Origin of the sequence: Actinopolyspora mortivallis DSM 44261 (assembly GCF_000384035.1) — a bacterium.
GTDB classification, from domain to species: Bacteria; Actinomycetota; Actinomycetes; order Mycobacteriales; family Pseudonocardiaceae; genus Actinopolyspora; species Actinopolyspora mortivallis.
In genome coordinates this window covers 2,772,076-2,877,127 of sequence record NZ_KB913024.1, presented here as the reverse complement: position 1 = coordinate 2,877,127, position 105,052 = coordinate 2,772,076, and the positions used below count along the sequence as shown (strand labels likewise).

General features: G+C 68.8%; 106 protein-coding genes, 2 tRNA genes, 3 pseudogenes, 2 CRISPR repeat arrays and 1 riboswitch (1 of these 114 cut by a window edge). Of the genes and pseudogenes, 69 read left to right on the top strand and 42 right to left on the bottom strand.

Annotation, left to right across the window (positions count from 1 at the left end; translation table 11 throughout):
* The first annotated feature begins 316 nt into the window (after positions 1-316).
* Positions 317-646 (top strand): hypothetical protein, encoded by a 330-nt coding sequence (locus ACTMO_RS0113600; protein WP_019855242.1) that lies wholly within the window; start codon positions 317-319, stop codon positions 644-646.
* A 210-nt stretch (positions 647-856) separates the two neighbouring features.
* A CRISPR array of direct repeats spans positions 857-1,372; the repeat unit is 28 nt; unit sequence GTGCTCCCCGCGCATGCGGGGATGGTCC.
* Positions 1,373-1,615: 243 nt separating this feature from the next.
* On the top strand, positions 1,616-2,050 hold the full coding sequence (locus tag ACTMO_RS21065; protein ID WP_019855241.1) for an EamA family transporter: 435 nt from the start codon (positions 1,616-1,618) through the stop codon (positions 2,048-2,050).
* A 59-nt stretch (positions 2,051-2,109) separates the two neighbouring features.
* On the opposite strand, the gene ACTMO_RS0113590 is transcribed toward ACTMO_RS21065, so the two are convergent.
* Positions 2,110-2,182: transfer RNA gene (locus tag ACTMO_RS0113590), tRNA-Arg, on the bottom strand.
* Positions 2,183-2,463: 281 nt separating this feature from the next.
* On the opposite strand from ACTMO_RS0113590, the gene argS reads away from it, so the two are divergent.
* The 9 genes from argS to prmC all read left to right on the top strand — a co-directional run bounded on the left by argS (position 2,464) and on the right by prmC (position 14,645).
* Entirely contained in the window at positions 2,464-4,125 is a 1,662-nt protein-coding gene (gene argS / locus ACTMO_RS0113585) for an arginine--tRNA ligase (protein WP_026449221.1), read from the top strand.
* Positions 4,126-4,137: 12 nt separating this feature from the next.
* Positions 4,138-5,553 carry a diaminopimelate decarboxylase gene (lysA, locus tag ACTMO_RS0113580; protein ID WP_019855239.1) on the top strand — a complete coding sequence of 472 codons (1,416 nt, stop codon included), beginning with the start codon at positions 4,138-4,140 and terminating at the stop codon, positions 5,551-5,553.
* Positions 5,554-6,858 (top strand): homoserine dehydrogenase, encoded by a 1,305-nt coding sequence (locus tag ACTMO_RS0113575; protein ID WP_019855238.1) that lies wholly within the window; start codon positions 5,554-5,556, stop codon positions 6,856-6,858.
* Positions 6,855-7,943, top strand: a complete 1,089-nt coding sequence (gene thrC, locus ACTMO_RS0113570) for a threonine synthase (RefSeq protein WP_019855237.1) — start codon at positions 6,855-6,857, stop codon at positions 7,941-7,943. The genes ACTMO_RS0113575 and thrC overlap by 4 nt, the downstream gene beginning before the upstream one ends.
* Entirely contained in the window at positions 7,940-8,863 is a 924-nt protein-coding gene (thrB, locus tag ACTMO_RS0113565) for a homoserine kinase (protein WP_019855236.1), read from the top strand. Before thrC ends, thrB begins: the two co-directional genes overlap by 4 nt.
* A gap of 945 nt (positions 8,864-9,808) precedes the next feature.
* A complete protein-coding gene (rho, locus tag ACTMO_RS0113560; RefSeq protein ID WP_019855235.1) occupies positions 9,809-11,752 on the top strand; it encodes a transcription termination factor Rho in 1,944 nt (647 codons plus the stop codon).
* A gap of 343 nt (positions 11,753-12,095) precedes the next feature.
* A complete protein-coding gene (gene rpmE, locus ACTMO_RS0113550) occupies positions 12,096-12,326 on the top strand; it encodes a 50S ribosomal protein L31 (RefSeq protein ID WP_019855233.1) in 231 nt (76 codons plus the stop codon).
* 257 nt (positions 12,327-12,583) lie between these two features.
* A complete protein-coding gene (gene prfA / locus ACTMO_RS0113545) occupies positions 12,584-13,654 on the top strand; it encodes a peptide chain release factor 1 (RefSeq protein ID WP_026449219.1) in 1,071 nt (356 codons plus the stop codon).
* Positions 13,655-13,727: 73 nt separating this feature from the next.
* Positions 13,728-14,645, top strand: a complete 918-nt coding sequence (prmC, locus tag ACTMO_RS21060; protein ID WP_051099300.1) for a peptide chain release factor N(5)-glutamine methyltransferase — start codon at positions 13,728-13,730, stop codon at positions 14,643-14,645.
* Here the strand turns inward: prmC and ACTMO_RS0113535 are convergent.
* Positions 14,616-15,482 (bottom strand): alpha/beta fold hydrolase, encoded by an 867-nt coding sequence (locus ACTMO_RS0113535; protein WP_019855230.1) that lies wholly within the window; start codon positions 15,480-15,482, stop codon positions 14,616-14,618. The two genes, prmC and ACTMO_RS0113535, sit on opposite strands and share 30 nt — an antisense overlap.
* A 180-nt stretch (positions 15,483-15,662) precedes the next feature.
* On the opposite strand from ACTMO_RS0113535, the gene ACTMO_RS0113530 reads away from it, so the two are divergent.
* The 13 genes from ACTMO_RS0113530 to ACTMO_RS0113470 all read left to right on the top strand — a co-directional run bounded on the left by ACTMO_RS0113530 (position 15,663) and on the right by ACTMO_RS0113470 (position 26,753).
* Positions 15,663-16,304, top strand: coding sequence for an L-threonylcarbamoyladenylate synthase (locus ACTMO_RS0113530; RefSeq protein WP_019855229.1), 642 nt, complete (start codon positions 15,663-15,665; stop codon positions 16,302-16,304).
* Between the two features lie 316 nt (positions 16,305-16,620).
* Positions 16,621-17,760, top strand: a complete 1,140-nt coding sequence (locus tag ACTMO_RS0113525) for a glycosyltransferase family 4 protein (RefSeq protein ID WP_019855228.1) — start codon at positions 16,621-16,623, stop codon at positions 17,758-17,760.
* A 21-nt stretch (positions 17,761-17,781) separates the two neighbouring features.
* A complete protein-coding gene (locus ACTMO_RS0113520) occupies positions 17,782-18,255 on the top strand; it encodes a Cg1360 family ATP-synthase-associated protein (RefSeq protein WP_019855227.1) in 474 nt (157 codons plus the stop codon).
* Positions 18,256-18,529: 274 nt separating this feature from the next.
* Positions 18,530-19,309: a F0F1 ATP synthase subunit A gene (atpB, locus tag ACTMO_RS0113515; protein ID WP_026449218.1), complete on the top strand. Its 780-nt coding sequence runs from the start codon at positions 18,530-18,532 to the stop codon at positions 19,307-19,309.
* Positions 19,310-19,364: 55 nt separating this feature from the next.
* Positions 19,365-19,622, top strand: a complete 258-nt coding sequence (locus ACTMO_RS0113510; RefSeq protein ID WP_019855225.1) for an ATP synthase subunit c family protein — start codon at positions 19,365-19,367, stop codon at positions 19,620-19,622.
* A gap of 33 nt (positions 19,623-19,655) precedes the next feature.
* Positions 19,656-20,213, top strand: a complete 558-nt coding sequence (locus tag ACTMO_RS0113505; protein WP_019855224.1) for a F0F1 ATP synthase subunit B — start codon at positions 19,656-19,658, stop codon at positions 20,211-20,213.
* A gap of 72 nt (positions 20,214-20,285) precedes the next feature.
* Positions 20,286-21,116: a F0F1 ATP synthase subunit delta gene (locus tag ACTMO_RS0113500; RefSeq protein WP_019855223.1), complete on the top strand. Its 831-nt coding sequence runs from the start codon at positions 20,286-20,288 to the stop codon at positions 21,114-21,116.
* Positions 21,117-21,192: 76 nt separating this feature from the next.
* Positions 21,193-22,848 (top strand): F0F1 ATP synthase subunit alpha, encoded by a 1,656-nt coding sequence (gene atpA / locus ACTMO_RS0113495; RefSeq protein ID WP_019855222.1) that lies wholly within the window; start codon positions 21,193-21,195, stop codon positions 22,846-22,848.
* Positions 22,849-22,858: 10 nt separating this feature from the next.
* Positions 22,859-23,782 carry a F0F1 ATP synthase subunit gamma gene (locus ACTMO_RS0113490; protein ID WP_019855221.1) on the top strand — a complete coding sequence of 308 codons (924 nt, stop codon included), beginning with the start codon at positions 22,859-22,861 and terminating at the stop codon, positions 23,780-23,782.
* A gap of 1 nt (position 23,783) precedes the next feature.
* Positions 23,784-25,217: a F0F1 ATP synthase subunit beta gene (atpD, locus tag ACTMO_RS0113485; RefSeq protein WP_026449217.1), complete on the top strand. Its 1,434-nt coding sequence runs from the start codon at positions 23,784-23,786 to the stop codon at positions 25,215-25,217.
* 152 nt (positions 25,218-25,369) lie between these two features.
* On the top strand, positions 25,370-25,735 hold the full coding sequence (locus tag ACTMO_RS0113480) for a F0F1 ATP synthase subunit epsilon (protein WP_019855219.1): 366 nt from the start codon (positions 25,370-25,372) through the stop codon (positions 25,733-25,735).
* Positions 25,736-25,747: 12 nt separating this feature from the next.
* Positions 25,748-26,200 (top strand): DUF2550 domain-containing protein, encoded by a 453-nt coding sequence (locus ACTMO_RS0113475; RefSeq protein ID WP_019855218.1) that lies wholly within the window; start codon positions 25,748-25,750, stop codon positions 26,198-26,200.
* 64 nt (positions 26,201-26,264) lie between these two features.
* Entirely contained in the window at positions 26,265-26,753 is a 489-nt protein-coding gene (locus ACTMO_RS0113470) for a GNAT family N-acetyltransferase (RefSeq protein WP_019855217.1), read from the top strand.
* 81 nt (positions 26,754-26,834) lie between these two features.
* Here ACTMO_RS0113470 and ACTMO_RS0113465 read toward each other — a convergent pair whose 3' ends face one another.
* Positions 26,835-27,407 carry a cob(I)yrinic acid a,c-diamide adenosyltransferase gene (locus ACTMO_RS0113465; protein WP_019855216.1) on the bottom strand — a complete coding sequence of 191 codons (573 nt, stop codon included), beginning with the start codon at positions 27,405-27,407 and terminating at the stop codon, positions 26,835-26,837.
* 197 nt (positions 27,408-27,604) lie between these two features.
* Here ACTMO_RS0113465 and murA point away from each other — a divergent pair, with 197 nt between their 5' ends.
* The gene (murA, locus tag ACTMO_RS0113460; RefSeq protein WP_026449216.1) at positions 27,605-28,861 is read left to right on the top strand and encodes a UDP-N-acetylglucosamine 1-carboxyvinyltransferase; all 1,257 of its coding nucleotides are present in this window, start codon (positions 27,605-27,607) and stop codon (positions 28,859-28,861) included.
* 395 nt (positions 28,862-29,256) lie between these two features.
* Positions 29,257-29,460, top strand: coding sequence for a DUF397 domain-containing protein (locus ACTMO_RS0113455; RefSeq protein ID WP_019855214.1), 204 nt, complete (start codon positions 29,257-29,259; stop codon positions 29,458-29,460).
* 102 nt (positions 29,461-29,562) lie between these two features.
* Here the strand turns inward: ACTMO_RS0113455 and ACTMO_RS0113450 are convergent, their stop codons facing one another.
* Positions 29,563-30,018: a Rieske (2Fe-2S) protein gene (locus ACTMO_RS0113450; protein WP_019855213.1), complete on the bottom strand. Its 456-nt coding sequence runs from the start codon at positions 30,016-30,018 to the stop codon at positions 29,563-29,565.
* Positions 30,019-30,256: 238 nt separating this feature from the next.
* Between ACTMO_RS0113450 and ACTMO_RS0113445 the strand changes: the two genes are divergently transcribed.
* Positions 30,257-30,652, top strand: a complete 396-nt coding sequence (locus tag ACTMO_RS0113445; RefSeq protein ID WP_019855212.1) for a hypothetical protein — start codon at positions 30,257-30,259, stop codon at positions 30,650-30,652.
* A gap of 53 nt (positions 30,653-30,705) precedes the next feature.
* On the opposite strand, the gene ACTMO_RS0113440 is transcribed toward ACTMO_RS0113445, so the two are convergent.
* Positions 30,706-31,272: an NUDIX domain-containing protein gene (locus ACTMO_RS0113440; RefSeq protein ID WP_019855211.1), complete on the bottom strand. Its 567-nt coding sequence runs from the start codon at positions 31,270-31,272 to the stop codon at positions 30,706-30,708.
* 187 nt (positions 31,273-31,459) lie between these two features.
* Between ACTMO_RS0113440 and nucS the strand changes: the two genes are divergently transcribed.
* On the top strand, positions 31,460-32,119 hold the full coding sequence (nucS, locus tag ACTMO_RS0113435) for an endonuclease NucS (RefSeq protein WP_019855210.1): 660 nt from the start codon (positions 31,460-31,462) through the stop codon (positions 32,117-32,119).
* Positions 32,120-32,192: 73 nt separating this feature from the next.
* Here the strand turns inward: nucS and ACTMO_RS22985 are convergent, their stop codons facing one another.
* Positions 32,193-32,459 (bottom strand): hypothetical protein, encoded by a 267-nt coding sequence (locus ACTMO_RS22985; protein ID WP_157062889.1) that lies wholly within the window; start codon positions 32,457-32,459, stop codon positions 32,193-32,195.
* Entirely contained in the window at positions 32,456-32,695 is a 240-nt protein-coding gene (locus ACTMO_RS0113430; RefSeq protein WP_019855209.1) for a hypothetical protein, read from the bottom strand. Before ACTMO_RS0113430 ends, ACTMO_RS22985 begins: the two co-directional genes overlap by 4 nt.
* 568 nt (positions 32,696-33,263) lie before the next feature.
* On the opposite strand from ACTMO_RS0113430, the gene ACTMO_RS0113420 reads away from it, so the two are divergent.
* The 10 genes from ACTMO_RS0113420 (at position 33,264) to ACTMO_RS0113375 (ending at position 42,731) form a co-directional block, all read left to right on the top strand.
* Positions 33,264-34,943: a sodium:solute symporter family protein gene (locus ACTMO_RS0113420; protein ID WP_019855207.1), complete on the top strand. Its 1,680-nt coding sequence runs from the start codon at positions 33,264-33,266 to the stop codon at positions 34,941-34,943.
* A gap of 29 nt (positions 34,944-34,972) precedes the next feature.
* A complete protein-coding gene (locus tag ACTMO_RS0113415; protein WP_019855206.1) occupies positions 34,973-35,239 on the top strand; it encodes a hypothetical protein in 267 nt (88 codons plus the stop codon).
* Positions 35,240-35,453: 214 nt separating this feature from the next.
* Positions 35,454-36,989 carry an aldehyde dehydrogenase family protein gene (locus ACTMO_RS0113410; protein WP_019855205.1) on the top strand — a complete coding sequence of 512 codons (1,536 nt, stop codon included), beginning with the start codon at positions 35,454-35,456 and terminating at the stop codon, positions 36,987-36,989.
* A 220-nt stretch (positions 36,990-37,209) separates the two neighbouring features.
* Entirely contained in the window at positions 37,210-38,205 is a 996-nt protein-coding gene (gene dhaK, locus ACTMO_RS0113405) for a dihydroxyacetone kinase subunit DhaK (protein ID WP_019855204.1), read from the top strand.
* Between the two features lie 41 nt (positions 38,206-38,246).
* On the top strand, positions 38,247-38,882 hold the full coding sequence (gene dhaL / locus ACTMO_RS0113400) for a dihydroxyacetone kinase subunit DhaL (RefSeq protein WP_026449215.1): 636 nt from the start codon (positions 38,247-38,249) through the stop codon (positions 38,880-38,882).
* The gene (gene dhaM, locus ACTMO_RS0113395; protein WP_026449214.1) at positions 38,882-39,577 is read left to right on the top strand and encodes a dihydroxyacetone kinase phosphoryl donor subunit DhaM; all 696 of its coding nucleotides are present in this window, start codon (positions 38,882-38,884) and stop codon (positions 39,575-39,577) included. Before dhaL ends, dhaM begins: the two co-directional genes overlap by 1 nt.
* Positions 39,578-39,664: 87 nt before the next feature.
* Entirely contained in the window at positions 39,665-40,651 is a 987-nt protein-coding gene (locus tag ACTMO_RS0113390; RefSeq protein WP_019855201.1) for a DUF3558 domain-containing protein, read from the top strand.
* A 58-nt stretch (positions 40,652-40,709) separates the two neighbouring features.
* Complete coding sequence (locus ACTMO_RS0113385) at positions 40,710-41,021, top strand: hypothetical protein (protein WP_026449213.1); 312 nt, start codon at positions 40,710-40,712, stop codon at positions 41,019-41,021.
* 63 nt (positions 41,022-41,084) lie between these two features.
* Positions 41,085-41,834, top strand: coding sequence for an alpha/beta hydrolase (locus ACTMO_RS0113380; RefSeq protein WP_019855199.1), 750 nt, complete (start codon positions 41,085-41,087; stop codon positions 41,832-41,834).
* Between the two features lie 69 nt (positions 41,835-41,903).
* Entirely contained in the window at positions 41,904-42,731 is an 828-nt protein-coding gene (locus tag ACTMO_RS0113375; RefSeq protein WP_019855198.1) for an alpha/beta fold hydrolase, read from the top strand.
* Positions 42,732-42,747: 16 nt separating this feature from the next.
* Here the strand turns inward: ACTMO_RS0113375 and ACTMO_RS0113370 are convergent, their stop codons facing one another.
* Positions 42,748-44,253 (bottom strand): coiled-coil domain-containing protein, encoded by a 1,506-nt coding sequence (locus ACTMO_RS0113370; protein ID WP_019855197.1) that lies wholly within the window; start codon positions 44,251-44,253, stop codon positions 42,748-42,750.
* A 166-nt stretch (positions 44,254-44,419) separates the two neighbouring features.
* Here ACTMO_RS0113370 and ACTMO_RS0113365 point away from each other — a divergent pair, with 166 nt between their 5' ends.
* On the top strand, positions 44,420-44,806 hold the full coding sequence (locus tag ACTMO_RS0113365) for an SPW repeat domain-containing protein (protein WP_026449211.1): 387 nt from the start codon (positions 44,420-44,422) through the stop codon (positions 44,804-44,806).
* Between the two features lie 28 nt (positions 44,807-44,834).
* Here ACTMO_RS0113365 and mce read toward each other — a convergent pair whose 3' ends face one another.
* A complete protein-coding gene (gene mce, locus ACTMO_RS0113360) occupies positions 44,835-45,275 on the bottom strand; it encodes a methylmalonyl-CoA epimerase (protein ID WP_019855195.1) in 441 nt (146 codons plus the stop codon).
* A gap of 216 nt (positions 45,276-45,491) precedes the next feature.
* Between mce and ACTMO_RS0113355 the strand changes: the two genes are divergently transcribed.
* The gene (locus ACTMO_RS0113355; RefSeq protein ID WP_019855194.1) at positions 45,492-46,679 is read left to right on the top strand and encodes an acetyl-CoA C-acetyltransferase; all 1,188 of its coding nucleotides are present in this window, start codon (positions 45,492-45,494) and stop codon (positions 46,677-46,679) included.
* A 222-nt stretch (positions 46,680-46,901) separates the two neighbouring features.
* A CRISPR array of direct repeats spans positions 46,902-47,535; the repeat unit is 24 nt; unit sequence TCCCCGCAGGCGCGGGGATGGACC.
* A gap of 25 nt (positions 47,536-47,560) precedes the next feature.
* On the opposite strand, the pseudogene ACTMO_RS21725 reads toward ACTMO_RS0113355, so the two are convergent.
* The 7 genes and pseudogenes from ACTMO_RS21725 to ACTMO_RS0113320 all read right to left on the bottom strand — a co-directional run bounded on the left by ACTMO_RS21725 (position 47,561) and on the right by ACTMO_RS0113320 (position 51,780).
* Positions 47,561-48,321, bottom strand: a pseudogene (locus ACTMO_RS21725) (IS5 family transposase).
* Positions 48,322-48,566: 245 nt separating this feature from the next.
* Positions 48,567-48,980, bottom strand: coding sequence for a hypothetical protein (locus tag ACTMO_RS0113340; protein WP_245556171.1), 414 nt, complete (start codon positions 48,978-48,980; stop codon positions 48,567-48,569).
* Positions 48,981-49,072: 92 nt separating this feature from the next.
* Positions 49,073-49,507: a hypothetical protein gene (locus ACTMO_RS22980; protein WP_169509066.1), complete on the bottom strand. Its 435-nt coding sequence runs from the start codon at positions 49,505-49,507 to the stop codon at positions 49,073-49,075.
* 462 nt (positions 49,508-49,969) lie between these two features.
* Positions 49,970-50,212: pseudogene (locus tag ACTMO_RS21050) on the bottom strand (helix-turn-helix domain-containing protein); the annotation flags it as partial.
* Between the two features lie 276 nt (positions 50,213-50,488).
* Positions 50,489-50,569 (bottom strand): annotated as a pseudogene (locus tag ACTMO_RS23485) (IS5/IS1182 family transposase); the annotation flags it as partial.
* Between the two features lie 171 nt (positions 50,570-50,740).
* On the bottom strand, positions 50,741-50,929 hold the full coding sequence (locus ACTMO_RS0113325; protein ID WP_026449210.1) for a DUF397 domain-containing protein: 189 nt from the start codon (positions 50,927-50,929) through the stop codon (positions 50,741-50,743).
* The gene (locus tag ACTMO_RS0113320; protein ID WP_033401936.1) at positions 50,926-51,780 is read right to left on the bottom strand and encodes a helix-turn-helix domain-containing protein; all 855 of its coding nucleotides are present in this window, start codon (positions 51,778-51,780) and stop codon (positions 50,926-50,928) included. Before ACTMO_RS0113320 ends, ACTMO_RS0113325 begins: the two co-directional genes overlap by 4 nt.
* A 203-nt stretch (positions 51,781-51,983) precedes the next feature.
* Here ACTMO_RS0113320 and ACTMO_RS23940 point away from each other — a divergent pair, with 203 nt between their 5' ends.
* The 5 genes from ACTMO_RS23940 (at position 51,984) to ACTMO_RS0113300 (ending at position 53,926) form a co-directional block, all read left to right on the top strand.
* Entirely contained in the window at positions 51,984-52,109 is a 126-nt protein-coding gene (locus tag ACTMO_RS23940) for a hypothetical protein (protein ID WP_281167504.1), read from the top strand.
* On the top strand, positions 52,106-52,309 hold the full coding sequence (locus tag ACTMO_RS0113310) for a hypothetical protein (RefSeq protein ID WP_019855187.1): 204 nt from the start codon (positions 52,106-52,108) through the stop codon (positions 52,307-52,309). The genes ACTMO_RS23940 and ACTMO_RS0113310 overlap by 4 nt, the downstream gene beginning before the upstream one ends.
* On the top strand, positions 52,302-52,523 hold the full coding sequence (locus ACTMO_RS22450; protein ID WP_084792130.1) for a hypothetical protein: 222 nt from the start codon (positions 52,302-52,304) through the stop codon (positions 52,521-52,523). The genes ACTMO_RS0113310 and ACTMO_RS22450 overlap by 8 nt, the downstream gene beginning before the upstream one ends.
* Positions 52,524-52,645: 122 nt before the next feature.
* Positions 52,646-53,026 carry a hypothetical protein gene (locus ACTMO_RS0113305; RefSeq protein ID WP_019855186.1) on the top strand — a complete coding sequence of 127 codons (381 nt, stop codon included), beginning with the start codon at positions 52,646-52,648 and terminating at the stop codon, positions 53,024-53,026.
* An 87-nt stretch (positions 53,027-53,113) separates the two neighbouring features.
* Positions 53,114-53,926 (top strand): hypothetical protein, encoded by an 813-nt coding sequence (locus tag ACTMO_RS0113300; RefSeq protein ID WP_019855185.1) that lies wholly within the window; start codon positions 53,114-53,116, stop codon positions 53,924-53,926.
* Here ACTMO_RS0113300 and ACTMO_RS0113295 read toward each other — a convergent pair.
* The gene (locus tag ACTMO_RS0113295) at positions 53,920-55,320 is read right to left on the bottom strand and encodes a DNA polymerase IV (protein ID WP_019855184.1); all 1,401 of its coding nucleotides are present in this window, start codon (positions 55,318-55,320) and stop codon (positions 53,920-53,922) included. The two genes, ACTMO_RS0113300 and ACTMO_RS0113295, sit on opposite strands and share 7 nt — an antisense overlap.
* 152 nt (positions 55,321-55,472) lie before the next feature.
* Between ACTMO_RS0113295 and ACTMO_RS0113290 the strand changes: the two genes are divergently transcribed.
* Positions 55,473-55,832, top strand: a complete 360-nt coding sequence (locus ACTMO_RS0113290; protein ID WP_211212957.1) for a DUF3817 domain-containing protein — start codon at positions 55,473-55,475, stop codon at positions 55,830-55,832.
* A 92-nt stretch (positions 55,833-55,924) separates the two neighbouring features.
* Here the strand turns inward: ACTMO_RS0113290 and ACTMO_RS0113285 are convergent, their stop codons facing one another.
* Positions 55,925-56,425 carry a MarR family winged helix-turn-helix transcriptional regulator gene (locus ACTMO_RS0113285; RefSeq protein WP_019855182.1) on the bottom strand — a complete coding sequence of 167 codons (501 nt, stop codon included), beginning with the start codon at positions 56,423-56,425 and terminating at the stop codon, positions 55,925-55,927.
* Between the two features lie 169 nt (positions 56,426-56,594).
* Here ACTMO_RS0113285 and ACTMO_RS0113280 point away from each other — a divergent pair, with 169 nt between their 5' ends.
* Positions 56,595-56,897, top strand: coding sequence for an MTH1187 family thiamine-binding protein (locus ACTMO_RS0113280; protein WP_019855181.1), 303 nt, complete (start codon positions 56,595-56,597; stop codon positions 56,895-56,897).
* A gap of 114 nt (positions 56,898-57,011) precedes the next feature.
* Here the strand turns inward: ACTMO_RS0113280 and ACTMO_RS0113275 are convergent, their stop codons facing one another.
* Positions 57,012-57,269: a hypothetical protein gene (locus tag ACTMO_RS0113275; protein WP_245556169.1), complete on the bottom strand. Its 258-nt coding sequence runs from the start codon at positions 57,267-57,269 to the stop codon at positions 57,012-57,014.
* Between the two features lie 359 nt (positions 57,270-57,628).
* Here ACTMO_RS0113275 and ACTMO_RS0113270 point away from each other — a divergent pair, with 359 nt between their 5' ends.
* Entirely contained in the window at positions 57,629-58,528 is a 900-nt protein-coding gene (locus tag ACTMO_RS0113270; RefSeq protein ID WP_019855179.1) for a tetratricopeptide repeat protein, read from the top strand.
* Between the two features lie 196 nt (positions 58,529-58,724).
* Here the strand turns inward: ACTMO_RS0113270 and ACTMO_RS0113265 are convergent, their stop codons facing one another.
* Both ACTMO_RS0113265 and ACTMO_RS21045 read right to left on the bottom strand, forming a co-directional pair.
* Positions 58,725-60,185 (bottom strand): neutral zinc metallopeptidase, encoded by a 1,461-nt coding sequence (locus tag ACTMO_RS0113265; protein WP_019855178.1) that lies wholly within the window; start codon positions 60,183-60,185, stop codon positions 58,725-58,727.
* Positions 60,186-60,438: 253 nt separating this feature from the next.
* Entirely contained in the window at positions 60,439-61,179 is a 741-nt protein-coding gene (locus ACTMO_RS21045) for a neutral zinc metallopeptidase (protein WP_033401935.1), read from the bottom strand.
* A gap of 74 nt (positions 61,180-61,253) precedes the next feature.
* Between ACTMO_RS21045 and glgP the strand changes: the two genes are divergently transcribed.
* The 5 genes from glgP (at position 61,254) to hrpA (ending at position 71,107) form a co-directional block, all read left to right on the top strand.
* Complete coding sequence (glgP, locus tag ACTMO_RS0113255) at positions 61,254-63,806, top strand: alpha-glucan family phosphorylase (RefSeq protein ID WP_026449207.1); 2,553 nt, start codon at positions 61,254-61,256, stop codon at positions 63,804-63,806.
* Between the two features lie 274 nt (positions 63,807-64,080).
* The gene (locus ACTMO_RS0113250) at positions 64,081-64,848 is read left to right on the top strand and encodes an ATP-binding cassette domain-containing protein (RefSeq protein ID WP_051099295.1); all 768 of its coding nucleotides are present in this window, start codon (positions 64,081-64,083) and stop codon (positions 64,846-64,848) included.
* A 160-nt stretch (positions 64,849-65,008) separates the two neighbouring features.
* Complete coding sequence (locus ACTMO_RS0113245) at positions 65,009-65,791, top strand: enoyl-CoA hydratase/isomerase family protein (RefSeq protein ID WP_019855174.1); 783 nt, start codon at positions 65,009-65,011, stop codon at positions 65,789-65,791.
* 15 nt (positions 65,792-65,806) lie between these two features.
* The gene (locus tag ACTMO_RS0113240) at positions 65,807-66,988 is read left to right on the top strand and encodes a class I SAM-dependent methyltransferase (RefSeq protein WP_019855173.1); all 1,182 of its coding nucleotides are present in this window, start codon (positions 65,807-65,809) and stop codon (positions 66,986-66,988) included.
* A 168-nt stretch (positions 66,989-67,156) separates the two neighbouring features.
* Positions 67,157-71,107, top strand: coding sequence for an ATP-dependent RNA helicase HrpA (hrpA, locus tag ACTMO_RS0113235; RefSeq protein WP_019855172.1), 3,951 nt, complete (start codon positions 67,157-67,159; stop codon positions 71,105-71,107).
* Positions 71,108-71,161: 54 nt separating this feature from the next.
* On the opposite strand, the gene ACTMO_RS0113230 is transcribed toward hrpA, so the two are convergent.
* Entirely contained in the window at positions 71,162-72,004 is an 843-nt protein-coding gene (locus ACTMO_RS0113230; RefSeq protein WP_019855171.1) for a DegV family protein, read from the bottom strand.
* Between the two features lie 292 nt (positions 72,005-72,296).
* On the opposite strand from ACTMO_RS0113230, the gene ACTMO_RS0113225 reads away from it, so the two are divergent.
* The 8 genes from ACTMO_RS0113225 (at position 72,297) to ACTMO_RS0113190 (ending at position 80,869) form a co-directional block, all read left to right on the top strand.
* Positions 72,297-73,079, top strand: coding sequence for an electron transfer flavoprotein subunit beta/FixA family protein (locus ACTMO_RS0113225; RefSeq protein WP_026449205.1), 783 nt, complete (start codon positions 72,297-72,299; stop codon positions 73,077-73,079).
* Positions 73,080-73,142: 63 nt separating this feature from the next.
* The gene (locus ACTMO_RS0113220) at positions 73,143-74,102 is read left to right on the top strand and encodes an electron transfer flavoprotein subunit alpha/FixB family protein (protein WP_019855169.1); all 960 of its coding nucleotides are present in this window, start codon (positions 73,143-73,145) and stop codon (positions 74,100-74,102) included.
* A gap of 190 nt (positions 74,103-74,292) precedes the next feature.
* The gene (locus tag ACTMO_RS0113215) at positions 74,293-75,075 is read left to right on the top strand and encodes a GNAT family N-acetyltransferase (RefSeq protein ID WP_033401544.1); all 783 of its coding nucleotides are present in this window, start codon (positions 74,293-74,295) and stop codon (positions 75,073-75,075) included.
* Positions 75,072-76,088: a lysophospholipid acyltransferase family protein gene (locus tag ACTMO_RS21040; RefSeq protein WP_019855167.1), complete on the top strand. Its 1,017-nt coding sequence runs from the start codon at positions 75,072-75,074 to the stop codon at positions 76,086-76,088. The genes ACTMO_RS0113215 and ACTMO_RS21040 overlap by 4 nt, the downstream gene beginning before the upstream one ends.
* Positions 76,003-77,385: an MFS transporter gene (locus ACTMO_RS0113205; RefSeq protein WP_026449204.1), complete on the top strand. Its 1,383-nt coding sequence runs from the start codon at positions 76,003-76,005 to the stop codon at positions 77,383-77,385. The genes ACTMO_RS21040 and ACTMO_RS0113205 overlap by 86 nt, the downstream gene beginning before the upstream one ends.
* A gap of 20 nt (positions 77,386-77,405) precedes the next feature.
* The gene (locus ACTMO_RS0113200) at positions 77,406-78,629 is read left to right on the top strand and encodes an aminotransferase class V-fold PLP-dependent enzyme (protein ID WP_026449203.1); all 1,224 of its coding nucleotides are present in this window, start codon (positions 77,406-77,408) and stop codon (positions 78,627-78,629) included.
* Positions 78,630-78,631: 2 nt separating this feature from the next.
* Positions 78,632-79,720 (top strand): tRNA 2-thiouridine(34) synthase MnmA, encoded by a 1,089-nt coding sequence (mnmA, locus tag ACTMO_RS0113195; protein WP_026449202.1) that lies wholly within the window; start codon positions 78,632-78,634, stop codon positions 79,718-79,720.
* Positions 79,721-79,834: 114 nt separating this feature from the next.
* A complete protein-coding gene (locus ACTMO_RS0113190; RefSeq protein ID WP_026449201.1) occupies positions 79,835-80,869 on the top strand; it encodes a methionine synthase in 1,035 nt (344 codons plus the stop codon).
* A 96-nt stretch (positions 80,870-80,965) separates the two neighbouring features.
* Here ACTMO_RS0113190 and ACTMO_RS0113185 read toward each other — a convergent pair.
* The 3 genes from ACTMO_RS0113185 to ACTMO_RS0113175 form a co-directional block, all read right to left on the bottom strand.
* Positions 80,966-81,038 (bottom strand) — tRNA-His (locus tag ACTMO_RS0113185).
* A gap of 141 nt (positions 81,039-81,179) precedes the next feature.
* Complete coding sequence (gene orn, locus ACTMO_RS0113180) at positions 81,180-81,827, bottom strand: oligoribonuclease (protein ID WP_026449200.1); 648 nt, start codon at positions 81,825-81,827, stop codon at positions 81,180-81,182.
* A gap of 66 nt (positions 81,828-81,893) precedes the next feature.
* Positions 81,894-83,573: an AMP-binding protein gene (locus ACTMO_RS0113175; RefSeq protein ID WP_019855161.1), complete on the bottom strand. Its 1,680-nt coding sequence runs from the start codon at positions 83,571-83,573 to the stop codon at positions 81,894-81,896.
* A gap of 182 nt (positions 83,574-83,755) precedes the next feature.
* Here ACTMO_RS0113175 and ACTMO_RS0113170 point away from each other — a divergent pair, with 182 nt between their 5' ends.
* Positions 83,756-84,160 carry a hypothetical protein gene (locus ACTMO_RS0113170; RefSeq protein WP_019855160.1) on the top strand — a complete coding sequence of 135 codons (405 nt, stop codon included), beginning with the start codon at positions 83,756-83,758 and terminating at the stop codon, positions 84,158-84,160.
* Between the two features lie 10 nt (positions 84,161-84,170).
* Here ACTMO_RS0113170 and ACTMO_RS0113165 read toward each other — a convergent pair whose 3' ends face one another.
* Positions 84,171-84,908 carry a hypothetical protein gene (locus tag ACTMO_RS0113165; RefSeq protein WP_019855159.1) on the bottom strand — a complete coding sequence of 246 codons (738 nt, stop codon included), beginning with the start codon at positions 84,906-84,908 and terminating at the stop codon, positions 84,171-84,173.
* 338 nt (positions 84,909-85,246) lie between these two features.
* Here ACTMO_RS0113165 and ACTMO_RS0113160 point away from each other — a divergent pair, with 338 nt between their 5' ends.
* The 3 genes from ACTMO_RS0113160 (at position 85,247) to tenA (ending at position 87,378) form a co-directional block, all read left to right on the top strand.
* Positions 85,247-85,486 carry a biotin/lipoyl attachment domain-containing protein gene (locus ACTMO_RS0113160; RefSeq protein ID WP_019855158.1) on the top strand — a complete coding sequence of 80 codons (240 nt, stop codon included), beginning with the start codon at positions 85,247-85,249 and terminating at the stop codon, positions 85,484-85,486.
* A 76-nt stretch (positions 85,487-85,562) separates the two neighbouring features.
* Positions 85,563-85,660, top strand: a riboswitch (TPP riboswitch).
* 123 nt (positions 85,661-85,783) lie between these two features.
* Positions 85,784-86,647 carry a bifunctional hydroxymethylpyrimidine kinase/phosphomethylpyrimidine kinase gene (thiD, locus tag ACTMO_RS0113155; RefSeq protein WP_019855157.1) on the top strand — a complete coding sequence of 288 codons (864 nt, stop codon included), beginning with the start codon at positions 85,784-85,786 and terminating at the stop codon, positions 86,645-86,647.
* A complete protein-coding gene (tenA, locus tag ACTMO_RS0113150; protein ID WP_019855156.1) occupies positions 86,644-87,378 on the top strand; it encodes a thiaminase II in 735 nt (244 codons plus the stop codon). The genes thiD and tenA overlap by 4 nt, the downstream gene beginning before the upstream one ends.
* Positions 87,379-87,454: 76 nt before the next feature.
* On the opposite strand, the gene ACTMO_RS0113145 is transcribed toward tenA, so the two are convergent.
* The 5 genes from ACTMO_RS0113145 to ACTMO_RS21035 form a co-directional block, all read right to left on the bottom strand.
* Positions 87,455-88,582, bottom strand: a complete 1,128-nt coding sequence (locus ACTMO_RS0113145; RefSeq protein ID WP_019855155.1) for a polysaccharide pyruvyl transferase family protein — start codon at positions 88,580-88,582, stop codon at positions 87,455-87,457.
* Between the two features lie 52 nt (positions 88,583-88,634).
* Complete coding sequence (locus tag ACTMO_RS0113140) at positions 88,635-89,096, bottom strand: hypothetical protein (RefSeq protein ID WP_019855154.1); 462 nt, start codon at positions 89,094-89,096, stop codon at positions 88,635-88,637.
* Between the two features lie 18 nt (positions 89,097-89,114).
* Entirely contained in the window at positions 89,115-90,170 is a 1,056-nt protein-coding gene (locus tag ACTMO_RS0113135) for a DivIVA domain-containing protein (protein WP_019855153.1), read from the bottom strand.
* 147 nt (positions 90,171-90,317) lie between these two features.
* Entirely contained in the window at positions 90,318-90,956 is a 639-nt protein-coding gene (locus tag ACTMO_RS0113130; protein WP_157062884.1) for a hypothetical protein, read from the bottom strand.
* Positions 90,957-90,960: 4 nt separating this feature from the next.
* The gene (locus tag ACTMO_RS21035) at positions 90,961-92,028 is read right to left on the bottom strand and encodes a hypothetical protein (protein WP_019855152.1); all 1,068 of its coding nucleotides are present in this window, start codon (positions 92,026-92,028) and stop codon (positions 90,961-90,963) included.
* A 635-nt stretch (positions 92,029-92,663) separates the two neighbouring features.
* Here ACTMO_RS21035 and ACTMO_RS0113120 point away from each other — a divergent pair.
* Positions 92,664-93,047 carry a DUF3817 domain-containing protein gene (locus ACTMO_RS0113120; RefSeq protein WP_019855151.1) on the top strand — a complete coding sequence of 128 codons (384 nt, stop codon included), beginning with the start codon at positions 92,664-92,666 and terminating at the stop codon, positions 93,045-93,047.
* On the top strand, positions 93,044-93,979 hold the full coding sequence (locus tag ACTMO_RS0113115) for a heme o synthase (protein WP_019855150.1): 936 nt from the start codon (positions 93,044-93,046) through the stop codon (positions 93,977-93,979). Before ACTMO_RS0113120 ends, ACTMO_RS0113115 begins: the two co-directional genes overlap by 4 nt.
* A gap of 73 nt (positions 93,980-94,052) precedes the next feature.
* On the opposite strand, the gene ACTMO_RS21030 is transcribed toward ACTMO_RS0113115, so the two are convergent.
* Positions 94,053-95,384, bottom strand: a complete 1,332-nt coding sequence (locus ACTMO_RS21030; protein ID WP_019855149.1) for an MFS transporter — start codon at positions 95,382-95,384, stop codon at positions 94,053-94,055.
* Positions 95,385-95,666: 282 nt separating this feature from the next.
* Here ACTMO_RS21030 and ACTMO_RS0113105 point away from each other — a divergent pair, with 282 nt between their 5' ends.
* The gene (locus tag ACTMO_RS0113105; protein WP_019855148.1) at positions 95,667-96,653 is read left to right on the top strand and encodes an Acg family FMN-binding oxidoreductase; all 987 of its coding nucleotides are present in this window, start codon (positions 95,667-95,669) and stop codon (positions 96,651-96,653) included.
* Positions 96,654-96,675: 22 nt separating this feature from the next.
* Here ACTMO_RS0113105 and ACTMO_RS0113100 read toward each other — a convergent pair whose 3' ends face one another.
* From ACTMO_RS0113100 to ACTMO_RS22965, 6 genes are all read right to left on the bottom strand, one after another.
* Positions 96,676-97,485, bottom strand: a complete 810-nt coding sequence (locus tag ACTMO_RS0113100; RefSeq protein ID WP_019855147.1) for an SAM-dependent methyltransferase — start codon at positions 97,483-97,485, stop codon at positions 96,676-96,678.
* A 226-nt stretch (positions 97,486-97,711) separates the two neighbouring features.
* Entirely contained in the window at positions 97,712-98,341 is a 630-nt protein-coding gene (locus ACTMO_RS0113095) for an HNH endonuclease family protein (RefSeq protein ID WP_019855146.1), read from the bottom strand.
* 368 nt (positions 98,342-98,709) lie between these two features.
* A complete protein-coding gene (locus ACTMO_RS22970; protein WP_019855144.1) occupies positions 98,710-98,877 on the bottom strand; it encodes a hypothetical protein in 168 nt (55 codons plus the stop codon).
* Between the two features lie 515 nt (positions 98,878-99,392).
* Entirely contained in the window at positions 99,393-99,743 is a 351-nt protein-coding gene (locus ACTMO_RS0113080; protein WP_019855143.1) for a hypothetical protein, read from the bottom strand.
* A gap of 331 nt (positions 99,744-100,074) precedes the next feature.
* The gene (locus ACTMO_RS0113075; protein WP_019855142.1) at positions 100,075-100,338 is read right to left on the bottom strand and encodes a hypothetical protein; all 264 of its coding nucleotides are present in this window, start codon (positions 100,336-100,338) and stop codon (positions 100,075-100,077) included.
* Between the two features lie 35 nt (positions 100,339-100,373).
* On the bottom strand, positions 100,374-100,610 hold the full coding sequence (locus ACTMO_RS22965) for a hypothetical protein (RefSeq protein WP_157062881.1): 237 nt from the start codon (positions 100,608-100,610) through the stop codon (positions 100,374-100,376).
* 1,199 nt (positions 100,611-101,809) lie between these two features.
* Here ACTMO_RS22965 and ACTMO_RS0113070 point away from each other — a divergent pair.
* Entirely contained in the window at positions 101,810-102,340 is a 531-nt protein-coding gene (locus tag ACTMO_RS0113070; protein WP_019855140.1) for a flavoprotein, read from the top strand.
* A 487-nt stretch (positions 102,341-102,827) separates the two neighbouring features.
* Here the strand turns inward: ACTMO_RS0113070 and cas2 are convergent, their stop codons facing one another.
* The 4 genes in view from cas2 to cas7c are tightly spaced (each overlapping or abutting the next) and all read right to left on the bottom strand, a layout consistent with a single transcriptional unit that may run on beyond the window.
* Positions 102,828-103,136 (bottom strand): CRISPR-associated endonuclease Cas2, encoded by a 309-nt coding sequence (gene cas2 / locus ACTMO_RS0113065; RefSeq protein WP_019855139.1) that lies wholly within the window; start codon positions 103,134-103,136, stop codon positions 102,828-102,830.
* A complete protein-coding gene (gene cas1, locus ACTMO_RS0113060; protein WP_026449196.1) occupies positions 103,121-104,140 on the bottom strand; it encodes a CRISPR-associated endonuclease Cas1 in 1,020 nt (339 codons plus the stop codon). Before cas1 ends, cas2 begins: the two co-directional genes overlap by 16 nt.
* Positions 104,133-104,777, bottom strand: a complete 645-nt coding sequence (cas4, locus tag ACTMO_RS0113055; RefSeq protein WP_019855137.1) for a CRISPR-associated protein Cas4 — start codon at positions 104,775-104,777, stop codon at positions 104,133-104,135. The genes cas1 and cas4 overlap by 8 nt, the downstream gene beginning before the upstream one ends.
* Positions 104,777-105,052, bottom strand: the end of a protein-coding gene (gene cas7c / locus ACTMO_RS0113050) for a type I-C CRISPR-associated protein Cas7/Csd2 (RefSeq protein WP_019855136.1). The gene runs 621 nt beyond the window's last position; only the last 276 of its 897 coding nucleotides appear in the window; the start codon falls outside the window, past its right edge; it ends in the stop codon at positions 104,777-104,779. The genes cas4 and cas7c overlap by 1 nt, the downstream gene beginning before the upstream one ends.

Sequence of the window (105,052 nt, the reverse complement as noted above, 5' to 3'; positions counted from 1 at the left end):
ACAGTCCGAGCCTAGCCCGGAGCTGTCGTTGTCTCCGGATCGGGCGCTGTTGGCCCGCGTGCTGGCCGGGCTGCGCCGCCTGTAACCCCTGGTCCACGGTTCCGGTGCCTGCCTCCACCCGGCACCGGGGCCGTTTCGCCCCGCCCGGCCGGGATTCCTCCCCACTCTCGCCCCGGCCGGGCGGGGGCCCCGTGACCACGGTTCGGCGACGCCGCCCCGACCGTCGCCGAACCGTGGCCGCCGGTATCCGGACACTGCTCGGGGAGTCCGGAGGACGCCGCACCACCACGCCACCCAGCCCCTGGGGGACAACCGCGTGGTCTGGCTGCTCGCCGAGTTCCACGGCCTCCCCCACGGCGTCACGATCGGCACGCGCCTCGACCCGCACGCCCGGCAACCGGCGGCGGCCACGATGAGTGCCCCCGACGGGTCGGCTGTCGAGATCAGCCTCACCGCCTCCGACGACGGTCGTTATGGGGTTACCGGGACCGGCCCCACCGACCTGTGGGCTCCGGTCGAGGAGGCCCACCGGAGCTGGTTGACCCACGGCAAACCCGGGTGGTCGCGGCTGGGGCTGACCGTTGCCGAACACCGGCAACGGCTCTGGATCGACCACCCCGACAGCGCCGCCCGCTGGTCCCTGTAACCAGGAAAGAAGCACCCCCGACTCCGACAGAGTCCGGGACGGTGCGGAGTGTCCGCACCCGGCAGTGCGGCAAGCATCCGGTGTCACACCGGAACCCGCCCCACCCGCATCGCATGGCAACCCGGATACTGGTACCGAGCTCCGTTGTTTTTCGAATCAAAAGTGATTCCCACAGCGGGAAAGTGCTGTTAAGATCGCAGGTCACCAAGTGTGCTCCCCGCGCATGCGGGGATGGTCCGGATCATTGTCGCAGGTCACCAACCGCGAGCGGGTGCTCCCCGCGCATGCGGGGATGGTCCTTCTCGCCGTAAGTCTGCCAAGACATCTCAGTCGTGCTCCCCGCGCATGCGGGGATGGTCCGCGCACGCGCACGCAAAGTGAAAACGTTGATGAGTGCTCCCCGCGCATGCGGGGATGGTCCTATTGTGGGAGATTGATAAAAGGAATAGTTTGGGTGCTCCCCGCGCATGCGGGGATGGTCCCAAATAAACGTCGGCGTCCCTGGCCAAATCAGTGTGCTCCCCGCGCATGCGGGGATGGTCCCTCGTGGGGGTCACTGACGTACAGGTGTAGATAGTGCTCCCCGCGCATGCGGGGATGGTCCCAAATAAACGTCGGCGTCCCTGGCCAAATCAGTGTGCTCCCCGCGCATGCGGGGATGGTCCCTCGTGGGGGTCACTGACGTACAGGTGTAGATAGTGCTCCCCGCGCATGCGGGGATGGACCTGCGCGGTACGCAGATAGCCCACCGCAGCTTCGGTGTTCCCCGCAGGCGCGGGGATGGACCAGGATCGGTCATGAGCAGTGACGCGGGGTCTGCGTGTTCCCCGCAGGCGCGGGGATGGTCCTGCGGTGTTCAGTCTGGAGGACACGGCCGGGACGTGCTCCCCGCGCACGCGGGGATGGCCCACACCACGAAGGATCCCGGATTGCTCCGAGTAGCACCGCGCCGAGTGCCCTGACCAGCCAGTGTGTCCCGTCCTTCTGGCCGCGCTGTGCTACTCGGGTTTCCTGTTCCCGCTGCGCCGTGGAGGACACAGTGGGCAGACCGTGTCGTCGTACGTGGTGGTGATCACCTCGGCGGCGGTGGCATCAGTGGTGCTGGGAACCGTGTGGCGGGGCGTCGATCTCGCTCCGGGCTGGGCAGCGCTGGGATGGCTGTTACTCGTGGCCGTGTGCGGCCAGGTTCTGGGCTGGCTGCTCCTCGCGGTGTGCCTACCTCAGTTACCCAGCCATGCCGGCGCGCTGCTGCTCCTGTTGACACCGGTCGGTGCCCTCGTTCTCGGAGCTGTCTTCCTCAGTGAACGTCCGACGCTGTTGCAGCTCCTCGGCTGTGCGCTCATCCTCGGCAACATCGTACTCGCCGCCGGAGGCCGCGCTTCTCAATCGCGAAGATCCGGATGAGCCGTGCGCATGTGTCCCACGAAAGCCCTTGGATCCGGCGCGTATGGAGGTGACCTGTGCGCCCTCGGCAGGACTCGAACCTGCGACACCCGCCTCCGGAGGGCGGTGCTCTATCCGCTGAGCTACGAGGGCGTGCCCGTTGTGAGCTGACAACAGTCTAGCCCACCGGCTCGGCGGCCGGACCCAGGGGGTGGGGTGCGGATCTTTTCGGAGCGCACCGGCCTTGCGTCTTCCTCGCTCCCGCCGGGGTGCACACGCGTGGCCGACAGTCCTTTCCCCGTGGCGGGCTTCCGCGCGGGCGCCCGTCCGGTTTCCCATATTCTGGAAAGAGTGGTGCTCCGTGGGCTCGCGGAGAGCGCTTCCGGTGGCACCCGCTGGCTAACCAGCGGGATTGCTTTTTTAGACTGCATCGGGTGACACCAGCAGCGCTTGCCGAACTCGTCCGAACGACCGCCGTAGACGTGCTGTCCGCCCGAGGGGTGGACACCTCGGTGCTGCCGGAGACGGTCACGGTCGAGCGACCCCGCAACCCCGAACACGGTGACTACGCCACCAACCTCGCCATGCAGGTCGGCAAACGGGCCGGGGTCGCCCCGCGTGAACTGGCCGGTTGGTTGGCCGAGTCCCTGGCACAGCGCGACGAGATCTCCTCGGCCGAGGTGGCCGGTCCCGGCTTCCTGAACCTGCGCCTGGCCGCCGACGCGCAGGGAGCCATCGTCCGCGACGTGCTCACCCGGGCTGAGGAGTTCGGTTCCGGCGACCTCTACGCGGGGCTGCGCGTGAACCTGGAGTTCGTCTCGGCCAACCCCACCGGGCCGATCCATCTCGGCGGCACCCGCTGGGCCGCCGTGGGGGACGCGCTCGGACGCATCCTGCGTGCCCAGGGCGCGGAGGTCACCCGGGAGTACTACTTCAACGACGCCGGGGCCCAGATCGATCGCTTCGTGCGTTCCCTGGTGGCCGCCGCGCGCGGGGAGGAGGTCCCCGAGGACGGGTACGGCGGTGCCTACGTCGCCGAGATCGCCTCCGAGGTCCTCCGTCGCGAACCGGGCGCCCTGGACCTTCCCGAGGCCGAACGCGACGAGGTGTTCCGCCGCATCGGCGTCGGCCTGATGTTCGACGAGATCAAGCGCAGCCTCCACGAGTTCCGCACCGACTTCGACGTGTTCTTCCACGAGGACTCGCTGCACTCCTCGGGCGCGGTCACCGAGTGCCTGGAACAGCTCAAGGAGTCCGGCAGCCTCTACCACGCGGAGGGCGCGTGGTGGCTGCGTTCCACCGAGTTCGGCGACGACAAGGACCGGGTGGTCGTCAAGAGCGACGGGGCCCCCGCCTACATCGCCGGGGACATCGCCTACCTGCGGGACAAGCGCGAACGTGGTTTCCAACTGTGCCTGTACATGCTGGGGGCCGATCACCACGGCTACATCCCGCGTCTGAAGGCCGCCGCCGCCGCGATGGGCGACGACCCGGACTCCGTCGAGGTGCTGATCGGGCAGCTGGTCAACCTCGTCCGCCACGGTGAGCCCGTGCGGATGAGCAAACGCGCCGGAACGGTGGTCACGCTGGAGGACCTCGTCGAGGCGGTCGGCGTCGACGCGGCGCGGTACTCGCTGGTCCGCTCCTCGGTGGACTCGCCGGTGGACATCGACCTGGACCTGATCAGCAAGCACACCAACGAGAACCCGGTGTTCTACGTCCAGTACGCCCACGCCCGGCTGTCCTCGTTGCAGCGCAACGCCGCCTCCCTGGGAATCGCGCGGGGTGGGGTCACCGAGGCCGACCTGGGCTTGCTCACGCACGAGCGGGAGGGCGACCTCATCCGCACCCTCGGCGAGTTCCCCCGGGTGGTGCGTTCGGCCGCCGAGCTGCGCGAGCCACACCGGGTGGCCCGCTACCTGGAGGAACTGGCCACCGCCTACCACCGGTTCTACGACTCCTGCCGTGTCCTGCAACCGGGTGACGACCAGCCGGGTCCGTTGACGATCGCCCGTCTGCAGTTGTGCGAGGCCACCCGTCAGGTGCTCGCCAACGGGTTGTCCCTGCTCGGTGTCAGTGCCCCCCAACAGATGTAGAGGAGGCGCATCATGCGCGCCCATCCCGCGGGTCCGCGGCACGCGGACGTGCTCGTGCCGAGTTCCGGACCCGCAGCTCCGTCCTCCGTGGAGGAGGTGAACCACCTGAACCCGGCGGTGTGGCCGCGCAACGCGGCCCGCCGGGCGGACGGGGTGACCACGCTGGCGGGCAACGACGTCCGCGAACTGGCCGAGCGCTACGGCACCCCCCTCTTCGTGCTGGACGAGGACGACTTCCGCTCCCGGTGTCGGGAGCACGCCGAGGCCTTCGGTGATCCCGCGGCGGTGCACTACGCCGCCAAGGCCTTCCTGTGCACCGAGGTGGCGCGCTGGATCAACGAGGAGGGACTCGGCCTCGACGTCTGCACCGGCGGTGAGCTGGGTGTGGCGTTGCGGGCCGGTTTCCCTCCCGAACGGATCGCGATGCACGGCAACAACAAGTCCTCGGCCGAGTTGGCCGCCGCCCTGGACGCCGGGGTGGGTTCGGTGGTGCTCGACTCGTTCCACGAGATCGCGCGTCTGGAGCACCTGGCGGCCGAACGTGGTCTCCGGCAGTCGGTGATGATCCGGGTCACGGTGGGCGTGGAGGCACACACCCACGAGTTCATCGCCACCGCCCACGAGGACCAGAAGTTCGGTTTCTCCCTCGCCTCGGGGGACGCGGCCGAGGCGGCCCGGCGGGTGCTGAAGTCCGACTCACTGCGCCTGGTCGGCCTGCACAGCCACATCGGTTCGCAGATCTTCGACGACGACGGTTTCGAACTCGCCGCCCACCGCGTTCTCGGGCTGCTGGCCGAGCTGCGTTCCGAACACGGCCCGGAGGCACTGGAGTCGGTGACGACGATCGACCTGGGAGGCGGACAGGGCATCGCCTACAGCCCCACCGACGACCCGCTTCCCCCCGCGGCACTGGCCGAGCGGCTGAACGAGGTCGTGCGCGGGGAGTGCGCCGCCTCGGGCATCACCCCGCCACGGATCGTGGTGGAACCGGGACGGGCGATCGCCGGGCCGGGTACCGTCACCCTCTACGAGGTGGGCACCATCAAGGACGTCGAGCTGGACGGCGGGGCCTGTCGCCGGTACGTCAGTGTCGACGGCGGAATGAGCGACAACATCCGGACCTCGCTCTACGACGCGGTCTACGACTGTCGTCTGGTCTCCCGGGAGGGGGAACTTCCCGGAGTGCTGTCCCGCATCGTGGGCAAACACTGCGAATCCGGTGACGTGGTGGTGCGGGACAGCTGGATGCCCGAGGATATAGCCCCGGGCGACCTGGTCGCCGTGGCCGCCACGGGAGCGTACTGCTACGTGATGGCCAGTAACTACAACCGGCTCCCCAAACCCGCCGTGGTCGCGGTACGCGACGGCGAGTCGCGGTTGTTGCTGCGCAGGGAGACCGAGGACGACCTGCTTCGGCTGGAGGTGTGAGTGATCGAGGAGCGGCAACCGATCAGGGTGGCGTTGTTGGGGTGCGGCACGGTGGGCACCGAGGTGGTGCGCCTGCTGCACGAGTACCCGACCGAGTACGCTGCCCGAACCGGTGCTCCGGTGCACGTCACCGGTGTGGCGGTGCGACGTCCCCACAAACACCCCGAGGTTCCGGAGCGGTTGTTGACCACCGACCCCGCGACCCTCGTGGAGGGTGACGCCGACGTGGTGGTGGAGCTGATCGGAGGTATCGAGCCCGCCCGTTCGCTGCTGCTGCGGGCGCTGCGGGCGGGCAAGTCGGTGGTGACGGCGAACAAGGCGCTGCTGGCCGAACACGGCTCCGAACTGTACGCGGCGGCCGACGAGAACGGCGCCGACATCTACTTCGAGGCGGCGGTGGCCGGGGCCATCCCGCTGCTGCGGCCGCTGCGGGAGTCCCTGGCCGGGGACCGCATCAACCGTGTCATGGGCATCGTCAACGGCACGAGCAACTACATCCTCTCCGCGATGGACGCCACCGGGGCGGGCTACGCCGAAACCCTGGAGGAGGCCGGGCGGCTCGGTTACGCCGAGGCCGATCCCACGGCGGACGTGGACGGTTTCGACGCGGCCTCCAAGGCGGCCATCCTCGCCTCGCTGGCCTTCCACACCCGGGTGACCGCCTCCGACGTCCATCGGGAGGGCATCTCCGGAGTGGGTTCCGGGGAGATCCAGGCCGCCCGTGCGCTGGACCGCACGGTCAAGCTGCTCGCCATCTGCGAGCGGGTCCTCGACGAGGACGGCACGGAAGCGGTCTCGGCGCGGGTGCATCCGGCCATGATTCCCCGGGAGCACCCGCTTGCGGGGGTCTCGGGAGCCTTCAACGCGGTGTTCGTCGAGGCGGAGTCCGCCGGACAGCTGATGTTCTACGGTCAGGGTGCGGGTGGTGCCCCCACGGCGAGCGCCGTGTTGGGGGACCTGGTGGCCGCGGCCCGCAACGTCGTGGTCTCCGGCAAGGGGCCCCGGGAGTCGGCCCACGCCCAGCTCCCGGCGCGTTCCATGGACCACACCCCGACGCGCTATCACATGAGCCTGGACGTCGCGGACAAGCCCGGAGTGCTGTCCCAGGTGGCCGCGACGTTCAACGAACACGACGTGAGCATCTCGGTGGTGCGTCAGGAGGGGCGTGGTGCGGACGCCAGCCTGGTGGTGGTGACCCACACCGCCAGTGACGCCGCGCTGCGCAGCACGGTGGAGAAGGTCGCGCAACTGCCCTCGGTGCACGAGGTCGTCAGTGTCATGCGGGTGGAAGGGGAACGGTCTTGACCTCGGAAACGTCTCTCGCCGCGCGTCCCGGTCAGGGGTGGCCGGGGATCGTGGAGGCCTATCGCGACCGGGTGACGGTTCCGGAGGGGGCCGAGGTGGTCACCCTGCAGGAGGGCAACACCCCGCTGGTGTTCGCCCCCTACCTCTCCGAACTGACCGGATGCAGCGTCCACGTGAAGGTGGAGGGGGCCAACCCCACCGGTTCCTTCAAGGACCGGGGGATGACCGTGGCGATGACCCACGCCAGGGCGGCGGGTATGCGTGCCGTGATCTGCGCCTCCACCGGCAACACCTCGGCGTCGGCCGCCGCCTACGCGGCCCGCGCGGGAATGGGCTCCGCCGTGCTGGTTCCCGAGGGCAAGATCGCCATGGGGAAACTGGCCCAGGCCGTGGCGCACGGAGCGCGCATCCTCCAGGTCCGGGGCAGTTTCGACGACTGCCTCGAACTGGCCCGTAAGACGGCCGCGAGCTATCCGGTGACGCTGGTCAACTCGGTCAACCCCGTGCGTCTGGTCGGCCAGAAGACGGCCGCCTTCGAGATCTGCGACGCCCTGGGCACCGCTCCCGACGTGCACTGCCTGCCGGTGGGCAACGCGGGCAACATCACCGCCTACTGGGCGGGCTACTCCGACTACCTCGCGGAGGGGCGCAGCGACCGGGCTCCGGCGATGTTCGGTTTCCAGGCCGCGGGGGCGGCCCCCCTGGTGCGGGGGGAGCCGGTCTCGGACCCGGAGACCGTGGCCACCGCCATCCGGGTGGGCAGCCCCGCCTCCTGGAACGGGGCCGTCACGGCCAGGGCGGAGTCGGGAGGACTGTTCTCGGCCGTCTCCGACGAGCGGATCCTGCGAGCGTACCGGCTGCTGGCCTCCCGGGAGGGGATCTTCGTGGAACCGGCCTCGGCGGCGAGCGTCGCGGGGCTGCTGGCCACTTCCGAGGAGGGAAGGCTGCCGGTGGGCTCCACCGTGGTGTGCACCGTCACCGGCCACGGTCTCAAGGACCCGGACACCGCGCTCGCGGACATGGCCGAGGTGCGTTCGCTTCCGGTGGACCCCGAGGCGGTGGCGACGGCGTTGGAGCTCGTGTGACGGAGGACAGCACGGAGGCTTCGGAGCGGGTGCGGATCACCGTTCCGGCCTCCACCGCGAATCTCGGGGCGGGGTTCGACACGCTCGGGATGGCGCTGGGGCTGTACGACACCGTGGAGGTCGGTGTCGTGGAGGGGCGGCCGGGTACGGCGCGTGTCGAGGTCACCGGTGCCGGTGAGGGTGTGGTTCCCACGGACGGTGAGCACCTGGTCGTGCGAGTGCTGCACCGCACTCTCGAACGGTTGGGGGTGCGACCGCCCGCCGTCGAGATGCGGTGCTTCAACTCCGTGCCGCACGCGCGTGGACTCGGTTCCTCGGCCGCGGCCATCGTCGCCGGGGTCACGGCCGGTTACCACTTCGCCGGCCACGATGTTCACTCCGAGCGCACACGCGCGGAGATGGTGGACGTGGCCGCCGCCGAGGAGGGGCACGCCGACAACGTGGCCGCGTGCCTGCTCGGTGGGCTGGTCATCGCGTTCACTGCGGAAAATCGTTATGGATCCGTTCGTCTGGAGCCGCACCCGGAATTGGTGCCGGTGGTTCTCGTTCCCGAATCCGAGTCGGCGACTCACACGATGAGGGGATTGTTGCCCGAAAGTGTTCCCCATGCGGACGCCGCGTTCACGGCGGGCCGCTCAGCACTGGTGGTGCACGCGCTCACCTGCCGACCCGACCTGCTCCACGTCGCCACGGAGGACCGGATCCACCAGGACTACCGGGAACCGGCCATGCCACGAAGCCTGGGACTGCTGCGCGAACTCCGGAATAACGGGGTCGCCGCCACCGTTTCGGGAGCGGGTCCCACTGTGTTGGCACTGCCTCCCACGGGGGATATTCCCCCCGGGGTGGCCGTGGAGGGTTTCGACGTGCTGCGACCGGGAGTGGACAGGTCCGGTGCGCGGGTGCGCACCGTGCGGTGACTCCCACGGGCCGTGACTTCTCCTCGTGGGTGGTCGTAGCCCGTTGACCTGGTTCTCTTCCGGGGCGTCTCCCGGTGGTGGGGGTGGGCGTCGTGTGAGAGTCGAGTGGTATAAAGGTGGTGTCGGCATCGTGGTTGTCGAAGCCTCGCTTCCGTCGGGACCGGCCCACGATTCGGCAGGGGATCCGGTAGGATCCCGATCGAGCAGGGGGCGCTCCGCCGTGGGCGTGTCATGCTCTTGGTTGTTGCACCGGAGTGACTCGGCGTATACCCTCAAGGTCAATCAGTCACCGGGCGCATCGGCGCCGGTGCTCTGCCCGGGATTTCGTCCCGGGACGCATCCCTCGCTGTGAACCGACTGCGTCTTCCGGACGGAGAGCAGGACGGCGGGTAGCCGATCGCGGTGACCGAGTCAGGAGTTGTCAACTCAAGGGGTTCGTTTCGTCGAGTCGAACTTCACGTAGTTGCCGGTGTCGGACTGGGAGCTCTGGCGTTACGGATTGTGGTTCCGCACGGCGTTCGCGAATAACTTCGGTGGCCACAGTGGAGACCGCGAGGTCCCGGTCACCGTGGTTGGCGGTCGCGCCGGGCCATTCTCCGGGCGTGTGCTGCCGGTTCCGTCGACATCGGTCGTTTCGGTGGATCCGGTAACGGTCAGGCAGTGAGGCATGCATCCACGAGTGGTGAGCGAACACGGTCAAGATCAACCCGGTAGGTGGTCGTTGTCCCGTGGGCGGGTGATATCACCAGGGGTGCGCGAGTCAGGCGCCTCCGCTGCCCGGTGCTGCCGGATTTCGAGTGGGTGCCGACACCACGCGCGCCGGGTGTCCTCGTCGAGTTCATTCGACACAGGGGCCGGTAGCACTACAAGGCCGCTCGTGTTCGTAGCGAGCGGGGAATCCGCTGGGCCGCGTAGGAGGCGCGGATCCGGTCAGGAAGGACATTCGTGAGCAACACCGATCTGTTGAGCAGCGAGACGGCCAACGGCGTCTCCCCTTCCGGCGGGCAGGAGTCCGAGTCGTCACAACAGGCAGCTTCCGGTTCGGGGGCCAACGGCAACACACGTCGTCGAGGCGGCCTGTCCGGAATGGTGCTGGCCGAACTACGGCAGCTCGCCGGCGAATTGGGGATTGACACCACAGGCCTGCGCAAGGGCGATCTGATCGCCGCGATCAAGGAACGTCAGGGAAACTCGGCAGCCCGGTCGTCGGACTCGTCCGCGAACTCGCAGCCGACTCTTGACCAGCAGGCTGAGCAGGAGCCCCAGAGCCGGGACAAGGGAGGTGCCTCCCAGGGGCAGCACGCCGGGGAGAAGTCCGGCACGGCCTCCGCCGACTCGGCGCCTTCCGGCACGGACTCCTCCGCTCCGAGTACCGAGGGAACCTCCGGCTCCGACCGGCGTTCGAACGGCTCCGCCCCGAACCGAGGGGGTTCGCGCCGCTCGGGGGACGGTTCCGGTGAGGACGGACGTCGAGGGAACCGGCGTCGCCGTTCCTCGGGACGTTCCGGCGGTCAGCAGGACCAGAACTCCGACGACCGGGGGGACCGTTCCGACTCCCACCGCGGTGGTGACGGCGGCGGTGACCGGCAGGACAACCGCAGGGACAACCGCACCGACTCCAACCGGGGGGACAACGGCAACTCGCGGCAGCAGGAGGACGACGAACGCGGCGGACGACGCAGCCGGCGTTTCCGTGACCGGCGACGCAACCGCGGTCGCGGGGACAACGAGCCGGAGGTCCGCGAGGACGACGTGCTGCTGCCGGTCGCAGGCATCCTCGACGTGCTGGAGAACTACGCCTTCGTCCGAACCTCGGGCTACCTGGCCGGGCCGAACGACGTGTACGTCTCGTTGTCACTGGTCCGCAAGTACGGTCTGCGGCGAGGCGACGCCATCAAGGGCGTGGTGCGTCAGCCCAGGGAGGGCGAACAGCAGCGGCAGAAGTTCAACCCCCTGGTGCGGGTCGACGCCATCAACGGCCTGGAGCCGGAGGCGGCCAGGCGCCGCGCCGAGTTCCACAAGCTGACGCCGCTGTACCCCAACGAGCGGTTGCGGCTGGAGACCGAACCGCAGAACATCACCAGCCGGGTCATCGACCTGGTCATGCCCGTCGGCAAGGGGCAGCGCGCGCTCATCGTCTCCCCGCCGAAGGCGGGCAAGACCATGGTGTTGCAGTCGATCGCCAACTCGGTCACCGTCAACAACCCCGAGTGCCACCTGATGGTCGTTCTCGCCGACGAGCGGCCGGAGGAGGTCACCGACATGCAGCGTTCGGTGAAGGGTGAGGTGATCGCCTCCACATTCGACCGTCCGCCCTCCGACCACACCACCGTCGCCGAGTTGTCCATCGAACGAGCCAAGAGGCTGGTCGAGATGGGACACGACGTGGTGGTGCTGCTGGATTCGATCACCAGGCTGGGCCGTGCCTACAACCTCTCGGCACCCGCTTCGGGACGCATTCTGTCGGGTGGTGTGGACTCCACCGCGCTGTACCCGCCGAAACGTTTCCTCGGTGCGGCACGCAACATCGAGAACGGTGGATCGTTGACCATCTTCGCCACCGCGCTGGTGGAGACCGGCTCCGCCATGGACACGGTCATCTTCGAGGAGTTCAAGGGCACCGGCAACGCCGAGCTCAAGCTGGACCGCAAGCTGGCGAACAAGCAACTGTTCCCCGCCGTGGACGTCGACAGCTCCAGTACCCGCCGGGACGAGCTGCTGATGTCCTCGGACGAGCTGGCCGTGCATCACAAGCTGCGCCGGGTGCTCGCGGCGCTGGACAGTCAACAGGCGCTGGAGCTGGTGCAGGACCGGCTGCGCAAGACCCGCACCAACATCGAGTTCCTCACCCAGGTGGCCAAGACCACGCCGGGTAAGGAGGAGGAGTGACCGATCTCCCCGGTGGGCCACCGGCCCTCCGGGCGGGACCGGTGTCGTTTCCCTTCTCCGGCGAGGGCGGCACCCGGAGTCACCCCGACGACGGGGCGGCGGCCGAGGGGGCCGAAGTGGGTTCGGTCCCCTGCGGGGGAGTTCGTCCGGTGTGCGGGTGACCGGCATCGGCAGCGCCGCGTCGCCGTCACGGTGGGCGGATCCGGCGGGCCGTCGGGAATACCGGGTGTCTACCCTGCGTTGCAGGTCAGCCGTCTCGGTCTGGCAGAATCGAGACCCGTTCCGGTGCCGGTTCACCTCCGGGACACCGCGAGGACCCGGTGCCACGAGGAGAGGATTGAGCATGAAGAGCGGCATTCACCCCGAGTACGTGGAAACGCAGGTGACCTGCGACTGCGGTAACACGTTCACCACGCGGAGCACCAGGACGGACGGACACATCCACGTCGAGGTCTGCTCCAACTGCCACCCGTTCTACACGGGCAAGCAGAAGATCCTGGACACCGGCGGTCGTGTCGCCAAGTTCGAGGCTCGCTACGGTCGTCGTCCGCAGAACGCCCGCACCAAGAAGTGAACCGAGTCCACGGCGCCCGCCTCTCCGGAAGGCGGGCGCCGTTCTCGGCTTCCGCCGTGGGACCGGCGACGGTGAATACGCCGGGAGGCGGTGGTTTTCTCCGTCTCCCGGCGTCCGAGAAGCCACCTCCCCGGAGCCGGTGTGGCTCGTTCCCGAGGCGGGGCGGTGGTCCCGGCCGGGTTCCCGCGGAGCACCACCCGTGGGCTCCGCCCGTGGCGGGGAGCCGTGTCGGACTCGTAGTGAAAGTGGGGAGCACCGTGGAGACGTCGAGGCTCGAGGAGTTGCTCGCCGAGTACACCGAGCTGGAGGGACGGCTCGCGGACCCGGAGGTACACGCCGACCAGGCTCAGGCGCGGAAACTCGGTAAACGCCACGCCGAACTGACGCCCATCGTGCGGACGGCGCGGGAGCTGGACCAGGCCCGGTCCGATCTGTCCACGGCCAGGGAGCTGGCCGGTGAGGATCCCGGGCTGGCCGAGGAGGCCCAGCAGCTCGAACACCGGATTCCCGAGCTGGAGGACAGGCTGGCGGAACTGTTGGCTCCCCGCGATCCCCGGGACGGTTCGGATGTGGTGCTCGAAGTGAAGTCCGGCGAGGGCGGGGAGGAGTCCGCCCTGTTCGCCGGTGACCTGCTTCGGATGTATCTGCGCTACGCCGAACGGCAGGGCTGGCATGCCGAGATCCTCGGGGCGACCGAGTCCGAACTCGGCGGTTACAAGGACGTCATCGTCACGGTGAAGTCCAAGGGCCAGCCCGGTTTGGAGGGGGTCTGGGCCCAGCTCAAGTTCGAGGGGGGCGTGCATCGCGTCCAACGGGTTCCCGTCACCGAGTCCCAGGGGCGGGTGCACACCTCCGCCGCCGGGGTGCTGGTGTATCCCGAACCGGAGGAGGTCGAGGTGGAGGTCGACGAGAAGGACCTGCGCATCGACGTGCACCGTTCCTCCGGCCCGGGTGGGCAGAGCGTGAACACCACGGACTCGGCGGTGCGGATCACCCACCTTCCCACGGGGATCGTGGTGGCCTGCCAGAACGAGAAGTCCCAGTTGCAGAACAAGACGCGGGCCATCCAGGTGCTGCGGGCCAGGCTGCAGGCCATGGCCGAGGAGGAGGCCGAGCGGGAGGTGGCCGAGACCCGGCGTAGCCAGGTGCGCACCGTGGACCGTTCGGAGCGGGTGCGTACCTACAACTTCCCCGAGAACCGCATCTCGGATCACCGGATCAACTTCAAGGCCTACAACCTGGACCACGTGTTGGACGGAGAGCTCGACGCGGTGCTCGGGGCGCTGCGGGAGGCGGACCGTCGTGAGCGGATGGCGAACGGAGGATGAGTCCCGCATGGCCGGTACCGGGGCCGGGACGGAGCGCTCGGGTACGCACGTTCCGGGAGTCCGGCACGCGCCCGTGAACGGAAGCCCGCTGCGCCCGGCGCTCCTGGAGGGGGAGCGTGTCCTCGACGCCGCCGGTGTCCCCTCCGCCCGTGCCGAGGTCGAGATGTTGGCCGCCCACCTGCTCGGGATCGAACGCACCAGGCTGGTGATGGTCCCGCGGGTGGAACCCTCCGTGGTCGACTCCCTCGGTGAGCTGGTCCGGCGTCGTGCCGAGCGGGTGCCGTTGCAGCACCTGACCGGCACCGCGGCCCTGGGGAGGGTGACGCTGGCCGTGGGGCCGGGGGTGTTCGTGCCACGTCCGGAGACCGAGTGGCTGCTGGAGCGGGGGCTGAGCTGGTTGCGTGACCGCCGGGATCCGGTGGTGGTCGACCTGTGCACCGGATCCGGTGCGCTCGCCCTGGCGTTGGCGCACGAGCGCCCGGACGCACGGGTGATCGCCGTGGACAACGACCGGGCGGCCCTGGAGTGGGCACACCACAACGCCGGCCTCCGACGGGAGCTCGGGGACACCCCGATCGAGGTGGTCGCCGGGGACGTCACCGATCCGGATCTGTTGGCCGAGTGCGCGGCAACCGCCGACCTCGTCGTGTGCAACCCCCCTTACGTCCCGGAGGGGACTCCCGTACCCCGCGAGGTCGGTGAGTACGACCCACACGCGGCCGTCTTCGCCGGGGTGGACGGCCTGGAACTGGTGCCGCACGTCGTGGCCCGTGCGGAGGGACTGCTGCGCCCGGGCGGACTGCTGGGCATGGAGCACGACGAGACGCACGGCGGGGCGGTGGCCGCCCTGCTGCACCGGCGGCCTACGCTGACCGGGGTCGAGACGCACCCGGATCTGACGGGACGGCCGAGGTTCGCCACCGCCGTCCTCTCCGGGCAGACGGGCTCGGCCGGAAGCTGCTCAGCCCAGGCGGTTGACGAACTCGCGTAGTGCCCCGTTGAACTCGCCGGGCTTTTCCCGGTGGCACCAGTGACCGGCCTGGCGGATCACCCGCAGGTCGCATCCGGGGATCGCCCGCGCCGCCTTCTCCGCCGTGGCCAGGGGGATCCACGAGTCGTGTTCTCCGTGCACGAGCACGGTGGGGCAGCGGAGTCCGTGCACTCCGGGCAGGTGGTTGACGCGCATGTGGCCGCTGCCCACGGTCTCGGAGTACCAGCCGGAGAGCAGGCCGGTGCGTTCACGCAGTTCGGCGTGCAGCTCGGTCAACAGCTGTTCCCGGTCGAACAGCTGGTCGGGGGCGTACAGCAGTCGACGTGTGAGAAGCCCGCAGAACTCACGACGAAGCGCGAGCAGCCGGGTCACCGTCCGGTCGGGCAGTCTGACGCGGGTCCGCAGGTAGGTACCCAGCTGGTTGGGGAGGCTGTGTCGTAGTCCTTCGCAGCCGGTCAACACGAGCCCACGCACCCGCTCGGGGTGGCGCAGGGCGAATCCCACCGCCGCGCTGCCGCCCACGGAGCTGCCGACCAGCACCGCCCGGGAGACCCCCCAGCTGTCGAGCAGCCAGCGCAGCACCTCCTCCAGGGTGCGTTGCCCGAGGGTGCCCGACCACTGTTTGCTTCCCCCGTGCCCGGGCAGGTCGGGCAGGTACACCCGGTGGTCCGCGGCCAGCGGGGCGATGGTGTGTCGCCAGCTGATCAGCGCGTTGTCGACGCCCCCGCCGTGCAGCAGCACGACGGCCGGGCCGGTATCACCCGCGCGGTGGTAGCGCACGGTTCCGGCGGGGAAACCGAGGTGTTCGGTGTGGACGTCCTGCGTTGGGGCGGTCATCGTTGGTCCTTCCGGGGAACCCGTGTTGTCGACGGTTCGTTCCGGTTCCTGCCGGGGCCGGACTGCTCCGGTGGGACTCCGAGGCGGTGCCGGTTTCCGAGCACCGTGCACATGGTGCCCGAGAGGTTTCGGCAGTACCACTCGCACCCGTGGTGAGCGGGCGTGCCAGGATGTTGTTCCGTGAGCACGCTCTACGATTGCAGCGACCCGGAGAGCAGGCAGGCCGGACTGAACAGGGCCGCGAGCACGGTACGCGGTGGGGGACTGGTGGTTCTGCCCACGGACACGGTCTACGGGATCGGGGCGGACGCGTTCGATCCGGAAGCGGTGCGCGCGTTGCTCTCGGCGAAGGGGCGGGGACCCGACATGCCGGTTCCGGTGTTGGTCGGGTCGTGGCAGACGGTGGACGGGCTGGTGATGTCCGTTCCCCGCCAGGCGCGGGCGCTCATCGAGGCGTTCTGGCCCGGTGGGTTGTCGCTGGTGCTGCCGCAGGCTCCCTCGTTGTCCTGGGACCTGGGGGAGACCCGGGGCACGGTGAACCTGCGGATGCCGTTGCACCCCGTGGCCCTGGACCTGTTGCGTGAGGTCGGACCCATGGCCGTGTCGAGTGCCAACACCACGGGCAATCCCCCCGCCGCCACGGCGCGGCAGGCCAGGGAGCAGCTGGGCGAGTCGGTTCCCGTCTACCTGGACGGTGGCCCCACCGGAGAGCCCGTCGCCTCCACCATCGTGGACCTGACCGGTGACCAGCCGCGTGTGCTGCGTGAGGGAGCGGTCAGCCGGGCGGAGCTGGCGGAGGAACTGGGCGTCGAGCCGGACTGAGGCGACCGCGGGATCCCACGGCCGGTGACACAGGGTTCGTCCGTCGGTCCGTCCGAGGGGTGTGTTACTCCGTTCGGGCGGGCCGCATCCGTCACGGTGTCGATACTGACCCGTTCTCCCGGCGGATTTCTCGCTCGATAGCGTGAATGACCGGACGTGGCTCTGCACGAGGCGTCCGTGGTCGAACACGCTGCCGCCGTGTCCCTTTCGATGTCCCGTTGTCCGAGAGTGTCGAGGAGTCGAACCGTGACCGTGTCGCCGTACGAGTCGGACCTCGTCGCGCCGTCCCCGTCCGCGCGGAACTGAGGCGAGGGCCATGGACACCGTTCCAGCCTGGGCGCCCGCCGGGGTGCCGGCACGGGAGTACCTGCTGGTCGCGCTCACCGCCGCGGCGGTGACCTTCCTGCTCACCGGAGCGGTCAGACTGCTGGCCCTGCGTATCGGAGCGGTCGCGCATCCCAGGAACCGTGACGTGCATCGCACTCCCATCCCCCGGATGGGGGGAGTGGCGATGTACGCGGGGGTGCTCGGTGGGATGTTCCTGGCGGGCAACCTTCCGGCGCTCTCCCGGGGGTTCGACTACTCGAACGACGCGCTGGCCGTGGTCATAGCCGGTGGGCTCATCACGCTGGTCGGGGCGCTGGACGACCGCTTCGAGCTGGACTCCTGGACGAAGTTGGCGGGGCAGGTCACGGCGGCCGGGATCCTGGTGCTGATGGGGCTGCAGTGGTACATGCTGCCCGGTGGGCAGAGCGGGGACTCCGGCTCGGTGCTGGTGCTCAGCGGGAACCAGGGCCAGCTGTTGGCCGTGGTGTTGACCGTGGCCATGGTCAACGCCATGAACTTCGTGGACGGGCTGGACGGGCTGGCCTCGGGCATCGGCCTGATCGCGGCCAGCGCCACCTGCGCCTTCTGCCTGGGACTGCTCAGTGACCAGGGCGGTGACGTGACCGCCTATCCACCGGCGTTGATCGCGGCCACCATCGCGGGTGCCTGCCTGGGCTTTCTGCCCTACAATTTCCAGCCCGCCCGGATCTTCATGGGCGACTCCGGTTCGATGCTGATCGGCCTGATGTTGGCCTCGGCGAGCACCACGGCGGCGGGCAAGATGAACCCGACGAGCCTGGACGCCTTCGGGTTGTTCGCGCCGCTGCTGGTGGTGGCGGCCGTGCTGTTCGTGCCGCTGCTCGACCTGAGCCTGGCGGTCGTGCGGCGGACCCGGGCGGGCAAGAGCCCGTTCCACGCGGACAAGATGCATCTGCACCACCGTCTGCTGGAGTTGGGCCACTCCCAGCGGCGGGCGGTGTTGTTGATCTACCTGTGGGCCGGGGTGGTGGCCTTCGGCGCCGTGTCGCTCACTCTCGTCGAGGACGTGGCCCTGGTGGCGTGGGCTGTCGCGTTCGCGGTGCTCGTGGCCGGTATCGTGTCCGCGATACCCCGAATGAGGACCAGATAGTTCTTTCTGGTGGGAGAAGCGATGAGCGAGGCAACCGGAGCGGCCGAGGACGCCGCGCACACCCCCGAGGTGAATCCGCACGGCCGGGCCGTCCGTCGGCTGGCCGACGCGATGCTGCGTACGGCGACGTGGCCCGCCGTGGTGACCGTGCTGGTCAGCGTGGTCGTCGCCGCCTTCTGGGTCGGTGCCCAGGGGGCGCTGGGCGCGTTGGTCGGTGGGGTGATCGCTTCGGCCTCCTCCTTGCTGACCCTGTGGTTGATGCGGATGACCTCGGACGCGCATCCCATGTTCGTGATGGTCGCCGCGTTGGGCGGCTACGTCGGCAAGATGCTCGTGCTGTTCGCCGTGGTGACGCTGCTGCGGGTCTTCACTGCGGTGCATGTCCCCGCTGTGGCGATCGCCATACTCGCCACAGTGCTGGTGTGGACGTTTGCCGAGGTCAGGGCCTTCCGTCGGACCAGGATTCCGACGATCGCGTCAGCGAATGACTCCTGACGGAGTAGGGATTCGGCCCTGCCGGTGTGAAATGGTGGGTATACCCGTTTTGTTACCAAATGGTAGGGTTTGCCGCGCGGGAAGCTCGGGCCGTTGAGCCGAGGGGGTTCGCGCCGCGGGGTGGTTCCGATCGCCCGGCCGGACGCCGCCTGGCGGACCTCGCCCCGAGGGAGGGCCCCTACGTCCTCGATCGTGTATCAGGTACGTTGAGTGCAAATCGTGACGATTCCCCCGGTGGAGTTAGCTTCGCTCGGGAGAACCGGAAGGAGCCCAGTTGGGCGCGCTGGTGTTGAGCCAAGGCGGTACGTTCGATCCGCCCGGTGTCGATAGCTTTTTCCTCCCACCGATATTCGGTGGAGTCACCAAGCCGATCGTGCTCGTGGTGCTCTCGGCGGTCATCGTCGGTGCGTACTTCTTCTTTGCCACGCGCAACCTCAAGGTGGTGCCTGGCAGGGCGCAGTTCGCGGCGGAGTACATCTACGACTTCAGCAGGAACACGATCGCCAGGGACCAGATCGGGGCCAAGGACTTCCAGCGGTTCATCCCGTTGATCTTCGGGCTGTTCACGTTCATCCTGGTGAACAACATCTTCGGGATCGTCCCGTTGATCCAGTTCCCCACGATGGCCAAGATCGGGTTCCCGGTCGCCCTGTTCATCATGGTCTACGTGGTGATCCACACGGTCGGATTCAGACGCCACGGCTTCTTGGGCTACTTCAAGCACGTGATGTTCCCTCCGGGAGTGCCCAAGCCGGTCTACATCCTGCTGGCTCCGATCGAGTTCCTGCAGAAGTTCCTGTTCCAGCCGGTGGCGCTGGCCATCCGAGTCTTCGCGGCGATGTTCGCCGGACACCTCATCCTGCTGGTGTTCACGCTCGGAGGGCAGTACCTGCTGCTCGAGGCGAGTGCCCTGTTCAAACCGGTTTCCATCATCAGCTTCGCCTTCGCGATCATCCTGACCTTCGCCGAGGCCTTGATTCAGGTCTTGCAGGCGTACATCTTCGCGGTGCTCAGCGCCAACTTCATCGGCGCCGCACTCGCGCAAGAGCACTGAGGGCAGATCGAGACCTCCGATCCGCGCAAGCGGACCGAGTTGAAAGGTAGTAACAGTGAGCAACATCGTTCTTGCACAGGCCGCGGAAACCGCCGCCAACATCAACCCGGGTCTCGCCGCCATCGGCTACGGTGTCGGTGCCGTCGGCCCCGGTATCGGTGTCGGCCTCATCTGGGCGTCGGTCATCAACGGCACCGCCCGCCAGCCGGAGGCCCAGGGCCAGCTGATGGGAATCGCCTGGATCTCCTTCGTGCTCGTCGAGGTGCTGGCGCTGATCGGTCTGGTCGTCTACTTCCTCGCCTCCGCCGCTTGAGTTTGACGACTTGACGCGTTGGGAGAGGTGCTGATGAAGACACACGTGGTGCTGGCGGCGGAGGGGGAGCACAACCCGATCCTGCCGGAGCCTGCCGAGATCATCGTCGGTTTCGTCGCCTTCGCCCTGCTGCTTTTCGTCCTCCACCGGTACGCGGTTCCGCGCTTCGAGAAGCTCTACAAGGAACGCAGCGACCGGATCGAGGGCGGCATAGCCCGGGCGGAGGAGGCGCAGGCCGAAGCCCAGCGGACGCTGGAACAGTACAAGGCCCAACTGGCCGAGGCCCGCGCCGAAGCCGCGCGCATCAGGGACGACGCCAGGGCCGAGGGGCAACAGATCCTCGACGAGATGCGCTCGCAGGCCCAGACCGAGAGCGATCGGATCATCAGTCAGGGGCAGGCCCAGCTGGCCGCACAGAAGGCGCAGGTCATCGCTGAGCTGCGTGCCGATCTCGGTCGGCAGGCCGTGGATCTGGCCAGCAAGGTCGTCGGTGAGTCCCTCGAGAACGAGGAACGGACCCAACGCACCGTGGACCGTTTCCTCGACGAGCTGGAGTCCACCTCCGCACCGTCGACGTCGACCAGCAGCTGAACGGTTCGCACCGGTCGGCCTTCAGGTCGAAGGGATTTCAGTGATGGGCCCAGGAGAGAAAGGCGTGCAGACTTGAGCACCCTCGTGAACGCCGCGAGTCGCGATGCACTGGCAGCCAGTGAGCTGCAGTTGTTGCAGGCCACTGACGGGGCCGGACCCGCGGAGATCACCGGGCTCGCCGACGAGTTGTTCGGGGTCGCCGCGCTGCTGCGCGGCGAGTCCGTTCTCCGGCGCGCTCTCGCCGACGCCGCCACCCCGGCGGAATCCAGGAAGAGCCTGGTTCGTGAGTTGCTGGGCGACCGTCTCGGTGCCCGCTGCCTGCCGGTGGTGCTCGAAGCGGCTGGAGTTCGCTGGTCGCACCCGAGCGATCTGGTGCACGGCCTCGAACGGCTCGCCCGCATCGCGCTGCTGGTCCAGGCGGAACGGGCGGGCAGGCTGGACGCGGTGGAGGACGAGCTGTTCCGGCTGGGCCGCATCATCGGCGGTCAACCCGAGCTGGAGCGGTTGCTGTCGGATCCCACGGCCGATGCCGCCGGTAAGGGAGCCGTCGTCGGACAGCTTGTTGGCGGCAAGGTCGAGGACGTGACCGAACGCCTGGTGCGGCAGTTGGTCGAAAGGTCGCCGGGCCGGCACCTCAGTGAGGAGCTGGAGGAACTGGCCGAGCTCTCCGCCAAACGCAGGGAGCGCTCGGTCGCCCACGTTCGTTCGGCGGTCGCGCTCAGTGAGCAGCAACAGGAGCGGTTGGCCAACACGCTGCAGCGCATCTACGCACGGCCGATCGCGGTACACCTGGAGGTGGACCCCGAGGTCGGTGGCGGATTGGTCATTCGGGTCGGTGAGGAAGTCATCGACGGCAGCACGTCCGGACGGCTGCAGGCATTGCGGCGCGACCTCTCCGACTGACGGGTGCAGCCGCACCCGCCGAACGGACGAGGCCGGACCCTTTTTCCACAGAACCAAGCGAGAGCAGGAACGAGACATGGCGGAGCTGACGATCTCGTCGGACGAGATCCGCAGTGCGATCGAGAAGTACGTCTCCAGCTACTCCCCCGAGGTCAGCCGCGAGGAGGTCGGGGTCGTCACGGACACCGGTGACGGCATCGCCCATGTCGAGGGTCTGCCTTCGGTCATGACCGAGGAACTGCTGGAGTTCCCCGGCGGCGTCTACGGCGTCGCGATGAACCTTGAGGCTCAGTCGATCGGTGCGGTCATCCTCGGTCAAGCCGACCAGATCGAGGAGGGCCAGGAGGTCAGGCGCACCGGCAAGGTGATGTCCGTGCCGGTCGGCGACAACTTCCTCGGCCGCGTGGTCAACCCGGTGGGCGAGCCTCTGGACGGTCTCGGTGAGATCGAGCCGGAGACCCAGCGTGAGCTGGAGTTGCAGGCCGCCTCGGTCGTGCAGCGCCAGGGCGTGAGCGAGCCGTTGCAGACCGGTATCAAGGCCATCGACTCGATGACGCCGATCGGTCGTGGCCAGCGGCAGCTGATCATCGGTGACCGCAAGACCGGCAAGACCACGATCGCCACTGACACGATCATCAACCAGAAGAGCAACTGGGAGAGCGGCGACCCGAACAAGCAGGTGCGCTGCATCTACGTCGCCATCGGGCAGAAGGGCTCCACCATCGCGGGTACGCAGCGTGCCCTCGAGGAGGCCGGGGCGATGGAGTACACCACCATCGTGGCCGCTCCGGCCGCGGACTCGCCCGGTCTGAAGTGGCTGGCCCCCTACGCAGGCTCCGCCCTCGGCCAGCACTGGATGTGGCAGGGCAAGCACGTGCTCATCGTCTTCGACGACCTGACCAAGCAGGCCGAGGCCTACCGGGCCATCTCGCTGCTGCTGCGGCGCCCTCCGGGACGTGAGGCCTACCCGGGCGACGTCTTCTACCTGCACTCCCGCCTGCTGGAGCGCTGTGCCAAGCTCTCCGACGACCAGGGTGGCGGTTCGATGACCGGTCTGCCGATCATCGAGACCAAGGCCAACGACGTCTCGGCCTACATCCCCACCAACGTCATCTCCATCACCGACGGGCAGTGCTTCCTGCAGTCCGACCTGTTCAACTCCGGACAGCGTCCCGCCATCGACGTCGGTACCTCGGTGTCCCGTGTCGGTGGTTCGGCCCAGATCAAGGCCATGAAGAGCGTCACCGGTTCGTTGAAGATCGAGCTGGCGCAGTACCGTGAGCTGGAGGCTTTCTCCGCGTTCGCCTCGGACCTGGACGCGGCCTCCAAGGCGCAGCTGGATCGCGGTGCCCGCCTGATGGAGGTCCTCAAGCAGGGTGAGGGAGTGCCGTTCCCCGTCGAGGAAGAGGTGATCTCGCTCTACCTGGGCACCAAGGGCCATCTGGACGACGTGCCCACCAACGACGTCCGTCGCTTCGAGTCGGAGTTCCTGGCGCACATGCGGCGCAACCAGAGCACCGTGCTCAAGGACATCGCCGAGAGCGGGAAACTCTCCGACGACGGTACGCAGGCCATCGAGGACGCCGTCGCGGAGTTCAAGAAGCAGTTCACCACCTCCGAGGGCGGCACGGTGCTGCCGCAGCACGAGGAAGTGGGCACCGTCGGTGCCGACGAGGTCGAGCAGGAGACGGTGAAGGTCAACCGCCCCGCCTCCGGGGACAGCGAGAAGTGACCGGATAGCCATGGCACAGCTTCGCGAACTACGCAACCGCATCCGGTCGGTGCAGTCGACCCGGAAGATCACCAAGGCGCAGGAGCTCATCGCCACCTCGCGCATCATGAAGGCGCAGGCGAGGGTCGAGGCCTCCAGGCCGTACGCCGACGAGATCACCAGGGTGCTGACCGCACTGGCCGATGCCAGCCCGCTCGATCACCCCTTGCTGACCGAGCGGGACAACTCCAAGCGCTCCGCGGTGCTCGTGGTGACCAGTGACCGCGGTTTCTGCGGTGCCTACAACGCCAACGTGATCCGCGCGGCCGAGGAACTGCAGAACACGTTGCGGGAGCAGGGCAAGACCCCGCTGCTGTACGTGATCGGCCGCAAGGGTGAGGCGTACTATCGGTTCCGCAACCGGGAAATCACGCAGAGCTGGAGCGGTTTCACCGACCGCCCGGACTACGCCAACGCGGCGGAGGTGGGCGAGACCCTGGTGAAGGCGTTCATGCAGGGCACCGAGGAGGCCAAGCGGGAGGGCAGCACGGACGAGCACACGCTGGCCGTGGACGAGATCCATCTCGTGCACACCGAGTTCGTCTCGATGCTCTCCCAGAAGCCGGTCATCAGGCGGGTCGCTCCGCTGGAAGTGGAGTACACCGAGTCCGAGGGGCTGCGCCCGGCCTACGACTTCGAGCCGGACGCCGAGACCCTGTTCCGGGCACTGCTGCCGAAGTACATCAACACTCGCCTGTTCGCCGGACTGTTGGATTCGGCGGCGTCCGAGCACGCGGCACGCCGAACCGCGATGAAGTCGGCCACGGACAACGCGGACGAGATCGTGCAGAACCTCAGCCGCGAGGCCAACCGTGCTCGCCAGGCCCAGATCACCCAGGAAATCAGCGAGATCGTCGGCGGTGTCGAGGCGCTCTCGTCTGCGGGAAGTGAGTGACATGACTGCAACTGCCACTAGCACTGCTACTGGCACCGGTCGCGTCGTCCGGGTCCTCGGCCCGGTGGTGGACGTCGAGTTCCCCCGCGACCACGTGCCGGACCTGAACAACGCGCTGTCCGTGGAGATCACGGCCACGGGGATGAGCAACACCGTCACGTTGGAGGTGGCCCAGCACCTCGGAGACAACGTGGTGCGCGCCATCTCGATGCAGCCCACCCAGGGCCTCGTACGTGGGGCCCCGGTCACCGACAGCGGAGCACCGATCTCCGTGCCCGTCGGGGACGAGGTCAAGGGCCACGTGTTCAACGCGCTCGGCCACTGCCTGGACGAGCCGGGTCACGCCGCCGACGCGGAGCGGTGGAGCATCCACCGCAACCCGCCGTCCTTCGACCAGCTCGAGGGCAAGACCCAGATGCTGGAGACCGGCATCAAGGTCATCGACCTGCTCACGCCCTACGTGCAGGGCGGCAAGATCGGTCTCTTCGCCGGTGCCGGTGTGGGCAAGACGGTGCTCATCCAGGAGATGATCCGCCGTGTCGCCAGGAACTTCGGCGGCACCTCGGTCTTCGCCGGTGTGGGTGAGCGCACCCGTGAGGGCAACGACCTCTGGGTGGAGATGGCGGAGTCCGGCGCGCTGGACAACACCGCCCTCGTGTTCGGCCAGATGGACGAGCCGCCGGGCACCCGTATGCGGGTCGGACTGTCGGCGTTGACGATGGCGGAGTACTTCCGCGACGTGCAGAACCAGGACGTGCTGCTGTTCATCGACAACGTCTTCCGGTTCACCCAGGCCGGTCAGGAGGTCTCCACCCTGCTGGGCCGGATGCCCTCGGCGGTCGGTTACCAGCCGACGCTGGCCGACGAGATGGGTGCGTTGCAGGAGCGGATCACCTCCACCCGAGGGCGTTCGATCACCTCCATGCAGGCGGTCTACGTGCCCGCCGACGACTACACCGACCCGGCGCCGGCGACCACCTTCGCCCACCTGGACGCGACCACGGAGATGGCTCGTTCCATCGCGCAGAAGGGTATCTACCCGGCGGTGGACCCGCTGACGTCCACCTCCAACATCCTGGAGCCCAGGATCGTCGGCGAGGAGCACTACCGGGTGGCCCAGCAGGTCAAGCAGATCCTGCAGAAGTACAAGGAACTGCAGGACATCATCGCCATCCTGGGGATGGACGAGCTGTCCGAGGAGGACAAGGTCACGGTCAACCGGGCCCGCCGGATCGAGCGTTACCTGTCGCAGAACTTCTTCGTCGCCAAGCAGTTCACCGGCCAGGAGGGCTCCTTCGTCCCGCTGAAGGAGACCATCGAGGCCTTCGACAAGCTCTGCAACGGCGAGTTCGACCACTACCCCGAGCAGGCCTTCCTGTCCATCGGTGGTCTCGAGGACCTGCAGCAGGCCTACGAGAAGTACACGCAGGAGTGATTCCGCCCGAAGCGGGTGGACACGGGTGCCGGAATTCGGCAAGGATTCCGGCACCCACTCCGTGGTGAACGCTGGTTCGCCCGTGTGCCGGAATTCGGACGTGCCCGATCCATCGGATAGACTACGACGACACACCGACAAAGGAGACACGCGTGGCCGAGATGTCCGTCGAGCTGGTCGCCGTGGAGCGCCGCTTGTGGTCCGGTAAGGCGACCAGCGTGGTGGCTCAGACGACCGAAGGTGTAATCGGTATTATGCCCAGGCACGAGCCGATGCTCGGCCAGCTGGTCGAGGGGGGTGTCGTCAAGATCTCGACGCCGGACCACGAGACCGTCACGGCCGCCGTGCACGGTGGTTTCCTCTCGGTCTCCGACGGTGTGGTCAGTGTGCTCGCGGAGTCCGCTGAACTGGCCCAGGAGATCGACGTCGCCGCGGCGCGGCGCGATGCCGAGGGGGATGATGAACAGGCCAGGATCCGTGCCCGGTCGCGACTGCGAGTGGCAGGGTACTCCGTCTGACACAGGTCGTCGATGAGCGCCTCGGTCGTGGTGATCGCCGTCCTGCTCGTGCTGGCAGTCGTCGCCGTGCTCCTCGTGCTCGGCGGGATGCTGCTCGCGCGTCGACGGCTGCGCGGACTCCGGGCCGGGGGGATCGAGGTGGCTCTGCGGGTGCACCGGAGCGAACCCGGCCGGGGGTGGCATCTGGGAGTGGCCCGTTACCAGGGTGAGGAGTTCGCCTGGTACCGGGCGTTGAGTCTGCGTTCCGGGCCCGACTGGATACTCAACCGGAGTACCATAGCGATCACCGACCGACGTCGTCCCACCACGGCGGAGGCCTACACGATGCCCGCCGGTTCCCTGGTGCTGCATCTCGGTCGACCGGAGGAGGACATCGAGGTGGCCATGGGAAGCGACGCGCTGACCGGCTTCCTGTCGTGGCTGGAGTCCTCCCCGCCGAGCAGCGTCGCCCCGTGGGTCCGATGACGGCGCACGCCCGAAGTGCTGTGTGCGGCCGAGGGGTTCCGTCGGGCTTTTCTAGAATGTCCGGGTGCGTATCGAGGCAGTCGCTTATGACCATCCGGATGTCGCCGACCTGATCGAGCAGGTGCAGCAGGAGTACGTCGTCCGCTACGGCGGACCGGACGTCACCCCGCTGAGCGCCTCCGAGTTCCTGCCGCCCCACGGGGTCTTCCTGGCGGGCTACCGTGACGGCTCTCCGGTGGCCACGGGAGGGTGGCGGGCACGGGACTCCGACGTCGTCGGACTGGAGGACGGTGACGCCGAGATCAAACGGATGTACGTGGTGCCCGCGGCCCGGGGGCTGGGTTACGCGCGCGCGATACTGGGGGAACTGGAAAGGCGGGCCGCCCGGGCCGGTCGCAAGCGCATGGTGTTGGAAACCGGGCTGCGCCAGCCCGAGGCGATCGGACTGTACGAGAGCGCGGGCTACCGCGAGATACCGAAGTTCGGGGTCTTCGCCGACGAACCGCACAGCAGGTGTTTCGCCAAGGAACTGGTGGATTCGACGGGCTGGTGAACCTCGCCGGAGCACGGGCGGGGGAACACGGGTGCCGGTGCGTCGCCGGGAAACCGCCCACGTCACTCCGGCGGGTTCGGCTCAGGAGCGTTCACCCGGCCGCCAGAGCACGTCGCCGTTCGGATTGGCGATCCGGGCGAGGATGAACAGCAGGTCGGACAGTCGGTTCAGGTACTTGGCCGGCAGCTCGTTGGTGTTGTCGGGGTCCTCGTCGATCAGCGCCCACGCCGAACGTTCGGCGCGGCGGGCGACACAGCGCGCCTGGTGCAACAACGCTCCGCCCGGAGTTCCTCCGGGCAGGATGAACGAGTTCAGCTTCCCCAGACGCTCGTTGTACTCGTCGCACCAGCTTTCGAGCTGGTCGACGTAGTCCTGCGTCACCCGCAGCGGGGGGTGTTCCGGAGCCTCCACCACCGGGGTGGCCAGGTCGGCACCGACGTCGAACAGGTCGTTCTGCACCGAACGCAGGATGTCGTGAATGTCGGCGTCGAGGTTCGCCGTGGCCAGCGCGACGCCGATCACCGAGTTCGTCTCGTCCACGTCGGCGTAGGCACCGATCCTGGCGTCGGACTTGGGCACCACGGAGTTGTCCGACAGGCGGGTGGTCCCGCCGTCTCCGGTGCGGGTGTAGATCTTGGTCAGATGCACGCTCATGGCCACAACCCTATGTCCCCCTTCCCGATGGGCGGGGTGGTGTCGTGACGGTGAGCACGTTCGGCGGTCCAGGGTCGTCGGGATGTCACCGCGGGGGACGGGACCGTCCCGGCGGGATCCGCGGTTCCGGAACCCGGTGGGTTCCCGACGAGCCCCACCCGGAGGGCAATCGCACCGCAGCCGTAACCTGGCTGTCCGTGAGTGAACATTTCCGGGTACACGGCGGCGCCCGTCTCGTCGGCGAGGTCGGCGTGGTCGGCGCGAAGAACAGCGTGTTGAAGTTGATGGCGGCCTCCCTGTTGACCGAGGGCACCACGACCATCACGAACTGCCCGGAGATCCTGGACGTCCCGTTGATGGCCGACGTGCTGCGCAGCCTCGGCTGCTCCGTCGAGATCGACGGAGCGACGACCATGGTCACCACACCCTCCGAGATCAGCCACGAGGCCGTCTCCGCCCACATGGGTAGGCTGCGTGCCTCGGTGTGCGTGCTCGGGCCGCTGGTGGCCCGTTGTCGTCGGGCGGTGGTGACGCTGCCCGGCGGTGACGCCATCGGCTCCCGCCCGTTGGACATGCACCAGAGTGGGTTGCGCCAGCTGGGTGCCCACAGCCACATCGAGCACGGTGCCGTGGTGGCGGAGGCGGAGGACCTGCACGGGGCGCAGATCTGGCTGGACTTCCCGAGTGTCGGCGCCACCGAGAACATCCTGATGGCCTCGGTGCTGGCCGACGGAACCACCGTCATCGACAACGCCGCGCGCGAGCCGGAGATCGTCGACCTGTGCGTGATGTTGCAGCAGATGGGGGCCAAGATCGAGGGGGCGGGTACCTCCACGCTGACCGTCCACGGGGTCTCCTCGCTCGAACCGGTGCGTCACCAGGTGATCGGTGACCGGATCGTCGCCGCCACCTGGGCTTTCGCCGCGGCGGCGACCCGAGGGGACGTGACGGTGCACGGGGTGGATCCGCAGCACGTCAATCTCGTGCTGGAGAAACTGCGCGGCGCGGGCGCCGAGATCTCCACCGGCGAGGACGACTTCCGGGTGGTGATGCGTGCGCGTCCCAGCGCGATCGACTACGTGACACTTCCCTACCCGGGGTTTCCCACCGATCTCCAACCGATGGCCCTGGCGTTGTCGGCCGTTGCCGACGGCACCTCGATGATCACCGAGAACCTTTTCGAGTCGCGGTTCCGTTTCATCGAGGAACTGGTCCGTATGGGGGCCGACGCGCGCACCGACGGTCACCACGCCGTGGTTCGGGGGCAGGAACGCCTGTCCAGTGCTCCCGTGTGGGCCTCGGACATCCGTGCCGGTGTGGGGCTGGTCCTGGCCGGGTTGTGCGCGGACGGTGTCACCGAGGTGTGGGATGTCTTCCACATCGATCGCGGCTACCCGGACTTCGTGGAGCAGCTGCGCGGGCTGGGAGCGGAGATCGAGCGCGTGTCCGACTGAGCGCTCCGGCGGATCGTCCGGCGGGTGGAGACCGGTGTCGTCTCCGTCCGGCTTCCGCGCGCCACACTTACGTGTGGTGCTCGGGCGAACCCGTTGAGTGTGTGGCTTCGTGTGGTTGACGATCATGAGGTGGCTGTCGTCGCCCCTCCGAGGCCGGTGAGGCGGGCACGGCGTACGGACCCCTGCCGTGCCCGGTGTTCCTCCGGAGGACTCTCCGTCCTCGACCGCGTTCTCCCGGGGTGGGGCAACCACGTGGACGGACCCGTTCCGCGAGTGTGCGCGGGCAACGCCGTGTTCCCCGGCACGGGGTTCCTCCCCTCGGGCAAGCGGGTCCGCGGACGTTGCGGCGGTGCGGTCCCCGTGTCCGCACCGCCGCCGATCGTGAGGAGTGGAGTATGTCCCTGGACTGGTCCCAGACCACCTTTCACAAGGCCAACGCCTCCAGTGTCGAGGGCACGGAGTGCGTGGAGGTGGCGCGTATAGGCGACACCTTCGGCGTGCGGAACTCGCGGGATCCGCACGGTCCCGTGCTCGAGTTCACGCGTGCGGAGATGGAGGCCTTCGCCGACGGAGTACGTCAGGGCGAATTCGGGATCTGAAGAGTCGTTTCCCGGTTGGGGAGGTCCGAAGGGGGCTTCCGGCGGACAGCGCCCGCCCTCGGTGTGTGGCCTCCCCACCGGGAAGCCCTCCGGTGAGGTGTGTCAGGAGCCGTCGGTGACGACCTCACCCGACTCGACGCGGACCGCCACGGACGGCAGTGGTTTCCGGGCCGGGCCGCTGACCACCGCACCGGAGGCCGATTCGAACACCGAACCGTGGCAGGGACAACGCAGTTCGTTCCCCGCCGCGCGCACCGTGCACCGCATGTGGGTACACACGGCGCTGTGCGCGGTCACCTCGTCCTCGTTCGGGCGGCTCAGGGCGATCTTCTCCCCGTCCGGGCCGTCGACGACGAGCGAACCGCCCACCGGCACCTCCGTCAACGCGGCCAGCCGCTCCCCCTGCCGTGGGGTGACGCCGTCCGAGGGGCTCTCCTCGGAGGTCAGTTCCGAACCCTGGTACGACCCGTCGGAACATCCGGACAGCATCGCGGCACCGACTCCGACTCCTCCCACGGCCAGGGCGTGTCGTCGGGTTACCGGTGGCTCGGCGCTCATGATTTCCTCCCAGGCGGATCACGTGGTTGTCGGTTCGGGGTCCTGTCGGGATGGTTCCCGACGGTCGCCGGAACAGCCAGCTCGCGGGGATGTGGTGCCCCGTGTCCGGGCTGTGCCGGACGGCTCGTTCCACCAGGACTCCGTACTTCTCGGACAATACCGACACGGAAGTCTCTCGACGTTCGTTCGTGGCCGGTTCCGCCGGCCTTCGGTCGACACGAGGCCAAGGAGAGGACGGATGAGTACGAACCTTTCGGGCGGGGGAAGGCACGTCGCCGCCGAACTGCTCCGCGGGGTGACGGCGGCGGGCCTGCTCATGTCCGCTGTGGTGCATCTCGACCTGTGGGCCCAGGGGGTGAGCGGAGTGCCCGTCATCGGGCCGCTTTTCCTGCTCAACGCGGTGGCCGGTCTGGTGCTGGCGTTGGTGCTGCTCAGTTGGAAGCACTGGTTGCCCCCGCTGGGGGCCGTGGGATTCGGTGTGCTGACCCTGCTGGCGTTCGTGTTGGCGGTCACGGTCGGTCTGTTCGGCTCACACGAGGTCGCGGCCGGGGTTCCGCAGTTGCTGGCCGGGGTGGCCGAAGTGGTGACGGTGGTGGCCGCCCTGGGGCTGCTCGCGATGGGATCTCGTTCCTAGCGAGGTCGTCGAGGTGCTCGTTTCCGAGGGGGCGGGCGGGGCTCCGGCCGGGGTCAGTCCGTCCGTCCGCCACGGCGCTCGTGCACCAGTAGCAACGTGTAGGCGGCGAGGGACTGCGCGTCGGTCATCTCGCCGCGTTCGATCATGCCCTCGACGTCGACACGGTCGAACCAGGCCGAGCGCATGTCCTGTTCCTCGGGCTCCCGTTCGGGGGGGCCGGAGGTGAGTCCGGTGGCGAGGAAAGCACGTCCCCGTTGGCTGGACAGCCCCGCGGCCACGTCGAGCACGCCCAGCTCGGTCATCCGCGCGGCACGCAGTCCGGTCTCCTCCCGGAGCTCCCGGCCGGCCAGCTCCAGCGGGTCCGTCGTCTCCCCGTCGGGAGCGGTGCCCTGGGGAAACTCCCAACGTCGCATACCCAGCGGGTATCGGTACTGCTCCACGAGTCGGATCCGTTGGTTGCGCGGGAGACCGTCGGCCTCGTCCACGGGGATGATCAGCGCGTAGTCCGGTTTGTCCACCACCGCGTAGACCCCGTCCGACCCGTCGCCTCGGCGGATCGCGTCCTCCCGGAGCGTCATCCAGGGGTTCCGGTAGACCTCTCGGCTGTCGATCGTTTCCATGGTGGTTCGGTTTCTTTCGGACGGGGTGGTGTGGGGCTGTGGGCGGCGGTGCCGGAACGGCAGGGTATACCCCCGGGGACGGTTCCGGTGAGCGTGGCCGGGGCGGCCGGTGTCCCAGTGGTCGGGGCGCGACACTTCCGGCAGGCGGTTGTCGATATCGGTGGGAGGTGCGTTTACGCTCTGTCGGGTGCGTCTCGTAATCGCTACCTGCAAGGTCGACTACGTCGGCAGGCTGAACGCCCATCTGCCGCTGGCCACCAGGCTTTTGTTGATCAAGGCCGACGGTTCGGTCTCGGTGCACTCCGACGACAGGGCGTACAAGCCGTTGAACTGGATGAGCCCGCCCTGCTGGTTGATAGAGGACTCCGACGTGTGGACGGTGCAGAACAAGTCGGGGGAGAAACTGATCATCTCCCTCAAGGAGATCGTGCACGACTCCCACTACGAGTTGGGGCCGGAGCCCGGGCTGGTCAAGGACGGCGTGGAGTCGCATCTGCAACAGCTGCTGGCCGAACACGTCACCACTCTGGGTGAAGGGTGGACACTGGTGCGTCGGGAGTATCCGACTCCGATCGGGCCGGTGGACCTGATGTGTCGGGACGCCGACGGAGCCAACGTCGCGGTCGAGATCAAACGTCGTGGCGAGATCGACGGTGTCGAGCAGCTGACCCGCTATCTCGACCTGCTCAACCGTGACCCGCTGTTGGCCCCGGTGAGCGGGGTGTTCGCCGCCCAACAGATCAAACAACAGGCACGTACCCTGGCCGAGGACCGCGGGATCCGTTGCGTGACCCTGGACTACGAGCAGCTGCGCGGTATCGATCCGGACGAGTACCGGCTGTTCTGAACCGCTCCTCGGCCCGGTGCCGGAACCTCCCGGTCGGTCCCCGCCGGTTCCCGGGGTCCTCGGGGGACGTGGTTCAGCGACTGCCGCGTCCTCGGGGACGAGGGCCGGAGCGGTTCTCCGCGCGGCAGTGGGAGTCCCTGCTTCTGCGCAGCCCCTCCAACACGCGGGTGAGCAGGGCCAGGTCGGGGCTTCGCCAGGTGGCCGCCGTCGCGGCGAGACCCGTGCCGCTGTCGCTGCCGAGGGGCCTTCCGAGCTCGCCGCTGAAGGCGAGCAGGTAGTTGCCCGACCTGGGGGACGGCCTGCGCGATGGAGTCGTGCGGGGAAGCGGTGGAGCGGTCACGCGTGCACTCCCTCCCTGATGCGGTCGCGTTCACCCTCGGTGTGGGTGGAGTCCTCCTGTGACTGCCGTGTCCCGTCGGGTTCGTGCAGAGCCCGCGCCAGTTCGGTCAGGGCCGTGGCCAGCTCGCCACGTTCGGATGTGGACAGTCGGTCGGATCCGAGTTCGTAGGCGGCTTCCTCCAGCATCCACTGGCACCGGAGCAGCAGCACGGCCAGTCGGGAATTCCGTCCGTTCACGGGCTTTTCTCCTGCTTTCGAACCGTGGTTACCGATGGGAGGTGCCGCCGTGTGTTCCGGCCGGTCGGGGGCGGCGGTCGACGGCCTCAGCCACGGGACACGTTTCCGCGGTTCGGGTTCGCGAGTCTGCGCGCCAGCAGCCACGGCCCCACGAACAGGCTCGCCGCGAGCAGTGCCAGTATTTCCGCCACGTCCATGTGATCACCTCCCGTGTTCGTTCGAATGCTAAGCGTGTTGATCGGCCCGGCGATAGAAGTGAGCCAATCGCTGCACCTTTCAGGTGAAGAGATCGCACCGAACGGGGCTCGTTCAGCGGTTGCGGCGGGGCGCCTTCGTTACTGGCCGTGTCGTGCCGTGGAGAGGGAGTGCGGAGATTCCGGCGGCAGGCGGGCCTCTCCGGTGCCGAGGGGATCCCGGGGAGCGGCGAGGGCGCTGAATCGCTCCCACCCGTGAGTTCAACGAATTGATATCGCCACTGTGTGACTCGTCCCACTGTGCGGTATTGTTCGCCTGCTTTTGTAGCTGGTGATTATCGTTTGAAATTGTTTGCTTTGGAGGTGGAGGCGAGGTGTATGCGTTAGCCCAGGAGCAGCTGCGACTGGACGCGGGACCGGTCGACTACCTGCTGCTCGCGCTCTACTTCGTGTTCGTGCTCGGCATCGGCTACCTGGCGCGCCGCGCCGTCTCGACCAGCCTGGACTTCTTCCTGTCGGGACGTTCGCTGCCCGCCTGGGTGACCGGCTTGGCGTTCATCGCCGCCAACCTGGGGGCGATCGAGATCATCGGGATGTCCGCCAACGGAGCCCAGTACGGGATGCCGACCATGCACTACTTCTGGGTCGGCGCCGTTCCGGCGATGCTGTTCCTCGGCGTGGTGATGATGCCGTTCTACTACGGTTCCAAGGTGCGCAGCGTCCCCGAGTTCATGCTGCGCCGGTTCGGCAAACCGGCACACCTGGTCAACGCCCTCAGTTTCGCGGCCGCGCAGCTGCTGATCGCCGGAGTCAACCTCTTCCTGCTGGCCAGCATCGTCAACGTGTTGCTCGGCTGGCCACTGTGGGTCTCGGTCCTCGTCGCCGCGGTGATCGTGCTCAGTTACACGGGACTCGGCGGGCTCTCGGCGGCCATCTACAACGAGGTGTTGCAGTTCTTCGTCATCGTGGCCGCCCTGCTGCCGCTGACCGTGGTGGGCCTGGCCAAGGTCGGCGGCTGGAACGGTCTGGTGGACAAGGTCACCACCCAGTCCGGAGCCAACGAGCTCTCGGCCTGGCCCGGCAACGAACTCACCGGTTTCGGCAGCAACTTCCTGTCCGTACTGGGAATCGTGTTCGGCCTCGGCTTCGTACTCGCCTTCGGCTACTGGACCACCAACTTCGTGGAGGTCCAACGCGCCATGGCCTCCAAGAGCATGTCGGCGGCCCAACGGACACCGATCATCGGCGCCTTCCCGAAGATGCTGATCCCGTTCCTGGTCGTCGTCCCCGGCATGATCGCCGCCGTCTCGGTACAGGAGATGATGGTGTTCAAACAGCGGGATGCGGGCGAGGTGGACTACAACGACGCACTGCTGTTGTTGATGCGGGACCTGCTGCCGAACGGGATGCTGGGGATCGCCCTCGCCGGTCTGCTGGCCTCCTTCATGGCCGGGATGGCGGCCAACCTGAGCTCGTTCAACACCGTGTTCACCTACGACATCTGGCAGTCCTATGTGGTCCCCGGACGTTCGGACGGCTACTACCTGCGGATGGGGCGGTGGGTGACCGTCGGGGCGACGGCGGCCGCCGTGGGCACGGCCTTCATCGCCTCGGGGTACTCGAACCTGATGGACTATCTGCAACAGTTGTTCTCGCTGTTCAACGCCCCGCTGTTCGCGACCTTCATCCTGGGCATGTTCTGGAAGCGCATGACCCCCACGGCGGGATGGCTCGGTCTCGTGACCGGCACGGGAGCCTCGTTGACCGTGTTCGGGCTCGCCGAGAGCGGTGTGCTCGAACTGCCCGGCCAGGGAGCCAGCTTCCTCGGAGCCGGTGCGGCGTTCGTGGTCGACATCGTGGTCAGCGTCGCCGTCAGCACGGTCACCCGCCCCAAACCGGCCGCCGAGCTGGTCGGACTCGTCTACGGGCTGACCCCGAAGGAGGACCGCACCGCCTCCACCACGGGTGAGGACGCGGGCTGGTACCGCAGGCCCGGCGTGCTCGCGGGAATCGTGCTGGTGATGGTCGTGCTGCTCAACATCGTGTTCGGATGACCCGTGTTCACTGCACCCGGGAGGCAGTCATGAGCGAAGACAAGGACACCAGGGGGCGACGTGCGGCGGCGTTCGACGTTCGCCTGGTCATCGCGGCCCTGTTCGTGCTCTACGGCGTGGTCTGCACGCTGATGGGGCTGTTCGGGACCAGCGCGGAGGAGATCGACCGCGCGGCCGGGATCAACATCAACCTGTGGAGCGGTGTGGGCATGCTCGTGTTCTCCGCGGCGTTCACGGCCTGGGCCAGGCTCCGTCCGATCGTGGTGCCCACCGAGACCGGGACACCGGAAACCTGAGCCCGGTGGGGAGTACCGTCTGCCACCGGAGCGGGACGAGGTGGGAAAAAGACCGGTTCCCGGCCGGGCGCAACCGTGCGACCGGTGACTCGTTGACCTCCGTGGGACCTGTGTGTGTACCACGCGCGGGTCGACAGTGTCGGCACGCGGCAGCGCCCGCCGGCCGCGTGCCGGTGGGATCACGACCGGTGAACCAGCATCCGGGGAGGCCAGCATGACCCAGACCGCCAGTGGCGGTGCCGAGACGACCGTCGACGTGACGGTCCCGTCGGAGGCGACGCCGACCACGGGCAGTTTCGACTCGCTCGACCCGAGGACGGGGGAGGTGGTCGGTACTCACCCGATCCACGACGAGTCCGCCGTGCGGGAGGCGGTGCGCCTGGCCCGCTCCGGACAGCGGTGGTGGGACGAGCTGGGTTTCGCGGGCAGGAAGCGACGTCTGGACGCCTGGCGCAGAGTGTTGGTCTCCCGCCTGGAGGAGGGGGCGGAACTGGTCTCGGCCGAGACCGGGAAACCGCTCGACGACGCCCGCCTGGAACTGGTGCTGGTCGTCGACCACCTCCACTGGGCGGCGGCCAACGCCGCCAAGGTCCTCGGTCGGCGCGGCGTGTCCTCCGGGACGCTCATGGCCAACCAGGCCGCTTCGGTGGAGTACCGTCCCTTCGGCGTCGTCGGGGTCATCGGCCCCTGGAACTACCCGGCGTTCACCCCGATGGGCTCGATCGCCTACGCCCTGGCCGCCGGCAACGCGGTGGTCTTCAAGCCCAGTGAGCTGACCCCCGGTGTGGGGGAGTGGCTGCGGCGGACCTTCGCCGAGGTGGTTCCGGAACACCCCCTGTTCCAGGTGGTCACCGGATTCGGGGACACGGGGGCGGCGCTGTGCCGTGCCGACGTGGACAAGGTGGCCTTCACCGGCTCCACCGAGACGGGCAAACGGGTCATGGCGGCCTGTTCCGAGTCGTTGACCCCGGTGTTGGTGGAGTGCGGCGGCAAGGACGCGTTGATCGTCGATTCGGACGCCGACCTGCACGCCGCCGCCGAGGCGGCGCTGTGGGGAGCGGCCTCCAACGCGGGACAGACCTGCATCGGTGTGGAACGGGTCTACGTCGTCGACTCGGTGGCCGACAGGTTCGTCCGGTTGGTCGCCGACCGTGCGGAGCGGTTGCGTCCCGGTGGGCAGCCCACGGCCGACCTGGGGCCGATCACGATGGGTTCCCAGGTCGAGGTGATCCGCGAACACATCGCCGACGCCCTCCGGCGGGGAGGCACCGCCGTCGTCGGCGGCACCGACTCGGTGCGTCCGCCCTTCGTCGACCCCGTGGTGCTGACCGACGTCCCCGAGGACTCCCCGGCGGTGACCGAGGAGACCTTCGGTCCCACGATCGTGATCAACAGGGTGCGTACCGCCGACGAGGGGATAGCCCGCGCCAACGCCGGCAGGTACGGGCTGGGCGGAACCGTGTTCTCCCGGGCACGCGGGATGGAACTCGCCCGCAGGATGCGCAGCGGGATGGTGGCGGTGAACTCGGTGATCTCCTTCGCCGCGGTCCCGGCCCTGCCGTTCGGAGGGGTGGGTGACTCCGGCTTCGGACGTATCCACGGCGCCGAGGGGCTACGTGAGTTCGGCAGGCCCCAGGCGGTCACGCGTACCCGGTTCCGGATGCCGCTCAATCCGATGAGCTTCGGCCGTTCGCCCCGGACCGTGCGACGTCTCGTGGCGTTGATGCGGCTGTTGCGGGGGCGCCGCTGAGCGGGGCCACACCCCGTCGGTGTGCTGCCCCACGGGTGATCACCTCGAAACATCCGCGTGGATTCGGCGGGATCCGGGCCGCGGAGGACCGGCGTGCCGGTTTCGCGCGGGGGCTTGCCCTGGAATGCTTTCGGTGAGCCCCGCGCGGACCGCCGTGTCGGTGCGGGAGCGGCTCCCGCCGGATTCGGCTGCCGTGGTCTCGCCGTCGAGGAGGTCATCCGTGAAGAAGATCATCAACGATCCGGCCGACGTCGTGGTGGACGCCCTGCGCGGAATGGCCGCCGCCCACCCCGACCTGCTGCGGGTACGGACCGATCCGGCTTTCGTGACCCGCTCCGACTCCCCGGTACGGGACAAGGTGGCCCTGGTCTCCGGCGGGGGTTCGGGTCACGAGCCGCTCCACGTCGGTTTCGTCGGCACCGGGATGTTGGACGCGGCCGTTCCCGGCCCGGTGTTCACCTCTCCCACCCCGGACGCGGTGCGGACCGCCGTGCGGGAGGCCGACGGAGGAGCCGGAACCCTGCTGGTGGTCAAGAACTACACCGGTGACGTGCTGAACTTCGAGACGGCGGCCGAGCTGGTGCGGGCCGAGGACGTCGGGGTGCGCACCGTGGTGGTGCGGGACGACGTGGCGGTCCGGGACTCGACCGACACGGCGGGACGCCGAGGGGTCGGGGGAACCGTGCTGCTGGAGAAGATCGCCGGGGCCGCCGCCGAACGCGGTCATGGTCTCGACGACTGTCACGCGACGGCCCAGCGGGTCGCGGACAACGTGCGTTCGATGGGTGTGGCACTGAGCGCGCCGACCGTTCCGCACCTCGGAGAACCGAGCTTCACCCTCGCCGAGGAGGAGATGGAGGTCGGGATCGGCATCCACGGTGAGCCGGGTCGGGAACGGGTCGGCCTGGAGTCCGCCGACGGCATCGTCCGACGGCTGCTGGATCCCGTGCTGGAGGACCTTCCCTTCCGGGACGGGGACGAGGTGCTGCTGTTCACCAACTCGATGGGGGCCACACCGCTCAGCGAGCTGTACCTGGCCCACGGGATCGCGGAACGGATGCTCGCGGAGCGGGGGATCCGGGTCACGCGCCGACTCGTCGGTCCCTACGTCACGAGTCTGGAGATGCGGGGGATGAGTCTCACCCTGCTCAAACTGGACGAGGAACTCACGCGCCTGTGGGACGACCCGGTGCGGACTCCCGCGCTGACCTGGTGACCCTTCCGACTGGCGCGGCGATCGGATTGGTGGCAAAGCCCATGGTCTGTACGAGACAGCACGTGATCGCGGCGATGCGCGGAGCCGTCCGCGCGGTCTCCGAGTGCCGGGACGAGCTGGTGGAACTGGACCGGGCCATCGGCGACGGTGACCACGGCGAGAACATGGAGCGCGGCTTCCTGGCCGTGGACACCCAGCTCCGGCTCGCCAGCCCGGAGACTCCGGCGGCCGTGTTGAAGACGACGGCGACGAGCCTGATCTCCTCGGTGGGAGGTGCCGCCGGGCCGCTCTTCGGCACCGCCTTCCTGCGGGCGGCGACCGCCGCCGGTGAGCGGGAGACACTCGACGGTGCCGCCGTGGCCGCGCTGCTGCGGGCCGCGCTGGACGGTGTGACGGCGCGGGGCAGGGCCGAACGCGGAGACAAGACCATGGTCGACGCGCTCGCCGCCGCCGTGGAGGCCGCCGAGCGGGCCGCGGACGAGGGGGCGGGTCCCACCGGGGTGTTGCGCTCGGCGGCCACGGCCGCCGACTCCGGGGCGCGGGAGACGATCCCGCTGGTGGCGAGGAAGGGACGGGCCTCCTACCTGGGGGAGCGCGGTGCCGGTCACCTCGATCCGGGGGCACGCAGCGTGGCCCTGTTGTTGCACGCCTTCGCCGAGACGGGAGGAGAGCAGTGATGCGGGTCGGTCTGGTGGTCGTTTCCCACAGTGCCGCCCTGTCCGAGGGGGTCGTCGAGGTGGTGGGCCAGATGGCCCCGGACGTCCGGGTCAACGCGGCGGGCGGGCTTCCCGGAGGGGAGACCGGCACCGACTTCGAGGCGACCTCGGCGGCGCTGGCCGCCTCGGACACGGGATCCGGGGTGGTGCTGCTCTACGACCTGGGAAGCGCCCGGATGACGGCGGAGCTGGCGGTGGAGGCGCTGGCGGACCCGAACACCGCCGTGGTGGCCGAGGCCCCTCTCGTGGAGGGAGCCGTGGCCGCCGCCGTGGCGGCCCAGGGCGGGCAGGGGCTGGAGGCGGTGGTCGAGGCCGCCGAACGAGCCACGGGGGCCGAGGAACCGGAGAGCGGGGAAGCGGTCTCCGCCGAGGGACTGTCCCCGGAGGACTACCGGGCCGAGTGCGAGTTGACGCTCGCCAACGAGGTGGGGCTGCACGCTCGTCCCGCCGCGTTGCTGGCGCGGACACTGACGGGGGTCGAGGCGGCGGTGACGGTCTCCTGTGGTCAGAACAGCGCCGACGCGCGGAGCGTGCTCGGTGTCATGGGGCTGGGGGCCCGCAAGGGCGACCGGATCTCGCTCCGGGCCACGGGACCGGAGGCCGAACTCGCGTTGCGTCGCATCACCGAACTGGTCGAACGGAACTTCGACGAGTGACCCCGGCGGGCGGGGTGTTCCCTCCGGGGGCTCCCGTCGCGGGTGAGTCACCGGAGTCCTGACCGGCGGGATCCCGGAGGTAGGTTGGTGGCCGTGCGCTCGTGCCGTTACCTCAGCCGGTTCGCGGTGCTGCTGATGGTGGTGGCCGGGTTGTCCGGATGCGTGTTCTCCCCACGGCAGGGCCCCCGCGAGGACTCCGGAGGCGGGGTGTCCTCCGAGGCGGCGCTCGGTGATCCGCGCACCCTCGACCCGTGCAGTCTCCTCCGGCCGCGGTCGCTGGAGGAGTTCGGGCGGGCGGAGCAGGCCGAAACGGTGTCGCTGGAGTACTGCCTGGCGCACGTGCGTCCCCGACCGGGGCAGCTGGTCCAGGTGTCGGTGGGGCGTCCGCGTCGGGTGGAGCCACGGCGGCTGACCGAGGACAATCCCGTGTCCCGGCAGGACGGGCTGCGGTTGGTGCGTGAGCCTCCGGTGCCCGAGCACTGCACGTGGCGGATCCTGTTCGCGGACGGGGTGGCCCTGCGGGTGGACGCGGACTCCCTGTCCGGTGAGGTCTCGGTGGGGTTGTGCTCGCTGGCCGAGGCCGGGGCGCGGCAGGCGGCCGGGATCATCGACGCGGGGGAGGTCGAGCACCGACGGTTCCCGGAGAACTCCCTGGCCTTCGTGGATCCCTGCGCGCTGCTGTCCACGGATGTGGTGAATCGTGTCCCCGGGTTGGAGGAAGCCGAGGCTGAAGGCGTCCTGTCCGGGCACACGTGCCGGTGGGGTGGGGAGACGATCCGGGATCCCAGCGTGGAGCTGACCCACACGGCCGGGACCCCGCCACGGCGGAAGGACGCCACCTCCGTGGTGGAGCGCACGGCGGGACGTCGCACCGTGGTGGACATCGTCGGTGACGACCCTCGGGTGGGGTTGTGCTCGGCGGAAACCGCCCACATCCCGTTCGGCCCCTCCCGGTCCGGGCAGGTCGAGGTCGCCATGCTGGTGGTTTTCCTGCCCGAGGCCGACGGGACGCGGGCGTGTGAGTTCGCGCGGGGGCTGGCCGAGCGCGTCTGGCCACGTCTTCCGCACGCCTGAGCACCGTTCCCGCACGGGGAACGGTCCGTACCGACCGGGCCCGGTTAACGTGGGCGGCGTGCCTCGTCGAAACCGCCCCAAGCGTTCAGCGAAGCCGGAGGCCTCCGCCTCGCGCCCACTCGGCTCCGGTTTCGGCTTCGCGCGTACCGAGACGGCCCCGGACGGGGAGTGGATCGTCCGGACCGTTCCCGCGGAGCAGGCCAGGAAGACCTACCGTTGCCCGGGGTGCGACCACGAGATCAGACCCGGGGTCGGACACGTGGTGATCTGGCCGGCCGACGAGTACGGCACGGTGCGGGACCGCAGGCACTGGCACACCGGCTGTTGGCACGCGCGCAAACGCAGCGGACGCGGCTTCGGCATGGTGTGACCTCCGGCGACGCGGCTCGGCCCACGGCGCCTCGTTTCACTCTCCCGTGGGATTATCTCGGCGATGAGCACCGAGATTCGCGCGAACACCGTGCTGCCCGGACGCAGGGAGGGCATCACGCTGCACACCGCCGACGGGCTGCGGCTCGTCGGGGAACTGGCCCTGCCCGAACACGCCGAGCCCCGGGCCACCCTCGTGTGCCTGCACCCGCTGCCCACCCACGGCGGGATGATGGACTCCCACCTCTTCCGCAAGGCGGCCTGGCGTCTTCCCGCCCTGGCCGACCTGGCCGTGCTCCGGTTCAACACCCGGGGGACGGCGAGTGAGGCCGGACGCAGCGAGGGCAGCTTCGACAACGGGAACTCGGAGCGCTTCGACGTGGCGGCGGCCCTGGAGTACGCCGAGTTCCACGACCTGCCCGAGGTGTGGCTGGTGGGGTGGTCCTTCGGCACCGACCTGACCCTGGTGCACGGGCTCGACCCGCTGGTGCGGGGGGCGGTGCTGCTCTCCCCGCCGCTGCGATGGAGCCGTCCGGAGCACCTGCGTGCCTGGGCGGAGTCCGGCAAGCCGGTACACGCCCTGGTCCCCGAGCACGACGACTTCCTCCCACCGGCGGAGGCCGAACGCGGATTCGCCCCGCTGACCCAGGCGGAGGTGACCGCCTTCCCCGACACCAAGCACCTGTGGGTGGGCAAGGCCGAGCAGGCACTCGACGCCGTCGTGCGGATCGTGGCCCCCGAGGTTCCCACCCCGCTGCCGCGACACTGGGAGGGCGAGTCCCACACTCACCAGGTCACCATCGTGGACTCCTGAGCGCGGCCACCTGTTCCCGCGAGGTCCGGAGATCACCACGGCGCGCGGGAACCGATCACGTCCGGCACCATGGGGACCGTGCACTACGTCGAATCGGGAGTGGGTCCACCGCTGGTGCTGCTGCACGCCTTTCCGGTGGACGAGCGGATGTGGCGGGACGCGCGTGCCGAACTGGAGGGGCGGTTCCGCCTCGTCACACCGGACCAGCGTGGGTTGGGGCGCAGCACGCTGGACGGTTCCCCGACACCGGGTCCGGAGAAACGGCGGCGGGCCGGTGAGGACGAGACGGGGTCGCCGAGTCTGGAGGTGGCCGCCGAGGACGTGCTCGCGCTGCTCGACCGGCTGGAGCTGCCCCGCGCGTACCTGGGCGGATGCTCCATGGGCGGCTATGTGGCCATGTCGGTGCTGCGCAGGGCCCCGGAGCGGGTGGCCGGGCTCGTGCTCGCCGACACCAGGCCCGACTCCGACGGGGAGGAACAGCGCCGGAACCGGCTGTCGGTCGCCGAACGCGCCGAACGCGAAGGGGTGAGCGGCTGGTTGGCCGACAACAGCCTGCCCGGTCTGCTCGGGCCGACGACGTGGCAACGACGCCCCGAGGTGGTCCGCACGGCGCGCAGTCTGGTCGAGGAACAACCTCCCGAGGGGGTGGCCTGGGCCCAGCGGGCGATGGCCGCGCGGCCGGACAGCTCGGAGGTGTTGCGGACCTACGAGGGACCGGCCCTGGTGCTGCGTGGGGAGGAGGACACGCTCAGTTCCGCCGACGTGGCCCGGGAGATGGCGGAGCTGCTGCCGCACGCCCGGTCGATGACCCTGCCCGAGGCCGGACACCTGGCTCCGCTGGAGAACCCGACCGCCTTCGCCGCCGCCGTGGGGGACTGGTTGGCCGAACTCACCTGAGCGGGGCGCTGACGGCTCAGGTTCGCCCCACCCGGTGTTCGGTGTTCGCGGCCCCGGAGTCCCCGGTCTCGGCCTCCGCCGCGCCGTCGCCCTCGGGCACCGGGAGTTTCCTGGTGGGGGCGTCCTCTCCCGTTTCCGCCGTCTGCTGGGGCAGTCGGGACAGCTCGATCCGGGTCGTGCGCTGGTCCAGCATCGCCGTGGAGTCCGTGTCGGTCGTGGCCGTGCCGTCGACGCCGGATTCCTCCCCGGAGTCTGCCGACTCCGAGTCCCAGGCGGTGCTATCCCTTTCCGAGTCCGGCTTCTGCGGGGCGGAGCCCGACTCCTCCCCGTCCAGGTCCGCCCGGGCGGAGTCGAGTTCCCGCTGCCGCGCCTCGTCCGCGGCCTCGCGCAGCCGCTGTTCCTCGGAGTCGTCGGTGGCCAGCCGTTGCAGGATCGGAGTGGTCTGGCCCATCATCTCCGCGGCGTCCCGCAGCTTGGCGGCCACGTTGTCCCGCAGCTCGGTGAGCGTGGTGACCTGTTCGTCGGCCCGGGCCAGCCGACGCTCGCACTCGGCGGTGGTGGCCGCGATCCGCTGCTCGGCGTCGGCGCGGGCGCGGGAGCGGAGCCGCCTGCTCTCCAGCACGGCCGCCTCCAGCAGTCGCGTGGCCTCCTCGGTGGCCTCGGCGACCGTGTCCGCGGCCTTCTGTTCGGCCTCGGCGACCAGCCGCTGGGCCTCCTGCCTGCTCTCCCGCTCGCGCTTCTCGGCCGCCTCGGTGCTCTCCCGGGTCAGCCGTTCCGCCTCCTCGGTGGCCTCGGCGACGCGCCGGTGGGCCTCGTTGGTGGCCTCCCGCAGCCTGCGGTCGGCCTCCTCGGTGGCCTCGGTGACGCGTCGTTCGGCCTCGGCCTTGCTCTCGGCCTCCTGGTCGGCCAGCATCCGCATGGACTCGCTGCGCCGGGCGGCCATGGCGATCTCGAAGTCCTCCTCGATCTGGGCTCGCCTGGCCTCGGACTCCTCGTCGGCGCGTTTGCGGTTCTCCTCGGCCTCGGTGGTGATCCGCTCGGCCTCGGCCCGGGCGTTCTCCAGCACGGAACGGTGCTCGGCCTCCATCTCGGTGCGCCGGGCGTCCAGTTCCGCGATCAGTTTCTCGTAGCGGTTGCGCAGGTCACTGGCTTCCTGCTCGGCACGTTCGCGGATCGCGGTGGCGTCGCTCTCCGCCTTGCCGCGGATCTCTCCGGCTTCCTCCTGGGCCAGCCGCAGCATCCGCTGGAGACGCTCGCTGAGGCCCTCCATCGTGGTCGGGGGTTTGCCCAGACGTTCGACCTGTCCCCGCAGGTTCTCGATCTCGGAGCGGGCGGATTCGAGCTGTTTGGACAGGTCGGCGGCCTGGGAGACGGCCGCGTCCCGGTCCGAGGCGATCAGACGCAGGTCCGCGTCGATGCGTTCCAGGTGCTCGTCCACCTGAGCCCGGTCGTAGCCGCCCTTCCGGACGATGTCGAAGCCCGAGCCCAGCGGTAGCAGATCACGATCGTCGGCAAGACCCATGGCACAACGCTACCTCCGAACGGCCGGTGATGTTGCCCGGTGTGTGGTTCGGGACCCGAAGACGTGCCGAAATCACACGTGCCACCGGTTTCGGGTGTTCGTTGACCGCACGGCGGGCCGGGGGGAGCATCGGAGTGGAGACAGCGGAAAACGGGGGGTGGTCGACATGGCTCGTGGTTCGGGCGGTTCCGGGGCGCGTCCGTGGACGCGCTGGCAGGACTGGGGAGCGCTGCTGCTCGGTGTCTACCTGATCCTCGCGACGCTGTGGACCGTGACCGGGCCCGCCGCGCTGACCGCGATGATCCTGCTCGGTGCCCTGCTGGCCGTCTCCGGGATCTGGTCGTTGGCGATGCCCGGGTCCGTGGCCAGCGAGTACGCCCACGTGGTGCTCGGCGTTCTGCTGGTGCTCTCGCCGTGGGTGTTCGGCTACGCGGGGCTCGGCGGGGCGGCGTGGACGAGCTGGGTGGTCGGTGTGCTGGCCGTGGTCGTGGGCCTGGCGGCCCTGCCGGAGGCGAACTCCGCCCATCGTTCCCGCACCGCGCGGCAGCACTGAGCCCCGGTCCTCGTGGTCTCCCGGGGGCTCACTCGGCGGGCTGGACGAGTTCGACCAGCACACCACCGGCGTCCTTGGGGTGGACGAAGTTCACCCGGCTGTCCGCCGTCCCCGGGCGGGGGGTGTCGAAAAGCAGCCGCAGTCCCTTGTTCCGAAGGCGGGAGCAGGCGGCCTCGATGTCGGTCACCCGCAGGGCCAGCTGCTGCAGCCCCGGGCCGTTGCGGTCCAGGAACGTGGCGATGGTCGAGTCCTGCCGAGAGGGGGCGAGCAGCTGGATCCGCGTGCTGTCGCTGGTGTCGTCCCCGGCGGCGAGCATCGCCTCCCGCACGCCCTGCTCCTCGTTGACCTCCTGGTGGGTGAGTACCAGGCCGAAGGTCTCGCTGTGGAAGCGCACCGCTTCGTCGAGGTCGGCCACCGCGATGCCGACGTGGTCGATACCGGTCACCAGCTCGCCGAGTTCCTCCCGCATGGGTGCGCAGCCTAACGCCGTGATCCCCCGGCGCGGAAGCGGCCTCCTCGGGCGTGGAACGGGAGGGACGTGGAGGCCCGGCGGGCTGTGTGGCGACTCACAGATCCCGGCTCCGCTGGGAACGGGGATGGTCCCGCCCGCTGGGACGGGGTCATGATGGTGGTCGTTTCCGGTTCGTCGTCGAACACGCCAGCGTGACCGCAGCGGGAGGTAGTCGTGGAGAGTTCCGTGATCGTGGCCGGGGCCCGTACGCCCATGGGACGGCTGCTCGGCTCGTTGAAGGATTTTTCCGGAGCACAGCTCGGAGGGATGGCCATCAGGGCGGCGCTGGAACGCGCCGGAGTGGAACCGGGCCTGGTGGAGTACACGATCATGGGGCAGGTGCTCACGGCCGGGGCGGGCCAGATTCCCGCGCGTCAGGCCGCCGTGGAGGCGGGTATCGGCATGGACGTGCCCGCGTTGACGGTGAACAAGGTCTGCCTGTCCGGGCTGGACGCCATCGCGTTGGCCGACCAGCAGATCCGGGCCGGGGAGTTCGACGTGGTCGTGGCCGGTGGCCAGGAGTCGATGACCCAGGCGCCGCATCTGCTGGGCAAGTCCCGTGAGGGGTTCAAGTACGGCGATGTGAACATGCTCGACCACATGGCTCACGACGGGCTGTTCTGCGCCTTCGACCAGATGGCCATGGGGGCTTCCACCGAGAAGTACAACTCCTACTACGGGCTGACCCGGGGCGAGCAGGACGCCTTCGCCGCCCGTTCGCACCACCGTGCCGCGGCCGCCGCGCGGCGTGGGGTGTTCGCCGAGGAGATCACCCCGGTCACCGTGCCCCGCCGCAAGGGCGAGCCGCTGCTCGTCGACCAGGACGAGGGGATCCGGGAGGACACCACGACGGAGGGGTTGGGCAAACTGCGTCCGGCCTTCGACCCGGAGGGCACGATCACGGCCGGTTCCGCCTCGCAGATCTCGGACGGGGCCGCCGCCGTGGTCGTGATGCGCAAGTCCAGGGCCCAGCAGCTGGGGCTGGACTGGATCGCCGAGGTCGGCAGGCACGGTGTGGTGGCGGGTCCGGACGCGAGTCTGCACGAGCAGCCCTCCAACGCGATCAGGGCCGCCTGTGCCCGGGCCGGTTCCGATCCGTCCGAGCTGGATCTCGTGGAAATCAACGAGGCCTTCGCCGCCGTGGGCATCGCCTCCACCAGGGCGCTCGGCCTGGACGAGGACAAGGTGAACGTCAACGGGGGCGCCATCGCGCTGGGGCATCCGATCGGGATGTCCGGGGCGCGGTTGGCTCTGCACCTGGCGTTGGAACTGCGACGGCGCGGCGGCGGTGACGGCGCGGCGGCCCTGTGCGGCGGCGGTGGCCAGGGAGACGCGCTGTTGCTGCACGTCCCGCGTGGCTGAGTTTCCTCGCGCGGTGTCTGGCGGGTCCCGGTCGATGGTCCTCGGCCGGGGCCCGTGTGCGGGGCGGAGGGCGCTGCCGGAGGTGAGGAGCTCGCTCGCCGCTGCCGCGAGTGCGGGGAAGGCGTTGTGGCCGCCGGATCGAGATGGCTAGGATGCGTGCGTTCCCCACCAGAGATCACAACTGGATAACGCTGCTACGAAGTCGCAGGTCAGTACGTGTGCTCCCCGCAGGCGCGGGGATGGACCCAAGCTTGTACAGGGTTTGATAAAGCAGTTCGAGTGCTCCCCGCAGGCGCGGGGATGGACCCGATCTCGTACTCGCCAGCACCCTCGTCAACCAGTGCTCCCCGCAGGCGCGGGGATGGACCTCCCACTGGGACCGAGTCGAAGCCCACGCACGGGTGCTCCCCGCAGGCGCGGGGATGGACCGGTGACCTTTTCGTATATCTTGCTCCGCACCGGGTGTTCCCCGCAGGCGCGGGGATGGACCGTGCCTCGCCCAGGTCCGAGCGGGCCGTTTTCAGTGTTCCCCGCAGGCGCGGGGATGGACCGGGCCCCACCGCTGGGGTAGTCCAGAGCCTCGGGTGCTCCCCGCAGGCGCGGGGATGGACCTGGCGATTCCTGGTCTCAAAATGTGTGGTAGCGGTGTTCCCCGCAGGCGCGGGGATGGACCACCCCGAGCGCTTGCTCGCCACGCTCTGGCTGTGTGCTCCCCGCAGGCGCGGGGATGGACCTAGTCTCTTTCTATCTCTACCAACTCCAGCCTCGTGTTCCCCGCAGGCGCGGGGATGGACCATCCCACCGGTGGCCCCGGCACCGCACAGCCCGGTGCTCCCCGCAGGCGCGGGGATGGGCCGTGGTGGCCCGGTTTTAGGGGCCTTTCAGACTGCGGGGTGTTTGCGGGCGAGGATCATGCAGTGGTCGAGTGGGAGCAGGGCCTTGTGCATGTCGTCGCGGGTCTCCCACTGGATGTGGAGTGTGCGGGCTCCGTGGAGTCAGGCGAGGGCGGCTTCGACGACCCGGCGCAGCCTGCCGAGTCCGGACCCGTGGACACGTGTGCGGTTCCCGAGCCGGGGTGTGATGCCCTGACTGGTCAGGGCGTCACGGCAGGTGTGGGAGTCGTAGGCCGTGTCACCGAGCAGTTCGTCCGGTGTGGCCACCACAGCCGACAGGGTCTGCACCATCCCGGGCAGCTGTGTCAGATCGTGCCGACCGGCCCGGGGGAGCGCACTGCCCCCGGTGTGCCGACCGCCTCGGTGAGCACATGGTGTTTCGAGCCCGGTCGGCCTCGGTCAACCGGGCTCGGCCCCACTTGTGGGCTAGCACGTCCCCGCTTGGCCGGAACGGAGGACGAGTCCACCACCGCCCGGGAGACATCCAACCGATCCGCCGCCCGCAGCCGGGCCAGCAGCACCTGCTGCACCTCGTCCCACACCCCGGCCTGCTGCCACTCGGCCCACCGAGGCCACCACGTCGACCCGAACCCACACCCCCACTCCTGGGACAGATACTCCCACCGGATCCCGGTGTAGAGCACGAACAAGATCCCCCACAGAGCCTTGCGGTCATCCAACCGCGTGCGCCCGAGGTGCCGAAACCGCCGCGGACGCCGCGGCAACAACAACTCGATCACCGCCCACACGCTTCGCGGCCTGGAACGAACGAACTACGACGAAAGGCTGAGAACGGCCCCCTGTGCTTCACCACAACGAACGAAGCGCGTCAACCGCGCCATCGACTTCCTGAGCTGGCTTGAGGAATCCGGCACCAGCATCACTGGCTGTGCCCAGGTCGATCTCGACGCCTGGCGTTCCGAGCGCTACGCGACCCGTCGACGTTGTTCTTCGATCCTTGCGACGAGCCCCAAGGACCGAAGAACAACGCCAACTAGCGCTGTTGGGACTGGATACCGTGGTTCTGACGGGACAGGGATACTCCCAGGAGCAAGGTCGTGGTCACTATACCGAGAACTCCGCTGAGCCCGGACCAGACATTCTGTTCAGCGAAGGTGAATACGCCGGTGGCGCCGAACGCGAACAGGACGATCAGTCCACCCAGGCCCGCCAGGCCAACACGCAGCGCATTACTCCCGCCCGAGCGGATCGCGACCCACCCTGTCACGAGGATCGCCTGCACGCCGGTGAATACAGCGGCGCACACGAACGCCGACACCCCGGCCCAGCCCAGCGCGATCACCGCGGCCAGAGCCAAAACGACAGCGGTCCCCGTGGTGGCCAGGCGTGGCCCGCCGAAGAAGTCCTCGAACTTCCTAGCCACGTTCCGGTGTTGTGTATCAGACATATTTCCAGATGGTACCATCAGCGCAACTCACTGCACCAATAACGCCGAACCGACGAACCAAGAACTTCGTAGCTACTCTCCGGTGTTGTGTATCAGATATATTTCCAGATGATACCGCCAGCGCAACTCACTGCACCAATAACGCCGAACCGACGAACCAAGAACTTCGTAGCCTTCTGCCATGTGGCGAATTGTTCGACCAAAGCGCCCCAAGAACTGAGCGCAGCGACAGAAACGCCGAGGCAACCAGCGACGACCTTCTTGATCTCGTGCTTCACCCCCATAGGATGGACGCCTGAGCCTTCAGCTGTCCCATCGGGACCGTGTCGTGTCTGCGTTGTCCCATCGGAAAGATGGACGATTACAGAGCCATCCGTACGGAATTCCAGCTTCGTGGCGTCTTCCGGAAGCGGTTCATTACCGGCGTTGACCAATTGCTCATTAAATCTCTCGATCTTGTCCGAATTGAGCTCTTCGACGTATCGAGTGTCCTCCGGCTTTTCGCCATTGTCCGCTTCGGACGCCACCTCTTTTCTCTGCGTATCCTCAACGCAGGTGTGTTCTTGCGTAGCGGTTCGGTCGGTCGCGGCCTGTGCTATACCTCCGGACAAACTAACTGTCAAAGCCGCTGAAATTGCCAGCGTCGTAGCACGTACTGTCGAGCGTTTCACTATGCGATACCCAAGATAGATTGTTGTGAGTTGGACAAACAAAAACTTACATGATCTTGATCGGCTGTGAACAGCCCTTGATCCTATATCAGTGTATGAATTACATCATAGTGCGGGGATGTGGTCGGTGGAGTTACGCCGAGGAAATGGTCCGGGTGGGCCAGAGCACATTGTGTTCCCTCAGGAGAACCTCCTTGCATTCGCCTAAATGGGGGAAGCCCTGTACTTCTGAAGCTGCCCTGGGTGGAGGAGTAGAGCTCGAGGGTGGGGCTGTGCTGTAGCCGTGGATGGTCCGGTCGCAGGAATGCGGAGCTGGTTTTAGCTCGGACGTGTTGAGTGTGGGACGGATCCGGGTTCGAAAGTCTGGTTGGTGCTGAGTTCGGGGACGTATTTGTAGATGGTGGAGCGGGACACGCCGAGGAGGCGGGCGATGGAGGCCACGGTGGTGTCGGGTTCGGCGAGCAGGGCGCGGGCGTGGTGGATCTGTTCGGGTGTCATGGCCGATGGTCGGCCGAGTCGGACGCCGTTGGCTTTCGCGGCGGCGAGGCCTTCGCGGGTGCCTGGGCCGAAGGAGCAGTTCCACACTACGATCGAGCGATCACTACCTTGCGGCCCGGCGTAACAACCGGAGAACCACGCCTAGCCGCCGGCCGCACGCGCGGGCCCGCCCTGCTCCAGCACGTCTGGCACCATCGGGTGCTCACCGCCGAGCTGGTGACCGCTACCATCGGCGGGATCTGGGCCATGACTGATTATCCAACCAAGCCCCGCCCGCTGTAGTGTGACGGCAGCTGTTCGCCGTGGCGGGCTACACTGTGGATAGCCCCCATCCCACGGCCGCCGCGGGTGCTGCGGCAACAACGGCGCGATCACCGCCCACACCTCATCACTGATCTCCCACGGCTTCCGAGGCACCATCGACGCCTCTCACCAGGAAGAAAACCACCCCACCCCCACCATGCCCACACACAACCCTCCTGCAAGAACCCCTTAGGCAGAATCGGGCCACGCACTCCCCGCACACGCGGGGCATGACACGAGAACGGCGCCCCCGGAAGCCTCCCGAGAGCGCCGTTGTTGTCTATGGCTTCACTCGAAGCGGTTGTTCTTGACCGCGTCGAGGAAGGTGGTCCACTGCTGATGGGTGGTGGTGAAGTACCCGGCCGAGCGGTCCTTGGTGTCGCGCACGGCGGCGCCGTCGCCGAGGCGGCCCACCTCGACGCAGGAATCGTTTGGGTTGGAGTAACGTGATTTCCTCCATCCCCTTGGTAGTCTCATGGTGAAGTACTCCCTTCCATCTGTTCAGCAATTGCGGCCATGAGCTTGGTTGACTCGTCCAGGCTCATGGTCGCTTCGGTGAGACCGACCAGCGCTTCCCGGTATGCCTCAACATCCTTTTGATCATAGATAAACGCCGGTCCTCGGTAGTGTTCTAGGTGGATGATCGGGGAAGCTTTGGGAAACTCGAACAGGACGAACGAACCGTTGTGTGCCAGGGTCCATCGCTGCGTCCGCTGTGGCAGTATCCGGATCGTCGCGTTGCCGTTCTTCACGGTGGTTACCATGTGCCGGAGCTGTTCGGCCAGTACTTCGGGGCCACCGATATCGTCGTAAAGCACGCGTTCACAGACGATCGCTTCCAGTTTCCCGGATCCGAGGACCGCGCTGCTACGCGCCATCCGTAGCTCAACGCGGACACCGCGCTCCTCGCCGGACAAGCTCGACATGATCTCTTCAGCGTAAGCACGTGTCTGTAGCGGCCCGGGGATGACCAGTGGCGCCACGTGCACGATCCGGTTCGCCGTACGCTCGAACTCTGCCAGGTTGAGCAGGTGCTTGTGCAGTCCGGAACGACTGTCCGCGATCAGGTTCGGTTCGGAAGCCCGTCGCTGTAGCTCCATCAGCTCGTCGTAGCGTTCCCCGGACGCGCCGAGCTCCGCCAGTATCCGGGCCAAGAGGTCACGGGCAGGCGAGCGCACTCCTGTCTCATACCGAGAGACGGCAGCGTGCCCCAGCCCGACACGTTTGGCCAGCTCCCGAACGGTAATTCCGGACTCTTTGCGCAGTTCACGCAGTTCGGCGCCCAGCAAACGAGCCTGCGGCGAGTGTCGCTCTATGTCTCCGGGCATGAGCCACAGGGTATCCCGCACAAGAACATCCGTGGACACACGATCGGAGGATTGCCAATTTGATCCCGGAGACAGATTATGTCTCCGGGACCAAATTGGTTTGCTTCATTGGAGAGTGTCGAATGTCGGAGAGTTGCGGTTCGTTGTTGGGCGCTGGTGTGGGGGTGTCGTGTCGGACTGAGGCTGGCCTGGATGCGCTGCGGGTGTCCGTCGGAGACGGAGTAATCCGCATCAAGACGCCCGTGGTGTTCAACCGGACACGGTGGACGGTCGAGCAGGCCCGGCAGCTGCGGGACGTGCTCAACGCGGTGCTGCGGGAGTGCTCGTGAGGCCGGGGGAGTTGGCCATGTGGGTGGCCTCGGAGCAGTGGGTGATGGAGCAGGTGGCCTATGACATTCCCCGGGGTGTGGCCACGGGTCGGCAGTGCCGGGCGGCTGCGGTCTCGTTCGAACGGATCGCCGAGCGGCTTCGGGCGTATGCCGACGAGGTGGAGGGGGTCACCGTGGTGGAGGGCGGCGGCGATGGCTGAGCCGATGTCGCGGCCGGCTGAGTCCGTGCCCACACGGGCCTGGTGGCCCCGCCGGTTGTCCTGGTCGGGCACTCTGCCGCTGGCGGCCGCGGTGAGGCGTCGACCAGGGAGCCGACACCTCCCTGGTCGACAGTCCGAGCCTAGCTCGCCCCTGTCGCTGTCCCCGGACCGGGCGCTGCTGGCCCGCGTGCTGGCCGAGCTGCGCGCCCTGTAACCCCGTAGAGACCACGGCGCCGGTGCCTGCCTCCACCCGGCACCGGGGCCTTTCGCCCCGCCCGGCCGGGTTTCCTCCCCACCCTCACCCCGGCCGGGCGGCTGGCCCACCGAGGAGTTCGTATGACCGAGTCTCAGTGCCCACGCTGGCGGGAACGCGGGTTGCACTGGCACGCCCATGTCAGCGCCACGGTGACCACCACCCCGCAGCGCCGCCACCACACCCCGGATGCGGTGGTGTTCACCCCACAGGACGGGGTCGCCTGGCTGACCGAGACCCTCGCCGGACACCGCCGAGGGGCCCTGGCCCTACGCTGGAACACCCCGGCACCGGTGAACCACCGCGCCGAATGCCGCCAGACCGCCGCCCTGGCCGCCGGTTATCCCGTCGAGGCGATCGTGCTCACCACAGACGGGCAGCTCTACCTCCACCTCGACCCACAAACCCCCCTCCAGTGCCCGCACCACGGGCCGCGAGCACGCTCTGACTCCTCCCCGCCCTGACGGGAACGCGGACACGTGAGGGCTCCGCGCCGGAGCGGCGCCCTCACCGTCCGGCCCGAGGGCGCAGCGTGCGGATATTCTGGCCGTATGAAGTGGCTCCCCGGTGGATGGCAGCGTGCCGACCGTGCGAACCCCAAGGGCGGCACGGCGCCCTACAGCACACTCGCCCAGCACGAGACCGTGGTCGAGCGGCGCAACGTTCCACCGGACGACACCGGAACCGTTCCCCAACGGACCACCTCCCGCCGGTCCGACGCGCCGCCTCCCACCCGAGTGGCGTCGAAGGCGGCACAGTGGTCGGAATCCGCTCCGCTGTTGGGAGAACACGCCCGCGACGTCGACGTGAGCGGGGCCGCCTTCCGCAACCTGGTGATCGGCGGAGGAACGAGTGGTTTCCTGACCGTGCTGTGCGCGGCGGCCCTGGCCGGATCGGGCAACGGGTTCTGGCTGTGGTGCTGGCAGATCGTGTTCGGGGTGGTCTTCCTGTGGTTCCTCGCCTCGGCCAAGGGGGCGATGAGCGGTCGGGGTTTCCTGGTGGACAACAGGGGCATCTACCCCCGCACCAGCGGAGAGGTGTTCGCCGTCCCCTGGAGTGAGATCACCGCCGTCGGCGTCGGCTCGTTACGCCCGGTCGAGAACCGCAAACTCGTGCCCCCGGAACGCAGACGGGCACTGGAGATCTTCCCCGCCGACCCCGGTTTCGCCGCCCGGTATCCCGAGCTGGACCGTTGGCGAGTGGAGGAATCACCCCCGATGCAGGGGTTGCCCGGGGTGCGCTACCGCTTCCATCTGCCCGCGCTGAACAGACTGCCCAAGCGCCTGGAGAAAGCCGTCCAGGAGGCGGCCCCGCGTGTCTGGGTGGGGCAGTACCGGAGGAAACCGCCCGCCCCCTCTCAGTGATCCGAAAGAGGGACCTCCGCGGCGGGTGGCTGCTCCACCTCTCCCAGTTCCCGCGCCAACTCCGCACCGAGACTGTCCAACGGGTCCGCCGCCCGCAGCTCCGGATCGTCGACGGCCAGGGTGCGCATCGGGCCCGGACCGGTCTCGGCGGTCTCGAACCGCACGGACACCCTGCCGTGCCCGGCCCCCTGCACCCAACCGTGCCCCCACTCGGGGTGGTACACGTCGTCCCCCTGCCGCCACTGGCGGGGTTCCGGCCGGTGAGCACGCGGGGCGGCGGTGTCCGCGGGCTGCTGGCCGGGCGTTCCGGGCTCCTGCCCGGCGGCCTCCCCGGGAGTGGGAAACAGCGCCCCCTGCTCGGCCGCGGCCAGCCCCGAGTAGGAGACCCCCACCAGCCGCACCGGCACCCCCGGCTCGATCGCGACGGAGGCCAACCGGCGGGCCGCCGCGGCCAGTTCCTCCCGGTCCGCCGTCGGCGAGGCCAGGGTCTCGGAGCGGCTGATCGTGCTGAAACCCGCATCCCGGATCTTGAGCGTGACCGTCCGTGCCGCCCGTTCGGAGGCGACCAGCCTGCGGTGGGCGGACTCGGCCATGGCGGCGATCTCCCCGGCCAGCTCCTCGGCGTCGGCGCGGTCGGTGTCGAAGGTCGTCTCCGCGCCCACCTGTTTGGCCTCGGCCCGTTCGGCGACCGGACGTTCGTCCACCCCGTGGGCGAGCCTGTGCAGCTCCGTGCCGTGAGCCTGCCCGAGCAGCGCGGTCACGTCCCCCAGCCGCAGCGCCGCGAGCTCGCCGATGGTGTGCACCCCGATGCGGTGCAGTTTCGACTCGCCGATGGGGCCGATGCCCCACAGTTTGCGCACCGGCAGCGCCGCGAGCAGTTCGGCCTCCTCCTGCGGGGGGACGACGAACGAACCGTCGGGTTTGGCCATTCCGGAGGAGATCTTGGCCAGTTGCTTGCCCGAACCCCCTCCGATGGAGGAGGGCACTCCCACCTCCCGCCGCACCTGGGCGCGCAGGGACTCCGCGAATCCACGCACGGTCTCGGCACCGGCCCCGGCCAGCTCGTGAGGCTCCAGGAACGCCTCGTCGATCGAGACCTGTTCGAAACGTCCCGCCGCCTGACGGACCAGGGCGAAAACCCGGGAACTCACCGCGCGGTAGACCCGGAAGCGCGGGGGCAGCACCACCGCCGAACGGCAGCGTTTCCGTGCCTCCCACATCGGCATGGCCGAACGGGCTCCGAACTCGCGGGCGGGGTAGCTGGCTCCGGCCACCGTGCCCCGGGGGCCGGTGCCGCCGACGAGCACCGGACGGCCACGGAGCGTGGGGCGGGTGAACTGTTCCACGGACGCGTAGAAGGCGTCCATGTCCAAGTGCAGCACCCAGCGGTTCATGCCGTCATTGAACGGTAAACCCCCGACAGGCCGGGACGGGGACCTGTCGGGCGTGTCGCGGGAGCTGATCCGTGGCCACCGGACCCCGGCGCACGATGGCCTCCTGGCACACCGCGAGCCGGGTGCGGGGAATCACACGGTACGGTGAGCTCGTGTTCAGGACGTGTGTCGGTTGGTTCCGTGTGGTCGCGTTCGCCGAAGCGGTGTCGTGGGCGGCCCTGCTCATCGCGATGGTGTTCAAGTACGGGTTCGACCAGCCCGAGGCCGTGACCGTGGCCGGCTGGGTGCACGGGGTGGTCTTCACGGCCTACGTCGTACTGAGCCTGGTGGTCTACGGTCCGCTGCGCTGGAGTTTCCGTGTGCTGCTGCTCGCGCTGATCGCCTCGGTCCCGCCGTTCGGGTCCGTGGTGTTCGAACGCTGGGCCCTGCGGCGGGGTTCGCTGACGATGCCGGAGGAAAAGGGGCCGACCTCGTGGTCCCGCCTGGTCGGAGCCCTGCGCGAGCTGAACTGACCCGCCCACCGCCGTTCGCGGGCCTCCGAGCGGACGGAACCACCACCGCCTCGGGCCGCGTGACCACCCCCGTCAGGCGGGACGGCACGAGGTCAGAAGTCGCCCGCGGCCTGGCGCACCTTGCTGAGCAGCTCGGTGAGCTGCCGGGTCTGTCGTTCGGTGATGCCGGTGAGTCCGAAGTTCACCGCGGTCACCGACTCGGTGGCCTTCTCGGTCACCTCGCGGCCGTTCTCCGTGATCTCCACGAGCGTGGTGCGGCGGTCGGTCGGGTGGGGGAGGCGACGGACGAGTTCGTCGGCCTCCAACCGGTCGACGATGTTGGTGACGCTGGTCGGGTGCAGTTGCAGCCGGTCCCCCATGACGCGCATCGGAAGACTTCCCTGTCGGGAGAAGCTCAGCAGCACGAGGGCCTCGTAGCGGGCGAAGGTCAGGTTGTGCGGGCGGAGCGCGGTGTCGACCGCCGACTGGAGTATCTGCTGGACCCGCATGATGCTGGTGACCGCGGCCATGGTCGAGGAGGGGCCGATACGTTGGGACCAGGTTTCGGCCGCGCGTGCTATCGGATCGAACGGCAGCGGTTGACGGGGACTCATGGCATCCGACGCTAGCAGCGGATACTTGCCCCGACGGGCGACACGGGGAGTTCGTCGTCTCCGCGTCCGGCGTGTGGGATGTCCTCGCGGTGGGACACCGGTAGGTTCCCGGGTGCGGTGACTCCGTGATCCCGACGACAGGTGTTTCTCGCGGCGAGGAGGATGGGAGATGTTGGTCGCATTCAGCGTGGCCCCTTCCGGGGCGGGTGACTCCGACAGTGTGAGTGCCGCGGTGGCCGAGGCCGTGCGCGTCGTGCGGGAGTCCGGTCTTGCGCACGAGACGAACGCCATGTTCACCACGGTGGAAGGCGAGTGGGACGAGGTGATGGACGTGGTGCGGCGGGCGACCGAGGCGGTCTCGGCCCGCGCTCCCCGGACGAGTCTGGTGCTCAAGGCGGACATCCGTCCGGGGCACACCAACCAGCTCCGGGAGAAGGTGGACCGGATCGAACAGCGGCTCGGTCCGGAGTGAACTCCTCCCGGAGCGGGTGACGCGGTGTGCGGTCACCGGTGATGAGCACCCAGGGGTGGTGCCGGAACGAATCCGACACCACCCGGGAGGAAGGATGTCGACTACCTCACACGCTCACTTGGACATGGGGTGGTCGACCACGGGCGCGTTGACGCACTCGGAGCTCTCCGGCGACAGGATCGGAATGACCAGGCCGATCACGGCGCCGATGTCGTTGCCGCAGGCCTGGATCGGCACGGCGCTGATGTTGTTGTCATCGAGCGCGTTGATGCCGTCGTTGTCCTTCGAGTCGGCGAACGCGGACGTGCCCAGGGTCATCATGCCCATGGCGGCGACACCGGCAGCGCCGGCAACACGGGTTGCAGTACGCACTATTCAGTACCTCTCGTCACGTTTGCGGGTAGGGAAGAGTTCCCGATCGAGTCCCTACTGAGTCGTGGCACGGCACGCACGAACACGCTCTCCGCGCCGTGGACTCGTGTGCAGTTTCGTCGCCCTTCCCGTGAAAGATGAGGGAAATCCGATAAAGCCACCTGAACGAGTGATCGCAGTCGCTCGGTCGTGCGAAGGCTGGTTGTCCTGGGTGTGCCGCCGCACTCCTGCCGGAGGACGAAGCGCGGTTCCGTGGTGGGGCGGAGTGGGACGGACGGTGCGCGGCGTGTCACGATGGGGGCGTGACACGGCCTTATCCACGGCAGAATCCGGACGCACAGCAGAGCGGAGCGGCCTCCATGGCGGGGGCCGTGGACCTGTCGGCGTTGAAGAACCGGGCGGAGGCCCGGAGCAGTGCGCAGTCCTCCGCGGGCACGGGCTCTTCGGCCGGTGACCACTCCCCGATCGTCGAGGTCACCGAATCCAACTTCCAGGCCGAGGTGGTCGAGCGGTCCATGCAGGTCCCGGTCGTGGTGGACCTGTGGGCCAGTTGGTGCCAGCCGTGCAAGCAGCTCTCCCCCGTGTTGGAGAAGCTCGCCCGGGAGGGCGGGGGCACCTGGGTGCTCGCCAAGATCGACGTGGACGCCAACCAGCGGATCGCGCAGCTGTTCGGGGCACAGTCCATCCCCACGGTCATCGCCATCGCGGGCGGCCAGCCGGTGGAGGCGTTCGCGGGGGCGCAGCCGGAGGAACAGATCAGGCAGTGGATCACCGCGATCCTGGACGCCCAGCGTGATCAACTGCCGGGAATCCGCGCGGCCGAAGAGGGCGGCGGTGCGGAGAGCCCCGAGGACCCGCGCTTCACCGAGGCCGAGCAGGCGTTGGAACGGGGCGAGTACGCGGCGGCCGAACAGGCCTACCAACGCATCCTGGACGCCGAACCGGACAACGAGCAGGCCAAGGCGGCACTGGCCCAGGTGCGGTTCACCGCGCGGGCCGAGAACGCCGACCCGGCGGCCATCAGCCGGGCCGAGGAGAACCCGGACGACGTGGACGCCCAACTGGCCGCCGCCGACGCCGAACTGGCGCAACAACGGGTGGAGCAAGCCTTCAACCGGTTGATCGGCACGGTCAAGCGCACATCCGGTGACGAGCGTGACCGGGTCCGTGAGGAGCTGCTGGAGATGTTCGGCCTGTTTCCGGACGGGGACAAGCGGGTGGCCGACGCCCGGCGGGCCCTGGCCAGCGCCCTGTTCTGAGCAGGCCCCACCCGGACGGCGCGGCGAGTCCACCTCGGAAGCGCCGCGCCTGGCTCGCGCGGGTGATCTTCCGTGCCGCCACCGCACCGGGTCCGCACGGAAACCGACTCACCGGGCCCGCCGCCACCGAGCGGGCGGACCGGCGTCTCCGGTTTCCGAGTTCCCGCCCGCTCAGGGCGACCCGAGGATCTCCGGCTCAGGAGTGGTACTCCGTGGCGCAGGGAGTGATCCCCTTCCGGAACCCGAGACGGAAGGCCTCCACCCGCGCGAAACCCGCCGAGACCTGCTCGCCCCGCACGTCGGCGGCGATCAGTCCGTTCTCGTCGAGCAGCGCGGCCACTCCCTCGTCGATGTCACCGGGGGCCAGACGCAGCTTCCCGACCGGGTTCCGCCGCCCCAGCGGGTCCTCCACCAGCAGACCGCTCCAGGCACCGACCAGGCAGGCGGTGCGCAACCCGGCGGCCTCGCCGGTGAGGGACAGCCCCGCCGCCCGCTGCACCGCCAGCACGTACCGCGAGGCCACCTGCGCGTAGGCGGCGAAGTCCCCGTAGCCGGACGGTTCGTCGCCACCGTGAGGCGGGGTGGCCAGCTCCTCCAGCCGCTGTCGGTCCAGGGAGACGGTGTTGGTCTCGGCGCAGTAGGCGGCCGGTTCAGTGTTCGTCCCGTCGGGGCAGGATCCCCGCTCGGTACTGATCCGGGGAGGAGCGATGCCGGTGTCGGCGAAGACCCGGCGCAGGCTCCGCTCGACACGCTCGATGCTGTCCTCGTCGATGGGCAGGTCCGACTCCTGGGCCTTCTTCCAGAAACGGAACTGGGTGGTTCGTTCCAGCACGGAGGACTCGGTCATCTCCGTGCACCGCTTCGGACCGTCGTTGAAGCCGTACTGGAACGCCGAGATGCGGTCGAAGGCGCTGCCGTGCGCGCGGGAGTCGGCGAAACCGGTCTCGCCGGGGGCGTCCCTGATGTAACTGAGCACTCCCAGCACGCTGTTGAGTCCGTCTCCGGTGGAGACCCGAAGGTGCTCGGCCGAGCCCTCGGCCACGTGGCGGAAGAAGGAGCCGGTCAGACAGTCCGCCTGCTGTTCGGCGACCAGGGTCGGGGTGTCCCCGTCGAGCAGACCGGCCCGGTGCTGCACCGCGTGCCCCATCTCGTGGGCCAGCACCGTGACGACGGCCATGGGACCGAAGGTGTTCCGCAGTTCGGGCAGGAGCCTGCCGCGGTCCCAGGCGATGGTGTCCTGCCCGGGGCAGTAGAAGGCGTTCGCCCTTCCCGAGGTGTCCTGCCCGCAGAGACGTCTGCCCTGCCCGCCGGAGTCGTAGGAGACCAGCCGGGAGACGGGACGGAAACGCCCCTCGTCGAAGGTCTTCGGGTAGGACTGCCGCCAGTACCGCTGGACGTCGGCCACGGTGTCGACCGCGAGTCTGTCGACGTCGTCGTCGGTGCCTCCCTCCACCGGCAGTTCGGCGGGAGCCGCCCCCGGTTTGAGACCGCTGGGGCCGTCACTGACCGGCAGTCCCGCCACCGTGTCGGCGGCGGGACTGCCGCTGGCGGTCGGGATCCCGTTGATCGGCCGGGAACATCCGGTCACCCCCAGGCACAGTGCCGTGGCCGCCGCCGAGGCAGCGATCAGTCGTCGTGTTGTCGAGCTTTTCGCCACTGCCCCATCCTCGCGTCGTGCTGTCGTGTACTCCCACGTCCGGAAACCTCGAAGGTGCGCGTCCCCTCGTGGGCACCGGGAGGAACACCCGGCGCAGCCTAACGAACCGATCTCGTCCCGAACCGGTGTGGATCCGTCCGGGCCCGAGATGCCCCCGTTGCCCGGAAAGTCGGGACCGCCTCGGTGCGCGAGCCGGTCACTTCCGTCGGGCTGGGAGGGGATTTCGGTGCCGTTCACCCGCCTTCCGGGGGAGTCACGCGGCGCACGCGCCGGGACCGGCCGCATACCCCCGCCGGAAGGCCCGGCTCCTGTCCCGGGCGTCTCCGTGGGGGTCGGAGCCGTGTTGTTCCGGCAGGTCGGCGAAGGCACGCAACGCCCGCAGCGCGTCCTCGACGTCCCCGTCGTCCATGACCAGTCGGGCAGAGCCGCCGTCGACCACCCAGCGGAAATAGGAGCCGGCGAAGCAGTCCGCGGTGGTCTCCACGAACACGGGGTCCGTCCGGGCGGGTGGGGACTCGTCGAGTCGCTGTTGGACCGCGTGCCCCAGCTCGTGGGCCAGGACCAGCACCACGGCGGACTGGCCGTAGTGGGCCCGCAGCACCGGAAGCAGCGCGGCGCGGTCCCAGACGACCGCGTCCACGGCGACGCAGTAGTACGCGTTGCCGGACAGTTCGGTGACCTCCTCCGCGCAGGGCGGGGAGCTGTTCGTGGGATCCACCGTGTCCACGGAGAAGAACCCACCGTCGAGCTCGGTCCACTCGCGCCCGAACACGCGCGGCATCGTCCGTTCCCAGTAGCGCCCCACGTCGGTGACCACCGTGGCCGCCAGTTCGTCCACCGGCGAGGAGTCGGTGCCGAACACGAAGGACGGATCGACCGCCTCGCGGACCACCACGTCCCCCGGTACCGGTGTTCCCCCCACCGCCGCGCATCCCGAGGAGCCCACGAGCAGCAGCCCCAACACGAGCGCCAGCGTCCCTCTCGGCGAAACCACCTCCCCAGACTCGCACGGCACGATGGTTCGTGGGCTGTGCGGAACCGTTCCGCGGCGAGATACCCTCGCCGCTCGTGAGAGCAGTCCGTCGCTTCACCGTCAGCGCCCACCTTCCCGACTCGTTGCAGGCACTCGGCAGGCTGGCCATGAACCTGCGCTGGAGTTGGCACCCGCCCACCCAGGACCTGTTCGCCTCCGTCGAACCGGACGTGTGGTCGGCCGTCGGAGGGGACCCGCTGCGTCTGTTGGCCGAGGTCCCGGCGGAACGGCTGGACCGGCTGGCCGCCGACGAGGACTTCCTGGCCCGCACCCGGGCCGTGGACGACGACCTGCGCCGCTACCTCACCGTTCCGCGCTGGTACCAGCAGCGCCGGGACGAGGGAACCCCGCTTCCGGCCTCCGTCGCCTACTTCTCCATGGAGTTCGGACTGACCGAGGCGTTGCCGAACTACTCGGGTGGGCTCGGTGTTCTGGCGGGGGACCACCTCAAGTCCGCCTCCGACCTCGGTGTCCCCCTGGTGGGGGTGGGCCTGTTCTACCGTTCGGGCTATTTCCGGCAGTCGCTGTCCGGGGAGGGCTGGCAGGTCGAGCAGTATCCGGTGCTCGACCCCTGGGGCCTGCCCCTGGAGCTGGTGACCCGCCCCTCGGGGGATCCGGTGCTGGTGCACGTGGCGATGCCGGAGGGGAGGACCCTGCGGGCACGGATCTGGAAGGCCCAGGTGGGGCGGGTTCCGCTGTTGCTGATGGACAGTGACGTGGAGGACAACGACGAGGACCTGCGCGGTGTCACCGACCGACTCTACGGAGGGGACTCCAGCCACCGGATCCGGCAGGAGATCCTCGCCGGCATCGGCGGTGTCCGCGCCGTGCGGGCCTACTGCGAACTGACCGGCATGGCCTCGCCCGAGGTGTTTCACACCAACGAGGGGCACGCGGGTTTCCTGGGGCTGGAACGTATCCGGGAGCTGCTGGCCGAGCCCGGACTGGAGTTCGACGAGGCGGTGGCGGCCGTGCGCGCGGGCACGGTCTTCACCACCCACACCCCGGTCCCCGCCGGGCTGGACCGCTTCCCCACGCACCTGGTGCGGCACTACTTCGGAGAGGGCACCAGCCGGGACCTGCTTCCGGGAGTGCCGACCGACCGGATCCTGGAACTCGGGGTGGAGAAGAAGCCGGGGACCTTCAACATGGCCAACATGGGGCTGCGGCTCGCCCAACGGGCCAACGGCGTCTCCGAACTCCACGGCACCGTCAGCCGTGAGATGTTCAGCGGGCTGTGGCCCGGCTTCGACATCGCCGAGATCCCCATCTCCTCGGTCACCAACGGGGTGCACGGGCCGACCTGGTCGGCCCGGGAACTGGGCAAGCTGCTCGGCGAGTCCGAGATGGACCAGGGAGCGGGGCTGCGCGGTGTGGAGCCGGTCAGCGACTCGCTGCTGTGGGAACTGCGCAGCTCGCTGCGGCAGCGCCTGGTGGAGGAGGTGCGTCGGCGACTACGACACGCCTGGTTGCAACGCGGGGCCTCCGAACTCGAACTGGGCTGGTGCGACTCGGTTTTCGACCCGGACGTGCTCACCATCGGCTTCGCGCGGCGCGTACCCACCTACAAGCGGCTGACCCTCATGCTGCGTGATCCCGAGCGGCTGCGTTCCCTGCTGCTCGATCCGCACCACCCGGTGCAGGTGGTGGTGGCGGGCAAGTCGCACCCCGCCGACGAGGGCGGCAAGGCGATGATCCAGCGCATCGCGCGTTTCGCCGACGACCCCGAGGTCCGCCACCGCATCGTCTTCCTGCCGGACTACGACATGTCGCTGGCACGCTACCTCTACGCGGGCTGCGACGTCTGGCTGAACAACCCGGTCCGGCCGCTGGAGGCGTGTGGCACCTCGGGAATGAAGTCCGCGCTCAACGGAGGGCTGAACCTGTCGGTGCGGGACGGCTGGTGGGACGAGATGTACGACGGCCACAACGGCTGGGCCATCCCCAACGCCGACGGGGTGAGCGATCCGGAACGCAGGGACGACCTGGAGGCCGGGGCGCTGTACGAGCTGATCGGCGAGCACGTCGCCCCGCTGTTCTACGACCGCGACCGCGACGGCGTGCCGACCCGCTGGATGGCGATGGTGCGCCACACCCTGGCCACCCTGGGACCGAAGGTGCAGTCCTCCCGGATGGTGCGCGAGTATGTGGACAACTTCTACTCCCCGGCGGTGCGCTCGGTGCACGCGGCGGTCGCCGAGGACTACCGTGGTGCCAAGGAGATGGCCGCCTACCGCAGGCGGCTGGACGAGGCCTGGCAACAGGTGCGGATCACCGACACCTACATGTCCGTCGAGGACGGCACGACCCCGCTGCTCGGGGGGAAGATGACCGTGCGGGCGCTGGTCGAACTCGCCGGTCTGGACGACTCCGACGTGGACGTCGAGGTGGTCGTCGGGCGGGTGGACGACACCGACGAGCTGCGCGACTTCGTCACCACCTCGATGCGCTGCGTCGCCGACGGCGGATACCAGGCCACGGTGACCCTGCCGCACACCGGCCCCGCCGGATACACGGTGCGTGTGCTGCCGAAGCACCGGCTGTTGTCCAGTCCCGCGGAACTGGGCAAGGTGGTGCTGGCGGGATAGCCTCCGCCGGAACCGGCCGCGGCCGGAGCCGGGCGGGATCCTCCCCGGCGCGCGGAGGCGGGTTTTCTCCACGAGGGACGGAGGGCGGTGGGAGGTGGCCCGGCCTCGTCCCGACGGCGGCCGTCCCGGCGACGAGCCCGCCGCGAGGGCCGGGAGAATGACAGGCGTGGATCGTTCGAGTCCGGGATCCACGAGGAGGCGACAGCGTGCCGACCGGCACGCCAACGAGGGCCGGTCCGGCTGGGAGGTAGACGTGGACGACCTGGTCATCCGCATGGATGGCGTCGGTGTCCGGCGGGCGTCGAACACGCTCGTGACCGACGTGAACTGGTCGGTGGAGCTGGACGAGCGCTGGGTGGTGCTCGGCCCGAACGGCGCGGGCAAGACCACCCTGCTCAAACTCGCCGGGGCCGAGCTGCACCCGAGCACCGGCACCGTCGACGTGCTGGGGGAGCGGTTGGGCAACACCAACGTGTTCGAGCTGCGACCCCGCATCGGCCTCTGCTCGGCGGCGTTGGCCGGGCGGATGCCGGAGGACGAGCTCGTGCGGGACGCCGTCGTCAGCGCGGGCTACGCCGTGGTCGGCAGGTGGCGCGAGGAGTACGAGCGCATGGACACCGAGCGGGCCGAGGAACTGCTCGCGGCCATGGGGATCGCCGACCTCGCCGAGCGTTCCTTCGGAACCCTCTCCGAAGGGGAGCGCAAACGGGCGCTGCTGGCCCGGGCGCTGATGACCGATCCCGAGTTGCTGTTGCTGGACGAGCCCGCCGCGGGACTGGACCTCGGTGGGCGCGAGGACCTGGTGGCCAGGTTGTCGGATCTGGCCATGGACCCCGACGCGCCCGCCATGACGTTGGTGACCCACCATGTCGAGGAGATCCCGCCGGGGTTCACCCACGCCCTGCTGTTGCGTGAGGGCGGAGTGGTCGCCCAGGGACTGCTCGACGACGTGCTCACCGCCGACAACCTGTCCAAGACCTTCGACCAGGATCTGGAGCTGCACAGCGACGGCGGGCGCTACTTCGCCCAGCGCAGACGCTGAGTCCGGCGGTCTCCGGCCGGTGTCGACGAGGCGGCTGCCCTCGTGGGCAGAGCCCGTGGCGGCGGGGATCCCCGCCCGTGAGATCAGTGCCACAGGTTCCGCCGGCGCTCGCGCACGATAGTGTGCGGCACCGTTCGTGATGCGACGAGGAGGTTGCGGCGTGGGTGAGTTCGTCAGACTCGAGGTCGAGAACCGGATCGGGACGATCAGACTGGATCGGCCCAAGATGAACGCGCTCAACAGTCAGGTCGAGCGGGAGATCCGGGCCGCCGCGCAGGAGGCGGCCGAACGTACGGACGTGCGGGCCGTGATCGTCTACGGCGGGGAGAAGGTCTTCGCCGCCGGTGCCGACATCAAGGAGATGGTCGAGCGGTCCGCTCCGGAGATGGCGGCCAAGGAACGCGACGGGCTCTCGGCCGCGTTGAGCGCGGTGGCCGCGATCCCGAAACCCACGGTGGCCGCTCTCACCGGTTACGCACTGGGAGGCGGGTTCGAGCTGGCGCTGGCCTGCGACCGGCGGGTGGCCGCCGACGGGCTGAAGGTCGGACAGCCGGAGATCCTGCTCGGGGTCATTCCCGGCGCGGGCGGCACCCAGCGCCTGGCGCGGCTGGTCGGCCCCAGCAAGGCCAAGGACATCGTCTTCAGCGGCCGTTTCGTGGACTCCGACGAGGCGCTTTCCCTGGGTATGGTCGACGAGGTGGTCGCCACGGAGGAGGTCTACGCCACCGCGCGCCGCTGGGCCGAGCAGTTCGTCAACGGCCCGGCCCACGCCCTGGCGGCGGCCAAACAGGCGATCGACGAGGGACTGGAGACGGACCTGAACACCGGGCTGCGCATCGAGACCCACCTGTTCACCTCCCTGTTCGCCACCGAGGACCAGAAGATCGGGATGCGCTCGTTCATCGAGAACGGGCCGGGCAAGGCCGAGTTCACCGGAAACTGATCCGGCTGGTGCACCGTGGCTTACGCGTTCGACGCCGAGGACGTCGCCTTCCTGCGTTCCCCGGAGGGGGTCCGCGCACTGGACGAGGTGGCCGAGCTGCCGTTGACCTCCTCGTCCAGGTTGGCGGACACGGGCACGGCCCGTGCTGTCGCGGGGCGGCGTTTCGCTCCGGCGGTGCTGGAGACGGTGGCGCTGCGACGTCGTGCCGCCGCGAAGCTGGAGGACGCGGGGCGGTGGTTGTTCACCGACTCGGCGTTGCAGCAGGCCACGGCGACACCGGTGGCCCGGCACCGTGCGGCCCGGTTGGCGGGGCGGGACGTGCACGACGTCACCTGCTCGATCGGGGCGGACCTGGTGGAGCTGGCCCCGGTCGCCGGGCGGTGTCTCGGTTCGGACCGCGACGGGGTTCGGTTGTCGATGGCTCGCGCCAACCTGGCGGCCCGGGACACCGAGGCCGGGTTGGTGCGGGCCGACGCGTTGCACCCGGTCACCACCACGGCCGCCGTGGTCGCCGATCCGGGCAGGCGGGACGACTCTGGACGCAGGCGGTGGGACCCGGACGCGCTGGAACCTCCCCTGCGGGAGCTGCTCACCACGTACCGGGGACGTGACCTGGTGGTCAAGTGCGCCCCGGGGCTGGACTTCGACGCCATCCCCAAGACGGCCGAGGTCGAGCTGGTCTCGCTGGGCGGGCAGGTGCGGGAGGCCTCGGTGTGGTTGGGCGGACTGGCCACCCCCGGTGTCGGCAGAGCCGCCACCGTGCTGGGCGCCGACGGTGTTCCCGTGCTGCGGATCACCGACGCCGAGCCCGACGACTGCCCGGTGCGGGCCCCGGGGCGGTGGCTGGTGGATCCGGACGGGGCCGTGGTCCGGGCCGGGCTGGTCCGGCAGTACGCCGCCCGGCACGGTCTGGGCCAGCTCGACCACCGCATCGCCTACCTGACCGGGGAGACTCCCCCGCCGGGAGTGCGGGCCTTCCGGGTGCTCGACCAGTCCGCCTACGGCGAGAAGAACCTGCGGGCCCTGCTGCGTCGCCACGAGGTGGGAAGACTGGAGATCCTGGTACGTGGGGTGGACGTGGACCCGGACGCGCTGCGACGGCGGATGAGGCTGTCCGGCACCGAGGCGGCGACGCTGGTACTCACCCGTATCGGGGACAGGCCCACGGCGCTGCTGTGCCGGGCGGAACTCACCTGAACCCACGGCGGCGCTTTTCGCCCGGGGCGGGGCGTTCGCCGCCGCCGGACTTCCACCATGAGTCGGGGCGGGGCCGGTACCCCGCTGTTCCTCCGGCGGACGGTCGATGTGAATCCGGCGAAACACGGAGGCGTGGACGAGGCCGGGATATCTATGCTTGGGGGACGTATGGCCACTGCACCCGTTTCGCCCACCCTGTCCGAACTGCGCGAGAGCCTGTCCGAGCTGATGACGCGGGACCGGAACCGGTTGCGTCGTCGCATCGACGGTGCCCGCAAGATCAGTGATCCCGAGGCGCTGCGTTCGGTCGTCGAGGAGATCTCCGCCGACGTCACCGCCTCGCGGGAACGCGTCGCACGGCGCCGCGAGCGTGTCCCCGAGGTCAGCTACCCGGAGGAGCTGCCCGTCACCGGGCGACGCGAGGACCTGCTCGCCGCGATCCGGGACAACCAGGTGGTCGTGGTCGCCGGTGAGACCGGCTCCGGCAAGACGACCCAGCTGCCGAAGATGTGCCTGGAGCTGGGACGCGGGGTGTTCGGCTCGATCGGCCACACCCAGCCACGCAGGCTGGCGGCGCGTACGGTGGCCGAGCGTATCGCGGCCGAGCTGGGCACCGAGGTCGGCGGACCGGTGGGCTACCAGGTGCGGTTCACCGACCGGGCGGACGACGACACCCTGGTCAAGCAGATGACCGACGGGATCCTGCTCGCCGAGATCCAGCGGGACGCGTTACTGCGGCGCTACGACACGCTGATCATCGACGAGGCGCACGAACGCAGCCTCAACATCGACTTCCTGCTCGGCTACCTCAAGAGGATCCTGCCCAAGCGTCCGGACCTCAAGGTGATCATCACCTCGGCCACCATCGACCCGGAACGGTTCTCCGAGCACTTCGGTGGGGCTCCGATCATCGAGGTGTCCGGGCGCACCTATCCGGTGGAGGTGCGCTACCGCCCGCTGGTGGACACCTCCGACGAGGAGGAGGACGTCGAGCGCGACCAGACCACGGCCATCGCCGACGCGGTGGACGAGCTGTGCGGGGAGGGACCCGGTGACATCCTCGTCTTCCTCAGCGGGGAACGCGAGATCCGGGACACCGCCGAGGCGCTGGAACAACGCAAACCCCCGCACACCGAGATCCTGCCGCTGTACGCCCGGCTCTCCTCCGCCGAACAACAGCGGGTCTTCCAACGCCACTCCACGCGTCGTGTGGTGCTCGCCACGAACGTGGCCGAGACCTCGCTGACCGTTCCGGGGATCAGGTACGTCGTCGACCCGGGCACGGCACGGATCTCGCGGTACAGCTACCGCACCAAGGTGCAGCGGCTGCCCATCGAACCCGTCTCGCGGGCCTCGGCCGACCAGCGGAAGGGCCGCTGCGGCCGGGAGGCGCCGGGGATCTGCATCCGGCTGTACTCGGAACAGGACTTCCTGGCCCGCCAGGAGTTCACCGACCCGGAGATCCTGCGGACGAACCTGGCCTCGGTGATCCTGCGGATGACCTCGCTCGGCTTGGGGGACGTGGCCTCCTTCCCCTTCGTCCAGCCCCCGGACAAGCGGCAGATCACCGACGGGGTGAACCTGTTGCACGAGCTCGGCGCGCTGGACGGCACCGACCGCAAGGGCAACCGGCGACTGACCGGGGTGGGGCACAAGCTGGCGCGGCTGCCCATCGACCCCCGGCTGGGACGCATGATCGTCGAGGCCGAGAGCAACGGTTGCGTACACGAGACGATGGTCATCGCCGCCGCGCTGTCCATCCAGGATCCCAGGGAACGGCCCGCCGAACACCAGCAGGCCGCCGACCAGCAGCACGCCAGGTTCACCGACAGGAGCTCGGACTTCCTCGCCTACCTGAACCTGTGGCAGTACCTGCGCGACCGCAGGGCGGAGCTGTCCTCCAACCAGTTCCGCCGGGCGTGCCGCAACGAGTACCTGAACCACCTCAGGATCCGCGAGTGGCAGGACCTCTACGCCCAGCTGCGGCAGATGGTCAACACCCTGGAGATCCCGATCAACGACCAGCCCGCCGACGGCGACCGGATACACCAGTCCCTGCTGGCGGGACTGCTGTCGCACATCGGGCTGAAGGACACCGAACGCAGGTCGGACTCGGGACGGCGCGGTCCCACCGAGTACCTGGGGGCGCGCGGGACCAGGTTCGCCGTGTTCCCCGGTTCCGCGCTGGCCAAGAAGCCGCCCCAGTGGGTGATGGCGGCGGAGCTGGTGGAGACCTCGAGGCTCTTCGCCCGCACCGTGGCCCGGGTGGAGCCCTCCTGGATCGAGCGTCTCGCCGGTCATCTGGTCAAACGCCACTACAGCGAGCCGCACTGGGAGAAGGACAAGGGCGCGGTCATGGCCTACGAACGGGTGACGTTGTACGGCGTCCCCCTGGTCGCGGGCCGCAAGGTCAACTACGGGCGGATCGAGCCCGAGCTGTGTCGCGAGCTGTTCATCCGACACGCCCTGGTGGAGGGGGACTGGGACACCCGCCACGAGTTCTTCCACACCAACCGTGCGCTGCTGGCCGAGGTGGAGGAACTGGAACAGCGGGCGCGGCGCAGGGACATCCTCGTCGACGACGAGACGCTGTTCGAGTTCTACGACCAGCGGGTCGGTTCCGAGGTGGTCTCGGCCCGGCACTTCGACAGCTGGTGGAAGAAGGTCCGCCGCAGCCAGCCCGACCTGCTGACCTTCCCCCGGTCGTTGCTGTTCAACGAGACCTCGACCTCGGTCAGCGACAGCGACTACCCGGACTTCTGGGAGCAGGACGGGCACCGTCTCCCGCTCAGTTACCAGTTCGAGCCCGGTACGGACGCCGACGGGGTCACCGTGCACGTTCCGGTGGCGGCCCTCAACCAGCTCGACCCGGAGGGGTTCGAGTGGCAGATCCCGGGGCTGCGCGAGGAGTTGGTGACCGCGTTGCTGAAGACGCTGCCCAAGCAGCTGCGACGCGAGTTCGTCCCCGTCCCGGACCACGCCAAGGCCGTGCTGGCCCGGCTACGTCCGAGGGAGAAGCCGTTGTTGGAGGCGCTCTCGGAGGAACTGCGGCGGATGACGGGAGTGACGGTGCCGCTGGACTCCTGGGACCTCCGGCGCGTTCCCGACCACCTGCGCATGACCTTCCGTGTGGTGCGGGGTCAGGACTCCTCGGGTGACGAGCACGTCCTGGCCGAGAGCAAGGACCTCGCCGAGCTGGCCGAGCGGCTGCGTCCCAAGCTGCGTGCCGAGATCTCGGCGGCGGCCGAGACCATCGAACGGCACGGGCTGCGGCAGTGGGACTTCGGCGAGCTGCCGGACACGTTCGAGCAGCGGAGCAACGGCCAGGTGGTCAAGGCCTATCCCGCCCTGGTGGACGAGGGCGACAGTGTGGGCGTCCGCGCCTTCGACTCGGCCGAGGAACAGCGTCGCCAACAGTGGCGCGGCATCCGCAGACTGGTGCTGCTCAACGTCTCCTCCCCGGTGAAGTCCCTGCGGAAGCAGGTGAGCACCAGGGCCAGAGTGGTCTTCGCCGGCAGCCCGCACGGCGGACAGGAGGAGCTGTTCGAGGACTGCGTCACCTGCGCCGCCGACGAACTGATCCGGCAGGCCGGGGGGCCGGTGACCGAGCGGGCCGGGTTCGACCGCCTGGTGGAGCGGGTGCGTGCGGGGTTGAACGCGACCTCGACGCAGGTGGTCTCCCGGGTGGAGCAGGTGCTGACCGCCCAACAGGACGTCGAGGCCGAGATGGCCCAGACCCGCGCCCTGTCCGGGGAGGCCGCCGAGGACATCCGCACGCAGTTGTCCAACCTGGTCTATCCGGGCTTCGTGACGGCCACCGGGGCGCGGAGACTGCCCGATCTCCAGCGGTACCTGCGCGCGATCTCCTACCGGCTGAGCAAGGTACCGCACCGTCCGGCCCGGGATCGGGAGCTGATGGACCGGGTGGGCACGGTCGAACAGCGCTACCAGGAGCTGTTGGACGCGGTGCCCCCCGGGAAACCGGTGAGTGAGCGGCTCTGGTCCATCGGCTGGATGCTGGAGGAACTGCGGGTGAGCTACTTCGCCCAGGAACTGGGCACACCCCACCCGGTCTCGGAGAAGCGGATCCACCGCGCCATGGACGCGGTCGGCGGCTGACCGCCCGCCGCTGGCCGTCCCCGTGAGGGGAGCGCCGGTGGCGCCCGGCCCGCCTCAGGCCGGGGCCACCGAGAGCACGACCGAGCCTGGGCCGGTGTGCGCGCCGATGATCGCGCTGGTCTCGGCGAGCAGCGGCTCGCTGGCCAGCTCCACCCTGCCCTTCAGCTCCTCGAGGGCCTGCCGGGCCCGCCCCTCGGCGAGGAAGTGTTCGGCGGCGATGTTGACCCGCCGTGTTCCGGCGGTCTCGGCGGCGTGGTCCACGGCCTTGCGCAGGGCGCGTTCCGTGCCGACCCCTCTGGCGAACTGGGTGAGCACTCCCTCGTGCAGCCCCAGCACGGGTTTCAGGGACAGGGCGCTTCCCAGTGTGGCCTGTGCGGAGCCGATCCGTCCGCTGCGGCGGAGGTGTTCCAGGGTGTCCACGTAGATCGTTTCGCTGCTTCCGTTCAACCGGTGGTGCAGCACGTCCAGCACGGTCCGCACGTCCGCGCCGGCGGCGGCCGTCTCGGCGGCGGCCATCACCGCGTAGCCGAGTCCGAGGCAGCAGGTGCGGGAGTCCACCACGTGGATGGGGACGTCGAACTCCGCGGCCGCGGCGCGCGCCGACTCGCAGGTCTCGGACAGCTCGGAGGAGATGTGCACCGAGACGATCTCCTCGGCTCCCTCGTTGACCGCGTCCGAGTAGTTCCAGAAGAACGCGGGGGGTGGGGGAGCGGCCGTGCTCACCTCCGTGCCGGCGTTCATGGCCTCGCCGAGTTCGCTGCGGGGAACGCGTCGCTCGTCGTTGCTCTGCCCGTCGACGGTGAGTTCCAGCTGCACGACCGAGATGTTGAGTCTCTCGGCGATGTTGTCGGGTACCGAGGCGGTCGAGTCGGTGACGAGGGCGACGCGTGGCTTCATACTTTCAGATTAATCATACTCATTCTTCCGGATGATCACCCCGGAGAGAGTGAGCTGTGTCGCTGACGGGCGGAAAATTCGGAGTGGTTGTCCCCCTGTCGGCGCGAAGTGAGTACCGTCACTCCTGTGCCCGGGTTACGCTGGGGCTACCGGTCGGTAACATCCTTGGTGGTTGGTGTCACTGTGCTTTCCACGGGGCCACGTGGCAAGGTCAACCTTCCCGGGGACATGCCGCGCCGGGATGACCCAGCCGGGAAGCCGTCAACAGTCCGCAGGAGGTCGGAGAGGACCCATGAATATTGCCGTCCTGGTGAAGCAGGTGCCCGACACGTGGTCCGAGCGCAAGCTGTCCGACTCGGACCACACCCTGGACCGGGCGTCCGCGGACGCGGTGCTGGATGAGATCAACGAGCGGGCCGTTGAGGAGGCGTTGCTGGCCAAGGAAGCCCACGGTGGAGAGGTGACCGTGGTCTGCATGGGCCCCGAGCGCGCGACCGACGCGATCCGCAAGGCGCTCTCGATGGGGGCCGACAAGGCCGTCCACCTGTCCGACGAGGCACTGCACGGAACGGACGCGGTCTCCACGGCCAAGGCCCTGTCCAAGGTGATCGGCACCCTGGAGTCGGTGGACATGGTGATCGCCGGTAACGAGTCCACCGACGGACGCAGCGGTGCGGTGCCCGCGATGCTGGCCGAGCTGCTCGGCTGGCCGCAGCTGACCTACGCCCGTTCGCTGTCGGTCGACGGGTCGACCGCGTCCATCGAGCGCGAGACCGACGCCGGAGTGACCAGTGTCCGTGCCGAGCTGCCCGTGGTGGTCTCGGTGACGGAGAAGATCAACGAGCCCAGGTACCCCTCCTTCAAGGGGATCATGGCCGCGAAGAAGAAGCCCGTCACCACCCTGACCCTGGCCGACGCGGGCATCGACCCGAGCGAGGTGGGGCTGTCCGGTGCGGCCACCCAGATGGTCTCCTCCGCGCCCGCCCCGCCGAAGGAAGCGGGCCAGCAGGTCACCGACGAAGGCGAGGGTGGCGTGCGGATCGTGGAGTTCCTGGCCGGAAAGAACCTCGTCTGAGTCGTTTCGGGTGTGGTCTTCACCCGGCTTCGTTCGGGTCGCGTTTGAGAAGGGGCTTAATCCATGTCTGAGGTGTTGGTCCTCGTCGACCACGCGGGTGGCGAGGTCAAAAAGGTCACGTACGAGATGCTCACGGCCGCCAGCCGGCTGGGCGAACCCGCCGCCGTGGTGACCGGCGGGCCCGGATCCACCGACAAGGTGGCCGAGGCGCTGGCCTCCTCCGGGGCGGCGAAAATCTACACGGCCGAGTCCGCCGACATCGACAACTACCTGGTCACTCCCCAGGTGGACGTGCTGGCGAGTCTGGTCGAGCGGATCTCCCCCGCCGCGGTGCTGACCTCGGCGAGCGTGGACGGCAAGGAGATCGCGGGCAGGCTGGCCGTACGCACCGGCTCCGGACTGCTCTCCGAGGCCGTCGACGTCGACGCCGACGGAGTGGCCTCCCACTCCCTGTTCGGCGGTTCCTACCAGGCCTCCGCCAAGGCCGCCTCCGGGATGCCGGTGATCTCGATGCTGCCCGGCAGTGTCGAGCCGGAACAGGCCCAGGGCACGGCGAGCACCGAGGCGGTGGAGGTGCCGGGCACCGACACGGCCAAGAGCGGTGCGATCACCGGTCGGCAGCCCGCAGAGTCCGGGGACCGTCCGGAGCTGACCGAGGCCAACGTGGTGGTCTCCGGGGGTCGCGGTGTCGGCAGCGCCGAGAGCTTCGAGGTGGTCGAGAAGCTGGCCGACTCGCTCGGTGCCGCGGTCGGTGCCTCGCGCGCCGCCGTCGACTCCGGCTACTACCCCGCCCAGTTCCAGGTCGGTCAGACCGGTAAGACGGTCTCGCCGCAGCTGTACATCGCGCTGGGAATCTCGGGTGCGATCCAGCACCGCGCCGGGATGCAGACCTCCAAGACCATCGTGGCGGTCAACAAGGATCCCGAGGCGCCGATCTTCGAGATCGCCGACTTCGGGGTCGTCGGCGACCTGTTCAAGGTGGCCCCGCAGCTGACCGAGGAGGTCGGCAAGCGCAAGGGGTGAGACGGGGTCTCCCCTGGGGCGGGTCGGCGTCATCTCCGACCCGCCCTTTTTCGTGGACGCGGAGAAGCCCGCCCCCAGGGCGCGGGAGTCCCGCGGGGACGAGGCGTACAGCGGGTATTCATCGAAAGTTCCCGGCCCGGTCCACCGGCGTGCCTACCAGCCGTTGTGCGGCAGCGGTTACACCTCGGGCATGGTCGAAACAGGGCGATCCGACTCGGAGTTACCGACGGGTGTGGCGACCCGGCTGGGAAACGGCCGCTACTCGTTGCGGCTGAGCAGGGAAACCGTCGACATCAACTCGGCACAACGGCTGCGGCACCGTGTTTTCGCCGTGGAGATGGGCGCCACGGTGCGTGGTGAGTCCGCCGGAACGGACAGCGACCTCTTCGACGAGTTCTGCGACCACCTGCTCGTCCGTGACGATGTCTCGGGAGAACTGGTGGGCACCTACCGGATGCTGCCCCCGGACCGGGCACGGGTCGTGGGCGGGCTCTACGCCGACGGTGAGTTCGACCTCGCCCGACTGCGCCCCCTGCTCGCCGACCTCGTCGAGGCCGGACGCTCCTGCGTGCACCCGGAGCACCGCAACGGGGCGGTCGTCGGTCTGATGTGGGCGGGCATCGCGCGGTACATGCTGGCGCACGGCTACCGCTGGCTGGGCGGGTGCGCCTCGGTGCCGCTGGCGGACGGGGGCCGTACCGCCGCCGGAGTGTGGCGGAACGTACGGCGGCGCTGCTACGCCCCGGAGCACCGTCGGGTCACCCCCCACGAACGGTGGGCACCGAATCCGGCCGAGCACGGCGAACGCGTCCGGTTCCCCCCACTGCTGCGGGGGTATCTGCGGCTGGGGGCGTGGGTGTGCGGCCCTCCCGCCCACGACCGCGAGTTCGACGTCGCCGACTTCTTCGTCCTGCTCGACACCGCGCGGATGGACCACCGCTACCTCGAACGGTTCCTGGGACCTCACGGATGAGCGAGGTCGGACCGTGGTTCCCCACCTCGCCGTGCGGAACGCACTGCCTGCCCCGCCCCGGTAACCTGCCACGGGCGGGACCGCTGTGCCGGATACGACGGCTGACGGTGGTGGCGACCCTGCTCTGCTGCGGAGTTCTGCTGGCAGGGGCGTTCCCGCTGCTGCCCGCCCCGTTCCGCGGGTACCTCGGTCGGATCTGGTGCCACGGGATGCTCACCGGACTCGGTGTGCGGCTGCGGGTCCGGGGGAACCCCGCACCGGGTGGGCGGGGGAGCCTGGTGGTGAGCAACCACGTTTCCTGGCTGGACGTGGTGGCGCTGCAGGCGGTGGGGCCCGTGCGCATGCTCGCCAAGGCCCAGGTGCGCGACTGGCCGCTGCTGGGCGGCCTCGCGGCCCGCTGCGGCACCCTGTTCGTCGACCGGGCGCGACTGCGTCTCCTCCCGCAGGTGGTGGAGGGGGTCGCGGACGCGCTGCGCTCGGGCGCGACCGTCGGGGTGTTCCCGGAGGGCACCACCCGGTGTGGACGCGCCCCGGGGCGGTACCGCCCGGCGCTGTTCCAGGCCGCGCTGGAGGCCGACGCCTGGATCCGCCCCGTGACACTGCGGTACCGGCTGGGCCCGGAACCGACGACCGTCGCCGCCTTCGTCGGCGAGGAGACCCTGCTGCGTTCGCTGCCTCGCGTGCTCGCGGTGCACGGGCTGGTCGTCGAACTGTTCCTGGGCGCCCCTTTCCCCGCACGAAGCGCCGTGCAGGAGGGCAACGACGGCGGGCGGAACGGGGACGAGCGGGGGGTCGGGGAGGGGCGTGCCGGTCCGCGTCGGCGGCTCGCCGCGCGGTGCGCGGCGGTGGTGGAGTCGGTCACGGCGCACGAACCGATCCCGGGGGGAGGCTGGACTTGTAGCGGACTCGACGTCGCAGGATCGTCGGGTGAGCGCATCGAGCGATCCCCCCGCGACCGAGGAGACACCGAACCCGCGACCACGGGAGTCGTTGTGGAGTCGACGCTACCGTAGTTTCACGAGCGGAATGGTCATCGTGGTCACCCTCGTCGCCTTCGAGGCGATGGGGGTGGCCACGGCGCTGCCGACCATAGCCTCCTCATTGGACGGTCAGCGCTGGTACTCGTGGTCCTTCACGCTGTTCATGGCCGCCAGTGCCGTCGGAACCGTCTTCGCGGGCAGAGTCTCCGACCGGCGGGGGCCGGTGTTGCCGCTGCTGGTCTCCCTTCCCCTGTTCGCGCTCGGGCTGGTGGTCGCGGGAACGGCTCCCAACATGGCCGTGCTGCTGGTGGCCCGGGCGGTGCAGGGGCTGGGCGGGGGCAGTGTGGCCGTCCCGCTCTACGTGCTGATCGCCCGGGTCTACCCGGAGAGTCACCGGCCGAGGGCGTTCGGGCTGATGTCGGCCGCGTGGGTGCTGCCCTCGCTGCTCGGGCCCGCCGTCTCGGGAACGGTGACCGAGTACCTGCACTGGCGGTGGGTGTTCCTCGGGCTGGTGCCGCTGGTGTCGCTGGCCGCGGTGTTTCTGGCCTCCACGGTACTGCGTTCGGGCGGAGTCACGTCCGGGCAGCCGGCGGGCAGGCCCGGGCTCGTGCCCGCCGCCCTGGGGGCCGGGGCGGCCACGGTGGGCGTGAACTGGGCCGCGCAGCATCCCGGTGTTCCGTCCCTGGTGCTCGGGGTGGTTTCCGTGGTGTTGCTGTGGCGGTGCTTCCTGGTGCTGCTGCCCAGGGGAACCCTGCGCGCCCGTGGCGGGATCCCGGTGCTGGTGCTGGCACGCGGTCTGCTGGCCGGGGTGTTCTTCACGGCCGAGGCGTTCGTGCCGCTGGTACTGACCGTGGTTCACGGCTACTCGCCCGCACTGGCCGGTATCCCCCTCACGCTGGCCTCCCTGGGGTGGAGTCTGGGGGCCTGGTTGCAGAGCCGTTGGGAAGGACTCAGCAGGCACACGCTGATCTCACGGGGTTTCCTGCTGGTCACCGCCGGTGTGTTCGGGGTCGGCGCGATCGCCCCGGCCTGGTCTCCGGGGTGGACGATCCTGTTCCTGTGGTCGTTGGCCGGGGCGGGGATGGGCATAGCCGTGACCAGCACGGCCGTGGGAGTGCTCGACCGCTCGGAGACCACCGAACGCGGATTCAACTCGGCCGCGCTGCAGATCTCGGACATGCTCGGGCAGGCACTGCTGATCGGCCTGGGAGGGGCGCTGGTCAACCTCGTGTCCGACACCCGCGAACCCACCTCGGGGGTGCTCGTGCTGGCGGCCGTGCTGATAGCCGTGGGGCTGTCGGGTGCGCACCTGGTCACCAGCCGTCGGTGAAGGACTATCCTGGACGGGCGATGACGTACCTGGACCATGCGGCAACGACCCCGATGCGGGCCCGCGCGATCGCGGTGATGAGCGAGGCGCTGGGCACGCTCGGCAATGCCTCCTCCCTGCACACCTCCGGGCGGCGAGCACGGCGCGCCGTGGAGGAGGCGCGGGAGGACATCGCCGACGCGCTCGGGGCCCGCCCCTCCGAGGTGCTTTTCACGGCGGGAGGCACCGAAAGCGACAACCTCGCGGTCAAAGGCATCTTCTGGGCCCGCCGGGACGCGGACGGGAGACGTCGCCGCGTGCTGGCCTCCTCCGTGGAGCACCACGCGGTGCTGGACACCGTGGAGTGGCTGACCGAGCACGAGGGAGCCGAGGTCACCTGGTTGGAGGTCGATTCCCACGGCAGGGTGAGCCCCGAGACCTTCGAACGCGCCGTGCTCCAGGCACCGGAGGACGTGGCGTTGGCCACGGTGATGTGGGCCAACAACGAGGTCGGCACGGTCAATCCGGTCTCCGAGATCGCCGACGTCGCCGAGCGGTACGGCATCCCGCTGCACACGGACGCGGTCCAGGCGGTCGACACGCTGCCGGTGGACTTCGAGGACAGCGGCGTCTCGGCGCTGACCATGACCGGCCACAAGATCGGCGGTCCCTACGGAGTGGGCGTGCTGGTGCTGTCCCGGGAGGTCTCCTGCACCCCGTTGCTGCACGGCGGAGGACAGGAGCGCGAGGTGCGCTCCGGGACCCTCGACGTTCCCGCCGTGCTCGGTCTGGCCAGTGCCCTGCGGGAGGCGGTGGACCACCGACAGCGGCACGCCGCCGAACTGACGCGGCTGCGGGACCAGCTGGTCAAGGGAGTGCGTGCCGCCGTGCCCGAGGCGGTGCTCAACGGGGACCCGGGTACCGTCGAGGGCGGGCGTCTGCCCGGAAACGCGCATTTCACCTTTCCCGGATGCGAGGGTGACAGTCTGCTGATGCTGCTCGACGCCCAGGGCATCGAGTGCTCGACGGGTTCGGCGTGCACCGCCGGGGTGGCCGAACCGAGTCACGTGCTGCTGGCCATGGGAACGGACGTGCGGGTGGCCCGTGGGTCGTTGCGGCTGACCCTCGGACACGACTCGACGGCCGAGGACGTGCGGGCGTTTCTGGAGGCGCTGGAACCGGCAGTGCGGCGCGCCCGCAGCGCCGGCCTTTCCGGTCTGAGCAAGAGTTCGGTGGGAACGGCCACCGCGCCTACGGAGGTGTGAGGGTGCGAGTACTCGCGGCGATGAGCGGCGGGGTGGATTCGGCCGTGGCGGCCGCACGAGCGGTCGACGCGGGCCACGACGTGACCGGGGTGCATCTGGCGCTGTCCGCGAAACCGGGAACCCTGCGGAAGGGAGCGCGGGGCTGCTGCACGGTGGAGGACTCCAGGGACGCGCGTCGGGCCGCCGACATGCTGGGGATCCCGTTCTACGTCTGGGACTTCGCCGAACGGTTCAACGAGGAGGTCATCGAGACCTTCGTCGGCGAGTACGCGGCGGGACGGACCCCGAACCCGTGCATGACCTGCAACGAGAAGATCAAGTTCGAGGCGCTGCTGGAGAAGGCCGTGGCCCTGGGCTTCGACGCCGTCTCCACGGGCCACTACGCCCGGCTCTCGCACGAGTCCGGCGTTCCCGAGCTGCGGCGCAGCAGGGACGAGAGCAAGGACCAGTCCTACGTGCTCGCCTCGTTGACCCCGCAACAGCTGCGGCACGCGATGTTCCCGCTGGGGGACTCGCTGAAGTCCGAGGTGCGCGAGGAGGCCGAACGGCGGGACCTGGCGGTGGCGCGCAAACCGGACAGCCACGACATCTGTTTCATCCCCGACGGCGACACCAGGAGCTTTCTGGAGTCCCGGTTGGGACAGCGACCCGGTGACATGGTCGACGCCGACTCCGGCGAGGTGCTCGCCCAGCACTCCGGGGTGCACGGTTTCACCGTGGGGCAGCGCAAGGGGCTCGGGATCGACAAGCCCGCCGCCGACGGACGCCCGCGTTACGTGCTGTCCCTGGAGCCGGTCTCCGGGACGGTGACGGTGGGGTCGGCGGACCGGCTGGGTGTCACCGAGATCGAGGCGACCCGTCCGGTGTGGCCCTCGGAACGGGCGCTGGACGGCCCCACCGAGTGCGTGGCGCAGATCCGCGCGCACGGGGAGACCGGACGTGCCGTGGCCGAGATGACGGAGGACGGCTTCCGGGTACGGCTGCACGAGCCGATGCGCGGTGTGGCGCCCGGCCAGTCCGTGGTGCTGTACCGCCCGGAGGACGAAGGGGACCTGGTGCTGGGCAGCGCCAAGATCTCCGCGACCCGGTGAGTGGGGGCTCGCCCGTGACCGTGCTGCCTTGGGCGGGCGCGGATCCGTTCCTCCGCCGTGGGGTCGGTCGCCACGTGTTCGTGGACCGTGTGGGCCGGTTGCGAGAATGACCTCGTGACGCAACAGCCTTGGAAACCCGGTACTGCCACCGCTGTCGGTTCCATGCCCGGTACCGACTCGCTGGAAGCCGCTCGCATCGTGGCGGGGGAACTGCCCGAGCTGACCCCGGTGCCGGAGTTGCCTTCCAGGGGGATCGGCGCCGACGTGATCGGACACACGGCGGGGATGCTGCGTGACCTGGCGGTGGAGGTGGTTCCCTCCGGCTACCGTGTGGCGCGGGCGGCCGGGCGGGACCACCGACGTGCGGTGGACCTGCTGCGGTGGGACCTGGACGCCATGGAGGCGGTGACCTCGGCGGAGGCCGAGTCCCGTCTGGTGAAGGTGCAGGTCGCCGGACCCTGGACGCTGGCGGCGGGGATCGAGCTCGAACGCGGCCACCGCGTGATGACCGACCACGGCGCGCTGCGCGACTTCACCGAGTCGCTGGTGGAGGGGGTGCGCGAGCACGTCGCGCAACTGGCCTTCCGCACCGGTGCCCGGGTGCTCGTCCAGCTCGACGAACCGACGTTGCCCGCCGTGCTGGCCGGGGACCTGCCCACTCCTTCCGGCTACGAGAACGTGCCCGCCGTGCCGGAGCCGGAGGCGGAGCGGGTGCTGACCGAGGTGATCCGGAGACTGGGCGAGGACCGGCCCGGGCCGGTGTTCGTGCACTGCTGTGCCCGGCGTCCACCGGTGCGACTGCTGCACCGGGCTGGTGCCGGGGTGATCGGCGTGGACGCCGCCGTGCTCGGCTCGACCTCCGGTGAGTTGGTGGAGGAGCTCGGCGAGGCCTGGGACCGGGGTCTGACCCTGATGCTCGGGATGGTGCCCACCACGGAGCCGAGCACGACGCCGGGGGTTCGGGAGCTCGCCGAACCCGCCCGGAACTTCGTGCGCGAACTCGGCTTTCCCGAACGCATCCTGGCCGAGCAGGTGCTGCCCGCTCCCGCCTGCGGTTTGGCCGGCAGCTCTCCCCGTTGGGCGCGGAGGGCGTTGGAACTGAGTCGGGAACTGGGCAGGATGCTCCGCGAGGACACCCTGGAGAACTGAACGGGGCACCTCGTTCCGGGCCGTTGTGCTCCGTGGGGCACGCGGCTTCCCAACGAAAAAGCGGCCCGAGGACGGACCTCGGGCCGCTTTCGGCCGGGTGAGTGACGGGATTCGAACCCGCGACTCCTGGGACCACAACCCAGTGCTCTACCGACTGAGCTACACCCACCGTGCTGTCCGGTGTTCACCCGAACAACGATCCCCATCCTAGCGTGGCCGTTCACCCGGCCCGACAGCGGGTTCCCCTTCGGCAACGGCATGATCGAATCCGCAGCTCAGGAAGGTCTGACCGCATGGTGGCCCGGTCGTCTCAGCCCTCGTCCAGCTGCCTGCGGGCCTGTTCGGTGCCGCCGAGTTCCTCCTCGGAGAGCAGTTCCGCGGCCACCTGCTGGGCCTGCTCGCTGGACGGCCCGGGGTCCGGGGCGAACACGGTCCGCCGGTAGTAGGCGAGTTCGCGGATCGACTCACGTACGTCGGCCAGCGCGCGGTGCGCCAACCCCTTCTCCGGCTGCGCGTAGTAGACGCGCGGATACCACCGGCGGCAGAGTTCCTTGACGGAGGAGACGTCCACCATGCGGTAGTGCAGGTACTGGTCGAGGGTGGGCATGTCCCTGGCGATGAACCCACGGTCGGTGGCGATCGAGTTCCCCGCCAAGGGGGCGGAGCGTCCCTCGGGCAGGTACCGCCGCAGGTAGTCCAACACCCGCTGCTCGGCCTGGGCCAGCGTGACCGTGGAGTTGCGGACCTCCTCGGTGAGACCCGAGCGGTCGTGCATCTGCCGCACCACCTCGGGCATCCCCTCCAGGACCCGCTCCTCGGCGTGGATGACGACATCCACGCCGTCGCCGAGGATGTTCAGGTCGGCGTCGGTGACCAGCGCCGCGATCTCGATCAGGGCGTCCTTACCGAGCTCCAGCCCGGTCATTTCACAGTCGATCCACACGAGACGGTCGTTCACCGGGGTGAGCCTAACGCGCCACGTATCGCGTACGCGAAACCGGCGTTGCGTCGCCGCCCATCCGAGTCAGGTCCGGTGGGGAGAGCTGTCCGGCAACCTGGAGGGAACGACCTTGCCGGTCGCGTTGCGGGGCAGCGCGTCCAGGAACACCACGTCACGAGGGCGGGCGAAGACGGAGAGGCGTTGCCGGGTCCGCTCCCGGACGGTCTCGGCGTCCAGGGTGCTGCCTTCGTGCAGCACCACGTAGGCGGCGAGCCGCTGACCGTACTCCTCGTCCTCGACCCCGGTCACCACGGCTTCGCTCACCTCGGGGAAGGAGGCGATGAGTTCCTCGGTCTCGGCCGGGTAGACGTTCTCCCCGCCGGAGATGATCATGTCGTCGGCCCGGCCGACCACGAACAGGCGGCCCCGGGAGTCGAGATAGCCCAGGTCCCCGGTGGGCATGAGGCCGTCCTTCCGGGGGACCTCCGCGCCGTTGGTGTAGCCCTCGAACAGCATCTCGTTGCTCACGTGCACCGCGCCGACGGTGTCGTGCGGAACCGGGGATCCGTCCTCGTCCAGGATCCGCACGGTCGTCCCCCGTGGGGGAAGACCCGCCGTGCCCGGGGCGGTACGCAGCTCCTCGGGCGTGGCGATGCTGACCCAGGAGGCCTCGGTGGAGCCGTAGAAGTTGTACAGCACGGGCCCGAAGACGCGTTGGAAGTCGTGCGCGAGGGTGCTGGACAGGGCCGAGCCGCTACAGGCCACGATGCGCAGGCAGCGGTGGTCGTGGCAGCGGCGCCGTTCCTCGGGGAGTTCGAGCAGCCGTTGCAGCATCACCGGCACAGCGAACATCGAGGTGCAGCGGTGTCGTTGCAGGGCGGCCACGGTCTGCTGCGGGTCGAACCGGCGGTGCAGCACCAGGGTGGCCCCGAGCACCGTTCCGAGCTGGAATCCCGCCAGCCCCCAGGTGTGGAAGAGCGGAGCGCATATCATCATGCGTTCCCCGCTGCGCAGCGGAACGCGGGACATGATCGTGGTGGCCGGTCGCAGGCTCGGTGGGTCGGGCCTGCGGGCTCCCTTCGGTGTTCCGGTGGTTCCGGAGGTGAGCACGATCATCCGCCCGTGCCGGGGGCGTTTCGGCAGTGGCAGCGGCTCGGACCGACCGATCAGCTGTTCCAGCGTGGTGTGGCTCGTGGTGCCCTCGGTCCAGGCGATTACGACGAACACGTTCGGGGGCAGGCTGTGTTTGTCCACGAACTCGGAGTCCGTGACCAGGATCCGCACGTTCTGCTCGTCGAGCACCGCCGTGAGCTGTTCGGAGCTCATTCCGGTGTTGAGCAGCACGGAGTCCGCACCCACCTTCCCCGCGGCGATCAGGGCCTCGACGAAGCCGTGGTGGTTGCGGCACAGGATGCCGATCCTGCCGCCGGAGACGAGTCCGTGTTCGCGGAGCCCGTGGGCGAGCCGTGTGGTGCGCTGGTCCACCTCGGCGAAGCTCAACGCTCCGCGCTCGTCGATCACCGCCGGTCGGTCGGGATGGCGTACGGCGCCGATGGCGTAGCCCAGCGGGAGAGTGACGCCCCAGCGCCGGTAGGCGAGCGCCGTGCGCAACAGCCTGTCGGGGCGCATGGGACGCACGACTCCCTGCTTGGTCAGGGTGAGCACGTCCAGTGCCAGCGGGGCGTGCCGTTGCGCCCAGTTCCTCAGGGCCGCGCCGACCCGTTTTCCGCGATGTCGCGTCTTGCAAGCCCGTTCTCCGGTCACGCAGCACCTCGCATCCTTTACCTACTGGTGAGTAGATAATGCCTTGCGCGTCGCCACGAGAAAAGAGGCGGGGCCCACGAACATCCACGACCGGCCGGGTGCTGCCAGACTGGGAACCCCTCCCCGTTCCGGCGCCCCGCTTCGGCACGGGCGCTCCGACACCAGAGAAGGGGCAACCAGCAGTGACCGACTACGACCAGTGGTTGTGGCGTGCCCTGAGCAGAACGTTTCTCGTGCTGGCCCTCGGAGTCACCGGGTTGCTGGTCACCCTGGGGGACGGGGCCCGGCGTGGGGACTCGGTGCTCGGCGCGTTGGTGCTGGCCGCCACCGCGCTTCCGCTCGCGATGACCGTGCGGGGCATGGATCCGAACGCGCGGAGGAAACTCCGTGAGCTGCCGCGACACCGTCGGCTGTTGACGCTCACGGCGCTGCTGCTGGCCTGCGCGGCGGCCCTGCTCGCGCTGTGGACGCTGGTGAATCTGGTTCTTCCGGTGGGCTCGGCACCGCTGCCGCTGGCGGTGCCCCTGTTGGCCGCGGCCGGGTTGACGACGGCGCTCGGTCGTCGCACCCGGGGCCGGCGGCACTGAACGAACGGGATCAGACGGAGTGGACGACCAGCCCGTCCTGTTCGCAGGTGAAATCCAGGGTTCCCTCGAACTCCGCGACCGGCATCTCGTCCCGCACGAGCCGGTGCGGGGCGCCGTGGGTCTCGACGCTGAGCCGCTCGGCGGTGAAACGCTGCTCGGCGTAGTCGGAGCCCCGCAGGCGAACGTCCAACAGCCCCTCGTGCAGCGTGATGGTCACCTCTCCGCCCGGAACGGAAAGCGGCTCTCCGGCCCTGGTCAGGGTGATACTGCTCTCCTCCGGCGTCTCCGGGACGATCACGACCCGGGTCAGCGCGGCATCCCGTGTGGAGTCCTGACGGGTCATCGCGATGACGTCGCGCCGGAGACTCTCCCCCGGCTCGCTCTCCTCCGGGCAGGGCGCCAGCAGGGCGGCACCCTCCTTGGCCGCCAGCCGGTAGGGCTGCCAGGACCCGGTTCCCACCAGGTTCACCACGGAGTTGACCCTGGCGTCGTCGAGCAGTTCCTCGCTGTCCGGAGCGGGGGTGATCTCCGTGGCGTTCACACCGCGTTCGTTGAGCAGCTGCCGCAGTGCCCGGGCGCGCTCCCGCGCCCTGCGGTCGAATCCACGGTTGATGGCCACCGTCGTGGAGTCGTTCGCGTACTGCGCCGCGGCCTCGGCGAGGTTGGTCAGCGGAGCCCATACCGCAGCGGGGTCCTGACCGTCCTGCCGAGAGCGCGTGCTGCTGAGTCCCTCGGTAGTGCTATTCATTACCCCAACTCTAGTCGGGGGCGGTGCGACCGTTCACGGGTGCGGATCCGCTGTGTGGTGTGATTTACCGACGATGTGACATATGTCGCCTTTTCGTGGGGCTTCGCGGTCCTCCTCCCGTCCCCGGGGCGGCGCTGTGGCGTTCGCGGCGGGAAACGGTCGAACAGCACCGGGACCCCTGAGTGCTCGCGAACGTGTTCCCGCCCGAACCCGCACGGTCTTGCGGCGGACACGTCGTGTTGTACAGGCTCCGTCCGCGGGGGGGCCGAGAACCGGTTCCAACCGGACGTGACCGGCACGGAGGACGGGACGTTCGGACGATCACTCGGAGACGGAGGATGACGGAGCTGCTGTACTGCGCCGAACACCCCGACCGGGCACCGGGCAACACCCGCGCCGTGCTCGTGCGCTGGTTGGCCACCGAGGGAAGTCTCGTCCGTGCCGGACAGCCACTGGCCGAGGTCCGGACGGGGCGGCGGCACGAGCACGTGCGCGCTCTCGCCACCGGGACGCTGCACCAACAGGTCCGCGCGGGGGAGCCGCTGTTCCCCGGCTTTCCCGTGGGGCTGATCGAATAGGGAGAACGGGGACGCACCGTTGACCTCCGCTGCTATGTTTGGTGCGCCGAACCGACGGGCAACGTCCGGTGGTTCGGGAAGTGACGCGGGGTGCCCGGCTCGCCGCCGGGCTGAGAGAGACCCGTCGAACCTGACCTAGTTCGGACTAGCGGAGGGACGTCGCATGCCGTCGGTACTGCCGTGCCGTCGTACACGCCTCTCACGGCCCACGGACGGTGTCCGGTCGGGAAACCGGTGGAGATCGTCCGAGGACGCCGGAGCGGGTGACGTGCGCGTCCCGCTCGGAAAGGGGCGTCAGTGATCCCCAATGTTCTGACCATCGCGGGCACCGACCCCAGCGGGGGAGCGGGGGTGCAGGCCGATCTGAAGACCTTCTCCGCCCACCGCACCCACGGGATGTCGGTGATCACGGCGTTGGTCGCCCAGACCACCACCGGGGTCAGCTCGGTCCATCCCGTTCCGGCCGAGTTCGTGGCCGACCAGTTGCGGACCCTGCTGGACGACGTGCGGGTGGACGCGGTCAAGATCGGGATGCTCTCGGAGGCAGACATCATCAGAGTCGTGGCCGCCGAGCTGCGTCGGTACGCGCTGCCCAACGTGGTGCTCGATCCCGTCATGGTCGCCAAGAGCGGGGACCGCCTGCTCGCCACCGAGGCCGTCACGGCCCTGCGTGAGGAACTGCTGCCCCACGTGGACCTCGTCACGCCGAACCTGCCGGAGGCCGCCGACCTGCTCGGAGAGCCGGAACTCGACGACACCGAGAACATGCCGGCCCAGGCGGCTCGCCTGGCCGAGCTCGGTGTCCCCCGGGTGCTGCTGAAAGGCGGGCACCTGGCGACGCGGCACAGCGTCGACGTGCTCTACACCGACGGGAAGGCCGAGTTCCTGCACGGTCGTCGAGTCGACACCGACAACGACCACGGGACCGGCTGCACCCTGTCGGCCGCCGTCGCCGCCCTGCGGGCCGGGACCCCGGACTGGTCCGTGGCGGTACGTGAGGCGAAGGACTACCTGACCGGTGCCCTGCGAGCCGCCGACCTCCTCGACGTCGGACACGGCCACGGGCCGGTGCACCACTTCCACCGGTGGTGGGCCGACACGGAGGACCCCCCGCACCTCTCCGCCGGTGACCCCGCCCACCACAAGGGGGCGATCTCATGAGCCACCGACTGCCCGAGCCCGACCCGAACGGGTTCTGCGCCGAGGCGTGGCGACACACCGCCGAGTTGCAGCGGGCGATCGTGCGGCATCCGTTCAACCGTGCCCTGGCGGAGGGAACACTCCAGCGGGACCGGTTCGTGTTCTACCTCGTCCAGGACTCCCGCTACCTCGTCGGCTTCGCCCAGGCACTGGCGGGGGCCGCGGCCCGGGCCGACGAACCGGGCGACGCCGAGTTCCTGGCGCGCAGCGCCCACGGCGCCCTGGCCGAGGAGCGCGCACTGCACGCCGGATACTTCGAACGGTTCGGCCTCACCGAACGGGAGACGGCCGGCATCGAGACCTCGCCGACGTGCCTGGCCTACACCTCCTACCTGCGGGCGAGCGCGCAGAGCTCGCCCTACCCGGTGCTGGTCGCCGCGCTGCTGCCGTGCTTCTGGGTGTACCAGCACGTGGGAAGCACGATCCTGGAGGAGACCGGGGACACCGCCGAGCACCCCTACGGACGGTGGATCGAGACCTACGCCGACGAGGAGTTCGCCACCGCCGTGCTCGGAGCCAGGGAGCTGACCGACAGACTGGCCGCGGCCGCGGACGAACGGACCAGACAGCGGATGCTCACCGCGTTCGTGCGGTGCAGCGAGTACGAGTGGCTGTTCTGGAACAGCGCGTGGGAACGGGAGCAGTGGCCCACCGCGCGGTGGCTTCCCCATCGAGGCGGGACGGCGGAGTGATCCCGCCCGGCGCGGCCCGCCGCACGGCCGGCAACGTCTCCGGCCGTGCGGGGGTTCCGGCGTCGACGGTGGTCCTTCAGTAGATCCGCTGCGCCAGCGAGGACTTGGACGTCCGCAGTTTGCGCAGGGTGCTGGCGTCGAATCCCCCCGTGGGTTGGGAAGGCGTGCTCAGGTCCGTGGTCAGTGACCACCCCGAGCCCCGTTCGAGCAGCGACATGTGCTTGTTGGTGTAGTAGTTGGTGTCGATCACCACGGCGGCTCCGCTCGCCCCGGCCGCCGCTGCCACCAGGTGCATGTGGAAGCGGGTGGACAACCAACGCTGCCCGGCATCGACGGGCAGTCCCCGTTTCATGATCTCGGAGAAGGGGTAGAAACGGGCACCGGCCAGCTCGTGTTCGACCAACGCGAATATGTCCCGATCCACCCGGGGGATCCCCTCCACGAAGCCGACCCGCTCGGGCGCGACGTCCCAGTCGCGCAGGGTTTCCAGCACGTGGCCCGCCAGGGTCGCGGCGCTGACCGTGAGCAGGTCCGACTGCACACAGACCATCACCTCGGGAACGTCCTCGTGCTCGTGCCGTTGTGTGTCGGTGTCGAAGAACAGGTCGTCGCCGACGGCGGTCACGCCGGGAACCCCGCTCAACGCCTCGTGGGAGGGATCGTCCCGGACGTCGACCACGTCGAACCGGCGCGCCAGCTCCCGCAGCAGCGGCAGCCCCTCGGCGGCCACCGGAGTCAGCCCCTGACCGGTCATCGCCAGTCTGGCCCCGGAGTACTCACCGCTGGCCACCACGGCGGCCAGCAGTCCGATGTGGTGCGGCCAGATCCCGTTGACGTAGCCGCCGCCGATCACGTGCATCACGTCGGCCCGCCGCGCGAGCTCGATGCCCGCCACCCAGCGAGGGGCCAGCCCGGGGTTCCGAACGGCACGGCGGACGAAGGCGGCCACCTGCCACGGCTCGCTGGAGGAGGCGTGCCAGCACAGGCGCCAGAACGTGTCGGTGAAACGCACGTTCGGGTGCAGACCCCCGAGCAGCACCTCGCTGGGACCGGGGTTCGGGCAGTCCAACCACACCGTGGCGGTGGGCTCGTGCCGGGCCAGGTACTTCAGCCAGGTGGCGGCTATGACCTCGTCCCCGTAGTTGGGGTGCCCGGTGGTACCCACCAGGTAGACGGTCCTTTCACGGGGGGACGAGGCGCTCACGAAACACTCCTTGGCCGCTGCGGAAACCCGTCCGCCGGGCGGCCCGGCTCCCTCACCCCGTGGTGGAGTCGTCGATTCCCAACTGCCGGGTCACGCGCGACAGACGTGCTCGTGTCCGTCCGAAGCGTACCGTGTGTTCCGCCGTGCACCGTTCGAGCCGTCGTTGCCACCGGCTCGTGCCGCTGCGGAAGACACGTTCCGCCTCTTCCCAGGTCCCCTGATCCTCGTGCCCGCCCTGCCGGTAGGCGGAACCCTCGGTGGTCCCGTCCCCGGGGAGTGGACGGACGTTCCCGGCGTGGTCCACCGTGGAGCGGGCCACGCCGGTGGGACTCGTGGCCACGGCGGCGTCGGGACGCGCGCGACGGGCCCGCCCCGAACGCCCCGCCGTTCGGAGTCCACGCCGGTGCTGGCGGCTCAGCAACGGCACGAACACCGCCGAGGCGAGTCCGAAACCAACCAGCAGAGCCAGCACCAGCAGATCTACGGCCGGGACGGTGGACTGCGCCAGTGACATGGTTTCCCTCCGGGTGGGTCAGCTCTGTCCGATCGGATCGGGGGTGTCGGTGCCGTGGGGCTTCCGTCCGTTCCCGTGCGAGCCGTCGGAGGGGTCCTCGTGCCGCTCGTTCTCCGCCGGGACCGTCCCGGACTCCGGGGAGGTGTCGGACTCCGTTCCCGCGGAACTCCCGGAGGGCTGCGGCGGGGTTCCCATCACGGTGGTGACCCGCAGGTTCTTGCGCGGGGAGGGAAGCCATGCCCCACCGGCGGGTTCCTCGTCGGGCTCGGAGGAGCCCGTTCCGGTCTCCTCCGTACGAACGTTCTCGCCCTCGCCGAGGGCGAAGACGGAGAACCCTATCCGGTTGGTGGCCGTGTCCAGGGCGGTCATGATCTGGTTACGCAACGTTTCGAGTTCGGAACGGTTGTGTTCGATCTCCTCGAAGACACGCTGCCGGTAGCGCTCGGTTTCGGCTTCGCGGTGGGCGCACTCCTGACGGGTCCGTTCGGTGAGTTCGGCCGCCTGTTGACGTGCCGAGTCCATCAGGGACTTGTAGGCGTCCCGGACCGCCCGTCTCATGCGCTGTTCCCGGCTGCGCAGCTCGCTCAGCTGACGGTTCCGTTCCCCCCGCAGCCGCTCGTGCCTGCGTTCGACCTCGTCGAGCACCCGCTCACACTGTTCGTGCAGCTCCCCGACCGTGTTCTCGGCCTGTTCGACCAGCTGCTCCGCCTCGGCCTCGGCGGCACCGCGGATGGTCTCCGCCTCGTGCCTGGCCTGTTCCCGTAGCGTCTGCAACTCCTCCTCGGTCGTGTCCAGCATCTCCCTGAGGCGTTGGGAGAGCTCGGGAAGACCGGTGTCGGAGGTTTCCAGGTGCCGCAGACGCTGTTGGGTCGCGGTGAGCTCCTCGCGGGTCTGGTCGTAGAGAGCACGCAGGTCCGAGTTGAGCCGGGTGGCCTCGTTGCGGTCGATCGTGACCAGTTCCAGTTGGGTCTCCAACATCTCGAGGTGTTCCAGGACCTGGTCGCGGTCGAAACCTCGAAACGTCACGTCGAACCCGGGTCTGAGGGGCACCACGGCGTCGGCGGCGTCTTCCATGTCGAGTCCTCCTGTCCGCCATTGCCTCCGCGACGTCGGCCGGTTCCCGACGGAGCGGATGGGGTTCTCGGGTCGGTGGCCTGGAGCGCTCGTGCGGTGTCACGAACGCCCCGGACACGGGCAGCGGTCCGGGCGGGGCCGCTGTGGTCAGGTCGTCGGCCGCTGGTCGTCGTTCGACTGTTCCGTTCCACGGGCGCCCAGTTCTCCGGTGAGTCTGGTGCGCAGCTCCTCCAGTCGTTGTCTGCTGTCGTCCATGGCCGCCGCGTATTCGCGCCGGAATCGTTCGGCTATTTCCTGACTGCCGAACCGGGCCTCGTCACCGGTGGGGTGTTGTGCCCCGTCCCGACCGATCGGGTGTTCCCCGCCGATCGCGCCTCCCGACTCAGCGCCCGCAGGATCCGCCTGTGGCGCGGGGGAACGGAGGGCGTCGGGAACCGTTTCCTGCTCGACGGGGTCCCGCGGTGCGGGAGGCGGCGAGCCGCCGGGGCCGGGCTTCCGGGGCGGGGTTTCCGCGTGTTGTGCGGGGGGTTTCTCCGCGGGTTCCGTGTCGGGTTCGTGCTCCGCGCCTATCCTGCGCGGCTGCCCGTTGCGCCCCGTTCCGGTGAGCAGTGCCGTCGAGGTGGTCAGTCTGGCCAGCTGCCTGCGCAGACGGGTGTGGCGCCGTCGGGCGCGGACGAGCAGGATCACCGCGGGCAGCGCGGTGACCAGGGCTCCGCACAGTGCCGCGAGTCCGAGTCGGACCGGGTGCCATCCGACCGGAAACAGTGACGTCAACTCAGCAAACATCGAATCAGTGTCCGTATTCGACGGAGTAGGGTTGGTTGCCGCCGTCGTCGCCCCAGTTGCCCATCCGGTTCAGCACGGGAACTTCCTCGTGTACCGGGTCGTCCTCGGTGACCGGGTCGAGGGGGATCGGACGGGGCGTGGACTCGGCGGTCCCGCCGCCGGACTGCACCGGGATCCGGGTGTCGGTGGTGTCCCTGCCGGTGGCGGCCGTGGACTCCGAACCTCCGTTCCCGGGTTGGGCGTGTTCCCCGGAGGACGCGGCGGTGGTGGAGGCTTGTTCCTCCGGCTCGACGATCGTCAACGGCTTCAGCTGCTCGTCGAGCACGGTTCGTTGCTGGCCGGCGGTGTTCACCAGTGCCTCCACGTGTTGCAGCAGTGTGTTCCGCAGCTCCTCCAGCCGCTCGGCCCTGCCGCGCAGGTCGGCCATGAGTTCGGAGTGCTTGCGGTGCGCCCGCTCCTCCAGGTCCGCGCAGCGTTCCCTGGTGTTCCGGAGCAGCTCGTCGGCCTCCGCACGGGCGACGTTCATGGCCTCTTCGTAGGTGCTGGTGTAGACCTGCTGGAGCTGGTCGGCCTTGGCGTCCAGCTCGGCGGAGCGGGCCGCGTGCTCCTCGTCCATGTGCTGGCGACGCCGTTCCAGATCCTCGACCAGTTCGGCGCACTCCTTGCGGAGTTCGGCCGCTCTCTCCTCCGCCTCCTTCCTGATCTGTTCCGCGTCGGTCTCGGCGACGCCGCGGATGGTCTCGGCTTCGCGGTTGGCGTGCTCACGGATGGCCGTGGCTTCCTCCTCGGCCATGTTGAGCATGTGCTGCATGCGCGCCGTGGCGTACGGCTGCCCGGTCTCGGCGTTCTGGAGCCGCCGGAGTTCGTTGGTGGTCTCCTCCATCTGCCGACGGGTCTCGTCGGTGATGCGCCGCTGGTCCTCGTTGAGCCGGATCGCCTCGTCGCGATCTGTGACGAGAATTCGTATCTGGTCCTCGAGCAGTTCGATATGTTCCAGAACCTGTTTGCGGTTGAAACCGCGGAACTCGTTATCGAACCCCGGTCGCAGGGGAACGATGGCCTCGTCTTCCATAGTCCACCGCATTTCTGATCGAGACTGTGCTGTCGGGCATCCTAAGCAGGCAAAGCGGGTTCGTTGTTCAAGCTCGCTGCGCACGTCCGTTTTCTCACTCGAACGAGCTAAGCACGTGAAATACGAGGGTTTTTGTTTCCTTCTCGGGGAGGATTCCGCGTGCCGTTGGTGATCGAATCCGTCGGCAGGTGGAGGAGTTCCCACGGCGCTGTCGAGGTGTCGGCCGGGCGGGCAACAGCCCTCCGTCGGGGCCCGGGTTCGGTCCCGGACCCGCGCGGCTTCCGTGGAGCGCCGTCTCGTCGGGGCCGGGCTTCCGGTCCAACCGGCCGGTGGGGAGGCTGTGTCCCCGCGGTCTTCTCGCCGGGTCCTATCATCGTTCCGCCACGTGACCTCGCGGTCACGCGTGTCCGTGTCACGACGGTTTCCCGCCGCCGTGACGTGGGCGGCGCCACTCTCGACAGCAGGTAGTCGCGAGCGGACCGAGGGCGTGGCGTACGGTTTCCAACAATGGGCAGTCACGGTGCCCCGCCTCAGCCGGTGGGTCGTTGTCGGCGGTCGAGCCTCCGCGTCGCAGCGGTGGACACGTCGCCGCGGTGGTCCTGGTGCGGGCACGAGGCGGGATTGAGGGAGTTGTCGTGAAGCCGAGTGTTCTACTGACCGGTTACCGGGTGATGGCGTACGTGACGGCCGTGCTGCTGATCGCGCTGTGCCTGGCGATGGTGGGCAAGTACGGCTGGCCGGTCGGCACCGACGTCCAACGGTTCGGGGAGAACGCCACGACCGCCATCGGCATCGCCCACGGGTGGCTGTACATGGTCTACCTGGTGCTGGCCCTGCTGATAACCCGGCTGTTGCGGGTTCCGGTCGGTCCGATGCTGCTCGTCCTGCTGGCGGGAACGATCCCCTTCGGGGCCTTCTTCGCCGAACACAAGGTGGTCCAGTGGTTCCGTGCCTGGAACACGGCAGGATCCGGCTCCGCCGCAGGGGCCGCCGAGGAAACCGGATCGGCGCACTCATGACAACCACGAAGCAATCCGCCCGGGAGGGGCTGACCTCGGGGGGTACCGGGGTCCGGGGACTGTTCGGTGCCTACCTCTCGTTGACCAAGCCCCGTGTCATCGAGCAGCTGCTGGTGACCACCATCCCCGCCATGTTCCTGGCCGAACGCGGCATCCCCCCGCTGGGACTGGTGCTGGTGACGCTGATCGGCGGAACCATGGCGGCGGGCAGCGCCAACGCGCTCAACTGCGTGATCGACTCGGACATCGACTCGGTGATGGACCGGACCAAGTCGCGCCCGCTGGTCAGCTACCGCATCTCCCGGGCCCACGCCCTGGTGTTCAGCATCACGTTGAGCGTGCTGTCCTTCGCCGTGCTCTGGGCGGGGGCCAATCTGCTGGCGGCCGTACTGGCCCTGTCGGCCACGCTGTTCTACGTCTTCGTCTACACGCTGCTGCTCAAGCGGCGCACGCCCCAGAACATCGTCTGGGGCGGTGCCGCCGGCTGTATGCCGGTGCTGGTGGGCTGGGCCGCGGTGGAGAACACCGTGGCCTGGCCCGCCCTGGTGATGTTCGCGGTGGTCTTCCTCTGGACACCGCCGCACTTCTGGTCGCTGGCCATGAAGTACCGGGAGGACTACGAGCGCGCGGCCGTGCCGATGCTGCCCGTGGTCGCCACCCCGCAGCAGGTCTCCGCGCGGATCCTCGCCTACTCGTGGGCGACGGTGCTCAGCACCCTGCTGCTGATCCCGGTGACGAGCTGGATCTACGTCGCCTGGGCACTCATCGTCGGCGTCACCTTCCTGGTCATGGCCCACCGGCTGCACAGCGGAGTGCGCAGGGGCGGGGAGGTCAACCCGATGAAGCTGTTCCACCTGTCGAACAGCTATCTCACTGGGTTGTTCCTGGCCATAGCGGTGGACGCGGCCGTCGGTCTGCCGGTGCTGGCCTGACTCCCGCCGCCCGCGGCACGGTTCCGCACGAGGTGTGTCCGGGCGGTCGTGCGGAACCGTCGGGTTTTTGGGCCTAGCCGGAGACCGCCGGGTCGGCCGCGTTCCGTTCCCGGGTGGCGGGGTCGGCGGTGAGATCCGTCCGGTAGGTCTCGGTGAGCAGGTACGCCGATCCGAAGGAAATCACGGCCAGTGTCGCCATGTAGCCCGCGATGGCCACCGGGGAGTTCGTGCTCGCGTACAGCCAGGTGCAGATCATCGGGGCTATGCCCCCGCCGAGGATCGAGGCCAGCTGGTAGCTGACGGAGATCCCGCTGTAGCGCAGCCGGGTGGAGAACAGCTCGGAGAAGTAGGCCGACTGCGGTCCGTACACCGAGGTCCGGCACAGCTGCAGGATCATCCCGCCGAGCAGGTAGAGCGCGATCGAGCCGGTGTCGACCAGCAGCATGTACGGCAGCGCGAACAGTGCCATGACGGCCATCCCGCCGAGTATCATCCGTCTTCTTCCCAGGTAGTCGGACAGCAGCCCGAACAGGATCATGAACGGGATGTCGACGAAGCTCAGCAGTGAGTTGGCGTTGAGCACGGTGGTGCGCTCGAAGAGGCCCTCCTCGGTGGTGTAGAAGACCAACCAGGTGCTGGTGACGTAGAAGGTGGCGTGCGTGCCGAGGAAGGTTCCCGTGGCCAGCAGGATCGTCCTCGGATGCGAACGCAGGGCTTCCAGGACGGGGACGCGGACCTTCTCCTTGGTGTTCATCACCTTTTCGAAGACGGGGCTCTCGCTGATGCTCAGCCGGATGAAGAAGCCGAGCACGATGAGCAGGGCGCTGAACAGGAAGGGGATTCGCCATCCCCAGGCGAGGAACTGCTCGTCGGTCACGCTGGCCGAGACGACCGAGAAGGTCGTGTTGCCGAGCAGCAGTCCTGCGGGCACACCGACCTGGGGCCAGGCGCCGTAGAAACCGCGTCGGTTGGCCGGGGCGTGTTCGACGGCCATCAGCGCCGCGCCTCCCCACTCGCCTCCCACGCCGATTCCCTGGGCGAAGCGCAGGGTCACCAGCAGGATCGGAGCCCAGACCCCGATGTGCTCGTAGGCGGGCAGTGCGCCGATCAGGATGGTCGCCACTCCCATGAGCATCAGCGACCAGATCAGCATCGGTTTGCGTCCCAGCCGGTCACCGAAGTGGGAGAAGACCACTCCTCCGAGCGGTCGGGCGAGGAAACCGACGGCGAAGGAGGCGAACGCGGCGAGCGCGCCCACCACGGGGTCGTAGTTGGGGAAGAACAGCTTGTTGAACACGAGTGAGGCGGCGGTGCCGTAGATGAAGAAGTCGTACCACTCGATCGTGGTCCCGATCAGGCTGGCGAAGGCCACTCGTCTGGACTGCGTGGTCGTGGAACCGGCCATCGCTGTGCACCCTTCGTGTCGGAGGTTGGGAACCCTGGGTGTGTCCTAAATAACTAACGCTGTAAGTTTTAGTACGGTAGCGATCTCCCGGGGACGCGACAAGAGTGTTCGCCGGATTCCCCGCGCAACGCGGCCTGTCCGTCGCCGAGGTGCGTCGAAGCGCTCGGAGCGGGATAGTGGCCCCGACCGGGCCCCGTACGACGAACCCGGGGTCTGTCCTCGACGAAACCCGTCGGAAGCCGCCGGAACCTCGCCCCCCAACCGCGCCGGAGGGTGTCGACCATGAGCTGGCTGAGACCACACCGGCGACGAGCCGGTACGACCACCGGAGACCGGGGGTGGACCGCCGACGAAGTCCACACCCTCGAACAGGCGGTGGGACGGGCCCCGTCGGTGCACAACACACAACCGTGGTCACTCGTCGTGCGGGAACACACCGCACGGCTCCACGAGCGTCCGACCGTGGCGCTGGAACAGCACGACCCCGAGGGCAGGGACCGGCGACTGTCCTGCGGCGCCGCGCTGACCAACCTGTTCCTGGCGGTACGGGGGATCGGGTGGGAGGCCGACCTGGACCGTCCCACGGACTCGGAGGAAACGGATCTCGTGGGCAGGGTGACCGGGACGCAGCGGCGTGATCCCACGGTGTTGGAGGGACAGCGCTTCCGGGCCATCACCCGTCGCAGCAGCTACCGTCGTCCCTTCCACGACCAGGAGTTGGCGCACGTGGCCCGGGAGGCCCTGTTGGCGGCGGGGTCCTCCTCCGGGGTACGGGCCAGGTGGCTCAGTGGGCCGGACGACGCGCGGAACCTGGCGGAGCTGCTCGGGTACGCGGCCAGGGTGCACCGCAAGGACCGGCACTACCAGCGTGAGCTGGCCATGTGGATGACCGGAGGGTCATCGGTGGGAGGACACGCCTCCACCCGCGAGGACGAGCTCGCCAGCGAGGGGGTGCCCGCCGTGGGGCTGACCACCTCGGGAACCCGGCTGCCCGACGAGCAGCGGCTCGCCGAGTGGATCGAGCGGGAGGCGGTGATGGTGCTTTCCACGGAGTCCGACGCCAGGGACGACCACCTCCGTACCGGGGAGGCGATGCAGCTGGCGTGGTTGACCGCGACCAGCCTGGGACTGGCGGCCTCGGTGATCACCCAACCGCTGCACCTCTCCGAGGTGCGTCGTGGCCTGGGGGAACGGCTCGGTCTGGTGGGCGAGCCGCACATTCTGATGAGATTCGGCTATCCCGATCCCGTGCCGCGGCAGCGTGGTTGAGGCGCCTCGTCGAACGAGGGACTCAGCCGATGCGCCCGACGGCCCCGTAGGCGTTGGCCTCGTCCACTTCCTCCTGGGTGGGGGGAGTGTCCGGACGCCAGCGGGGCAGCGGAACCAGGCCGGGCTCCACCGGTTCGACCCCCTCCAACAGCTCCGAGATCTCCTCCGGCGGACGCCACCTCACCGGGGTGGGAGTGCGGGCCATGACCTCCTCGGCGGCTGCCACCTGCTGGCGGGTCGCGGACAGCGCGGAGATGTGGGACAGCACCAGGTAGCTACCCGGCACACAGGCGGCCCGGTAGGCGGCCAGCACCTCACGGGCCTCGGCCTGGTCCGGGACGAAGGGCAACACCGCCACCGCCAGCAACCCGACCGGACGGGTGAAGTCCAGCAGCCCGGACACCCCGGGGGCGTTCAGCACCGTGCGCGGATCACGGACGTCTCCCAGCGTGATCGTGACCTCCGGATGCTCGCCCAGCAGCCGCTGGGCGTGGGCCACCGCCACGGGGTCGTGGTCGACGTAGGCGACCCGGGCGTGGGGGTTGACCCCGCGGGCGATCTCGTGCACGTTGCCGACGGTCGGTATCCCCGAACCCAGATCGAGGAACTGGTCCATTCCGAGTTCGGCCAGGTGGGTGACCGCCCGTTGCAGGAAGGCACGGTTGGCGCGAGCGTACTGCCGGGCGTGCGGCATGGCGGCCGTTCCCGCCTCGGCCGCCTCACGGTCGGCGGCGAAATTGGTGGAACCACCGAGGTAGTAGTCGTACATCCTGGCCGCGTTCGGGCGGTCCGTCCGGGGTTCCTCCCGAGGTGAGGAGCCGTGTTGGTCCATTCCCGAGCACCTCCGAAACCGCTGGGACCGGAAAGAAACCGGCTGTCCGGGCAACGATACCCAACTTCTCCGCCCGGCGGACTGGACGTGGATTCGGGGATCGAGAATCACCTCGGCACGTGATGATCCCGTTCAGGGAAAACGTGGAGCCCGTTTCCGGACCCGGGGAAGGAAAACGGGTGAGGACTTCCGTGACCCCACCCGTCGAACTCCCTTCGGAAAGGTGTCAGCACTCGTCGAGCATGGCGGAGAGCGCGTTCTTCTCCGCGGGGTCGACACTCAGGCCCCACACGTGTTTGACGTTGATCCAGCCGCGCGCGTACACGCAGTGGTATCCGGTGTTGCTCGGTCGCCACTGCGCCGGGTCGTCGTCGCTCTTGGCGAGGTTGGACTCCGCGGAGACCGCGATCAACTGCTGGGTGTCCAGGTCGTTGGCGAAGTCCTCCCTCCGGGCGTCGGTCCAGTCCGCCGTTCCGGAACGCCAGGACTCGGCCAGTGGGACCACGTGGTCGATGTGCACCTCGGCGGGTTCGTCCACCCACCTGCCGTCGTAGACGCTGTACCAGCTTCCCGAGGTCGGGTAGCAGTCCTCGCCGACGGAAACTCCGCTGCCGTCCCGCTTCAGCACGGTTTCCCGGGTGTCGCAACTTCCGGACTGCCGGGACCAGTGGGGGAACCTGTCCCGGTCGTAACCGTCCATGGATCCCTCGGAACGGACCGCGAGCTCGCCGAGCTGCTGACGCGCCGTGGTTTCCCCCGGAGGGGTGGGCGGGTAGGCGGTGGCCGTCGCCGTGGTGACCACGGACAGGGTCACCACGGACAGTGTGGTGGTGAGAATGGTGCAGAGGCGTCGCACGAGCGTCCTCCTCACGCGCTGGGGTGTGTCACCTCCGCAGCGTGGCAAGCCACGGCCAACACCGGGCAATGACGCGGTGAAGAACGTGTGGCCACAGTGGTACGTCCGGACAGGCTCCTCCGTGGACGCGGAAGCGGAAAACACGACGCCGTGCCCGCGGCGGTGGTCACGCCCGTCGCCGGGAGGATCCCGGGAAGGAGATCCCGGCGGTGCGCGCCCCATCAGGTTCGGTGACGGTGCGGCAGGTCCCCGGTACCCCCACCCTCCCGCGCCCGTACCTGGAAGGTGACGGGCACGAGCAGGGCGATCATGATGGCCCAGCACACTCGACCACCTCGGTGGAGATGTGGGGACCAGGGCACGGCCGTTCATAACCTGCGCGTCACCACCATTCTCATGGTTTCGACCACCACAGAGGTTCCGGCCAGTGTTCCGAGTGTCCACAGCACCCACTTCGGAGCGCCGATCGCCAGCCACATCAGGAACAACCCGACCGAGACCACGGCCGAGGACCCAGTGGGAGGAACTCGTTTCATCGGTGCTTGCCTTTCGTCGTCGCTGGTACTCCAAGAAGGGGGAGTCTAGGGCAATCGCGGGGGCGGGTTGGTGCCGCCGTCGACATCCTCGCCGCCGATGGTTTTCCGGCGCCGCCGTACAGTCCTGCGGCGTACTGGTTGGCCAGCGCGTAGGCGGCCGCCAAGGCGGCCTCCCTTGTGAGCGGGCCGGCTCCGGGCGTTGTCGATGAGAGTGTCGAGGATTTCCTACACTTCGGCCACGCATTCTTTCGACGACATGCTCGCGCTCTGCCCGCTGGTGAACATGGCTTGCCACCGGTCACGCTGGTTACGCCGAACTGCCGCGGGCGGCCGCCTGTCTCGCCTTCGGCTTGGGGGGCGTTGGCCACGGCCTGTCCGAGGAGCTGGTCCATCTGCTCGGCGAAGTCTTCGGCCGTGGGACCGAGTTCGTTCCTGGCATTGGCGAACGGTGCCTGGCCAAGGTGGGATATGAAAATCCCGCTGCGATCGCGCCGGGGGTTAGAGGCGTGAGACTTCTACGAGTCGCGGTAGTTGCGGTCGATCGGGCCGAGCGTGTGCGGCGCCCAGTTCTCAGCGTTGAGCACGTCGCTGGCGGGCACGCCTTGGCGGTGCAGCTTCACCAGGCGGGCGTACACGTGCGCGTGGGCGCGGGAGATCAGCCCGGCGGACACCTCGTTCGTCGGGCTAGCGGGACTCCAACCGGCGGCCTGCTGCTGGTCGGTCCAGATCCACCCGAGGGTGTGCCCGGCCATCACCAGCGGAGCGGCCACCCTCGGCCCCTGCGGCCGAGACGGGTAGCCGTGGCCGCGGTGGTCTAGGCGTGGCGACATGCCGCTGTCGCCCCAGCGGTTTTCGTGGTCGGCCATCAGTACCCCTTGTCCGGGTCCATCAGCGGATCGGGTGTCCGATTGAGGCTCGTCGGCATCACTCGAACGGGCACAGCAGTGGGTCGACGAGCTATCGCGTACAACCTGCGGCAGAGCCCTGGCTGACTTGCATCGGGAATGCTGACCAAGAGCGGGGGCAAAGTGGGGAGGGATCCTGTTCCGGATCCGCCCCCACTTTCGATCGACCACATGAGCCACATCAACCGCCCCCGTTGACTCCGTTCCGCACCACGATTAATGCCATGCCTGCCTGTGTGTTCGCTCGAAGGGGTGGCTGCCCGTAGCTCATCGGACAGACACCCTTCGACAGTTACGAAGCGACAGCCGCTAGGACACTCGCCACAACCGCCACCCCTGCTAGCCCCAGGAAAACGGGACGTCGTTGCAGCAGCCCGAACCGGGTCAGCACAGCGGTCAGTGCCCACAGGGCGATGAACGGCAACGCCAGCCAGGCGAGTTGAACGGTATGTCCGATGGCAAGAGTGATCGCGACATACAAGATGCCGTATGCGAGCGCGATCTGCGTCGGTGCTTTCCAGCCGTCAGGGACCCGTGATCCTTCTTGCGAAGTCATACCACTCACTTTCCCGGCGAAATGATACTATCGTGTTAGAAACAGTTTTTTGCTATGCCGCCTGCACCGATAATCTGAGATCCAACGCCACCGGCGATCTCAAGGAATTCCGCAGCATTACCAGCGCCGATCAGCAGTCGGGCAGTTTCGGCGACACCGCCCAACGCCTTGATTGCCCGATAGGCTTTGACTTCTGGTACGAAAATCATGGATACGTACGCGGCGCACTTGGTGTACTTCCATGTCTGATCCCAAAATCCGGCTGTGCTCATTCCTGTCAACTTGATCGGACGCCTGCAGTACCTCGACCGCCTGTGTTGTTTCTTTCTGCCGCTGACGATCGAATTCGGAGGCCGTGGCCATCGGCGAGGCAAGTCCCATGGCCATAGTCGCCATGGCCGCTACCGCGACAGAACGAGTTCTCATTCGCATAATCAATTAATTCCCAGGGGTGCGTTTTCTGTACTGTGGAACTTATCTCAGAAACCTGTTTTGTTGATTTCCCGGATAGCTTACACAGTGTTGATCACACTAATTTTCGCCAGGAGGTCGGGCAATAAACAATGATGATCATCACATGGCGCCGTGGCCGGTTGACGGTCGATTGTTCGACTAATTGATCCTTTCGGGCAAAAAGGATAAAAATATGATAAGTTTTTACTGGAATCTGAAAAGAGTAATGTGTTGATACTGTGAATTTTCTTGATGGGGATTAGAAGTTATGTGCAGGAGCGGCTACCTGTCGAACCGTGGCTCGTGTCGGCCTGCTTGTTCCTGGTGGTGAGCAGCAGTCGGTCATCGCAATCATTAGCGCGATGACGTGGTAAAACGCGGACCCTTTCGTGTGTCATGTTCATGTGTGTTCCATGTGTGGATGATCGTCACCGAGTCGGCTGCCGGTCTTCGTCCGCTTCGTCGCTGTGTGTGCGGGGATTTCGGTGGTTGGTCGTGGGGGCGGGTGTTGTCGTCGTTCGGGGACAGTGGGGTGCTGTTGGGGAATCGGTTGCCGGTGCTGGGGATGTGTGCGAGCGACGGTGGGTGATGGTGGTCGCGCTCGGTTTCGGGCTAGAGGGCTCGTACTACCTGGCCACTCAGGCCTGGCTACTGCAGCGGTACGTGCCCGAGCGGCAGCCTGCCCGGGTGGCGTCCTGCTTCCAGCTCGGCAACTTGGTGCTCGTGCTGCTGAGCTTGGTCACCGTCGGCTCGTTGGCCGAGCATGTCGACGTCCGCCTGTTGCTGGTCGCGGCGGCGGGGTGGGCACTGGCCGCACCCTGGTGGCCCTGGCCGCACCCACCATTCGGGCATATCCGGACGCGGTTCAGCCGGGCTCGGGGGCCATGTCGACGAAGCGGCTGTAGTGCAGCTGGTGGGCCACGGTGACTACCCCGGTCGGTCCGGATCGCTGTTTGGCCAGGATCAGGTCGGCCTCGCCGGGGCTGCGGCCGTTGGCCCAACGTGCGGGGGTGCTGCCATGACCGGATCGGACGAACCGGTGGTGTATCTGATCGGTACGGCCGCACCGCCGGTGCGGGAGCTGGCCGAACCGGTCGGGCTGCTGCACGAGGCCGGGTGGGAGGTGTGCGTGGTGCTGAGCCCGACCGCCGCGAGCTGGGTCGAGGTCGACGTGTTGGCCGATCGGACCGGCCACCCTGTTCGTGTGCGGCCCCGGCTGCCCAGTGAGCGGGATCCGTTGCCCCGGGCCGATGCCGTGCTGGCCGCGCCGGTGACGTTCAACAGCCTCAACAAGATCGCGGCCGGTATCAGCGACACCCTGGCGGTCAGCCTGGTCAACGAACTGCTGGTCAGCGGTGTGCCCACCACCGCCGTTCCCTGCGTGAAACCCGTGCTGCGCCAGCACCCCGCCTATTCGGCCAACACGCGCCTGCTGACTGATGCCGGGCTCCGCCTGCTCGACTCGGATGCCTTCACCAGCCGCGGCACCGACGGCCTGGCCACCTTCGACTGGAACACGGCAACCACCGAGTTCCTGCAGCCGAGGTGACCGAAGTGGCGCCAGCTCCCGGAGGGCTGGCGCCACTCCGCGGAGGCGGCGAAGCCGCCCACCCGTGGACGGTGTTGCGATCCTCGCCAGCCCCGAAGGACTGGCGCCACTCGGCAAGCACATCAAGCACCACGTCCGTCCGGGCCTGTTGCGATCCTCGCCAGCCCCGCAGGGCTGGCGCCACGGCCTCGGTGAGCAGGTGCGCTGTCGAGTCCTGCAGGTTGCGATCCTCGCCAGCCCCGCAGGGCTGGCGCCACTGCTTCGCGTGGCTCGACCCCGCTACGTCCTCGTGGGTTGCGATCCTCGCCAGCCCCGCAGGACTGGCGCCACGGCGATTGAGCAGGGATTTCCAGGGTAGCCACCTCGCCACTGTGACCATCCCGTGACCGACACGCCGAGCAGCTGCTTGGGAACCTCGCGGCGTGTCGAGACACGCTTGCACCTCCGAAGTCGTACAACGACACTCGATCACGTTCTTGCCGGAAACTCAGAACACCAGCGGAGTGTCGTGCGGCGCGGGCGGTGACTGTCCCATGTGCTCGGCCGCCGCGAAGCTCCCATGGTCGAGAGCGTAGACGCGGATGCTGTCCTCGGTCGGATCGATGATCTCGTTGAGTCGTTGTTTCATGTACATCCAGTCGGAACGGCGGCAGACGACCTCGAACACGGACTTCTGCACGCGGATTCCGTATGCCTCACACGCCTTGGCCACGTGCCTGAGCCGGCGACGTCCCTCCGGGGTAGTGGTGTCCACGTCGTAGGTGATCAACAGCTCCACGGTCAGCTCGCAATCCACGGGGTGTAGCTCGGTTGGTCCCCGCGCAGGTAGCGCGCGAGGAAACGCGCCTGGATCAGCGGGAGCGTGGCCGCGGGCACGTCGCGCTGCAGCTCGCTGTGTCTCCAGGAGCGCTCCCGCGCGTTCGACCACTGTTCGAGGAACATCGTGCGTCCCTCATCGGTCAGCCGAACCTCCCCGCTGGGCAGGCTCTCGGTGTGCGCTGACTTCACCTGCCCCCGGTTGTAGAGGGTCGCCACCAGGCGGTCGACGAGCAGGGCACGGAACTCCTCCATCAGGTCCAACGCGAGTGAGGGCCGACCGGAACGCAGGCCGTGCAGGTAGCCGATGTAGGGATCGAGCCCCACCTGTTCCAGCGCTCCCTCGACCGCGATCCGCAGCATTTCGTACCCGAACGACAGTAGGCAGTTGAACGTGTCCTTCGGTGGCCTCCTGGTACGTCCCGGAAAGACGCCGGGCGCGAGTTTCGGCATACCTTCCTGGAAGTAGTCCTGCCCTGCCTTGCCCTCGACACCGAGAACGTCGCTGACGGATGAGCTCTCCGAGAGGGTCCGCAGCGAGTCCGCGTGCCGATGCGCGATTTCACGGAGCTTCTCCCGGCGCTCTCCCGAGGCGTCGCGGGCCGTACGCAACAGCAGTTGGCGATAGTTCTGGATCTTGCCTGCCAGGAAGGTCTTCGCCAGCTCCAGCCGCCGGGACTCGTCGTCGTAGGCCCTGACCTGTTCGAGTCGCACCACCGGATTCCCGTGCTGCGGGCCCGTCGTGCGGTGCAGGAAGCGCCCGTTGCGGCTCAGCCACGTGATTCCCCTGGAGTCCTTGGCGCAGCGATGCATCAGCTCGTTGCTGACCTCCACGCCCCGCCAGACCACGAACTGATCGATCCGTACCAGCGGCAGCACGTTCCGCCCCGGTTTTTCCGGATGGTGTATCCGGACGGTGTCCCCCTCCAGGTGAAGACTCGTTCCCGGTGTGGTCAGGAACAACGTTTTCAGCACTTCAGTCATCCCATTCCCCCAGGGGTAGTGGTGTGAACAACGAGGCGGAAGGCCGAACGTTCGCTTCGGGCATGCACCCCGCACGCAACGAACACCGATCGCATCGCGAGTCGTTGACCGCCTCGGGAACCACTTCGGAGCGCAGCGTTTCGCGCAGTTCGCTCACGGTTTCGCGCAGTCGGTTCCCGAGCGAGTCGTCGACAGTCACCTCGTAGCGCCGTCGGTGCTTGCCCGCGAAGACGATGCCCTTCGGAACAGGGGAGTCGAACATGCCGCGCAGGCACAGCACCTGCGCGGCCACCTGCAGATCCGCCGCGCTTTTCGGGCGGTAGCTGCCGGACTTGTGCTCCACCGGCACGGGCCCGTCGGCACCGAACTCCACCACGTCACAGATGCCGTGGATGCCGAGGTCGTCGTCCCACACCGGTAAGGCGGTCCACCGTCTCTGTCCCGATCTGCTCGTTCTCGAATCGCCGCGATCGACGGCGCTGTGGGCGATCTGCCCTCGCGCCGTCTCCGCGCTGTCCTCGAAGTAGCGTTCGAGGTGAATCAGCGCGGCCTGCCTGGGGCAGTAGGCGTAGTGCTCGATCGCGGCGATCGGAATGCTCGACCACGCTGGTTCGTCCGCTCTTTCCGCCGGGTACATCAGGCGACAACCTTGGTCATCGTCACTCCGCGCGGCAGGTCGTCGTCGGCCACGCTGACGGTGTAGTCGCCGAAACCGCGGGGAACTTTCCCGGCCGCCGTGGCCGAGGGGACCTCCACCCTGCTGAGCAGGGTGTGCGCGGGGGCACTGCCGAACGCGTTGTCGTGGCTGAACACGTACAGCCCACGGGCGGTCATGGTTCCGCGCGCGGAGGAACGATCGTGATCGAACATCATGGCCAGCGTGCGGTAGAACAGCTCCAGGTCCTTGCTGTC

Excerpts from the sequence above, each read along its gene's own strand:
- ACTMO_RS0113300 (WP_019855185.1), top strand. The coding sequence starts at position 53,114 with ATGAAGTGGCTCCCCGGTGGATGGCAGCGTGCCGACCGTGCGAACCCC.
- ACTMO_RS21030 (WP_019855149.1), bottom strand. The coding sequence starts at position 95,384 with ATGGCCGGTTCCACGACCACGCAGTCCAGACGAGTGGCCTTCGCCAGC.
- ACTMO_RS0113465 (WP_019855216.1), bottom strand. The coding sequence starts at position 27,407 with ATGAGCGTGCATCTGACCAAGATCTACACCCGCACCGGAGACGGCGGG.
- ACTMO_RS22970 (WP_019855144.1), bottom strand. The coding sequence starts at position 98,877 with ATGAAACGAGTTCCTCCCACTGGGTCCTCGGCCGTGGTCTCGGTCGGG.
- ACTMO_RS0113305 (WP_019855186.1), top strand. The coding sequence starts at position 52,646 with ATGACCGAGTCTCAGTGCCCACGCTGGCGGGAACGCGGGTTGCACTGG.
- ACTMO_RS0113410 (WP_019855205.1), top strand. The coding sequence starts at position 35,454 with ATGACCCAGACCGCCAGTGGCGGTGCCGAGACGACCGTCGACGTGACG.
- ACTMO_RS0113455 (WP_019855214.1), top strand. The coding sequence starts at position 29,257 with ATGTCCCTGGACTGGTCCCAGACCACCTTTCACAAGGCCAACGCCTCC.
- ACTMO_RS0113080 (WP_019855143.1), bottom strand. The coding sequence starts at position 99,743 with ATGGCCGACCACGAAAACCGCTGGGGCGACAGCGGCATGTCGCCACGC.
- rpmE (WP_019855233.1), top strand. The coding sequence starts at position 12,096 with ATGAAGAGCGGCATTCACCCCGAGTACGTGGAAACGCAGGTGACCTGC.
- ACTMO_RS0113225 (WP_026449205.1), top strand. The coding sequence starts at position 72,297 with ATGAATATTGCCGTCCTGGTGAAGCAGGTGCCCGACACGTGGTCCGAG.
- ACTMO_RS0113200 (WP_026449203.1), top strand. The coding sequence starts at position 77,406 with ATGACGTACCTGGACCATGCGGCAACGACCCCGATGCGGGCCCGCGCG.
- ACTMO_RS21035 (WP_019855152.1), bottom strand. The coding sequence starts at position 92,028 with ATGGAAGACGAGGCCATCGTTCCCCTGCGACCGGGGTTCGATAACGAG.
- ACTMO_RS0113340 (WP_245556171.1), bottom strand. The coding sequence starts at position 48,980 with ATGTCTGATACACAACACCGGAACGTGGCTAGGAAGTTCGAGGACTTC.
- ACTMO_RS0113525 (WP_019855228.1), top strand. The coding sequence starts at position 16,621 with ATGGACACCGTTCCAGCCTGGGCGCCCGCCGGGGTGCCGGCACGGGAG.
- cas4 (WP_019855137.1), bottom strand. The coding sequence starts at position 104,777 with ATGTACCCGGCGGAAAGAGCGGACGAACCAGCGTGGTCGAGCATTCCG.
- ACTMO_RS0113535 (WP_019855230.1), bottom strand. The coding sequence starts at position 15,482 with ATGACCGCCCCAACGCAGGACGTCCACACCGAACACCTCGGTTTCCCC.
- ACTMO_RS0113445 (WP_019855212.1), top strand. The coding sequence starts at position 30,257 with ATGAGTACGAACCTTTCGGGCGGGGGAAGGCACGTCGCCGCCGAACTG.
- ACTMO_RS0113075 (WP_019855142.1), bottom strand. The coding sequence starts at position 100,338 with ATGACTTCGCAAGAAGGATCACGGGTCCCTGACGGCTGGAAAGCACCG.
- lysA (WP_019855239.1), top strand. The coding sequence starts at position 4,138 with ATGCGCGCCCATCCCGCGGGTCCGCGGCACGCGGACGTGCTCGTGCCG.
- ACTMO_RS0113295 (WP_019855184.1), bottom strand. The coding sequence starts at position 55,320 with ATGAACCGCTGGGTGCTGCACTTGGACATGGACGCCTTCTACGCGTCC.
- ACTMO_RS0113380 (WP_019855199.1), top strand. The coding sequence starts at position 41,085 with ATGAGCACCGAGATTCGCGCGAACACCGTGCTGCCCGGACGCAGGGAG.
- ACTMO_RS0113165 (WP_019855159.1), bottom strand. The coding sequence starts at position 84,908 with ATGAATAGCACTACCGAGGGACTCAGCAGCACGCGCTCTCGGCAGGAC.
- ACTMO_RS0113475 (WP_019855218.1), top strand. The coding sequence starts at position 25,748 with ATGAGCGCCTCGGTCGTGGTGATCGCCGTCCTGCTCGTGCTGGCAGTC.
- ACTMO_RS0113140 (WP_019855154.1), bottom strand. The coding sequence starts at position 89,096 with ATGTCACTGGCGCAGTCCACCGTCCCGGCCGTAGATCTGCTGGTGCTG.
- ACTMO_RS0113325 (WP_026449210.1), bottom strand. The coding sequence starts at position 50,929 with ATGAGACTACCAAGGGGATGGAGGAAATCACGTTACTCCAACCCAAAC.
- ACTMO_RS0113100 (WP_019855147.1), bottom strand. The coding sequence starts at position 97,485 with ATGGACCAACACGGCTCCTCACCTCGGGAGGAACCCCGGACGGACCGC.
- ACTMO_RS22965 (WP_157062881.1), bottom strand. The coding sequence starts at position 100,610 with ATGAGCACAGCCGGATTTTGGGATCAGACATGGAAGTACACCAAGTGC.
- ACTMO_RS0113070 (WP_019855140.1), top strand. The coding sequence starts at position 101,810 with ATGACCGGATCGGACGAACCGGTGGTGTATCTGATCGGTACGGCCGCA.
- ACTMO_RS0113270 (WP_019855179.1), top strand. The coding sequence starts at position 57,629 with ATGGCGGGGGCCGTGGACCTGTCGGCGTTGAAGAACCGGGCGGAGGCC.
- ACTMO_RS0113375 (WP_019855198.1), top strand. The coding sequence starts at position 41,904 with ATGGGGACCGTGCACTACGTCGAATCGGGAGTGGGTCCACCGCTGGTG.
- dhaL (WP_026449215.1), top strand. The coding sequence starts at position 38,247 with ATGGTCTGTACGAGACAGCACGTGATCGCGGCGATGCGCGGAGCCGTC.
- ACTMO_RS0113130 (WP_157062884.1), bottom strand. The coding sequence starts at position 90,956 with ATGTTTGCTGAGTTGACGTCACTGTTTCCGGTCGGATGGCACCCGGTC.
- dhaM (WP_026449214.1), top strand. The coding sequence starts at position 38,882 with ATGCGGGTCGGTCTGGTGGTCGTTTCCCACAGTGCCGCCCTGTCCGAG.
- hrpA (WP_019855172.1), top strand. The coding sequence starts at position 67,157 with ATGGCCACTGCACCCGTTTCGCCCACCCTGTCCGAACTGCGCGAGAGC.
- ACTMO_RS0113490 (WP_019855221.1), top strand. The coding sequence starts at position 22,859 with ATGGCACAGCTTCGCGAACTACGCAACCGCATCCGGTCGGTGCAGTCG.
- ACTMO_RS0113320 (WP_033401936.1), bottom strand. The coding sequence starts at position 51,780 with ATGCCCGGAGACATAGAGCGACACTCGCCGCAGGCTCGTTTGCTGGGC.
- ACTMO_RS0113250 (WP_051099295.1), top strand. The coding sequence starts at position 64,081 with ATGGATGGCGTCGGTGTCCGGCGGGCGTCGAACACGCTCGTGACCGAC.
- mce (WP_019855195.1), bottom strand. The coding sequence starts at position 45,275 with ATGCGGGAGGAACTCGGCGAGCTGGTGACCGGTATCGACCACGTCGGC.
- ACTMO_RS0113160 (WP_019855158.1), top strand. The coding sequence starts at position 85,247 with ATGACGGAGCTGCTGTACTGCGCCGAACACCCCGACCGGGCACCGGGC.
- atpD (WP_026449217.1), top strand. The coding sequence starts at position 23,784 with ATGACTGCAACTGCCACTAGCACTGCTACTGGCACCGGTCGCGTCGTC.
- ACTMO_RS0113230 (WP_019855171.1), bottom strand. The coding sequence starts at position 72,004 with ATGAAGCCACGCGTCGCCCTCGTCACCGACTCGACCGCCTCGGTACCC.
- ACTMO_RS0113105 (WP_019855148.1), top strand. The coding sequence starts at position 95,667 with ATGAGCTGGCTGAGACCACACCGGCGACGAGCCGGTACGACCACCGGA.
- ACTMO_RS0113280 (WP_019855181.1), top strand. The coding sequence starts at position 56,595 with ATGTTGGTCGCATTCAGCGTGGCCCCTTCCGGGGCGGGTGACTCCGAC.
- ACTMO_RS0113370 (WP_019855197.1), bottom strand. The coding sequence starts at position 44,253 with ATGGGTCTTGCCGACGATCGTGATCTGCTACCGCTGGGCTCGGGCTTC.
- ACTMO_RS0113450 (WP_019855213.1), bottom strand. The coding sequence starts at position 30,018 with ATGAGCGCCGAGCCACCGGTAACCCGACGACACGCCCTGGCCGTGGGA.
- tenA (WP_019855156.1), top strand. The coding sequence starts at position 86,644 with ATGAGCCACCGACTGCCCGAGCCCGACCCGAACGGGTTCTGCGCCGAG.
- ACTMO_RS0113115 (WP_019855150.1), top strand. The coding sequence starts at position 93,044 with ATGACAACCACGAAGCAATCCGCCCGGGAGGGGCTGACCTCGGGGGGT.
- ACTMO_RS21040 (WP_019855167.1), top strand. The coding sequence starts at position 75,072 with ATGAGCGAGGTCGGACCGTGGTTCCCCACCTCGCCGTGCGGAACGCAC.
- ACTMO_RS0113220 (WP_019855169.1), top strand. The coding sequence starts at position 73,143 with ATGTCTGAGGTGTTGGTCCTCGTCGACCACGCGGGTGGCGAGGTCAAA.
- cas1 (WP_026449196.1), bottom strand. The coding sequence starts at position 104,140 with ATGACTGAAGTGCTGAAAACGTTGTTCCTGACCACACCGGGAACGAGT.
- ACTMO_RS0113505 (WP_019855224.1), top strand. The coding sequence starts at position 19,656 with ATGAAGACACACGTGGTGCTGGCGGCGGAGGGGGAGCACAACCCGATC.
- ACTMO_RS22450 (WP_084792130.1), top strand. The coding sequence starts at position 52,302 with ATGGCTGAGCCGATGTCGCGGCCGGCTGAGTCCGTGCCCACACGGGCC.
- ACTMO_RS0113520 (WP_019855227.1), top strand. The coding sequence starts at position 17,782 with ATGAGCGAGGCAACCGGAGCGGCCGAGGACGCCGCGCACACCCCCGAG.
- ACTMO_RS0113440 (WP_019855211.1), bottom strand. The coding sequence starts at position 31,272 with ATGGAAACGATCGACAGCCGAGAGGTCTACCGGAACCCCTGGATGACG.
- ACTMO_RS0113285 (WP_019855182.1), bottom strand. The coding sequence starts at position 56,425 with ATGAGTCCCCGTCAACCGCTGCCGTTCGATCCGATAGCACGCGCGGCC.
- ACTMO_RS0113365 (WP_026449211.1), top strand. The coding sequence starts at position 44,420 with ATGGCTCGTGGTTCGGGCGGTTCCGGGGCGCGTCCGTGGACGCGCTGG.
- ACTMO_RS0113135 (WP_019855153.1), bottom strand. The coding sequence starts at position 90,170 with ATGGAAGACGCCGCCGACGCCGTGGTGCCCCTCAGACCCGGGTTCGAC.
- ACTMO_RS0113415 (WP_019855206.1), top strand. The coding sequence starts at position 34,973 with ATGAGCGAAGACAAGGACACCAGGGGGCGACGTGCGGCGGCGTTCGAC.
- ACTMO_RS0113215 (WP_033401544.1), top strand. The coding sequence starts at position 74,293 with ATGGTCGAAACAGGGCGATCCGACTCGGAGTTACCGACGGGTGTGGCG.
- atpA (WP_019855222.1), top strand. The coding sequence starts at position 21,193 with ATGGCGGAGCTGACGATCTCGTCGGACGAGATCCGCAGTGCGATCGAG.